At 49.9% G+C, this 115343-nt stretch carries 97 protein-coding genes, 8 tRNA genes, 1 other RNA gene and 3 pseudogenes (1 of these 109 running past the window's edge); 38 read left to right on the top strand and 71 right to left on the bottom strand.

Annotated features, from left to right (window positions below; translation table 11 throughout):
• Window positions 1-1099, bottom strand: the beginning of a protein-coding gene (locus tag C2M29_RS11575) for an ABC transporter permease (protein ID WP_105189920.1). It extends 1403 nt beyond the left edge of the window; 1099 of the gene's 2502 nt are visible here — the first part of the coding sequence; the start codon lies at window positions 1097-1099; the stop codon falls past the left edge of the window.
• Window positions 1089-1805 (bottom strand): ABC transporter ATP-binding protein, encoded by a 717-nt coding sequence (locus C2M29_RS11580; RefSeq protein WP_105189921.1) that lies wholly within the window; start codon window positions 1803-1805, stop codon window positions 1089-1091. The genes C2M29_RS11575 and C2M29_RS11580 overlap by 11 nt, the downstream gene beginning before the upstream one ends.
• Here C2M29_RS11580 and C2M29_RS11585 point away from each other — a divergent pair, their 5' ends adjacent.
• The 4 genes from C2M29_RS11585 to C2M29_RS11600 all read left to right on the top strand — a co-directional run bounded on the left by C2M29_RS11585 (window position 1806) and on the right by C2M29_RS11600 (window position 4276).
• The gene (locus C2M29_RS11585; RefSeq protein ID WP_105189922.1) at window positions 1806-2456 is read left to right on the top strand and encodes an arylesterase; all 651 of its coding nucleotides are present in this window, start codon (window positions 1806-1808) and stop codon (window positions 2454-2456) included.
• A 135-nt stretch (window positions 2457-2591) separates the two neighbouring features.
• A tRNA-Pro gene (locus C2M29_RS11590) sits at window positions 2592-2668 on the top strand.
• A 287-nt stretch (window positions 2669-2955) separates the two neighbouring features.
• Window positions 2956-3870: a zinc dependent phospholipase C family protein gene (locus C2M29_RS11595; protein ID WP_105189923.1), complete on the top strand. Its 915-nt coding sequence runs from the start codon at window positions 2956-2958 to the stop codon at window positions 3868-3870.
• A 1-nt stretch (window position 3871) separates the two neighbouring features.
• A complete protein-coding gene (locus C2M29_RS11600) occupies window positions 3872-4276 on the top strand; it encodes a hypothetical protein (RefSeq protein ID WP_105189924.1) in 405 nt (134 codons plus the stop codon).
• 14 nt (window positions 4277-4290) lie between these two features.
• On the opposite strand, the pseudogene C2M29_RS11605 reads toward C2M29_RS11600, so the two are convergent.
• Window positions 4291-5609: pseudogene (locus C2M29_RS11605) on the bottom strand (ABC1 kinase family protein).
• 172 nt (window positions 5610-5781) lie between these two features.
• Here C2M29_RS11605 and C2M29_RS11610 point away from each other — a divergent pair.
• The 6 genes from C2M29_RS11610 (at window position 5782) to C2M29_RS11635 (ending at window position 11241) form a co-directional block, all read left to right on the top strand.
• Entirely contained in the window at window positions 5782-6285 is a 504-nt protein-coding gene (locus tag C2M29_RS11610; RefSeq protein WP_105189925.1) for a DUF6841 family protein, read from the top strand.
• Window positions 6286-6299: 14 nt separating this feature from the next.
• Window positions 6300-7169: a LysR family transcriptional regulator gene (locus C2M29_RS11615; RefSeq protein WP_105189926.1), complete on the top strand. Its 870-nt coding sequence runs from the start codon at window positions 6300-6302 to the stop codon at window positions 7167-7169.
• A gap of 99 nt (window positions 7170-7268) precedes the next feature.
• Window positions 7269-8285, top strand: a complete 1017-nt coding sequence (locus C2M29_RS11620; RefSeq protein ID WP_105189927.1) for a CNNM domain-containing protein — start codon at window positions 7269-7271, stop codon at window positions 8283-8285.
• Between the two features lie 276 nt (window positions 8286-8561).
• Window positions 8562-9074, top strand: a complete 513-nt coding sequence (locus C2M29_RS11625; protein WP_233998413.1) for a helix-turn-helix domain-containing protein — start codon at window positions 8562-8564, stop codon at window positions 9072-9074.
• 65 nt (window positions 9075-9139) lie between these two features.
• Entirely contained in the window at window positions 9140-9559 is a 420-nt protein-coding gene (locus tag C2M29_RS11630; RefSeq protein ID WP_105189928.1) for a hypothetical protein, read from the top strand.
• 173 nt (window positions 9560-9732) lie between these two features.
• A complete protein-coding gene (locus C2M29_RS11635) occupies window positions 9733-11241 on the top strand; it encodes a leucyl aminopeptidase (protein WP_105189929.1) in 1509 nt (502 codons plus the stop codon).
• Window positions 11242-11312: 71 nt separating this feature from the next.
• Here C2M29_RS11635 and exaC read toward each other — a convergent pair whose 3' ends face one another.
• Window positions 11313-12833 (bottom strand): acetaldehyde dehydrogenase ExaC, encoded by a 1521-nt coding sequence (exaC, locus tag C2M29_RS11640; RefSeq protein ID WP_105189930.1) that lies wholly within the window; start codon window positions 12831-12833, stop codon window positions 11313-11315.
• A gap of 156 nt (window positions 12834-12989) precedes the next feature.
• On the opposite strand from exaC, the gene C2M29_RS11645 reads away from it, so the two are divergent.
• Window positions 12990-13883, top strand: a complete 894-nt coding sequence (locus C2M29_RS11645) for a helix-turn-helix transcriptional regulator (RefSeq protein WP_158684721.1) — start codon at window positions 12990-12992, stop codon at window positions 13881-13883.
• A gap of 58 nt (window positions 13884-13941) precedes the next feature.
• On the opposite strand, the gene C2M29_RS11650 is transcribed toward C2M29_RS11645, so the two are convergent.
• The 5 genes from C2M29_RS11650 to C2M29_RS11670 all read right to left on the bottom strand — a co-directional run bounded on the left by C2M29_RS11650 (window position 13942) and on the right by C2M29_RS11670 (window position 20203).
• Entirely contained in the window at window positions 13942-14775 is an 834-nt protein-coding gene (locus C2M29_RS11650; protein WP_105189932.1) for a Tim44 domain-containing protein, read from the bottom strand.
• 154 nt (window positions 14776-14929) lie between these two features.
• The gene (locus C2M29_RS11655) at window positions 14930-18124 is read right to left on the bottom strand and encodes an amidohydrolase family protein (protein WP_105189933.1); all 3195 of its coding nucleotides are present in this window, start codon (window positions 18122-18124) and stop codon (window positions 14930-14932) included.
• Between the two features lie 237 nt (window positions 18125-18361).
• Window positions 18362-18865, bottom strand: a complete 504-nt coding sequence (locus C2M29_RS11660; RefSeq protein ID WP_105189934.1) for an outer membrane protein — start codon at window positions 18863-18865, stop codon at window positions 18362-18364.
• 53 nt (window positions 18866-18918) lie between these two features.
• On the bottom strand, window positions 18919-19236 hold the full coding sequence (locus tag C2M29_RS11665) for a hypothetical protein (RefSeq protein ID WP_105189935.1): 318 nt from the start codon (window positions 19234-19236) through the stop codon (window positions 18919-18921).
• A gap of 139 nt (window positions 19237-19375) precedes the next feature.
• On the bottom strand, window positions 19376-20203 hold the full coding sequence (locus tag C2M29_RS11670; protein ID WP_105189936.1) for a M90 family metallopeptidase: 828 nt from the start codon (window positions 20201-20203) through the stop codon (window positions 19376-19378).
• A 91-nt stretch (window positions 20204-20294) separates the two neighbouring features.
• Here C2M29_RS11670 and C2M29_RS11675 point away from each other — a divergent pair, with 91 nt between their 5' ends.
• Window positions 20295-22661, top strand: a complete 2367-nt coding sequence (locus C2M29_RS11675; protein WP_105189937.1) for a DEAD/DEAH box helicase — start codon at window positions 20295-20297, stop codon at window positions 22659-22661.
• Here the strand turns inward: C2M29_RS11675 and C2M29_RS11680 are convergent.
• From C2M29_RS11680 to C2M29_RS11700, 5 genes are all read right to left on the bottom strand, one after another.
• A complete protein-coding gene (locus C2M29_RS11680; protein WP_158684722.1) occupies window positions 22658-25600 on the bottom strand; it encodes a ligand-binding sensor domain-containing diguanylate cyclase in 2943 nt (980 codons plus the stop codon). The genes C2M29_RS11675 and C2M29_RS11680 overlap by 4 nt on opposite strands.
• 159 nt (window positions 25601-25759) lie before the next feature.
• The gene (locus C2M29_RS11685) at window positions 25760-26443 is read right to left on the bottom strand and encodes a CatA-like O-acetyltransferase (protein WP_105189939.1); all 684 of its coding nucleotides are present in this window, start codon (window positions 26441-26443) and stop codon (window positions 25760-25762) included.
• An 87-nt stretch (window positions 26444-26530) separates the two neighbouring features.
• On the bottom strand, window positions 26531-27571 hold the full coding sequence (locus C2M29_RS11690; RefSeq protein WP_105189940.1) for a Leu/Phe/Val dehydrogenase: 1041 nt from the start codon (window positions 27569-27571) through the stop codon (window positions 26531-26533).
• 363 nt (window positions 27572-27934) lie between these two features.
• Entirely contained in the window at window positions 27935-29980 is a 2046-nt protein-coding gene (locus tag C2M29_RS11695) for an alpha/beta hydrolase family protein (RefSeq protein ID WP_105189941.1), read from the bottom strand.
• Between the two features lie 53 nt (window positions 29981-30033).
• Window positions 30034-31560 (bottom strand): fumarate hydratase, encoded by a 1527-nt coding sequence (locus tag C2M29_RS11700; RefSeq protein ID WP_105189942.1) that lies wholly within the window; start codon window positions 31558-31560, stop codon window positions 30034-30036.
• A 157-nt stretch (window positions 31561-31717) separates the two neighbouring features.
• Between C2M29_RS11700 and pabB the strand changes: the two genes are divergently transcribed.
• From pabB to C2M29_RS11715, 3 genes are all read left to right on the top strand, one after another.
• Window positions 31718-33070, top strand: coding sequence for an aminodeoxychorismate synthase component I (pabB, locus tag C2M29_RS11705; RefSeq protein WP_105189943.1), 1353 nt, complete (start codon window positions 31718-31720; stop codon window positions 33068-33070).
• A 10-nt stretch (window positions 33071-33080) separates the two neighbouring features.
• The gene (locus C2M29_RS11710) at window positions 33081-33659 is read left to right on the top strand and encodes an NUDIX hydrolase (RefSeq protein ID WP_105189944.1); all 579 of its coding nucleotides are present in this window, start codon (window positions 33081-33083) and stop codon (window positions 33657-33659) included.
• An 83-nt stretch (window positions 33660-33742) separates the two neighbouring features.
• The gene (locus C2M29_RS11715) at window positions 33743-35119 is read left to right on the top strand and encodes an L-serine ammonia-lyase (protein WP_105189945.1); all 1377 of its coding nucleotides are present in this window, start codon (window positions 33743-33745) and stop codon (window positions 35117-35119) included.
• Between the two features lie 70 nt (window positions 35120-35189).
• Here the strand turns inward: C2M29_RS11715 and cysB are convergent, their stop codons facing one another.
• Window positions 35190-36167 carry an HTH-type transcriptional regulator CysB gene (gene cysB, locus C2M29_RS11720; protein WP_105189946.1) on the bottom strand — a complete coding sequence of 326 codons (978 nt, stop codon included), beginning with the start codon at window positions 36165-36167 and terminating at the stop codon, window positions 35190-35192.
• A 336-nt stretch (window positions 36168-36503) separates the two neighbouring features.
• On the opposite strand from cysB, the gene C2M29_RS11725 reads away from it, so the two are divergent.
• Window positions 36504-37268, top strand: coding sequence for a hypothetical protein (locus tag C2M29_RS11725; protein WP_105189947.1), 765 nt, complete (start codon window positions 36504-36506; stop codon window positions 37266-37268).
• Window positions 37269-37328: 60 nt separating this feature from the next.
• Here C2M29_RS11725 and C2M29_RS11730 read toward each other — a convergent pair whose 3' ends face one another.
• The gene (locus tag C2M29_RS11730) at window positions 37329-37820 is read right to left on the bottom strand and encodes a hypothetical protein (protein WP_158684723.1); all 492 of its coding nucleotides are present in this window, start codon (window positions 37818-37820) and stop codon (window positions 37329-37331) included.
• Window positions 37799-38248, bottom strand: coding sequence for a hypothetical protein (locus tag C2M29_RS11735; protein WP_105189949.1), 450 nt, complete (start codon window positions 38246-38248; stop codon window positions 37799-37801). Before C2M29_RS11735 ends, C2M29_RS11730 begins: the two co-directional genes overlap by 22 nt.
• Before the next feature lie 351 nt (window positions 38249-38599).
• On the opposite strand from C2M29_RS11735, the gene C2M29_RS11740 reads away from it, so the two are divergent.
• Entirely contained in the window at window positions 38600-40960 is a 2361-nt protein-coding gene (locus C2M29_RS11740) for a DNA polymerase II (protein WP_105189950.1), read from the top strand.
• 249 nt (window positions 40961-41209) lie between these two features.
• On the opposite strand, the gene C2M29_RS11750 is transcribed toward C2M29_RS11740, so the two are convergent.
• Window positions 41210-42502, bottom strand: a complete 1293-nt coding sequence (locus C2M29_RS11750; protein WP_105189952.1) for an NCS2 family permease — start codon at window positions 42500-42502, stop codon at window positions 41210-41212.
• Window positions 42503-42733: 231 nt separating this feature from the next.
• Between C2M29_RS11750 and C2M29_RS11755 the strand changes: the two genes are divergently transcribed.
• Both C2M29_RS11755 and C2M29_RS11760 read left to right on the top strand, forming a co-directional pair.
• Window positions 42734-43180, top strand: coding sequence for a hypothetical protein (locus C2M29_RS11755; protein WP_105190258.1), 447 nt, complete (start codon window positions 42734-42736; stop codon window positions 43178-43180).
• 30 nt (window positions 43181-43210) lie between these two features.
• Window positions 43211-43669, top strand: coding sequence for a YchJ family protein (locus C2M29_RS11760; RefSeq protein ID WP_105189953.1), 459 nt, complete (start codon window positions 43211-43213; stop codon window positions 43667-43669).
• A 46-nt stretch (window positions 43670-43715) separates the two neighbouring features.
• On the opposite strand, the gene C2M29_RS11765 is transcribed toward C2M29_RS11760, so the two are convergent.
• Both C2M29_RS11765 and C2M29_RS11770 read right to left on the bottom strand, forming a co-directional pair.
• Window positions 43716-44252 carry a hypothetical protein gene (locus C2M29_RS11765; RefSeq protein WP_105189954.1) on the bottom strand — a complete coding sequence of 179 codons (537 nt, stop codon included), beginning with the start codon at window positions 44250-44252 and terminating at the stop codon, window positions 43716-43718.
• A 99-nt stretch (window positions 44253-44351) separates the two neighbouring features.
• A complete protein-coding gene (locus C2M29_RS11770) occupies window positions 44352-44861 on the bottom strand; it encodes a VC2046/SO_2500 family protein (protein ID WP_105189955.1) in 510 nt (169 codons plus the stop codon).
• Between the two features lie 112 nt (window positions 44862-44973).
• Here C2M29_RS11770 and C2M29_RS11775 point away from each other — a divergent pair.
• Both C2M29_RS11775 and C2M29_RS11780 read left to right on the top strand, forming a co-directional pair.
• A tRNA-Tyr gene (locus tag C2M29_RS11775) sits at window positions 44974-45058 on the top strand.
• Window positions 45059-45096: 38 nt separating this feature from the next.
• Window positions 45097-45181: transfer RNA gene (locus C2M29_RS11780), tRNA-Tyr, on the top strand.
• Window positions 45182-45264: 83 nt separating this feature from the next.
• Here the strand turns inward: C2M29_RS11780 and C2M29_RS11785 are convergent.
• The 3 genes from C2M29_RS11785 to C2M29_RS11795 form a co-directional block, all read right to left on the bottom strand.
• Window positions 45265-45975, bottom strand: coding sequence for a M48 family metallopeptidase (locus C2M29_RS11785; RefSeq protein WP_105189956.1), 711 nt, complete (start codon window positions 45973-45975; stop codon window positions 45265-45267).
• Window positions 45976-46044: 69 nt separating this feature from the next.
• A complete protein-coding gene (locus C2M29_RS11790) occupies window positions 46045-46443 on the bottom strand; it encodes a VOC family protein (RefSeq protein ID WP_105189957.1) in 399 nt (132 codons plus the stop codon).
• Complete coding sequence (locus tag C2M29_RS11795; RefSeq protein ID WP_199774884.1) at window positions 46436-47074, bottom strand: HD domain-containing protein; 639 nt, start codon at window positions 47072-47074, stop codon at window positions 46436-46438. Before C2M29_RS11795 ends, C2M29_RS11790 begins: the two co-directional genes overlap by 8 nt.
• Before the next feature lie 195 nt (window positions 47075-47269).
• Between C2M29_RS11795 and C2M29_RS11800 the strand changes: the two genes are divergently transcribed.
• Entirely contained in the window at window positions 47270-48460 is a 1191-nt protein-coding gene (locus tag C2M29_RS11800) for a class I SAM-dependent methyltransferase (protein ID WP_105189959.1), read from the top strand.
• A 53-nt stretch (window positions 48461-48513) separates the two neighbouring features.
• On the opposite strand, the gene C2M29_RS11805 is transcribed toward C2M29_RS11800, so the two are convergent.
• The 19 genes from C2M29_RS11805 to pspA form a co-directional block, all read right to left on the bottom strand.
• A complete protein-coding gene (locus C2M29_RS11805) occupies window positions 48514-48813 on the bottom strand; it encodes a PilZ domain-containing protein (RefSeq protein ID WP_105189960.1) in 300 nt (99 codons plus the stop codon).
• Window positions 48814-48833: 20 nt separating this feature from the next.
• Window positions 48834-49205, bottom strand: coding sequence for a response regulator (locus tag C2M29_RS11810; RefSeq protein WP_233998414.1), 372 nt, complete (start codon window positions 49203-49205; stop codon window positions 48834-48836).
• A 74-nt stretch (window positions 49206-49279) separates the two neighbouring features.
• Window positions 49280-53182, bottom strand: coding sequence for an ATP-dependent RNA helicase HrpA (gene hrpA, locus C2M29_RS11815; RefSeq protein WP_105189962.1), 3903 nt, complete (start codon window positions 53180-53182; stop codon window positions 49280-49282).
• A 67-nt stretch (window positions 53183-53249) separates the two neighbouring features.
• Window positions 53250-53678 carry a CBS domain-containing protein gene (locus tag C2M29_RS11820; protein ID WP_105190259.1) on the bottom strand — a complete coding sequence of 143 codons (429 nt, stop codon included), beginning with the start codon at window positions 53676-53678 and terminating at the stop codon, window positions 53250-53252.
• A 76-nt stretch (window positions 53679-53754) separates the two neighbouring features.
• Window positions 53755-54789: an isoaspartyl peptidase/L-asparaginase family protein gene (locus C2M29_RS11825; RefSeq protein WP_105189963.1), complete on the bottom strand. Its 1035-nt coding sequence runs from the start codon at window positions 54787-54789 to the stop codon at window positions 53755-53757.
• A 162-nt stretch (window positions 54790-54951) separates the two neighbouring features.
• Window positions 54952-56868, bottom strand: coding sequence for a molecular chaperone HtpG (gene htpG / locus C2M29_RS11830; RefSeq protein ID WP_105189964.1), 1917 nt, complete (start codon window positions 56866-56868; stop codon window positions 54952-54954).
• A gap of 144 nt (window positions 56869-57012) precedes the next feature.
• Window positions 57013-57624 carry a recombination mediator RecR gene (recR, locus tag C2M29_RS11835; protein ID WP_105189965.1) on the bottom strand — a complete coding sequence of 204 codons (612 nt, stop codon included), beginning with the start codon at window positions 57622-57624 and terminating at the stop codon, window positions 57013-57015.
• Between the two features lie 100 nt (window positions 57625-57724).
• On the bottom strand, window positions 57725-58513 hold the full coding sequence (locus C2M29_RS11840; protein WP_105189966.1) for a hypothetical protein: 789 nt from the start codon (window positions 58511-58513) through the stop codon (window positions 57725-57727).
• Window positions 58514-58656: 143 nt separating this feature from the next.
• The gene (locus tag C2M29_RS11845; RefSeq protein WP_105189967.1) at window positions 58657-58983 is read right to left on the bottom strand and encodes a YbaB/EbfC family nucleoid-associated protein; all 327 of its coding nucleotides are present in this window, start codon (window positions 58981-58983) and stop codon (window positions 58657-58659) included.
• Window positions 58984-59039: 56 nt separating this feature from the next.
• Window positions 59040-61475, bottom strand: coding sequence for a DNA polymerase III subunit gamma/tau (gene dnaX / locus C2M29_RS11850; protein WP_105189968.1), 2436 nt, complete (start codon window positions 61473-61475; stop codon window positions 59040-59042).
• Between the two features lie 2 nt (window positions 61476-61477).
• Window positions 61478-62023 carry an adenine phosphoribosyltransferase gene (apt, locus tag C2M29_RS11855; RefSeq protein ID WP_105189969.1) on the bottom strand — a complete coding sequence of 182 codons (546 nt, stop codon included), beginning with the start codon at window positions 62021-62023 and terminating at the stop codon, window positions 61478-61480.
• A 280-nt stretch (window positions 62024-62303) separates the two neighbouring features.
• Window positions 62304-62648 (bottom strand): 4a-hydroxytetrahydrobiopterin dehydratase, encoded by a 345-nt coding sequence (locus tag C2M29_RS11860; protein WP_105189970.1) that lies wholly within the window; start codon window positions 62646-62648, stop codon window positions 62304-62306.
• 10 nt (window positions 62649-62658) lie between these two features.
• Entirely contained in the window at window positions 62659-63456 is a 798-nt protein-coding gene (gene phhA / locus C2M29_RS11865) for a phenylalanine 4-monooxygenase (RefSeq protein WP_105189971.1), read from the bottom strand.
• Window positions 63457-63694: 238 nt separating this feature from the next.
• Window positions 63695-64879, bottom strand: coding sequence for a methionine gamma-lyase (megL, locus tag C2M29_RS11870; RefSeq protein ID WP_105189972.1), 1185 nt, complete (start codon window positions 64877-64879; stop codon window positions 63695-63697).
• A gap of 109 nt (window positions 64880-64988) precedes the next feature.
• Entirely contained in the window at window positions 64989-66038 is a 1050-nt protein-coding gene (locus C2M29_RS11875; RefSeq protein WP_105189973.1) for a TIGR01620 family protein, read from the bottom strand.
• Window positions 66035-67426, bottom strand: coding sequence for a YcjX family protein (locus tag C2M29_RS11880; protein ID WP_105189974.1), 1392 nt, complete (start codon window positions 67424-67426; stop codon window positions 66035-66037). The genes C2M29_RS11875 and C2M29_RS11880 overlap by 4 nt, the downstream gene beginning before the upstream one ends.
• A 76-nt stretch (window positions 67427-67502) precedes the next feature.
• Window positions 67503-67901 carry an envelope stress response membrane protein PspC gene (gene pspC / locus C2M29_RS11885; RefSeq protein ID WP_105189975.1) on the bottom strand — a complete coding sequence of 133 codons (399 nt, stop codon included), beginning with the start codon at window positions 67899-67901 and terminating at the stop codon, window positions 67503-67505.
• The gene (gene pspB, locus C2M29_RS11890; protein WP_105189976.1) at window positions 67898-68131 is read right to left on the bottom strand and encodes an envelope stress response membrane protein PspB; all 234 of its coding nucleotides are present in this window, start codon (window positions 68129-68131) and stop codon (window positions 67898-67900) included. Before pspB ends, pspC begins: the two co-directional genes overlap by 4 nt.
• Window positions 68132-68213: 82 nt before the next feature.
• Window positions 68214-68885 (bottom strand): phage shock protein PspA, encoded by a 672-nt coding sequence (gene pspA / locus C2M29_RS11895; protein WP_105189977.1) that lies wholly within the window; start codon window positions 68883-68885, stop codon window positions 68214-68216.
• Window positions 68886-69074: 189 nt separating this feature from the next.
• Between pspA and pspF the strand changes: the two genes are divergently transcribed.
• The 6 genes and pseudogenes from pspF to C2M29_RS11925 all read left to right on the top strand — a co-directional run bounded on the left by pspF (window position 69075) and on the right by C2M29_RS11925 (window position 75440).
• Entirely contained in the window at window positions 69075-70166 is a 1092-nt protein-coding gene (gene pspF / locus C2M29_RS11900) for a phage shock protein operon transcriptional activator (RefSeq protein ID WP_105189978.1), read from the top strand.
• A 3-nt stretch (window positions 70167-70169) separates the two neighbouring features.
• Window positions 70170-71773: pseudogene (locus tag C2M29_RS11905) on the top strand (ABC transporter substrate-binding protein).
• Window positions 71770-72804 (top strand): ABC transporter permease, encoded by a 1035-nt coding sequence (locus C2M29_RS11910; protein ID WP_105189979.1) that lies wholly within the window; start codon window positions 71770-71772, stop codon window positions 72802-72804. Before C2M29_RS11905 ends, C2M29_RS11910 begins: the two are co-directional and overlap by 4 nt.
• Window positions 72791-73684 (top strand): ABC transporter permease subunit, encoded by an 894-nt coding sequence (locus tag C2M29_RS11915; RefSeq protein ID WP_105189980.1) that lies wholly within the window; start codon window positions 72791-72793, stop codon window positions 73682-73684. Before C2M29_RS11910 ends, C2M29_RS11915 begins: the two co-directional genes overlap by 14 nt.
• Window positions 73684-74679, top strand: coding sequence for an oligopeptide/dipeptide ABC transporter ATP-binding protein (locus C2M29_RS11920; RefSeq protein WP_105189981.1), 996 nt, complete (start codon window positions 73684-73686; stop codon window positions 74677-74679). Before C2M29_RS11915 ends, C2M29_RS11920 begins: the two co-directional genes overlap by 1 nt.
• Window positions 74679-75440 (top strand): ATP-binding cassette domain-containing protein, encoded by a 762-nt coding sequence (locus tag C2M29_RS11925; RefSeq protein ID WP_105189982.1) that lies wholly within the window; start codon window positions 74679-74681, stop codon window positions 75438-75440. The genes C2M29_RS11920 and C2M29_RS11925 overlap by 1 nt, the downstream gene beginning before the upstream one ends.
• A 119-nt stretch (window positions 75441-75559) precedes the next feature.
• Here C2M29_RS11925 and ppiD read toward each other — a convergent pair whose 3' ends face one another.
• From ppiD to C2M29_RS11980, 11 genes are all read right to left on the bottom strand, one after another.
• Window positions 75560-77461, bottom strand: coding sequence for a peptidylprolyl isomerase (gene ppiD, locus C2M29_RS11930; RefSeq protein WP_105189983.1), 1902 nt, complete (start codon window positions 77459-77461; stop codon window positions 75560-75562).
• A gap of 159 nt (window positions 77462-77620) precedes the next feature.
• Window positions 77621-77893 carry a nucleoid-associated protein HU-beta gene (hupB, locus tag C2M29_RS11935; protein WP_105189984.1) on the bottom strand — a complete coding sequence of 91 codons (273 nt, stop codon included), beginning with the start codon at window positions 77891-77893 and terminating at the stop codon, window positions 77621-77623.
• 224 nt (window positions 77894-78117) lie between these two features.
• Window positions 78118-80478 (bottom strand): endopeptidase La, encoded by a 2361-nt coding sequence (gene lon, locus C2M29_RS11940; RefSeq protein WP_105189985.1) that lies wholly within the window; start codon window positions 80476-80478, stop codon window positions 78118-78120.
• 156 nt (window positions 80479-80634) lie between these two features.
• Window positions 80635-81918: an ATP-dependent protease ATP-binding subunit ClpX gene (gene clpX, locus C2M29_RS11945; RefSeq protein ID WP_105189986.1), complete on the bottom strand. Its 1284-nt coding sequence runs from the start codon at window positions 81916-81918 to the stop codon at window positions 80635-80637.
• A gap of 121 nt (window positions 81919-82039) precedes the next feature.
• Window positions 82040-82657 carry an ATP-dependent Clp endopeptidase proteolytic subunit ClpP gene (clpP, locus tag C2M29_RS11950; RefSeq protein WP_105189987.1) on the bottom strand — a complete coding sequence of 206 codons (618 nt, stop codon included), beginning with the start codon at window positions 82655-82657 and terminating at the stop codon, window positions 82040-82042.
• 104 nt (window positions 82658-82761) lie between these two features.
• The gene (tig, locus tag C2M29_RS11955) at window positions 82762-84066 is read right to left on the bottom strand and encodes a trigger factor (protein ID WP_105189988.1); all 1305 of its coding nucleotides are present in this window, start codon (window positions 84064-84066) and stop codon (window positions 82762-82764) included.
• 438 nt (window positions 84067-84504) lie between these two features.
• Window positions 84505-84581 (bottom strand) — tRNA-Pro (locus C2M29_RS11960).
• A gap of 61 nt (window positions 84582-84642) precedes the next feature.
• A tRNA-Pro gene (locus tag C2M29_RS11965) sits at window positions 84643-84719 on the bottom strand.
• Between the two features lie 21 nt (window positions 84720-84740).
• Window positions 84741-84816 (bottom strand) — tRNA-His (locus tag C2M29_RS11970).
• An 8-nt stretch (window positions 84817-84824) separates the two neighbouring features.
• Window positions 84825-84901, bottom strand: a tRNA-Arg gene (locus C2M29_RS11975).
• A 51-nt stretch (window positions 84902-84952) separates the two neighbouring features.
• A tRNA-Pro gene (locus C2M29_RS11980) sits at window positions 84953-85029 on the bottom strand.
• 361 nt (window positions 85030-85390) lie between these two features.
• Here C2M29_RS11980 and folD point away from each other — a divergent pair.
• Window positions 85391-86245 (top strand): bifunctional methylenetetrahydrofolate dehydrogenase/methenyltetrahydrofolate cyclohydrolase FolD, encoded by an 855-nt coding sequence (folD, locus tag C2M29_RS11985; protein WP_105189989.1) that lies wholly within the window; start codon window positions 85391-85393, stop codon window positions 86243-86245.
• 31 nt (window positions 86246-86276) lie between these two features.
• On the opposite strand, the gene C2M29_RS11990 is transcribed toward folD, so the two are convergent.
• On the bottom strand, window positions 86277-87173 hold the full coding sequence (locus tag C2M29_RS11990; RefSeq protein WP_105189990.1) for a DMT family transporter: 897 nt from the start codon (window positions 87171-87173) through the stop codon (window positions 86277-86279).
• 134 nt (window positions 87174-87307) lie between these two features.
• A complete protein-coding gene (gene cysS, locus C2M29_RS11995; RefSeq protein WP_105189991.1) occupies window positions 87308-88687 on the bottom strand; it encodes a cysteine--tRNA ligase in 1380 nt (459 codons plus the stop codon).
• 188 nt (window positions 88688-88875) lie between these two features.
• Here cysS and C2M29_RS12000 point away from each other — a divergent pair, with 188 nt between their 5' ends.
• Together C2M29_RS12000 and C2M29_RS12005 are read left to right on the top strand one after the other, a co-directional pair.
• On the top strand, window positions 88876-89367 hold the full coding sequence (locus C2M29_RS12000; protein WP_105189992.1) for a peptidylprolyl isomerase: 492 nt from the start codon (window positions 88876-88878) through the stop codon (window positions 89365-89367).
• Window positions 89368-89415: 48 nt separating this feature from the next.
• Complete coding sequence (locus tag C2M29_RS12005; protein ID WP_105189993.1) at window positions 89416-90150, top strand: UDP-2,3-diacylglucosamine diphosphatase; 735 nt, start codon at window positions 89416-89418, stop codon at window positions 90148-90150.
• 99 nt (window positions 90151-90249) lie between these two features.
• Here the strand turns inward: C2M29_RS12005 and miaE are convergent, their stop codons facing one another.
• Window positions 90250-91020, bottom strand: coding sequence for a tRNA isopentenyl-2-thiomethyl-A-37 hydroxylase MiaE (gene miaE / locus C2M29_RS12010; protein WP_105189994.1), 771 nt, complete (start codon window positions 91018-91020; stop codon window positions 90250-90252).
• Window positions 91021-91173: 153 nt separating this feature from the next.
• Between miaE and C2M29_RS12015 the strand changes: the two genes are divergently transcribed.
• Window positions 91174-91773, top strand: coding sequence for a Yip1 family protein (locus C2M29_RS12015; RefSeq protein WP_105189995.1), 600 nt, complete (start codon window positions 91174-91176; stop codon window positions 91771-91773).
• 74 nt (window positions 91774-91847) lie between these two features.
• Here the strand turns inward: C2M29_RS12015 and purF are convergent, their stop codons facing one another.
• The 10 genes and pseudogenes from purF to fabB all read right to left on the bottom strand — a co-directional run.
• Window positions 91848-93362 (bottom strand): amidophosphoribosyltransferase, encoded by a 1515-nt coding sequence (gene purF, locus C2M29_RS12020; RefSeq protein ID WP_105189996.1) that lies wholly within the window; start codon window positions 93360-93362, stop codon window positions 91848-91850.
• Between the two features lie 17 nt (window positions 93363-93379).
• Window positions 93380-93874, bottom strand: a complete 495-nt coding sequence (locus tag C2M29_RS12025) for a CvpA family protein (RefSeq protein ID WP_105189997.1) — start codon at window positions 93872-93874, stop codon at window positions 93380-93382.
• 60 nt (window positions 93875-93934) lie between these two features.
• Window positions 93935-94609 carry an SPOR domain-containing protein gene (locus C2M29_RS12030; protein ID WP_105189998.1) on the bottom strand — a complete coding sequence of 225 codons (675 nt, stop codon included), beginning with the start codon at window positions 94607-94609 and terminating at the stop codon, window positions 93935-93937.
• 12 nt (window positions 94610-94621) lie between these two features.
• On the bottom strand, window positions 94622-95881 hold the full coding sequence (gene folC, locus C2M29_RS12035; RefSeq protein ID WP_105189999.1) for a bifunctional tetrahydrofolate synthase/dihydrofolate synthase: 1260 nt from the start codon (window positions 95879-95881) through the stop codon (window positions 94622-94624).
• 27 nt (window positions 95882-95908) lie between these two features.
• A complete protein-coding gene (gene accD / locus C2M29_RS12040) occupies window positions 95909-96784 on the bottom strand; it encodes an acetyl-CoA carboxylase, carboxyltransferase subunit beta (protein WP_105190000.1) in 876 nt (291 codons plus the stop codon).
• A 144-nt stretch (window positions 96785-96928) separates the two neighbouring features.
• Window positions 96929-97717: a tRNA pseudouridine(38-40) synthase TruA gene (gene truA, locus C2M29_RS12045; protein WP_105190001.1), complete on the bottom strand. Its 789-nt coding sequence runs from the start codon at window positions 97715-97717 to the stop codon at window positions 96929-96931.
• A 128-nt stretch (window positions 97718-97845) separates the two neighbouring features.
• Entirely contained in the window at window positions 97846-100893 is a 3048-nt protein-coding gene (locus C2M29_RS12050; protein ID WP_105190002.1) for a FimV/HubP family polar landmark protein, read from the bottom strand.
• Between the two features lie 228 nt (window positions 100894-101121).
• Window positions 101122-102138: an aspartate-semialdehyde dehydrogenase gene (locus tag C2M29_RS12055; RefSeq protein WP_105190003.1), complete on the bottom strand. Its 1017-nt coding sequence runs from the start codon at window positions 102136-102138 to the stop codon at window positions 101122-101124.
• A gap of 17 nt (window positions 102139-102155) precedes the next feature.
• The gene (locus C2M29_RS12060; protein WP_105190004.1) at window positions 102156-103271 is read right to left on the bottom strand and encodes a 4-phosphoerythronate dehydrogenase; all 1116 of its coding nucleotides are present in this window, start codon (window positions 103269-103271) and stop codon (window positions 102156-102158) included.
• A gap of 110 nt (window positions 103272-103381) precedes the next feature.
• Window positions 103382-104590, bottom strand: a pseudogene (fabB, locus tag C2M29_RS12065) (beta-ketoacyl-ACP synthase I); the annotation flags it as partial.
• Window positions 104591-104776: 186 nt separating this feature from the next.
• Between fabB and mnmC the strand changes: the two are divergent.
• Both mnmC and C2M29_RS12075 read left to right on the top strand, forming a co-directional pair.
• Entirely contained in the window at window positions 104777-106756 is a 1980-nt protein-coding gene (mnmC, locus tag C2M29_RS12070) for a bifunctional tRNA (5-methylaminomethyl-2-thiouridine)(34)-methyltransferase MnmD/FAD-dependent 5-carboxymethylaminomethyl-2-thiouridine(34) oxidoreductase MnmC (protein ID WP_105190005.1), read from the top strand.
• A gap of 164 nt (window positions 106757-106920) precedes the next feature.
• On the top strand, window positions 106921-107280 hold the full coding sequence (locus C2M29_RS12075) for a hypothetical protein (protein ID WP_105190006.1): 360 nt from the start codon (window positions 106921-106923) through the stop codon (window positions 107278-107280).
• A gap of 51 nt (window positions 107281-107331) precedes the next feature.
• Here C2M29_RS12075 and C2M29_RS12080 read toward each other — a convergent pair whose 3' ends face one another.
• A complete protein-coding gene (locus tag C2M29_RS12080; RefSeq protein WP_105190007.1) occupies window positions 107332-108198 on the bottom strand; it encodes a flagellar protein MotY in 867 nt (288 codons plus the stop codon).
• 173 nt (window positions 108199-108371) lie between these two features.
• On the opposite strand from C2M29_RS12080, the gene rnt reads away from it, so the two are divergent.
• The 3 genes from rnt to C2M29_RS12095 all read left to right on the top strand — a co-directional run bounded on the left by rnt (window position 108372) and on the right by C2M29_RS12095 (window position 110263).
• Window positions 108372-109043: a ribonuclease T gene (gene rnt / locus C2M29_RS12085; protein ID WP_105190008.1), complete on the top strand. Its 672-nt coding sequence runs from the start codon at window positions 108372-108374 to the stop codon at window positions 109041-109043.
• A 164-nt stretch (window positions 109044-109207) separates the two neighbouring features.
• Window positions 109208-109564, top strand: a transfer-messenger RNA (tmRNA) gene (ssrA, locus tag C2M29_RS12090).
• Between the two features lie 315 nt (window positions 109565-109879).
• Entirely contained in the window at window positions 109880-110263 is a 384-nt protein-coding gene (locus C2M29_RS12095) for a helix-turn-helix transcriptional regulator (protein WP_233998415.1), read from the top strand.
• 161 nt (window positions 110264-110424) lie between these two features.
• On the opposite strand, the gene C2M29_RS12100 is transcribed toward C2M29_RS12095, so the two are convergent.
• From C2M29_RS12100 to C2M29_RS12110, 3 genes are all read right to left on the bottom strand, one after another.
• On the bottom strand, window positions 110425-111585 hold the full coding sequence (locus C2M29_RS12100; RefSeq protein WP_105190010.1) for a site-specific integrase: 1161 nt from the start codon (window positions 111583-111585) through the stop codon (window positions 110425-110427).
• A gap of 539 nt (window positions 111586-112124) precedes the next feature.
• Window positions 112125-112313, bottom strand: coding sequence for a hypothetical protein (locus C2M29_RS12105; RefSeq protein ID WP_105190011.1), 189 nt, complete (start codon window positions 112311-112313; stop codon window positions 112125-112127).
• A gap of 273 nt (window positions 112314-112586) precedes the next feature.
• Window positions 112587-112964 carry a hypothetical protein gene (locus C2M29_RS12110; RefSeq protein WP_105190012.1) on the bottom strand — a complete coding sequence of 126 codons (378 nt, stop codon included), beginning with the start codon at window positions 112962-112964 and terminating at the stop codon, window positions 112587-112589.
• A gap of 791 nt (window positions 112965-113755) precedes the next feature.
• Here C2M29_RS12110 and C2M29_RS12120 point away from each other — a divergent pair.
• The gene (locus C2M29_RS12120; protein ID WP_105190014.1) at window positions 113756-114631 is read left to right on the top strand and encodes a hypothetical protein; all 876 of its coding nucleotides are present in this window, start codon (window positions 113756-113758) and stop codon (window positions 114629-114631) included.
• 312 nt (window positions 114632-114943) lie between these two features.
• Here C2M29_RS12120 and C2M29_RS12130 read toward each other — a convergent pair whose 3' ends face one another.
• Entirely contained in the window at window positions 114944-115177 is a 234-nt protein-coding gene (locus tag C2M29_RS12130; RefSeq protein WP_105190016.1) for a hypothetical protein, read from the bottom strand.
• Window positions 115178-115343 lie beyond the last annotated feature (166 nt).

Below are 115343 nucleotides of genomic sequence, written 5' to 3' on the forward strand. Positions count from 1 at the left end.
GCTTGATGGAGAACATCACCGCACACACCACGCCGATAAACACCGCACTCAACCAGGGGCGCAGCGACGCGGGCGGCAATTGCACATCCATATTGGCGGCCATGTAATTGCCCGCCGCATATTGCAGCCCATAACCTACCGCTAAACCAAGCAACAGAGAAAAGCCACACACCAAAGCCAGATGCAGCAGGTAGATATTGCGAATTTGCGAGCGCGCTCCACCCAAGGTTTTCATCATCGCCACCGGGTCGTACTGGCGCTCACAATAGCGCTTCGCCGAAACCGCAATGGCCACCGCAGCGAGAATAATGCCAAGCAGGCCGGCCAGCAGCAAAAACCGCTCCGAGCGTTCCAAAGAATTGGAAATAGGCGACTGCCTGTCTTTAACCCCATACCAGCGTTGATTCTCGGCCAGTTTGGGTTTTAACCACTGATAAAAAGCCTCAACCTTGTCGCCCTCCCCGGCATATAGCTGGCGATAAAACACCCGGCTGCCCGGCTGAATAACCTTGGTTTTTTCAATGTCCGCTTCGTTGAGCAGCACTCGGCGACTGCCGGAGAAAATATTAAAGGGCGCGTCCGGCTCTTCACTTAAAATGGCACTGACCTTAAAGGTCGCGGCGCCAAGCTCCACGCTGTCACCCACCGCCAAATCCAGCGAATACATCACCGACTCATTCAACCACACGCTGCCTGGCTCTGGGCCACCTTTGGCCACCTGCTCCTGGGCGTCGAAATCACGCTTGATCAACAGCTCGCCCTTGAGAGGATAGTTTACTGATGCCGCCTTGATGGCCGCCAATTGCATACGTTCATTGGCAAACAGCATGGTATCGAAAAAGGTCAGCTGGGCGGTTTGTAGCCCCATGTTTTGCGCTTGCTCTAAGTAGTTGTCAGGCAACGCATGGTTACTGGCCAGGGCGCGGTCGGCGGCGATAAAGGCATTGGACTTTTGTAAAATGGCCTGGCCGATACGGTCGGTCACCGATGACAGGGTTAACACCGTCATCACCGCCAGGGCAATGGCGGCACAGATCACCGTTAGTTCTCCGCGGCGCAATTCTCTAAAAAATAATCGTATCGCTAACTTAGCCCACATGCGCGCGCTCCTGTGGCTCACGTAATTGGGTGAGCTCACCGCCCTCGATATGTAAGATTCGCTCACAGCGCTGAGCCAAGGCTTCGTCATGGGTTACCAGCACCAGGGTAGTACCCTGCTGTTGGTTTAGCTCGAATAACAATTCTTCGATCAACTTGCCGTTTTTGCTGTCGAGGTTGGCCGAAGGCTCATCGGCAAACAGAATTTTTGGGGTACCGACAAAGGCGCGGGCAATAGCCACCCTTTGCTGCTCACCACCGCTCAGTTGCGACGGGTAGTGCTCGATACGATGGCTTAAGCCCACTTTTTCTAACAGCGCCAGAGCCTGCTCTTTGGCATCCGGCTGATTGGCCAGCTCCGCCGGCAGCATTACGTTTTCAAGAGCGCTCAGACTTTGCACCAGCATAAATGATTGAAACACGAAACCGACCTTTTTAGCCCGCAGTGCAGCGCGGCCTTCTTCATCCAAGGTCTCTAAGGCATCGCCATCAACGATAATGCTGCCGGAAGTGGCTCTATCAAGCCCCGCCAACAGGCTCAGCAGGGTTGATTTACCCGAGCCGGACGCACCCACTATGGCCACCGACTCACCCGGCTTGACATTAAAGCTGATGTCGCTGAGGATCGTTAAATCGCCGTCAAGCGTATTAACGGACTTGGTTAATTCTTTGACTTGAATAATGTTTAATTGAGATAACGCTGACATATGAATGCTTTAATCCTACGTATTTTGCTCGTCCTATTAGTTGTCACTAAACCATTTATGGCTTGGGCTGACAACCAAATCCTGATCCTAGGAGACAGCTTAAGCGCTGCCTACGGTCTAAAACAACACCAAGGTTGGGTGCAATTGTTACAAGATACGTACGAAGAGCAAAAAAAGCCCATTAAATTAATCAATGCCAGTATCAGTGGCGAAACCACCGGCGGCGCATTGCGACGCCTGGAGGGCATTTTGGCCAGCCACCAGCCCAGTCATGTACTGATTGAACTGGGCGGCAACGATGGCCTGCGTGGGTTCCCTATTCCCAAGATGCAGCAAAACCTCAGCGCCTTGATAAAGCAAAGCCAGGCGGCCGGCGCCGAAGTGGCGGTGATGGCTATTCGCATCCCGCCCAATTACGGTCCCCGCTACACACAAATGTTTGAGGCCAGCTTTGCCACCGTGGCCGAACAACACGGCGCTCACCTGCTGCCATTTTTTGTCGAGCAGGTCGCCACCGACGGCTCTTTGATGCAAAACGACAATATTCATCCCAATGCCGAGGCCCAACCGCTACTGCGCGATATTATGGCCGAGCATATCGCAGCCTGGTTGGCAGCTCCGCAATTAAGCGCAACTAACACGGCTAAATAAGACGCAAAAAGCGCTGTCAGTGCAGCGCTTTTTTAGAAAAAAATAATAAACTTCATCGATATGAATAATTTATAAGCAAACGATTCAACACCCACTTGCAATTAAAAAAATTATCCGTACTATTGCAGTCCTAGTCGGCATATAGCGCAGCTTGGTAGCGCACTGTCATGGGGTGTCAGGGGTCGCAGGTTCAAATCCTGCTATGCCGACCATTCTTTTCTCTCCCCAGTCAATAGTTTAAAACGTCCTTATCGTTCCCACTTAGTACATTAAATAAAATTTCGTTGTCCTGTTTTGACTTGCTTTTGGGTGTGTGTCATCTCTTACCAGCTGCCAGCGAGATAAACGAAATCCCGAGCGAAAGCGGTTTTTATGCTGCGCCTTCCAGCGATTTATTAAACCCAGTCACAAGGCCAAAGTGGTTATTAATCAGGCTATTGCAAGTCAGGCTGGTTGCCAATATATTAAGGAAAAAGCTAATAAGTAAAAGGAGTTACGTATGCCTGGTGCATTTGCACATATAACCGCCGCTAACCTAGCCACTGCGAATAACGCCCTGATGACAATGAATATTCCAAACAGGGCAAAACTCATACTAAGTAAAAATCAAAAATACGTTGAGCTGGGCTGCGTATCTCCGGACTACCCCTATTTAGCCGTGGGTAAGTCACAGCAAAATAAATGGGCCGATTTAATGCATTACGAAAAAACGGGTGATGTTATTAAAGAAGCCGTTACCTATTGCAAAAGCCTAGAAGGTATCGCGCAAGAAAAGTGTTTTGCTTGGCTGTGCGGATACATGTCACATGTAGCAGCCGATATCACAATACATCCAGTGGTAGAACGCAAGGTTGGCCCATACGAGCACAACCAAGCGGCACACCGCACCTGTGAAATGAATCAAGACTCCTTTATCTGGCAACGGTTAAATATGGGTGAAATCGGCCTTGCCGATAGAATCGAGCTCAATATCGGCTCGTGCACAAGCCAAGACAATTGCCTTGATGAGGATATCAAAGGCATCTGGCACCATATTTTAGGTTCTACACACCCAGATTATGCCCAGTCTGTCGTACCCGATTTCGATGCCTGGCATGCTGGGTTCCAACTAATTGTGAATAATGCCGAGGAAGGCTACAGGCTCTTCCCCTTGGCTAGGCACGTTGCTGCCAATTGCGGGCTTCTCTACCCTCGCCCCGATGAAATTGATTATGACTACATAGAGAATCTCACTACGCCTAACAGCCCTATGCATTACGATGAGATATTTGATTTAGCCATTGAAAACATCAAGCATTTTATAACCATCCTTGCCAATGCCGTTTTTAAAGATGGAGAGTGCACTCAAATCTGCAATTGGAATCTGGATAACGGACAAGATGAAGCCGGTAACTTAACTGCATGGAATATTTAAAATGAAATACCTTTCTTTAATCATAACCACCTTGTTTGCTGTCGGTTGCACCAGCTTAGCTCATGGCCATGATCCAGAAGAAATGGCCGACCTTGCATCACAACTCAAAGACATCTCTGCGGCGGTTGATGGCACGTTAAAGTTTAGCGCTGAGGACTTCCCCGATTCACAGGCGCTCCTTCTGGCGGCACTCGATAATGATACAAGCAGGCTTGTCCCCTTCCAACATTACAAGCTGACAATCGCAGTCCAGAACGATAATGCCGTCTTACTGTTGTGTGAGGATGACGTTGCCTTAATCGAGGATGCAGGCTGTACAGCAAAATCGGACATGCAACATTGGCAAGCGGCCGAAGCTAAGTCATGCGAGTTCACTTTAGACACTGAGCATATTTGTAGGAACTAAAGGCGCTGACAAGCTCACTGCCGATGTGCGCTCAAAAAATGGCGATACACGCGATTGACATCCAGCTTCGCCCCAAGCGTTGCGCCAATTAAAAATAATCCGCCTAGTTTACGGTGTACAAACAAGGCATCTACCGGGGGCGTATGCCAGTGCTCTGAGTTTGCGCTCATTGCCAACCCCAGCTCTTTTATGCGTTTTGCGAGGTCACTGTTGGCAAAATCGTACTCCCCTTGAAAACGCAGCGGTTCACAGGCCAGCAAAAAAATATCCACCACATTATCGGTGTATTCTTGTGCCAAGCCTTCTGCAAAGTAGCCTATGTGCTTTGCGGCTGCCGCCACCTCTTTTCTGTCGCTGTTAATGGCGGCTGCTAACAACCGCTTGTAGCCATCGCTGATATGTTGTGGTAACTCCCGTGTGGCGCCAAAATCAAGCAAGACCAGGCGCTGCTCGTCAATTTGATAGCGGTAATTGGCAAAGTTGGGATCGGTCTGCACTAATTTAAACGTGAACAGCTCATGCAAAAATAGAGTGATAAGTTGTTCGACAGCTTTGTTTCTAACACTTTGCTGAGCGCAAGCCAAAGTGTCGAGATCTTGGCCTTCAATAAAGGTCATGGCCAGCACACTTGGTGAGCTCAACGCAGTTATCACCTCTGGCATGCAATAGTCCTCTTCGCCCGCCAAATGAGTGCTGTAACGCTCAAGATAATACGCCTCTAACGTGTAATTCGCTTCATTCAAAAGCTGTTGTTTGGCTTCCTCAAGCAAGGGAGCAATGTCGGCCTTTTTTGGTAACAGACCACTTAAACGCAGCAGGTAAGCAAGTTATCAACGTCACTCTCAATACCTTTAGCAATACCTGGGTATTGCACCTTAATAGCCAGCTTTTTTCCTGATTCCGTACAGGCCAGATGTACCTGACCGATTGAAGCCGCGGCGAAGGGCCGTAGTTCAAAATTAGCGAGGTTATCCAGCCACCTCTCTCCCCATGCATTGCGCATGGTGTCAACAAGTTGCTTGTGTGGCATGGGTGTGGCGTCGCTGCGCAAGCGCGCCAGCACAGCGGCTAATTCGGGCGAAAGCAACTCTCCACTGTCCATTGATAAAAGTTGCCCGAGTTTCATAGCTGCCCCACGCAAATGCGCAAGCTGCTGGGTAACACTGTGAATGTTGTTGGCGTTGAGTAACAACTCTCGGCGGGACAAATTTTTACCTGCGGCCATTGCTTTTGCACTGCCCAACAACATATTGCCCGCCACCTTAGAGGCCAACAGCCCAAAGCGGGCGGCTCGTCCAACTCGCGACGTGGGCACTGATTTTTGTTTATCCATCGTATCTTACTTCGTACGTTACCATAAATTACATCTACGGACCGCACACGGATTTGGATCCCCCCCGACTCGGTGTTGCATATTCGCAACAACAAAAGTGCAATTAAATCCACCCAATACCAGCAACAACTTGTTATTGTCTCTGACACCACTTCAGAATAAGGGAATCATTATGTTGCGTGAAAAACTAGGTTGTTTAATTCTATTAGTGCTGTATGTCCTTTGCTTTTCCTTACGGGCTGCCCAAAGTGAGCCCGCCGCAGATACAGACAAGCAAGCGATAGAACATTTATTTGCCAATTACATGGCGCACTACAACGGCTACCTGCAAGGGGATGAGCTTAAAGATATTGAACGGCTTTATATGCCCACTATTATGCTTATGTCCACCAATAACGCACCTCAGAGCATCGACGCGCCATCATTCGTAATGCAAGTGAGCAAGTTTTTAGACAACTTAAAGCATCAGGGAGCGGCGTCGGTGAACTGGCAGCAAGTGAATATACGCCTGATCGATGAAAACATCGCGATAGCCACCAACCTTGCTGTTCGCTATCGCGATAATGGCGAAGTGTTTAACAAAGTTGGGGCAACCTACTTCTTGTATAAAACAGGGAAAAACTGGCGTATTGCTAGTTTCGCGGTACACGAGCATACTGGAGTGCAAACTCTTTAACGTGACATGTGATTATGGAAGATTGGGATGCTTATCGCCTGATATTGGCAATTCACAGGGGTAAGACGCTGCGCAATGCGGCAAAAATAATGGCCGTGAACCACAGCACGGTGGCAAGGCGATTAGCACAGCTCAATCACAGCCATGGCTATACCCTGGTGGAGTCTACCCCCTCAGGGTACGCACTCACTCTGGCGGGGCAAACCTTATTGCACACAGCGCAGCAAGTTGAAGCGCTGGTACTGGCCGATAGGCATGCACAACGGGCAAAACACTTAGATCACAGTGGCCAAATTACCCTATCTCTTCCCCCTGCCATAGCGCAATACCTGCTGCTAGAGGACTTAGCTGCCTTTATTAAGCGCTACCCAAACATTCGCTTGGTTATGCAGTGCAGTTATCACATCGCCGATATCGACAACTGCGAGGCGGATATTGTTATTCGCGTCGCCAATGCGCCATCTGAGCATCTGGTTGGCCACCGCGCCGGTGCCGTGTACGTGAATTACTATGCCCAAGAACAATACTTAACCAACACAGCCAGTGAGCACTATTCATGGCTGGTTAGTTCTGCAGACGATGCTCACACACTCTGGATCAAACAAAGTCCCTTCCCACACGCGCCCGTTGGCCTAGTGATTGATGATTTAATTGTCCGCCATGAGGCCGCGCATACAGGCCTAGGGCTTATTCGCGGCGCCTGCTATATCGCCGATACCATGGAACAACTTAAAGTAGTCGGAGATCCTGAGCCACTTGAGTTTGCACAGATTTGGCTGCTAACACACCCTACGCTTATTGAAGTCCCCAGAATCAAATTGCTAATGGCTGAGCTCTACACTTTATTACGACAGCGACACAATCAATTAAAGGGCTCACTATAAAGTTAATTAGCTAGCCCCCTTTATTTATTAGTTTCAACCCTAATATCGCTAACTAAACTAACACTAAGTCACTTTGCCTACGAGATCACACAACCACCTATGCTATTGCTCATTGCTTTTGCCGTACTCTCCATTGCCGTTTCCTTTATGTGCTCCATTTTAGAAGCGGCATTGCTTTCCATTACACCTAGCTATGTTGCTAAACAAAAATTAGAAAACCCCGCTCACTATCAGGCTCTTAAACAACTGAAAGAAAGAATTGAGCAACCACTAGCCGCTATCCTCACGCTAAATACGGTAGCTCATACGGTTGGGGCTGCCGGTGTCGGTGCACAAGTCACGGTTGTATTCGGTAATGGTTACCTGGGTATCGCCTCAGCGGTCATGACCATACTTATTCTGTTGCTATCGGAGATTATCCCTAAGACGATAGGTGCTCAGTTTTGGCGCCAGTTAGCCGTGGTATTGCCGCCAATCCTCAACTTCTTAATCTGGGTACTCAAACCCTTCATTTGGATTTCAGACAAAATAACGCGTTTACTCGGTGGCAATAGCGGTGAAGAAGACCTGCGCTCAGAAATTAAAGCGTTATCATCTCTTGGCACCGAGTTCGATAGTATCGATGAGACAGAGCACAGAGCGATAAGCAATATTCTCGATTTACATACCATTAAGGTACGCGATGTGATGACGCCACGCATTGTGTGTGAAACGCTAAAACCCGACTTACCCCTTGACGACATTCGTACCAAAGTTGTCAAAAGTCAGTTCACCCGATTTCCTATCCTGGATGAGGATGAGGCCCCTCACGGCATACTTTTTAAGTCCGATCTTATTATGGTGGGCGACAAAAAATACGCGATTGAGTTTGCCCGAAAAGCTAAAGTTGTATCTAACAACACCAGCCTGGAGCATTTACTTACCGAGCTTATTGAAGAGCAAAACCACATGTGTTTGGTCTATGACGAGTACGGCTCGTGGCAAGGGTTAATTACGATGGAAGACATTATAGAAACCATTATTGGCCGTTCGATTCTGGATGAAACCGATCAGATACCAAACATGCGTCGCTATGCTCGACGACGCTGGATGAAACAGAAAAAAACACGACAATAGTGCTAACCAAATAGTTAGCTGTATTGCTCACTTGTGTTTAAGGTCGGTCATCGAGCTAACTGGGTTACCAAGCCGATGACTAAAGCGTGTAATAATTCCCGTCCAGAGCGTTTTATTATTGTGCGTAAAATTTAAAAAATCTTTATAAAACAACATTCATCACCTATAGTGTCGTATTCGTTACGTAATGATTTCGGGTGCATGTCGCAGCCCTAACGTATTGGTGGAGAGGGTCAATGGCTAACTTAGATGGCAGTTAGCAAGGAGACCCACAACATGAAAATGAAAGTAAATGTTCAGGTAATTAAGAGCCTACGTGATAGCCGTTGTTACTCTCAGGAGCAGCTGGCCGAGATGTCAGGGTTAAGTTTACGCACGGTACAACGAATCGAAGCCAAGGGCGTTGCCTCTTTGGAGTCGATTAAAAGTCTGGCCGCGGCACTGGATATCGACTGCCAGCAATTATTGGCCATGGACCACAGTATCCATGTGCCAGGTAGCGCATCCGCTGCCGGTGTGCCTGAACAAACTCAGACCTCTGCCACAGAGCAGGCGTCTAGAAATCAGGCTCCCGCTAAACCTAAAGCCAATAAGCATACCTATCTGTGGAGTATGTTACTGGTCATTGCCGCCAATGCCTTCGGCTTTTGGGGCATTTTTGATGCCTACAATGCCGGGCGCATAGATCACGACACCATGAGTTTACTGAAAAACCTGGTGTCACTGGCGCTGCTCTTTTCGGTGGGTCTGCTGGCCTACAAGGGCTACAAAGAAGGTATTTTTAAGTAATCGTTACTTAACACGAGCACCGGGTTCTCCTTGCTAACTCCACTTCAACCAAAAGGAGAAAACCCATGTTTAACAATAAATTAGATATTAAACTTATCAGCGTAACCATCGCCGTGTTTTTCATATACGTGCTTATTGCAGGCATAGTATTGGTACAATTATGGCTCCCCGATGGCATCGCAACAGAGCAAGCCATGATACTGGCAGAGCAGGACTTAGGCTTGCAAATTCAGAGCATGCTTGCAGGCCTCATTGGCTGTCTGCTTGTTGCGGCAATGAGTGTGCGTTTTGGTAAAGAGGTGGGTTATAAAAATACCCTGGTGTGTGGCGTTTTCCTCACCCTTTACGGTATCTTGGGAGTGTACTTGCACCCACAACATGCTCTTTGGGCGCAATTTATGAAGGTGCTCACACCGCTGCCTATTAGCTTGCTTGCGGCAATGCTGCTGTGCAACATGCGCAAAGACTCTCTCAAAACCGCATAACTGTTGAATTGCCTACTTAAGTGGCGACACAGCACAGACTATTGATGTGTCGCCCCTCTCGTATACTCACGACGGACATTAAACTGTAATTCTCGTTCATTCACCGACATTTGGTTACCAAAGGCAGTGAAATAAGGTAAAAAGGCGCAACTTTGCGAATTTAGGAGAGCAATATGTCGCGTATCTTTAGTCTTAATGCGGTTGCCGCAACACTGTTAAGCGCTCATGTTTATGCAGCGGATTTTCATTTTACTGGCCTAAGCGGTGCGAAAACCCTTGTGGTTGTGCAGACCAAGGGGCAAGACTTACCCTCGGGTCAATTCTCTGCAGCAACTCAGGCGCAATTGAAAAAAGCTGCCGACGCCGCTCAATTTGATGCCAGCCAAGGTAGCACATTTGAGCTACTAGCGCCTATTGACTCCGACTATGATCGCATTATGGTCGTGGGCTTGGGTGACACAGATGAGTTAAATGCTGCAAACATGGCTAAGCTAGGCGGCAATATTCACGCCAAACTACAAGCACACAAAGCCGAAGTGGTAGACCTTTCTTTTGCAGGCATAGAAGGCCAAATCAACAACGCACAACTGGCTGCACAGTTCGCTCACGGCGCTAACTTGCGCGACCACAGCTTTGATGTATACAAAAAAGATACTGAAAATAAGTCAGTGTCCTACCATTTCTCAGTTGATGACACCGAGCGCACAGCAGAGGCCTACAAGGCGCTTGCACACATCGAAAAAGGTGTTTTCTTGGCACGGGATTTAACATCAGAAGTAGCCAGTGAAATGACCCCGGTGGAATTTGCCAAGGCCGCCAAAGAGCTTGAGCAATACGGTGTTGAAGTTACGGTGCTTGGCCCTAAAGAGCTTAAAAAGTTAGGCATGGGCGCCTTAGAAGGCGTTGGTCGTGGCAGTGAGCACGGCGCCCGCCTTGTTGTTGCACACTACAAGGGTTCCGACAATGCGCCAATCGCCCTGGTGGGTAAAGGCATTACCTTTGATTCCGGTGGCTACAGCATTAAAAGCGGCCCTTCCATTGCCCGCATGAAATCGGATATGGCCGGCGCCGCTGCGGTACTGGGCACGGTTAAGGCCATGGCGCTGAGCAAGGCCGATGTTAATGTCGTTGCCGTGATGGGCATGGCCGCCAACATGGTGTCCCAATACGCCATTGCCCCGGGTGATGTACTGCGCACCGCCGAAGGCTTAAGCGTTGAAGTGGTGAACACCGATGCCGAAGGCCGCTTGGTGCTGAGCGATGCCATGTGGTATGCCCGTGAGTACTTTAAGCCGGAAATCATGGTGGATGTCGCCACACTGACCGGCTCTAAGGTCCGTGCCGTTGGTAACCGCTACAGCGCCATTTTCTCCGAAGATGAGCAACTGGTTAGCGAGCTGACTGCCGCTGGTAAGGTTGTAAACGAGCAGGTATGGCGCCTCCCACTGGGCTATAAAGACATGCTTAAATCGGATATCGCCGATCTGCAAAACATAGGTTCCGGTGGCCCGGGTGCTACTACCGCCGCTTCTTTCTTACAGCACTTTGCCGGTGACACCCGCTGGGTGCATATCGATATCGCCGGTAATGCCCTGGCCAGCAAGGCCAAAGGCGAGGTGAATGTAGGCGGCACAGGTTATGGTGTGCGCCTGCTGAGCGAATGGATTTTAAAAACCAAATAAGCGCACAAATGAAAAAGGTGGCCTAGGCCACCTTTTTTGTTGGTTGGAAAATCTAACTCGGAATACTTGGGTTAGAAAAAGCCGAGGGCATTGTCCGAGTAACTCACCAAGAGGTTCTTGGTCTGCTGATAATGTTCCAGCATCATCTTATGGGTTTCTCGCCCTACCCCAGATTTTTTATAGCCACCAAAGGCCGCATGAGCCGGATAATGGTGATAGCAGTTGGTCCAGACGCGCCCGGCTTCGATGGCTCGGCCCATGCGATAAGCGCGGTTCATATCCCGCGTCCACAAACCGGCCCCCAAGCCAAACTCGGTGTCGTTGGCGATGGCAATGGCCTCGGCCTCATCCTTAAAGGTGGTCACACTGACCACGGGACCGAAGATCTCCTCGCGGAACACCCGCATCTGGTTATTACCCTTAAACAGGGTTGGTTGAATATAGTAGCCTTGATTAAGCTCGTTATCGAAACGCTCGGCATCGCCGCCAATGAGTACCTCGGCACCCTCGTCGCGGCCTATGGTGAAGTAGCTCATGATCTTATCGAACTGTTGCTGCGATGCCTGGGCACCGACCATGGTCTCGGTATCGAGCGGGTTACCGCGCTTAATTTGCTTGGTGCGATCGATCACCTTGGCGATAAACTCATCATAGATGCTCTCCTGCACTAACAAGCGGGATGGGCAAGTACAGACCTCGCCCTGGTTGAAAAACGCCAGCACAGCGCCCTCCACACACTTATCGATAAACTCATCCGATTGCCCAAGCACATCCTCAAAGTAGATATTGGGAGATTTACCACCGAGCTCCACCGTTGACGGAATAATGTTTTCGGCGGCGCACTTTAAGATATGAGCCCCCACCGGGGTGGAGCCGGTGAAGGCGATTTTGGCGATGCGGGTACTGGTGGCCAGGGCTTGCCCCGCCTCGGCACCATAACCGTTAACCACGTTAAGCACGCCGGGAGGTAGCAAGTCGCCAATCACCTCAACCAGCTTTAAAATCGACGCTGGGGTTTGCTCGGCGGGCTTTAACACTACACAGTTACCGGCGGCCAGGGCTGGCGCCAGTTTCCACGCCGCCATCAAAAGCGGGAAGTTCCAGGGAATGATTTGCCCCACCACACCCAAGGGCTCATAGAAGTGATAGGCCACGGTGTTTTCATCGATATCGCCGATGCTGCCCTCCTGGGCACGAATACAGCCGGCAAAATAGCGGAAATGATCCACCACCAGAGGGATATCAGCATTGAGGGTTTCTCGCACCGCCTTGCCATTATCCCAGGTTTCCGCCACCGCCAATTGCTCTAAATTAGCCTCGATGCGATCGGCAATTTTCAGCAGCAGATTACTGCGCTCGGTGACCGAGGTTTTACCCCAGGCTACTCTAGCCTGATGCGCCGCATCCAACGCCAACTCGATGTCTTTGTCGTTTGAGCGTGGCACGCGGCAAAACACCTCACCGGTCACCGGCGTGGTATTGTCAAAATAGGCGCCATCAACCGGCGGCACCCAGGCCCCTCCAATATAGTTTTCATACTGGGCGGCAAAAGACACCACCGCGTCGGTTGAATTAGGCTTTGCATAGATCATTGTTATTGTCCTTCTTTGCTGCAATCCCTTTAACGCTAGACCAGTTTGGTGATAAAAACTTGATTGGCATTCCATCTTGCTTGACTCCACGTACACTTTTTGGCCATGCTAGAGCAAGCCTTGAACAAGCTTTGGTCACAGCAAAGGAGCCTAGCGATGCAAGCAACGACACACCCAGATGCTCTCGAGCGCCTCGATACCCTGGTCGATCACCGCTCGGTGTTTAACGCCGACGGCGTGCAATTGTGTTTATACGACACCTATGAGCACAGCGACGGCGTACCCTTTAAGGCCGACGAAATCATGTTTTGTGCCATGATCCAAGGGCGTAAGGTGATGCATCATCCAAGCCTGGAGCAGGGGCAGGATTTCATCCCTGGGCAAAGTTTTGTGATTGCGCCCCAAGAGCATGTGGCCATCGATTTCCCCGATGCCACCTTGAGCACACCGACCCGATGTTTGACCATAGAAATAGACACCCAAAAGCTGCATCGGGTAGCCCGGCAAATGCGTTTGCATAGCGATAGTGACGCCCCTGCGCAGACGGCCACCTTGCAACTCAACCACAGCGCCAGCACCGAAGGCGTGTATCGGCGTTTGATTGAGGCATTCAGTGAAAATGAAAAAGACCGAGGCTTACTGATCGAGCTTGCCAGCACCGAATTACTGGTGCGCTTACTGCGCGAACAAGAGCATAAGCAGTTGCTTAGCTGCGCCCAGCAAGACCCTCAAGCGACCCTGTGGCACGCGGTGGTCACGCATATCGAACACAATCTTGGCAACCTGATTGATGTCGATACCCTGTGCAGCCTCGCCTGCATGTGCCGCAGCAAGTTCTTTAGCGCCTTTCGCCATCGCTTTGGTCTCAGTCCCCAGGCCTATATTCTTAAGCGCCGCCTCGAGCGTGCCCAGTTACTGCTGAATCAGGGCAAATCTGTGACCAATGCCTGTTTTGAAACCGGCTTTAACAGCGTCAGCCATTTTAGCCGCAGCTTTAAGGGCCATTTTGGGGTGTCGCCACGAGGGTATTGCCAACAAGGGATGAATTAAAAGAACAATAGAACAAAGGCCGCATATGCGGCCTTGTTAGTGAAAAATAGCGCTTGGCTTAGTCAACCAAGTCTTCGGTGCCAACAATCAACCAAGGCGCCGAATCAGCGTTTTGACGCTCCATGTGCCAAATTTCATCGATACGCTCTTTCGCATGGGCTATACGGTCCTGATACTGGCCGCTAAAGTGGATGCTGATAGCCCACACATTATTGTCGCAGCTGGCGCGTACGATATTGGCATCAACAAACAACACCTCGGTCAGTACTTCGCCCTGCTCGGCGCGCAGCGCCTTAAATTCATCGATCAGCTCGGGAGCTAAATACTCCGACACCAGGTCCAAGTTATTGTCATTCCAGGCCTGTTGAATGGTGACATAATGCTCTTTGGCCGCACGTATAAAGCCAACCTGATCAAAGTTCGGCGGCATTTGCATGGGCACAGAGCTCGGTTGCGGCCGAGAATGAGCCGAGGCGCTGCTTTGCTGCCACTGACCCTGGCCCGCATAGGCCTGGCCTTGCGCCGTTGCCATCATGGGCCGCGGCTGGTTTTTGCGCATTGCCGAGCGAATAAACTTGAAGAGTAAGAAGCCAAGCCCCGCCAGCAATAAGATTTCCAGCAGTTGCACGCCTTCAAAATCATCGCCCATCATGGCAGCAATTAAACCACCGGCGAGCAGGCCGCCAAGCACACCGGCCATAATGCCTTTTTTGCTTGAAGTTTTCTTCGCCGTCACGGTATTGGTGTCCGTAGTTTGCTGCTTTTGTGTGGTCTGTGTTTGTTCGGTCTTACCCGTCGTGCGTTTCGAACCAAACTTTTTACGCGCCTGGGCATCGAAGCTGGCGGTAAATAATACGCTCAATAGCGTTAGCATAATTACCAGATTTTTCATGGTTATCCTTAAAAATAAATACTGGCGGCAGTGTACCTTAGCCCTGGGCTAAGGCAAGCAATTCGGGATATTGCGCGCCCTAACTGCCCAGTTTTTAGGCATAAAAAAGGCCCGTAAAATACGGGCCTAAGTTGAATGTTAAACCTAGAAGGAGTTACTCAAAAAACAGCGGTGTGCGTGCTTTTTTACCCACTTCCGTCATGGTTTCGGCATCAAATAAACGACCGTTTATCATGGTGTATTGCACCTTATCGGACTGACGAATGTCGCTGAGGATATCGCCGTCAATCACAATTAAGTCCGCCAGCTTGCCCTCTTCCAAAGAGCCCAGATTTTTATCCAAGCCTAGGGTCTTAGCCGGATCTAGGGTGGCGGTGCGGATCACCTCAAGGGGCGTCATGCCGCCTTGAGCAAACATCCACATTTCCCAATGCGCAGCCAGACCTTCACGTTGACCGTGGGCACCGACATTCACTAACACACCCTGATCTTGCAACTCGCCGGCAACACGGGCGTTGTTGAAGTGGTTGTAGTGATGTTCAGGCGCCTTGGTGCGACGCATAGAGCGCGGCAACAACTGGTTTTTAGGGACAAATTTACTCAGACGCGGGTGGTTCCACACCTCGGTTTTATCGTACCAGTAGTTCTCACCCCAGATACCACCGTAGGCCACGCCAAGCGTCGGCGTATAGGCCACATCGCTTTGCGACCACAGCTGGCGAATATCATCATAGATATTGGCCACCGGAATCGAGTGCTCTATGGTGGTGTGGCCATCAACAACCATGGTGAGGTTATGCTGCAATAAAGAGCCCCCTTCTGGCACTACCATCATGCCGAGTTCACGGCCGGCTTCCACCACCTGCTGACGCTGATCGCGGCGCGGCTGGTTGTAAGACTTAACACTAAAGGCACCCACCTTTTGCAGGCGTTCAAGGTGGAATTTAGCATCATCCAGGGAGTCAACGTGCGAGGTGTAGCCCGGCATATTGGCACCATAAAGGATAGTCCCGGTGGAGAAGATACGCGGACCGACGATCTCGCCCGCTTTTTGCATTTCGCTGGCGGCGAAGATTTCCGTGGTGTCGTTACTTGGGTCGTGAATCGTAGTGACACCTAAAGATAAACCGGCCAGGTTTTTCCAGTTCTGTTCGGGAATAATTTCATCGCTCCCCTGACCACCGTGGGCATGGGCATCGATGATCCCTGGCATAATGGTTTTGCCACTGACATCAATCACTTCGGCGTCTTCAGGGATCTGCACATCGGCCTGCGCACCCACGGCTTTAATATGCTTGCCATCGGTTAGCACGACCCCATTGTCGATAACCTGCTCACCCTTCATGGTGATCACCTTAGCGCCAACCAGGGCAATCATACCCTTAGGCTCGGCCATGGCTTTTTTGAAACCAATGTTTTCGCCGCTTTTCACCTTAAAGTCGGCATCGGCATCACGCTTGATATTGAACATGCCATCGAGAGAGGCATGGTACAGCTCAGGGCCAAGGCTCCAATACAGGCGATCGCTGGCACCGCTCCAACTGATGTTCTCGCCGGCGCGTACAGAAAGCTGTTCAACCGGGAACTGACTGTCTTTCGGGCCTATGCTGATGATTTTGCCACGCTCAACGAAAGGCGTCACAAACACCTTAAAGCGCTCGGCAAATGCCAGGTACTGGCCATCGGGCGAGATGCGGAATTCGGTGGCATGCTTGGACTCGTACAACTTGCGTACTTTTTTACTCTCAAGTTCAACCACGCTGAAGGTTGGCTTAGGCCAGGGGCTCATGATATAGACGCGGTCGTTGTCTTTGCCAAACTGCGGCTGATAACCGTGCTCGGTGACAAGCTCAGGCTTTTCGGGATCGTCTATGTTCACCGCGTAGATACCCGGTTTTAACGACCACTCCGGCGCCAACAGGCTGCTGCCGGATGATTTTCTAAAGACCAGGGTTTCACCATCTGGGCTAAAGGCCGGCTCAACGTATTTGCCCGGCTCTGTGGTTAAGGTATCACCGCGGTCCGAGCGTGCAGAAACAACACGCACACTGCCCTGCTTCTCGTCGTCCCAGGTGACATAGGCGATTTGCTTGCCATCACGCGAGAAAGTTGGGAAAAATTCAAAATGATCGTCTTGCTTGGTCAGGCGTTTGATCTTGCCCGACTCAAGGTCGCGCTTGTAGATATGGCCCATGGCCTCGAAAATCGCGGTTTCACCGTCTGGCGATACCTGTACGTTGCGCAGCATTTTTACGTCAAATTCATCGGTATCCAGGTTTTGCTCAAAGCGCAGCGCCTTTTGAATCGACTTGGTGGTTTCAACCTCAAAAGCGATTTCTTCGCTCTCGCCATTGTCTACGTCCAGCTTATGGATTTTACCGCCGGCCCAAAACACCAAGGACTCGTTATCCGGGGTCCAAGCCATGGTCGGATAGACGCCGTGAATGGCCCAGGTTTCCTGCATATCACGCTCAAGCTTATCGTACAGCTTGGTTTCTTTACCAGACTCTAAATCATACAGATACAACGTGCTTTGGAAGTCGTCACGCTTGATATAAGCCAGGGTCTTACCATCGGGCGACGGCGTTGGGCGAATGGCGCCACCGGTGCCGCTTAGGATGGTGTCGATTTCACCGGTTTCGCGGTCATAGCGCTTAATTTTGTAGATGCCCTGCACCGAGTCTTTGGAATAGTGGAAAGTTTTTCCGGGGGTGTCATCCTGAGAAAAATACACATAACGGCCATCCGGTGAAAACGCCGGCTCACCTAGATCTTTTTGGTCGTTTGGACGCTCGGTCAGTTGCACACCCGAGCCACCGGCCTTATGGTACATCCACACCTCGCCGGCACCCAGTGAGCGACTGGCGGTAAAGTGTTTACGGGCAACGATAAAGTCACCGTCCGGGCTCCAGGCCGGACTGTTCAACAGGCGGAAAGATTCTTTGGTCACTTGAGTTTGCTCTGAGCCGTCGACCTTCATCACCCAAATATTGTCGCCACCGCCTTGATCTGAGGTAAAGGCAATATGTTGGCCATCCGGGCTAAAGCGCGGCTGCATTTGCCAGCCGATATCCGACGTTAACTGAGTGGCCTTGCCGCCACTAATCGGCATGGTGTAAATATCACCTAGCAGGTCAAATACCAGGGTTTTGCCGTCGGGGCTGATATCCACGTTCATCCAGGTGCCCTGGTTAACACTGATCTTGGCATCCAGGAATTCGCCTTGCGGACTATCTACTTGCCATTTTTGTTCTTCTTTTGCGGCTTCCTCGGCAAACGCACTAGGCTGCGCCAAGGGCAGCGCCAGAGAAATAGCCAGTGCGAGCGCACTGTATAATGGAGTCTTCATAGAGTTCTCATCGGATTTAGTTATTATCACCCCTACTAAAGCAAAATGTGCGACAAAGGGAAAGTCAGTTGGGGTTAATGGGCAAAAATGAGGGATGGATGAAAATTGCGGAGCCAAAGGCTAGTGATAGGAAATAAGCTGATGAGTGAGTGGCCGGTATAGTGCGGGTCGCGTTTGCGCCCGCTTTACGTTTGGCTGCCGTTGAGCGCAACCAAACGTAGGGATGCTTAAGAGGCCTTAAAAATCAAATTTAAGAGCCACGCTCACTGCATCCGTACCATCAAACTGCTCATATGACAGCTCAGCGGCCATGGTTTTGCTAAACTGATAGCCCGCACCACCACCGAAGCCGAATTCCCAATCATCACCAGACTCAGAGAAGCCGTCGGCAGAAATAGTTACTTCTAGGTTGGCATAAGAAGGCGCGGCATATAAATAGAAGCCGTTATTAAAGTCATATTGACCACGTACCGACAGGGCTACAAAGCTGTCCATTTCAATTTTAACATTGCTAACCGTGTCATCGCCAATACCCGTACCGATACGCAGCTCAGGCATAAAGTAAAAGTCGTTACCCGAGTCAAACTTGTAACCGATAGAACCATAGATACCATCTAAGCTGATATCGATGCCCGCGTCATCGTCCGATAGATTCATATAGCCAGCGCCCGCTTGCCAGTTAGCTTGTGACGCGAAAGATGTGCCCGCTAATGCAAGGGCTAGTAAGGTCTTTTTAAGCATTATTATTTCCTTTTATGTTTTGTTTCACTTGGGTTTAATGTGCGAGTCGAGTGCTACTGCATCTCCTCGTACTGCAATACAATTTGAAATACCTGGGGGTTTTCGTCGAAGTGCCTAAGCACTATGGGATAGATTTGTTGTTGGAGCTGCTGTACTTGGACATCGGGAGCAGTATCGGCGGCAATGTGCACCGAGACTTGTGTCAGCACCCCATTATGGATATTCCAGCTTAACTGAGCATCAATTCCTAGCTCGGAGCGCAAACTGGCCTGTACGGCCTCGGTTTTATTGTTCATATCGGCAAAGGTGGCGGCCATGTCACAACCGCTCAGCAAAAATACCGTAATTAATGCCACAATCCTTATTATCATCGCGCCCCTCCTTGGTTTATTACTCGTTATGGCGAGGTAAGATACGGTATGTTAATAACAATTAAATTACAACAATCACATTAATTAACACTCACCCCTATACCCGGGGAAATGTAAACTTGACTAGCCAATATCGACGCTAGTGCTGCCAATCGCTGGGGTCAAACTGATAATAGTCTTTGAGGACATTAAAAAGCTCGGCATCAAATTGGCGCATGGCGGCGGGCTTCTCGATAAAGGTTTCGGTGGCCACGGCAAAAAACTCAGCCTCATTGGTGGCACCATAACCGTGCATCACGTGCGGCATATTGTAGGCGATATGGCTTTTAAGCTTGTTGTAAGCACGCGAACACACCTCACCCCAACGTCGATAGCTTTGTTGGTCTGCCAATAAGGGGGTGCCATTGGTTTGCCCGGTCACCTGATCGAGTTGATGGGCAAATTCATGAAACACCAGGTTATGGCCATCGCCAGGCAAGCGGTTACCCTCAAGCACGTCATGCCAGCTTAATACTAAGGTGCCGCCGGGCCAGGATTCGCCCTCGCGCACCACCTGGTGATAACTCACCAGGCCCGCCATATCCCGCTCGGTCACATCGGCATAATAGGCACTGGGGTACAGCAAGATCTCTTTGACATTGGGATACAGGGGCCAGGGTTTATTGAGCATCAGTAGGCTGGCATTGGCCGCCACCACCAGCTTCATGGCCTCATTAACCCTAAGGCCATCGCGACCTAAAAAACGTTTTTCCCCTAAAAACCAACAGATATGGCGCTCAAGCTTGGCCCTGTCTGCATCCGTCATGGCGCGGTATATGGGCATGGCCCTGAGCAAGATTTGCTTTTGCGCCTCGTTTAGTGAGGCGTTATGGTATTTACGCCGCCAATAACGCAGACGCAACGTATCCTGCTGCCAATACACAAGTACAAAAGCCACCAACAGGCCTATCAATGCGACATTTATCATCTGTTAATTCCTTGACATAGTTACTTGTAAATATGACCCTTAGCGCGCTAATTCAATCTCAACGACACATATTTACGAATAAAAACGCATCATGACGCTTCCCATTCAGGCTTTAGAGCAGGACTTTTTAGCTGCGCTTAAGCAACACCATGTCATTGTTCATGCCCCCACCGGCAGTGGTAAGTCGACCTGCTTACCCCTTTGGGCAGCTACTGCAGGCCGCGTGCTGGTGATCCAGCCAAGGCGCATTGCCGCGACCTCCTTGGCAGAGTATCTGGCAACGCAAAGGCAACAACAACCTGGAGAAGATATCGGCTTCGCCATTCGTTTCGAGGCTCAGCTAAATGAGCAAACCCAGGTGGTTTTCGCAACCCCAGGCGTTGCTTTGCGGTGGTTTTTCGAAACTAAGCTAAGCGATTATGATGTGGTGATGCTTGATGAATTTCATGAGCGTCGCTGGGATACCGATCTGCTGTTAGGGCTGCTCAGGCACCACAACAGCCATCGCCTTATTGTCACCTCGGCCACCCTCAATGACGAGCTAATGGTCAGCTATCTAGGCGCCAAAACCCTGTACAGCAAAGGCCGACTCTTCCCCATCAGCAGCGAATATCTGGCCGACGAACGCCAGAGCATGCCCTCTCGCCTGGACTTAGCACCGCGAGTGCGCGAGGCCTGTGTCTATGCGCTAGAGCATAGCAATAAAGATATCCTGGTGTTTTTACCCGGGCGCGCCGAGATAGCCAGTTGCCTCAGTGCCTGTCGTGATTTACCCGCCGAGGGCGTTGCCTTACATGGTGCCAGTCCGGTTGCCGAACAACGCCGCGCCATGCAAGAAGGCAAGCAGCGGCGTATTATTTTCGCCACTAACGTCGCCGAAACCTCGCTGACGGTACCGGGTATCGAGTGTGTGATAGATTCCGGCCTGGAAAGGCGCACCCATCTGCGTAAAGGCAAAACCGTGCTCGGCCTTGACGCCATCGCCAGAGACTCGCAAAAACAGCGCCAGGGGCGCTGCGGACGCACCGCACCGGGGCTGTATATTGCGCTCTTTGGAGAGCATGCCCCCTTGTTGGCACAGACACCGGTAGAAATAGAGCGTGAAGCCCTCGATGAGCTGGTATTGGCCAGCGCCTGTGCCAATATCGCTATAGATAAGCTTGAATTATTAACCCCGCCTGCGCCGTCAAGCCTAGCCCGAGCCAAGCAGGCTCTAACCAGCTTAGGCGCTATTGATGAACAGGGCGTGGCCACCGAACTTGGGCGGCGCATTTATCCCCTGCCCGTGGATGCAGAGCTCGGCTACCTGATAGAAAAAATGCCCAGCTCCACACTGCGTCAGGCCATGATAGATCTGGCCAGTGTTATCGTTACGCCGGCACAGCTTTATGCCATGCCAAGCCCGGACGCTCTCACCGAATTGGCCAAGGCATTGGGCGAGCACCTTGAACACAGTGATGTAGCCATGAATATAGCCGCACTGCGCGGTCAATGTGGCGACTATCTGCAAATCGATAACCTCGCCCTAACGGAAGCGCAAACCTACAGCAATTATTTGCGCCAGGCCTATCAGCTCCCGGAACTATCACGCAGCGCCCGTTTCGACTACGACGCGCTGATACAGGCCATTGCCACGGCTCGCCCGGATTGCATTTTTGTAAAACGCAGCAACCGCCGTGGCGGTTTTGGTAATGGCGAACAAGAAATTCGTCCCGCCAAAAACTCCTTGCTCGGCGAGCATCAGGATGCAGCCCTGGTCTTGGCCACATTTTCACTGGCGGGTAAAGGAAAAAAGCACGCTGATACCCTGGCAACCCTGTGCGCACCTTTAACCTTAAAACAGGTGTTGAACTGTGCCCCGACAACGCAGGAGATAGGCGAGTGTTATTGGCAGCCCAAGGAGGCAGCGGACCCCGAGGTGCTAGATGGCGAAGTCCGAGCCAAGCTGACCTACAGCTATGCCCAGGTCACCCTGGCCAGCATCGAGACCCGGGTACCCAATGAACTTTTACTGCCAGCGGTCACCGAGCTCATCCTCAATGGGGCGCTATTTCCTGGGCTGGCACAACAGCTCAACGATGCCCTTGCCTACCATGAGCTTTATCTGCTGTATCACCAGCAGGAGCAAAGCGTCCCAAGCGCCGCCGAGCATTTACACACCCGACTGGTTGAGCTTGGCGTGCAAAACCAGGAAGACTTGACGCTTATTGAGCAAGCAGATTTACATTACCAGGGGCTTGAACCCTGGCAGACCAAGGAGTTTATAGAGCGCTTTCCACTGCGAGTAACGTTGCCGGGCATGACCCTCGCCATCGAGTATTTATTTAAGGCCAAGCGAGTCATAGCCCATTATCACAGCGGCGAACGTAAGGACCCACCAAAACGCTGGGAGCTACCCAGTTGGAGTGGCCTAAAAATTCGCTACAAAAAAGCCAGTAAGGTGGTGGATATTCGCTAAGACAGCTCTTCACACAAGAGATAATCCCTGCGGTGTCCCAGGCTGCGGTTACGGCCCTGCTCTTTGGCCAGATACAGGGCTTTATCGGCGTGCGACAATAGCCTATCGGCGTTAACCGCGCAGTCGATATCGGCGGCGCCAATACTGACACTCACGTGCAGGCCATTGGCCAATACCGAGTAATCGTAACTGGCTACTTGGTGACGAATGCGCTGTGCCCATCGCAGCGCACCTTCTTCATCAAGACCGGGGAATAGGATGGTGAACTCTTCTCCCCCCCAGCGGGCAAACAGCGCCTCGGGTGGTAAACAGCGGGCAACCACCTGCACCACGGTGGCAATCACCTGATCGCCAACCAAGTGAGAGTAATGATCATTTATATGTTTAAAATGGTCGATGTCGATTAACAACAGACTAAGCGGCTGTTCTTCACGTTGAGCCTCGGCAAAGTGCGCCACCAACCATTGGTCGAAGGCACGACGGTTGGCTATGCCCGTCAGTTGGTCGTGGGTAGCCTGATGCTCGAATGCCTGAGCCTGCTTCGCCAATACCTGAGTTTGTTCTTTCACCCGTTGTTTCAGCTGGGCTTCGGAGCGTTTAAGGTGATAAAAACGCAGACGGTAGACAAGTAAAAGCAGCAAGAGCAACATCACCACCACGGCAATTTTAAAGCTCAAGGTCTGCCATGCCTTCGGCGCCACTTTGATGTCAACGGCGGCGCCACTGGGTTGCCAGCTTCCATAAGGGTATCGAGCACGGACCTCGAAGCGATAATTGCCCGGTGGCAGGTTGGTGTACTCGGTGATATGCAGGTTGCCGCGATCGACCCAATGTTTTTCATAGCCTAATAAGCGAGTCTGATATTCGATACGCTCGGTCATCACATAGCCTAAACCGGCGTAGGTAAAAGAAATACGATTGTGCTTCGGGGGCACATTGACCACTGTGTTTTGATAGGCCTGTTGCGGGTGATTATCAAACTGCACCGCCTCTATGCTCACCGGCAATGCCACATTAGCCATACGGGTAAGTTTATTGGGGTCAACCATCACCGCGCCGCGAGCAGTGGCCACCCAGACATTCTGGTCGTTATGAAAAATAGCCGGGTATTGCGAGCCGCCATTCGCTTGTGAGCTAAGCATACCATCACCCTGATCAAACAGGGTGTATTCCAATTGCCGCGCCGGTTGCTTCATACTGGCGAGGACACTTTCGCGGCTGACACGAATGACCCCACGGTTACTGCTGAGCCAGAAGTGATCAAATTCATCCACCACCACGGCAAATAATTTATCTACGGGTAAGCCCTGTTCTTTGCCAATCTTATGCAACTGTTCGGTCTCACTGTTATAGCGTACCAACCCTCGATCGGTGGCCATCCAAACCACCCCTGGCTCCATTAAAAAACCGAAGGCATACTCGGCATCGAATTGCTCGGTCAGCGGAACCTGATAAAACTGGCCTTGCTCGAAGTAACCCACACCCACCCCAGTGCCAACCCAGATACGATCCCGATCATCTTCACTCAGAGCCATAATAAAGTTGCCGGGCAAGCCGTCTTCATCGGTGAAAAACTGCAACTGTCCGCGCTTTTCACGATGTACCAAACCGGCTGCGGTACCCACCCAGACACCGCCATCTTCCTGCTCTAACACGGCGCGCACTTCATTGCTTGGCAAGCCCGTTTCGCGGTTTAAAAAGCGCTTTAATTTAAAGCCATCGAAATACATGAGGCCGTCGGTATAAGTGCCAACGAAAATACCGCCGTCACTCGCCGAGGTTAAACTGAGCACCGAAATAGGTGCTCCGGAGCGCTCTGCCAGAGGCATTGCATGACCATTCCGATAGCGATTAAGGCCGTTACTGGTACCCAAATACAAGGCGCCATCGCTGTGGCTTAACAGGGTGCGCACATAATCACCCGACAGTCCGCGTGATTGGCTTAGGGTGGTAAAAGGAGCCTGACGCAGTCGGAACAACCCGGCATTGGTGCCAATCCAAATGCTCCGCTCCTGGTCTTCCAATAAGGAAAGAATACGGTTACTGGGCAAACCCACATTGGCATCGAGCTTTTCCAGACCAAACTCGCTGTAGCGAAACAGACCGTGATTAATGGTGCCAAACCACACATCACCACGGTAGTCGACCATCACAGCCGACACCGATTCATATGCCAGGGCTTCATCCAAAAGATGAAAGCGTCCATTATCATCACGCCAAATACCCTGCTCAGCGCCCACCAGAAGACGCTGCTGGTGATCAAGCGCAAGCTTAAAGGTCATCCCCTTTAAGGCGCTGTTAGCCGCCTCTGGGCGTTGCATTTGCCCGTCCTGGTAAACATAAAGGCCATCACTGCTGGCCACCCACACCTTATCGCCTTGCTCGAGAACATGATAGGTGCTGGTGCCGCTGAGAAAAAGCTGCTCTTGTCCCTGATGGCGACGAACGACTCCCCCGTCCTCAAGCGCCAGCCATAAAGCGCCATCGCTGACACGCTGAGCAAAGTTGATCATGTAGGCGGCGGCGGGTAACGCCTGCCAGGAACTGCCCTTAACTATGCTGACGCCGCCACGGGAGCCGGCGACATACAACTCGTTCGTTTGACTATCCAGGCTAAGGCTACGTATCCCTGAGTCGGGCAAACCGGTTTCTTCGCCTCGGGTAAACAGGGTGAATTTGCGGCCATTAAAGCGCGCCACCCCTTCCCAAGTACCGGCCCAAATATAGCCGTCGGTGGTCTGGGCCAGGGCATTAATGCTGTTATGAGGGAGGCCATCTCGGGTGTCCCAGGTTTCGGCAAAGTAATGACTTAGGGGAACATTTTCGGGTTGAGATGCAATCGCGGATGGTGGCGAGGGGTAAGGGGCTGGTTCATCGGCCCTGCTTGGCGTGATGGTCATCAATAATACATAGCAAACTATGCTGACCATCAGCGTCATGGGAATCTTTAAAAACCGCACCTTGCCCATCTGAACTCTTAGTTATAGTTATTCTTAACACAGTATGAACATATAACTTTACACGCTTGCGGCTCAATTACAAAGGATTACCTTGTTATTTAGCGCCGCCCACCGCATTTTTACTGGCGTAGCAGCCACCTATTCGGCTAGCGAGTCGGTCAGCTGGCCGCTAAGGTAGCGCTGAGGATCACGAAATTTCTGTTGCAGCTGCGCGATAAACTGGCCGCTGTGTAAGCCATCCATCAGCGCGTGATGAACATCGAGGGACAGTGTCATGCTGCCTGAGCCCTTATCGTACTGGCCAAAAACCAGTTTTGGCACACCGTTGGCGTTACCTTCATGGGTGGCATGAGAAAAGGCGGAGAAATTCAGCCAGGGCAGCACAGACACATGAATTAAGTCGCAACGCCCTTCACTTTCGGCAAAGCCTTCGCTAAATAAGGGTTGTTGCAAGGCGCGGGTCTTGGCTCGGCTATGTTGCTCACAATAGTCACTAAAGCTGAGCGCCGAAGGTAAATAACTAAAGCGAAAGGTATTATCGTCCGCTAGTTGCACCACACTGATACAGGGGTCCGCACAGTGGACCGGATGGCCATCGACGATACGTAGGCCCATGGGCCAATATTGGGCGGCACTGATGTGCGCCAGATAGAGATAAGCCAAGAAAAATGATTTTTTATGGGCACGACAATAATCATACAGGGGCTCAGCCCTGAGGCTGACGCATACATTAAAGTAAGGCTGCTGAAAGTCTTTAAAAAAGGCGAAATGTTGCTGCCTTTCCCAATTATCTAGATCGACTGTGGTGTAGGGTGTTGACATAAGGTGACTGCTTATAAAAAAGGCACGCTCTGGAGCATGCCTTATTCATTATTGCGACGCAATCAATTACGCGCAAGTTAGAAGATATTACAGCCCTTTGGCAATAATTTCTTCTGCCAGTTCGTCGGCAACAACGTGCGTAGACACCTGCTCTTCATCAGAACGCTGGAAGATTTCGATAAGCGTATCGTAAATGCCTTCCACGTGCTTGGTGGCCGCCTCGGCGCTGTAACCTTCCGGCTTGGTCTCGTAGTATACGTTGATGATACCACCGGCGTTAATCACGTAATCCGGTGCGTACAGTACGCCCTTCTCACGCAGAATTTCACCATGACGAGGCTCGGCTAGCTGGTTGTTCGCACAACCGGCAATGATGCTTGCCTTAAGACGTGGGATGGTGTTGTCGTTTACCGTTGCGCCCAGGGCACATGGTGCGTATACGTCTACGTCCAGGTCATAGATTTCATCGATGCCTACCGCTGTGGCATTGAAATCGTTAACAACGCGAGTAACCGACTCTTCGTTGATGTCTGTAACGAACAGCTCAGCACCGGCATTGTGCAGGTGTTTACACAGATCATAAGCAACCGCGCCTAAACCCTGAACCGCAACCTTAACGCCCTCAAGGTTTTGGTGACCATGCTTATGCTGGAACGCCGCTTTAATGCCTAGGAAAGTACCTAGAGCGGTGAATGGCGAAGGGTTACCGCTTTTGCCTTCAAGACCCATTACATAATTGGTCTCTTTGTGCATCATCATCACGTCACCCGTGGTGATGTTTACGTCTTCGGCAGAGTAGTAGCTACCGCCTAAACGCTCTAGTTGTTTACCAAAAGCACGGAACAATGCTTCTGACTTAATCGCTTTCGCATCACCGATGATCACAGACTTACCACCGCCGAACGGTAAACGCGCTACCGCGTTCTTGTAAGTCATGCCCTTAGACAGGCGCAAAACGTCTGTTACTGCGTCTTCATCACTGGCGTAGTTCCAAAGGCGACAACCACCTACCGCTGGACCTAGTTTGGTGCTGTGAACTGCGATAATTGCCTTAAGGCCTGATTCTTTATCACTGCAAAATACCACTTGCTCGTGGTTATCGAAGTCAACTTGATTAAAAACAGCCACTATTATTCTCCGAACTTTATACCCGAGATACGGGTGCGCTGAAATTGCCGCAGACTCTATCACTAAGTCGCGCCCCTTGCCACTGAATGAGATGATAAAGTCGCAGCTGCTTAACAATGCGAATATAATATCCCGATAAAAACGAAAGGCGGGAAAATATATCCATCAAAGTCTCTTAAACCAGATTCTGGAACCACATCATGCCTGCTAAATATTAACATCTAACCTTCGCCTGATGACGTTTACGTCAACGGCAATAATTATGTAAATATTTTAATACGCGCGGGGAAAATGTCGAATCCTGAGATGCCGGGAGCTGGCGCCGAAAAAGCGCCAGCCTTGGGTTGCTGGTCGGATGAGGATTTATTCTTGGGTATACTTAGCCATCCAGGCAAATACTTGCTCGTACCAGTGTTTCAGGTTGTCAGGATTGCGGATCCAATGGTTTTCATCCGGGTACACTACCAGGCGCGAATCTATGCCCTTGCGCTGCAAGGTAGTAAAGGCGCCTAGGCTTTGTGCATAAGGAACACGGTAGTCCTTGAGGCCCTGGGTTACCAGCATGGGCGTTTGCCAGTTTTCAACAAAGTTCGACGGGTTGTAACGGCTATAATCCGCGTCTTTAGCCCAAAATGGCCCGCCCATTTCATGCTCGGCAAACCACAGCTCTTCGGTGCTTTGGTGGAAACTTGGCATATCGAACAAACCGGCGTGGTTCACCAGGCAGTTAAAGCCCGTTGGCCAGTGGCCGGCGATCCAGTTCATCATATAACCGCCGTAAGAAGCCCCCAGCGCACAACCGTTGTCGGTATCGAGCCATTTATAGCTGCTCTTTACATAGGCCAGGCCTTTTTGCAGGTCTTCCAGTGGCTTACCACCCCAATCTCGAGAGATAGAGTCAGTGAATTCCTGACCATAACCAACCGAGCCATGGAAATCTATCATCACCACACCATAGCCTTGTGCCGCCCAAAGCTGCGCATTCCAACGGCTATGGAACATATTACCGAATGACCCCTGTGGGCCACCATGCACTAAAAACGCCAATGGATAACGCTGCTGCGGATCAAACAAGGCCGGTTTAACCAGGTAGCCATACACGGATTCATCATTGGCACCGGTAAAGGTAAACTGCTCCACCTCACCCAATTGCAGGGTTTCAAGATTAGACTTGTTCACCTCGGTAAGCTGGCTCAACCCGGCACCATCGCGGTTAATTCGGTACAACTCTTTCGGAGAGTTAAGGGCGTGACGGGAGAAAATGATCTGCTGGCCCTGCACCTGCACATCGCCGACATAACCATCGGAGAACAGGCTGCGCACATCGCCAAAGGCGGTGCTGACTTCAAATAAGCTGGTTTGCCCTAGATCTTTAGCGGTGGCATAGATGGCACGGCCATTGGCACCAAAGCTAAAGCTGCCAACGCTTCTGTCCCACTGCGATGCCAAGGCCTGGCGCTCACCGCTGCGCAGGTCAATCAATTGCAGGGTAAACTTATCCGACTCAAAGCCCGGCTTGCTCATGGCCTTATAGGCGAGATAGCGACCATCGCTGGAAAATTGTGGGCTTGAGTCCCAGGCCTTATTATCCTCGGTGAGGTTACGGACTTCACCGCCCTCAATGGCTACTTCAAACAGGTCGAAGTTGGTGCTCCAGGCATTATCCTTGGCCTTCACCTTAGCGCTAAAGACCACTTTTTGCCCGTCCGGGCTGATGGCCACCTCTTCCATGCCGGAAAAAGGTTTTGCCGGGACATCGGTTTGCCATTGTGGAGTCAGATCCTTGGCGTCTTTAATAAGGTCCTTACCCATACCGGCAACAAACAAATGCCTGACCTTGTCGTCATTCCAGTGATCCCAATGACGTACCATCAAGTCATCGTAAACCTGAGCGTTGTAAGCGACGCCTTGCTGCTGCTTTTCTTTTTCCACGGTACAGGCGAGCGAGTCGCATTCGGGATACACGTCAAATGTGACCACCAAGGAGCGGTTATCCGGACTCAGACGGTAGCCTTCAATATCCAGCGGGAATGCAGTGATTGGCTTGGCTTCACCGCCGGCCAATGGCAAATACCACAGCTGCTGTGAACCCGAGCGCGGCGATAGGAAATAGATACCCTTGCCATCGGCACTAAAACTGACATCCGACTCGGTTCCGGCGCTGTAGGTTAATTGTGTGATTGGCTGCGCCTGCCCTGCTGTACCACCGGCGTTTAGCGCCTGCGCATAGAGTTCGCTGCCTTCAGGCGTTTTAATGGCATAGACCAGGGTGTTGCCATCCGGTGACAGTGCCACGCTATGAATTTTGTTTAAGCTATTGAGCTTATCTACCGTCAGTACATCGGCCTGAGCACCCAGGCTTAGGCTGCTTAGCGCCAATGCGGCGGCTATGCGAGTTGTTGTTATCATTTTTCACTCCATAAAAAAGAGCGCAAAAGCGCTCTTTTTCTAAGGTTTAGACATTACTTTAAAGCGCCGTCTAATTCTTCGATTTTAGCTTTCCAAATAGCAGGACCCTGGGTGTGCGCATTAGCACCTTCGCTGTCTACTGCTACGGTTACTGGCATGTCTTCTACTTCAAATTCGTAGATGGCTTCCATACCCAGGTCTTCGAATGCCACTACACGGGCTTTCTTGATTGCTTTAGCAACTAAGTAAGCAGCGCCACCTACAGCCATCAGGTAAACCGCTTTATTTTCTTTGATTGACTCAACGGTTGCCGGGCCACGCTCAGCTTTACCTATCATGCCGATTAGGCCGGTTTTTTCCAGCATCATGTCGGTGAACTTATCCATACGCGTTGACGTCGTTGGGCCGGCCGGGCCTACCACTTCGTCGCCAACCGCATCAACCGGGCCTACGTAGTAGATAAATTTGTTAGTGAAATCCACACCCTCAGGCATGCCTTCACCGCTTTCGATCATGCCTTGCAGGCGTTTGTGCGCAGCATCACGGCCGGTGAGGATTTTACCGCTTAGTAGCACGGTTTCACCCATCTTCCACTCTTTGATATCTTCTTTGGTCAGGGTATCAAGGTTTACGCGACGGGTGTCTGCACCTACTTCCCAGGTCACTTCTGGCCAGTCTTCCAACTTAGGCGCTTTAAGGTCGGCCGGGCCGCTGCCATCTAGGGTAAAGTGCACGTGACGGGTCGCGGCACAGTTAGGGATCATCACCACTGGCTTAGAGGCCGCGTGCGTTGGCGCTGTTTTAACCTTGATATCAACAACCGTAGTTAAACCACCCAGACCTTGTGCGCCAATACCTGTTTTGTTGGCACGCTCGAAGATTTCCAGACGCAGTTTTTCTTCTGTAGTCTCGGCGCCACGCTCCATTAACTCGTGAATATCAACCGGGTCCATCAGGGATTCTTTTGCCAGTACCGCGGCTTTTTCAGCGGTACCGCCGATACCTATACCCAGCATGCCCGGCGGACACCAGCCAGCGCCCATGGTTGGCAAGGTTTTTTCAACCCACTCGGCGACATCATCCGACGGGTTCAACATCACCATCTTGGTTTTGTTTTCAGAGCCGCCGCCCTTGGCCGCGATCATCACTTCCACTTCCGCGCCTGGTACCAGGTCGATGTGAACGACTGAAGGTGTATTGTCCTTGGTGTTCTTACGTGAACCGGCCGGATCGGCAACGATAGAGGCACGCAGTGGATTATCCGGGTTTAGGTAGGCACGACGGGTACCTTCGTCAACCATTTGCTGCACCGTCATGTCCGTTTTATCCCACTTCACGTCCATACCGACTTTAACGAAACAGGTTACGATACCCGTGTCCTGACACAGTGGGCGTTTACCTTCAGCAGACATACGAGAGTTAATTAGGATTTGTGCAATGGCATCTTTTGCCGCTTTGTTTTGCTCTTTGTTATATGCCTTTTCAAGCGCCTGAACAAAATCCAATGGGTGATAAAACGAAATGTACTGCAACGCATCGGCAATGCTGTCGATGAAGTCTTGCTGACGAATAGTGCTCATAATTCTTCCTTCATACTGGGTCGTGGTGCCAAAATAAAGTGATGGCAAGCACGACAACTCGGTGACGTGCGCACGGTGAGAGACCGCGACTTCTGAAAAAGTGTAACTTATGATACCCTCCCAGCCCGTTTCGGGCTAGTTCTTCGAGTTGAAGATAATGACAAAATCGCAATTGCACTGCATCAAGGCGCCAATACAGGCACAACCCTGTGATGTTTTCACTCATTTTCACCATTTGCCGGGGGCAATTTTCCTCGACTCGGCAAGCGTTCACCATGTTAATAGTCGCTATGACATCATTGCTTTTGCCCCGAATAAATGGCTCAGCGTCGAAGATGGTCAGGCATTATTGGACGACCAGCCCCTGGAACAAGACGTCTTTGTGCAAATGCAAGCAGAGCTCAACGAACTATGTCATGACCCGGCGCCCTATGGCCTGCCCTTTAACGGCGGTTGGCTCGGCTATTTTGGCTATGATCTAGGCCGCATACTGGAACGCCTTCCTGAAACCGCCGAAAAAGACATTAACCTGCCCGAAATGCAAATCGGTTTGTATCTCGATGCCCTAATATTCGATAAAGATGCCAAGCAATGGTATTACCTGGCGCAACCGAGTATCGACGCCGAAGCCGGATTACAAAAATACCTCGATCGGCTTAATACGGCCGCTAAGACGGGGGAGTTTGCCCTTAGCTCAAAGTGGCAATCGAATATGAGCTATGCGTTTTATGCGCAGCAATTTGCCAAAATTCAGGACTATTTGCGCAGCGGCGATTGCTACCAAATCAACCTGGCACAGCGCTTCTGCGCCCAATATCAGGGCTGTGAATGGCAAGCATATCGGCGCCTGCGCGAGCATAACAGAGCCCCCTTCTCCGCCTTTATTCGTTTAACTCAAGGCGCCATCTTGTCCATTTCACCGGAGCGCTTTATTGAGGTAAAAGACAATAAAGTAGAAACCAAACCCATTAAGGGCACCTTGCCACGCAGCAAAGACGCCCAAGAAGATAAGGCATTGGCCGAGCAACTTGCCCACTCACCCAAAGATCGCGCCGAAAACGTCATGATAGTGGATTTGCTGCGCAACGATTTAGGTAAGGTGGCCAAGCCCGGCAGTGTCACCGTGCCTTCGCTGTTTGCCATCGAAAGCTTCCCGGCGGTGCACCACCTGGTCAGTACGGTGCGTTCACACTTGGCCGAAGGCAAAACCGCCATCGATCAACTCCGTGCCGCCTTCCCCGGTGGCTCCATCACCGGAGCGCCAAAGATCCGCGCCATGGAGATCATCGAAGAGCTTGAACCACATCGACGCAGCGCCTATTGCGGTTCCATCGGCTACCTCAGTGCCTGTGGCGATATGGACACCAGCATCACCATTCGCACCTTGGTTGCGTACGATAACAAGATGTATTGTTGGGCCGGTGGCGGCATAGTGGCCGACTCAAACGTTGATTTGGAATATCAGGAAACCTACCATAAGGTAAATAAAATCTTACCCGTCTTAGAGTGAGTATCGCCTTTTGCCAGTCAGTACCTGTGCCCAGTTGATCAGCCGCTTTAACCTCAGCCAGGTTAAAGATCCGCAGCCGAAGCGCCATCCTAAACGGCGCAGCGCCGTGGTCATGCTGCTTAGCGACTCACCGCACGGGGCCCAGGTGCTTTTGTGTAAACGCCCTCATCATTTGCGCAGCCACCCCAGTCAGTTGTGTTTTCCCGGCGGTAAACAAGAGCGCCAAGACGCCAGCCTAAAGCACACCGCACTGCGGGAGCTGCACGAAGAGCTCAATATTGCCGCGCGCGAGGTAGATATTATCGGCCACCTCGCCGACATAGAAACCCTGGGCGGCATGGTCATTACCCCTTTTGTGGCCTACTTGCATCCAGGCGCCCATTGGCAACTGGACCGCAATGAAGTGGATGCAGCATTTTTTATTCCTTTTACCACCCTGGCAGCACGCCAAAATTGGTACCCACTCGTTGTTGAGCGCCATGGCCAAGCTCTGGAGTTCCCCCTACTTAATACCCCCTATGGGGTGTTGTGGGGCGCCACCGAGCGCATCATCAACCAATTCATTAAACAACTTGGTCTGATCAGCTAAAAAACCAACCCCTGGGATTACATCTATAATTATTTAACGTTATCATGGCCGACCGTTCAAAGGTTATGTGAGTAATAGGTTATATGATCAGTGCATTCGATATGTTCAGCATTGGTATTGGGCCCTCGTCGTCGCACACAGTAGGCCCAATGCGTGCCTCGCGACTGTTTGTCCAAACTCTTGAGCAGCAAGGTAAGCTTAAGGATGTTACCGAAGTCAAAGCCGAGTTATTTGGCTCTTTAGGACAAACGGGTGTCGGTCACGGCTCGGGTAAAGCGGTGATCTTAGGCCTGGCCGGCTACGATCCGGAAACCGTTGATGCCGATGCGGTACCGGATATTCTTGACAAGATCGAGCAAGAGCAAATCATTCACCTCGATAAAAAGCATCAGGTTAAGTTTCCCAAGCAAGGGGCGATTGTCTTCCACCGCCGTAAGACCTTGCCCAAGCATTCTAATGCCATGGAGCTGATCGCTTTTAAAGACAAAGAAGTTATTGCCTCTCAGGTTTACTACTCCATCGGCGGCGGCTTTATCGTCAGCGACGAAGACTTCGATAAGGAAAAACAAGCGGCACTGGATATTCGTGAGCAGAACCCGGCACCTTACCCCTTTGATAGCGCGCAGGAGTTATTGGAGCTATGCAAAGAGTCTGGCCTGAGCGTATCCAGCCTGATGATGGCCAACGAAAAAACGCTACGCAGCGAGAGCGATATTCGCGATGAGCTGTTCCATATCTGGGAAGTGATGAAAGCTTGCACCGAGCGCGGCATGCGCACGGAAGGCATTTTGCCCGGCGGTCTTAAGGTGCGCCGTCGCGCCCCGAGCCTGTACTTAAAACTCAATGTCGAGAACAACAACGATCCGCTTCGCGCCATGGACTGGGTTGATTTATTCGCCCTGGCCGTCAATGAAGAAAACGCCGCCGGTGGCCGCGTGGTCACGGCACCAACAAATGGTGCGGCGGGTATTTTGCCTGCGGTATTGATGTACTACCACACCTTTATCAAGGAAGTAGATAAAGAAATCGCCACCCGTTACCTGCTCACCGCAGCGGCTATCGGCATCTTGTATAAGAAAAACGCTTCTATCTCCGGTGCCGAGGTAGGCTGTCAGGGTGAAGTGGGCGTGGCCTGCTCCATGGCTGCCGGTGCTTTAACCGAAATCATGGGCGGTAATGCCACCCAGGTTGAGAATGCCGCCGAAATCGGCATGGAGCACAACCTCGGCCTGACCTGCGATCCTGTCGGTGGTCTGGTACAGGTACCTTGTATCGAGCGTAACGCCATGGGCGCGGTTAAAGCCATTAACGCCTCTCGCCTGGCCATGCGTGGCAGCGGCGAACAAAAAGTCTCCCTTGATAAGGTGATTAAAACCATGTGGGATACGGGCAACGATATGAAAACCAAATACAAGGAAACCGCCCGAGGCGGTCTTGCGGTTAATATTATCGAGTGTTAATACATTAAAAAAGGCGACCTGGGTCGCCTTTTTTAATGCCTCATTATAGCGCTAAAATTAGCGCAAGCGCTTAGCGTATCGGCAGCTCAATATTGGCAAACATGGCATCCACATCGTCCTGATTGCGCAACAAACAGGCCTTTTCAACCCTGTCTTTGGTGAGATGCGGGGCAAAACGCTCGATAAAATCGTACATATAGCCGCGCAGGAAGGTGCCCTTTCTAAAGCCAATCTTAGTGGTGCTGGCTTCAAACAAATGGCTGGCATCAATACACACCAGGTCTTTATCGGTCACTTCGTCGATGGCCATAGACGCAACCACGCCGACACCTAAGCCTAAACGCACATAGGTTTTAATCACATCCGCATCGGTGGCGGTAAATACGATATGCGGCTCATGGCCGTGCGCGTTAAACGCCTTATCTAGCTCCGAGCGGCCAGTAAAACCAAATACATAAGTAATAAGTGGGTACTGAGCAACATCAGCGATGGTAAGGTTATGGGCCTTTTTCGCCAAGGGATGATCCTTGGCCACGACTATGCTGCGATTCCAGTGATAACAAGGTAGCATCACTAAATCCGAGTATAAATGCAGTGCCTCGGTGGCAATGGCAAAGTCGGCATCGCCGCGAGCTGCAGCATCGGAGATTTGTTGTGGCGTGCCCTGATGCATATGCAGGGATACCGCCGGATACTTACTCATGAAACCCTGGATCACACCGGGTAAGGCGTAACGGGCTTGTGTGTGGGTAGTGGCAATGTTGAGCTTGCCCTGATCCGGCAAGGTGTGCTCGTTAGCCACGGCTTTAATGCCTTCAACCTTAGAAAGAATTTCTCGAGCAATGTTGATGATGTCGTTACCGGCGCTGGTAACATGAGTCAAATGCTTACCACTGCGGCCAAATATTTGCACACCGAGTTCGTCTTCAAGCATGCGGACCTGCTTAGAAATCCCCGGCTGAGAGGTATAAAGACTCTCTGCGGTGGCGGACACATTGAGGTTATGATTAAGCACCTCAACTATGTACTTTAGCTGCTGTAATTTCATGATATTTACTTTCTTTTATTATTTTACTTAAAAACAAACCCAAGCAGCGGCCACAAGGGGCAGCGCCATATGCGCCGCAAAACGTATGCACCGAGTCAGGTCGATAACGACAAGTCGATAAACGCCAAAATGAGCCAACTATTGCGGAGGGTTAGGCTAGCATATTTAATCGGTGCTCGGTACTGTTGATTTAGCCCCAGCTCCTAGAGGTCTTACCATTAAGCTTAAAGGCTTTAGGTTAATTATGGAATTTAACCTTAATCACTACCGCGTATCGGGTTCTTTAGGTAACATGGAGCCACAACAAAGAATAAAAACCACTAAGAGAGCCTGTGCATGATAGCCTCTATCATAATCATGTTGATTGTCGCGCTTATCGTTATTGCGGTGTGGGTCAGTGCCGTACAGCAACATAGAGAAAAACAAGAAGCGCTGCGACGCCAAGAGCTGAGCAAGCAAAAGAAAATCATCGAAGACACCGAAGAGGCCCTGGTTAACAGCGTTAATATTCCCCTGTCCAACAGTCTTCTAACCATCTTGTATCGCCGTATCTACAATGCCCTAGCGACCATGGTGGAAATGTCGCCACATTCCAAGGAATTAAAAACCCGCCTTCAGGATGCCAAGCAACGCCTGATTAATGGCAGCGACGACAACGTCAATAACGGCGACACCTTTGTCCTACCCGAGCATGATAAACAGCTGATCAGTCTTATTCAGGGAATTAAGAAGTTACGCAGCATTTTGCGCTCCGAACACAGCAAAGGCAAAATAGACACGCCCACCTTTACCAAAGAAGACAAGTTGTTCGAGCACTTGCAACTAAAGATCAATATTGAAAGCCTGATCAAACGCGGTAACGCCGCTCGCCACGCCAATATGGTAGGCTCGGCACGTCAGTATTTCGAAAAGGCCTATGCCACCATTTGCGCCCTGAGCTATAACGATGAGTATGTCAGCGCGAAGAAGCAACAACTTGAACGCCTGCTCAATGAGATCAGCACACATCTAAAAGCTTCCAATGCCTCGGCGCTCAAAAAGCGCGAAGAGCGGGAAAAAGACGATTTAGATGTGTTATTTGCACCGAAGAAAAAATGGTAATGGCTGGTTCACTGGCGAGCTCCCCCCACTTAACCGGCACTTACCCCTTCATAGCGAGCACTATTGCGCCGAGGTTTGAACGGGCGGGGAAAATCGCACGCTGTCGAAATAAAGCTCACCATCATAATCTGGGCTGGCTTTGCTAAACAGGTAGACCCCTTCGCCGTGCTGATATTGCGCTGCTGCCCCCTTCTTGTTTTGTACTTCTTTGACGCCGCAGTCAAAGGTTTTTACCGGGTGAGCAAAGCAAACCCAGTAGCTTCCTTTTTTTGCCACCATATCCAGGCTGGTAATCCGCTGCACATCACTTAACTGGTTCGCCAAGCTCCTAACACCGCCATCGAACACAAGGCTTTTTCGTGCATGCACTCTGCCGGTCACAATGACGAACCTATCGGCTTGATTAGCGCTAAGATAGGCATTAACGTTTTCAAACATTATGAGTTCACGCTCTGCGCCTTGCTGCGAACCATCTCTTTTTCTATCGTAGGCGTAGACCTCAATACTGACTCCGTTTTCGCGAGCAGCCCTTACATCCCCAAGGAAATCCATAATGGCCTGGCTACTTCGTCCGTCTTGAATTTTTCTACTCCAAATGGGTGTCGCATCAGCGCTGGTTGTGCCAATTGCCCTTTTAAATACTGGTCGATCAGCGGATTTAAATCCGCCGGCAGCTCTAACAGCACGGCCATTGATTCACTTTTTGTTTGTGCACTTTTGATAAGCTTGGCAAGAAATAGCAAAACCTCTTGCGTGCCGTGCGTCTCGCCTATGATCAGGGGCGAATGATTTTTTATCTTATCCAGAGGCACATAATTTAATTGTAAGGGCGAAGCCGAGGGTAATACCGAGGGTATTACCGAAGAGGATGCCGATGACGACGCTAAGCGCGCTGCAGACGCCACATCGCCGTTAGGCACCTCCTTGGCGTAAATGCAGCTCGTAACAAGCGCGAACAAGAGCAACAACAGATAATTCATAACTAACTCGCTATTCCCTTAGGCTAATCAATGGACGAATTATAATATGCAAGGTACAGCCAATGGGTTATTCGACGCAAGTAGCTGATTTACAAAAAACGCCGCTTAACAGCGGCTTTCTTTATTAGGATAGAAAGATAAACTTGAGCATAAACAGAACAGTGAGTATCCAAGCGCTGATACGTACCTAGATGGCCTTATGACAGACTACCTTGACCGCGATTTGCCTTAGGACAACTGGAACATCGAGTTACATATCCTGCCTGCATCCAAATAATATCCATTTCGTCCAACGATTTTTGATACCATCATTAAAGTAATGGTTTGTAGCACACTAAGTTAGGAAGTCGATTGAACATCAATCAAGGGTTTGTTTTGACCCGACACGCAAGAGACAGAGGTAACAAAACCATTATCGAACTTTGGGTCTCAACCCCTCAAGGGCCCGTACAGCTAGATATTGAGGGTGAGCGTCCAACTTTTTTCATCGAAGTCAGCAATGCCGAAAAAGCTAGGGCCTTGTTCATTAGCCAAGGGCTTAAATTTGAACTCAAGCCTCTGCCACTTAAGACTTTCCAAGATGACAATATAGCAGCCTGTTACTTTGCGACTATTGCAGATGCCAATACGGCAGAAGGCCTACTAGAACAAAATAACGTTGTCGCTTACGAAAGTGATATTCGCCTCGCTGACCGCTATTTGATGGAGCGATTCATTCAAGGCAGTATCGAGTTTACTGGGCATCAAGTCGCGCGTCGTAATCACTACTATATGTCTGCGGCTAAATGTCGCCCTGGGCAATTCAAGCCAAGTTTGTGTGTAGTCTCACTCGATATTGAATGCTCGGAAAAAGGCGTGTTGTATTCTATCGGCCTTGATTGCGAGCGAGATAGCCGTGTGATTATGATTGGCCAACCTGAGCCTGCGGAAACACCAATTCAATGGGTTGCCGATGAAAAAGCCCTTCTACTTGCGCTCAATCAGTGGTTTCAACAATTCGATCCTGATGTCATCATAGGGTGGAATATTATCGATTTCGATTTCCGCTTATTGGATACGCGCGCTCAGTGGAATAACATTTCCCTCGCTATTGGTCGTAATAAGCGCAGTGCATTCTTTCGCTCGAACAACAACCAACAAGGCTTTATTTCCATTCCAGGGCGAGTCGTGATTGATGGCATTGATATGCTCAAGACAGCGACCTACCAATTCCGCTCTTGGTCGCTTGAGTCTGTCTCACAAGAGCTGTTAGGTGAAGGTAAGATCATTCACAACGTTCACGACCGAATGGAAGAAATCAATCACATGTTCCGCTCGGATAAGCCCTCTTTGGCTAAGTACAACTTGCAAGACTGCGTTTTGGTTAATCGAATCTTCGATAAAACCCATCTACTCGATTTTGCCATTGAACGCTCATGCCTAACCGGGCTTGAGCTAGACCGCGTCGGTGGTTCGGTTGCGGCTTTCACTAACCTATACCTGCCCCAGTTACACCGTGCTGGTTATGTCGCGCCCAACATGCACCCGGAAGACTGGATAGCCTCCCCTGGAGGCTATGTGATGGACTCCCTCCCTGGACTCTATGATTCGGTCCTTGTCCTTGACTACAAGAGCCTTTATCCGGCGATCATTCGTTCATTCCTGATAGACCCGCTGGGGCTGATAGAAGGACTGCGATTGCCAACGGGGAATACACCGGGGAGTGCTATCGAGGGGTTCCGTGGTGGGCAATTCCATCGAGAAAAACATTTCTTACCCAAGATGGTTCAAGATATTTGGCAAGCGCGCGATCTGGCCAAGAAAAACAATGAGCCCGCCTTTTCTCAAGCCCTAAAAATCATTATGAACTCCTTCTATGGGGTGTTGGGTTCCTCTGGGTGTCGTTTCTTCGATACCCGATTGGCTTCGAGTATCACGATGCGTGGGCATAAAATCATGAAAACCACTAAACAACTGATAGAGGAGCAAGGTTACCAAGTCATCTATGGTGACACTGACTCTACTTTTGTTTCACTTAATAGCGCTTATTCGGAGCAACAAGCTGATGAAATTGGCAAGAAACTTGTTAAGGAAATAAATGCTTGGTGGAAACATGAACTAAAACAAGCTTTCGGGATCGACTCTTTCTTGGAGCTGGAATACGAAACACACTACCGCAAATTTTTGATGCCAACAATTCGTGGTTCAGAAACTGGGTCAAAGAAGCGCTATGCTGGCCTGGTGGTCAAAGACAGCGAAGAGAAAATTGTATTTAAAGGTCTTGAAAGTGCTCGCTCCGACTGGACACCACTCGCTCAAGAATTTCAGCAAAAACTTTATATGATGGTATTTCGTGGCCAAGACCCATCTGAGTATGTAAGAAATATGGTTGAACGCACTCAAGCCGGTGAGTTTGATGACATGCTGACTTATCAAAAGCGATTACGTCGACGACTCCATGAATACGAGAAAAATATTCCTCCTCAAGTTCGAGCAGCGCGTATAGCTGATGAGAAAAACGCCCGCCTTGGACGACCGCTGCAGTACCAAAACCGTGGCCGCATCGAGTATTTAATTACGGTCAAAGGCCCAGAGCCTAAAGAGTACTTGGAAAGTGCGATCGACTACCAGCATTACATCGAAAAGCAACTAAAGCCAGTTGCTGAAGCTATCTTACCCTTCGTGGGATACGACTTTAAGCAACTTAGCGAGCCTCAATTAGGACTGTTTTAAGTTAACCGATTTTTAGCCATGTTTCTCACTTAGATGTTGATTGATTTTATTAGCCGCCTGTTGATTTCGCACAGCTCAGCATCTTGATTATGTGGAGTCTGGTTTTCGTGGCGTAACTCAGCCAGCTCAGCAGATATATTTTTGTAAGATTCTCTAACCGAGTACCAGGCAGGGATTAAGCGAGCGCAACGTAAATATCCAAGGTACAGCATCTGATTTAAAAAAGCCGCTATACAGCGGCTTTCTTAATTAGGATAGGAAGATAAACTTGAGCACAAACAGGATACTGAGTATCCAGACGCTGATACTCACTTCATTGGCCTTATTACATACCACCTTGACCGCGGTGTAGGCGATAAAACCAAGGGCAATACCGTGGGCAATCGAAAAGGTCAGCGGCGTCATCAGCAACACCACGGCCACAGGGATGGCGTCGGTCATATCGTCCCAATCAACCAGCTTGAGGTTTTGCAGCATCAAAATGGATACGTACAAAATGGCCCCGGCGGTGGCATAGGCCGGTACCATGGCGGCCAAAGGCGCGAAGAACATCATCAATAAGAAACAGGCGCCTACTACAACGGCGGTTAAACCCGTACGTCCACCCACAGACACACCGGCTACCGACTCAATATAAGAAGTGGTAGTTGATGTGCCGAGCATGGAGCCGGCAATGGTAGCGCTACTGTCGGCGCTTAACGCCCGACCAAGACGCGGCATGCGCCCTTCTTCATCCGCGAGACCCGCCTTTTGCGTTACCGCAACCAAGGTGCCCGAGGTATCAAATAAATCAACGAATAGAAATGCGAATACCACGCTGAGCATAGACAGCTCCAAGGCACCAGCAAAATCCAGCTGCATAAAGGTCGGCATAATTGAAGGTGGCGCCGAAACAACACCCTGGTATTCTACCAGGTCGAGACCCAAGGCCACCAAGGTAACCAGCATAATGCTGATCAAAACACCGCTTTTAATATCGCGATACAGCAGTGCAGCGATAATAAAAAAGCTCAAAATAGCTAACAGTGGACCACTGCTGGTGATATCGCCCATCTGTACCGGGGTCGCAGGGCTGGCAACAACGATGCCGGCATTTTTTAGGGCGATCAAGGCTAAAAAAGCACCTATGCCCGTGGCAATGGCCCGTTTTAAAACCAAAGGAATAGCATTGATTATCCATTCCCGCACCTTAAACAGACTCAGCAATAAAAAGATACTGCCCGACATAAAGACTGCACCCAGCGCCGCTTGCCAGGTATAACCCATGCCTAACACCACACCATAGGTAAAAAAGGCGTTCAGTCCCATCCCCGGCGCCAACGCCAGCGGATAATTGGCCCAAAAACCCATAATAAAACAGCCGATGGCCGCAGCTATACAGGTAGCAACAAAGGCCGCGCCCTGATCCATACCCGCTTCGGCCAGCATTGCCGGGTTAACAAAAACAATGTACACCATGGTGATAAAGGTAGTGATACCGGCAACCACCTCACGTTTCACAGAGCTTCCATGCGCTTTGATCTTAAAAACACTCTCTAGCATTGGTCTTTTTCGAGCTAACAAACAAGCCGGCAATGCTAGCATAAATACGGACAAATGACCGCACAAATACCGGTTTTCAATCACATTCCCATGCAACTTTTTAAGGCATTTAAAAATTACCGTTTAAAAAAGAGGCAAAAAAAGCTTGCACCTAATAACTGTATAAACTACTGTATATTTATACTGTATAAAACACTGTATATCGTTTACTTTACCCCCAGCGAGGCAATTATGTTACATACAGCAACGGTTCGACGCGTAAAAAGCTATCAGCAAGAAAACCCCGCAGCCATTAACCTGGTGCATACAGGCGATGAGATCTCGGCGTCGTTTGAGTTACTAAAAATTATTCACCGCTACAACAGCAGTAATGGTTGGACCTTGTTGGTTGCACCGGATCATATTCCAAGCCGCGACCTCCTTGATTCCTGCTCTATCGATACCAGTAAGCTGTTGGTGATCCGCCGTAAACACATCGTCGACTGCGAGTATATGCTTAATTGTGCATTGCAAAATGGCCGCTTTGCCGCCATTGTCACCTGGACGGATATCGTCACTCCGGCACAACTTGAAAGCATGCAACTTAATACCCATCAGGCCAAGGCACAATTATACTGTTTTGCCTCCGATACCTATGATGAGCAGGCCACACTGCCCCAAGCCATGCAAATTTGTTAAGATAGTGTTTTTGCCTGTGTGAGAACATGTATGTGTTATTGTGGGTCGACAAAACAATATGCGGATTGTTGTGGTCGGTATATCGACGGAGGGGCCCAGGCTGGCGATCCCCTCACTCTGATGAAATCGCGCTACAGCGCTTTTTGTACCCAAGCCACAGAGTATCTGGTCGCCACTTGCTCGGCATCTGCACTGCAGAACAATCAGGCCGAAGATGTAGCCGAGTTTGCCTCTGCGGCTAACTTTATTGAGCTTGAGATAGTCGACACCGACCTAAGCGCTCAGCCCGCCGAAGTTGAATTTAAAGCTTTTTATATATTTGCCAACACCCTGTGCTGCATCCACGAACGCTCGACCTTTATTCAACAGAACGGTCAGTGGTTTTACGACTCGGGCACCTTAATGCCCACGTCAGAGCGTAAGCTAAGCCGTAATGACCCTTGCCCCTGCGGCAGTAATAAAAAATATAAAAAGTGCTGTGGAAGCTAAATTAGAAAACGCCCTTGCGGGGGTTGCAGGGCGTTGATAAGGGTACTTATTCTCTTGGGCCAACCGGCACCATGATGTGGGCATAAGGGGTTCCTTTCCACATAACATAGGGGCCACCTGCATAAGGGTCTGTGGGCAAGCTATCCAGTAAGGCATTGTCCGGCATAATAATCATTAAATGCGGACCCTCTACAATCCATTGGTTGTCTTCGGTTTCCCCTTCGGCATAAGGGTCGGTATTACTGGCACCACCATCACCGGCCAGCATATAGGAAATACCTACAGCCTTGGCCTGAAATGGCTTTTTGTTGGTCCAGGCATCGGCCCACTCCATCCAAGGCCCATCCATACACATGGGGGCGGTACCGCTTAAACTCGGCGGTGTGGGGAAACAAGTATAATTACTACTGCCTTCCTGCAGCACATTTTGTTGCCAGTCCATGACTGTGACCTTATCTCTTAGCGTCGGTGGCGCGGCGCTCAGAGCATCCTCTAGTAAGGCCTGTGTATCTTCATTAGCAGTGGCTGAGCCGGCCAACGCGGCCAGTGAAGCGCTCAGCAATAGAGCGTTTGTTTTGTTCATAACACTATCCTCAGGTGAGTTTTACTACCTTAAATACTGCCTTAAAGAGTATAGACGCCCTTGGCCCGGTGCCCAGTATTTATGGTGGGCGCTGGAGTGTTATGCGCTGATAAAAAGATTTTGTGCTTTTATCTCGCTGATCTGGTCATAAAAAGCCCCTGCATCCATTTGCGCTTCATTGAGTGCGGTTGCCTGGTAGCCATGCTTTGCTTGCACATTGGGTGCGCAGTTAGTAAGGACGGGCAAAGGCAGATGCATGGCATCGTCTCGTATTGCCAACGGCGTGGGCGCCAAACAATCCTGCATACGCAGGCTGGTTAGGGAGCTCATTGCCAGGGTCTGGCGTTGCCCTTGAGTCAGGGCAATATTATAAGAAGGTGGCGCGCATGGCCTGGGCTGGGCCGCACCGAGTTGCCGGCGCAGCTGCTCGTCGCCGACCATAGGGGCTTCACAGCGAGTCTTAGGCAGCTGAAACTGAGCAAAATCCAGAGCATCATAAGAGAGCGCAGCCAACAGCAAAGCAAAGTCATTACGACGCTGTTGCGTAATACTGCTATTAAGTGCTGTTCCTAATTGTGCCTCATTGATAAGCACCGACTCGATTTGCATAAACTTTCGACAAGCTGATTTATATCTATGCTGTTATCGGCAAAATTTAGTATTTCTTTAGTTTTTTTCTTTACTTGAATGCTCAGTTTGCTATTATCGCCGCCGTTGCTTAGGAGGGGTTCCCGAGCGGCCAAAGGGATCAGACTGTAAATCTGACGGCATTGCCTTCGCTGGTTCGAATCCAGCCCCCTCCACCACTTTTATTAAGTTTTATAAGCACGCATCCATTTTTAGTGGAGGGGTTCCCGAGCGGCCAAAGGGATCAGACTGTAAATCTGACGGCACTGCCTTCGCTGGTTCGAATCCAGCTCCCTCCACCACTTCTTTCTTACTGTTTCCAGTAACAAAAATATCGAATGTTCTGTGGCCCTGAGGCTAACTCAAGGAAAATTGCTAAGCGATACTAAAACTCCAACTCCAAACTAATTCCCCGCTGTCGCAACCAGTTTTTTGCCTCTTGGGTATGCACACAATGCTGATTAACCAGCTCCCAAAACCTGGGTCCGTGATCCATATAACGAATATGTGCCAGCTCATGCACCACAACATAATCGATCACCCATTTTGGTGCGCCCGCTAACAGAGTATTAAAGGTCAATCTTTGCCGACGGTCGCAACTGCCCCAGCGGCGCTTATACACACGAACCTTAACGTCCTGAGCCTGCACGCCCATACGTGGCTGCCAGTAGCCTAATCGAATATGAATAAATTGCGCTAACTCCTCTGCCATAAACGTCAATAAAAGCGCTTTGGCTTTTTCCTGCCGATTTTGTACCCGATTGCCTATGCTTATTTCAATGCCCTCGTCCAGCCATCTTACGTGACTGACGTTATCGCTTTTGAGCAGCAAAGGCTGTTTTTGCCCAAATAAGGTTAAGACGCCTTCATCTAAGGGCTGGCTTTTTTCGCTGTGCAGCGCACTCTGGCGTTGCAGTTGTTTAACGATCCAATCTCGCTTACTGGCGACAAACTCGGCAATAAAGTGCTCGCAGGTGCCCGTTGGTGCTTTGACCTGAAGCTGCCGGGCTTTAACGATAATGGCTACGGTGGAGCGCTTCGCGCTATAGGTGATCTGATAATTCATCGGCATCTCGGGTGCCACGCCTTGGTACAAATTAACGCCTTACTTTGGGTAATGAGTCATTGAATGGGTTAATGATATAAAGCCTTTTTCACAGCCAGATTAAAGCCAATTATGCACGGCCTCATATTCGAAGCAGGTGATCTCGTGCATATTGGCACTTGGGTCACGAAAGTAAAGGGAATGGGAGACCTGATGATCCGCCAGGGTCACCTTAATGCCCCGGCCTTCAAGATGACGATACCAGTCAACAAAGGCCCTGGCATCGGCGGCAAAGGCGATACCATTGCTGCTGCGATTACCTGAAAACAGCGCCAGGCATATGGTTTTGGCTTGATCTTGCAACATCAAGGGACCATCGTCCTGATGGTGATACCAAAATTCCAGCTCCGGCACTATCTCAAAGCCCATCACATCACGGTAAAACACCAGCGCCTGCTCCATGTCTTTAACCTGCAGGTGGCAATGATGTACCCCCCGCAGTGGCGGCGGATTAGTCATAGTTAATCCCTATCTCTTGGCCAAGCTGGCGTAAAAAATCTTGCATATAGGCGGTGCGGTGCTCGGCTTCAAGGCGAGCGCTTTGGGTGTTCATGGTCTTGGCAAGGCCGAGTAACTTTACAAAAAAATGATCTAAGGTGTATTTACCGTCGTCGGCCTCGCGCTGCTGGCCAAACGGGTCGCTGGGATGATACAGGCCGCGACAAATGGCGCCGCCTACCTTCATGCAGCGACTGATCCCCACCGCGCCCAGGGCATCCATGCGGTCGGCATCTTGAACAATTTGTGCCTCCAAGGTCACCGGCGTAACATTGGCGCTAAAACTGTGGGCGACAATGGCATGATGAATGGGCTCTAGATATTGCTGTTCATAGCCTATGCTATGCAAGAATGTCAGTGCCTTATCGGCGGCAAGCAAGGAGGCCTTGGCGCGATCCGGGTGGTTTTTCGCCACCGCCACACAATCATGCAGCCAGGCCGCGGGCAATACCACCGCCATTTCGGCCTGCTCCTGCACACATAGCTTCTTGGCCACCTGCACCACACGCTCGATATGGGTAATATCATGGGCCGAATCGGCACTTCCGCAATCGAGGATAAAATCTCGGCATTGTTGTTCTAATTGCTGCATCGCTTTGGGCAATGTTGGGGCCTGATTATTCACTGTCTCTCGCTCTATTTTTGGCTAGATTTTGGGTTTCACGGATATAAGCGCATTGGTCTTTGTAGCTGACAATAAATGACTGCCGCGCAATTGGCAAAATTAATTTGAGTATCGGCCCGGCACTGCCTAGAATAGCGCCTCAATTTACTATCAGGAGCTGCTATGGCCGGCGCAATTTATCTTCAACCTGGGCGCGAAAAATCACTGAAACGCAAACACCCTTGGATTTTCTCCAAAGCCGTAAAAAAAGTGAAAGGCAATTTAGCCCTTGGCGATACAGTTACTGTCTATGACAGCCAAGGCAAATTCCTTGCCACCGCAGCATACAGCCCTGAGTCGCAGATCCGTGCCCGGGTATGGAGCTTTGACGAGCGCGAGCAAATTGATGTGGAGTTTTTCCACAAGCGTCTGCTGCGCGCCCTGGATGTGCGTCAACATACCATAGCCGAAGGTGGTTTAACCGGCTATCGTCTATGCGCCGCCGAATCCGATGGCCTTCCCGGTATCACCATAGATAAGTTCGCCAACTATCTGGTGTGCCAGTTGCTCAGTGCCGGTGCCGAGCGCCACAAGGGCGATCTCATCGCCGCCTTGCAGCGCATCTTCCCCGACTGCGCCATCTATGAGCGCTCCGACGTTGATGTACGCAAAAAAGAAGGCTTGGCACCGACTACGGGCCCATTGGTTGGCGATGCGCCCAGCGCCCCGGTACTTATCGAAGAAAATGGCCTAACCTGTGAAGTAGACATTATCGGCGGCCATAAAACCGGCTTTTACCTGGATCAACGTGACAGCCGTGCCGCTCTTGAGCGCTATGTAAAAGACAAGGAAGTGCTCAATTGCTTCTGCTACACCGGCACCTTTGGCTTGTATGCATTGCGCGGCGGCTGTAAGGAAGTCACCAATGTCGATGTGTCACAAAACGCCCTGGATATTGGCAAGCGCAATGTTGAGCACAACAAGCTGGATATCAGCAAGGCACACTTCGTTAAGCAAGACGTGTTTAAGCTACTGCGAGAATATCGCGAGCAAGGGCGTACCTTTGACACCATAGTCATGGATCCGCCGAAATTCGCCGACTCCAAGGCTCAGCTAACTGGCGCCTGTCGCGGCTACAAGGACATCAATATGCTGGCGATGCAGTTACTGAAGCCCGGCGGCACCTTGTTAACCTTCTCGTGTTCGGGCCTGATGGAGCAGAATTTATTCCAAAAAGTGGTTGCCGATGCCGCATTGGATGCGCACCGAGATTTGTTGATTGTCGAGCGTCTAAACCAGGCTGCCGATCACCCTATCTCAGGTCCCTACCCGGAAGGCTTTTACCTTAAAGGCCTAGTGTGTAAGGTCTACTAAAAGTAACTAAACCCTCGGTGAGTGCAGCCCTGCACTCACTTATACCCTTTCGGCTAGCTCACTTCCAGCATTTGCACGCCGACACTGTATTGGCCATCGTCCTCACGGGTACATCGCACCACTCGAGTTAAGGCATTTAATGGTGCCACACTGGCGGTAGCGGATTGAATTCGCACCTTGATGGTCGCTCCGGGATCGACGGCGGTGTCGAGAAATAACTGCATGCCGGAAGCGCTCAAATCGTGGCAAATGGCCGTTCGACTAAATACCTCTTGGCCCTGATTAACCTCAACGGTGGCGTGGGCATTAACCAAGATGCGCCGGAAGTTGCGTTGCTCTTGATGATAAAGCATAAGGATCTCCTCAAACTGCTTTAAATCAGTGTCTGCAAGCTCTCCATTAGCTCGTTCATCGCCAGAGGCTTCACAAAAAAAGCATCACAACCAACCTCAAAGGCGTGTTTTTTAGCCGCTTCAGACTCCAGTCCAGACACCATCAAAATAGGGATGTCTTTGGTCTCTGGCGTGTTTTTCAATATGCGACAGGTGTCGAATCCGTCCAGTCCGGGCATGCACACATCCAGCATGATCGCGTCGGGACGAAAAATAAGCGCTTCTTTTAAACATTGCTCACCTGACTTTGCGTATTTCAACTCAAACTGTTCACCTAATACATGAGTGTAGAAGGTAAAATTAAAATACTCATCATCAACGACCAGTAGCCTGGCTTTATTCTGTGTACGCAACGCGATCTCGCTCCTTGTCTATGCGCTTCTCATAATGGTAATTATAACCTAGCTGACGCTAAGCTCACACCCGCTTAAGCTTTGCTAAGATATTCATTTATAACATTAAGGACCCGTTTCGCTGACACCGGATAGGGAGTCCCCAGGGTTTGCGCAAATAAGGAGACGCGGAGCTCCTGCTGCATCCAAAATAATTCTTTCAATGCCTCGGGTTGTGGTTCTCCCTTAGGGTGCTTGGCCAGACATTTTTTATATGCCTCGGCAACCTTATCGAGCTCCAGGGTACAGAGACGATCGCGGTTAGGGTCCACCGGCAGTTTTTCCAGACGACGCTCTATGGCCTGCAGATAGCGGCCTAGGTCGGCCATTTTATCCGCGCCGTGGTGACTGACAAAGCCTTTAAAGATCAGGCTTTCAAGCTGCGCTTTGATATCGCCATGAGCGGTGATCATACTGAGATCGACCTTCCCGCGCATACGCTTGTGAATGGCATGGGCGCGGCTCAGTACCTGCTCCACCTGCAGGGCAATGGCCACTACGGTGTCGCCGAGTTCACCGCGAATGCGTTCCTTGGCGGCATTAAATTGCTCAGTTTCACGAATATCGCCGAAATCCGCCAAGAGCTTATCCACGGCGGCGGCAATACAATCATCAATTAACAACTGCACCTTGCCAAAGGGGTTAAAGTACAGACCCAGCTTGGCTTTATTCGGCAGGTTTTGCTGCAAATATTTTATTGGTGATGGAATATTCAATAACACCAGACGACGCAAGCCCTGCTGATGTGCCGCCTGGGCCTTGCTGGGTGAGTCAAACAGCTCGATGGCGGTACTGTCTTTTTTATCCACCAAGGCGACAAAGGCTTTCACCTCGTATTGGCCCTGTTTTTTCACATAGGATTCGGGCAGCGTATCGAATTGCCACTCGGTTAAGCCCTGACGTTCAATCCCTTCATCGGCTACCTGTGAGAGGGTATCGCTGACCTTATCCGCCAACTTGGCTTTGAGGGAATCCAAATCATAACCGCGGGCCACCAGCTTGTTTTTGTCATCGCGCACTTCAAAGGCTATGCGCAGATGCTCATCCACGGCCAGGGGATCGAATTGCTCGGCTTCGACCTTGGCCCCGGTCATACGGAACAAGCGCAGTGCCAGAGCGTCCACCAGCTTCCCCTGCAGCGGCTCTACCGAGCTCAGCACCGCATCGGCATAGTTGGGCGCCGGCACAAAGTTTCGACGCTGGGCCTTGGGTAAGGTTTTGATTAAGGCGCAAATTAGCTCATGCCTAAAGGCCGGAATATGCCAGTCAAAGCCCTCACTCTGGACCTGATTCAGCAGTGCCAAGGGTATTTGTACCGCCACACCATCGATATCCTGTCCAGGCTCAAAGCTGTAGCTGAGCGGCAACACCAGGTTGCCCTGCATCCACACATCCGGGTAATTGTCGGCCGTGATGTCATCGGCGCCATGGCGCATCAGCGCCTCTTTGCTCATATGCAAGAAGCGTTTATCTTTGCGCTTTTGCTCTTTATACCACTGCAAGAAACTAACGCGGTTACACATATCCGCCGGAATATGCTTGTCGTAGAACTCGTACAGGGTATGCTCGTCGACCAAAATATCGCGACGACGCGCCTTGTTCTCTAAGTCCTGCACCTCTTCAATGAGTTTACGGTTCACCTGCAAGAAGGACTCGTTGGCGCCTAGCTCCTGCTCCACCAAGGCGGTACGGATAAAGATTTCACGGCTGACTACCGGGTCGATTTTGTCATACTGGCTGCGCTTTTTCGCCACTATGGTGAGGCCATACAGGGTTTGCTGCTCAAAGGCGATGACCGCCCCGGCTTTTTTCTGCCAATGAGGCTCACTGTAACTGCGCTTGACCAAATGCTGCGCCAGTGGTGCCAGCCATGCGACATCGATTTTGGCATTGATACGGGCGTAGAGCTTGGAGGTTTCTACCAGCTCCGCCGACATCAGCCATTTAGGACGTTTTTTAAATAAATTAGAACCTGGGAAGATATGGAACTGGCTGTTACGCGCGCCCTGGTAGAAGGCATTTTTCTCGTCCTTTTGCCCCACATGACTCAATAAACCACTGAGCAGAGCCTGATGCAGGGTCTCAAAACTGGGCTCATTGCTTGCGTCTTTTAAGCCCATTTCCTCGCAGATAGTCGACACCTGATAAACGATGTCCTGCCATTCACGAATACGCATATAGGCAAAGAATTCCTGCTTACAAAGCTTACGGAATTGATTATTGGTCAGCGCTTGTTGTTGCTCTTCAAGGTAGTTCCACACATTTAAAAAGGCGATAAAGTCGGAGTTATCGTCGTTAAAACGACCGTGTAACTCGTCGGCCTTGCCCTTTTTATCTTGTGGGCGCTCGCGCGGATCCTGAATCGCCAAGGCGGCGGTGATGATGATCACCTCACGCATGGCGCCAAGCGGCACACTGGCCAACACCATTTTCGCAAGACGCGGGTCAAGCGGAATGCGCGCCAAATCACGGCCCATTTTGGTGAGCTCGATTTGATTACGTTGCTTTGCCGGTTTAACCGCTTCTAACTCTTCGAGTAAACGTACACCGTCATTAATATTGCGGCTATCCGGTGGCTGCACAAAGGGGAAACGGCTGATATCGCCAAGCCCAAGGCCAAGCATCTGCAAAATAACCGAGGCCAAATTCGTGCGCAGGATCTCCGGATCGGTAAACTCGGGGCGCCCTAAAAAGTCTTCTTCTGAATAAAGGCGAATACAGATACCCGCCTCTACACGTCCACAACGACCCTTACGCTGATTGGCACTGGCCTGAGAGACGGCTTCAATGGGCAGGCGCTGTACCTTGGTACGATAACTGTAACGGCTGATGCGGGCGGTGCCCGGATCGATAACGTAGCGAATGCCCGGCACCGTCAAAGAGGTTTCCGCCACATTGGTGGCCAGGACGATACGGCGCTTATTACCGGGGTGGAAAATACGGTTTTGCTCGGCATTGGATAACCGGGCATACAAAGGCAGTATCTCGGTATGCTTGAGGTTGCGCTTGCTAAGGGCATCGGCGGTGTCGCGAATTTCCCGCTCACCATTCATAAAGATGAGGATATCGCCCGGCCCCTCGTCGTAGAGCTCATCTACGGCATCGAATATCCCTTGCAACTGATCGTTTTCATCCTGCTCCTCATCACTGCCGCTTAGCTCTGTGATCGGCCTGTAGCGCACTTCAACCGGATAGGTGCGCCCGGACACCTCGATAATGGGGGCGTCGTTAAAGTGACGAGAAAAACGCTCCGGATCTATGGTGGCCGAGGTAATAATGACTTTGAGGTCTGGGCGCTTGGGCAGGAGATTTTTCAGATAGCCAAGAATAAAATCGATATTCAGGCTGCGCTCGTGCGCCTCATCAATAATGATGGTGTCGTACTGGTTGAGATAGCGGTCGTTTTGGATCTCAGCCAGCAGGATACCGTCGGTCATCAGTTTAATATAACTGCGCTCGCTGACCTGATCGCTAAAACGAATTTTAAAGCCGACGGTTTGGCCAATTTCACTGTCTAATTCTTCGGCGATACGGGCGGCAACGCTACGTGCCGCGAGACGGCGTGGCTGAGTATGACCGATTAAACCTTCGACACCCCGGCCAAGCTCTAAGCAGATTTTTGGTAGCTGAGTGGTTTTACCCGAGCCGGTTTCACCGGCGACAATCACCACCTGGTGGTTAGCAATGGCCGCTTTAATGTCTTCGCGTTTTTCACTAACGGGTAAGGCCGCTGGGAAGCTGGGCTTAGGCAGCTCGGCCAGGCGTTTGGCGCGAGCGGCAATACTGGCGTCAACAGCTGCGGCAATTTTGGCGATCACACCCTGCTGCTTTTGGGCGTCGGCTATTTTTTGCGCCCCTTGTAGGCGTTTTTTGAGTATAAACTGATCTTTTTTCAAACACTCATTGAGCTTGGCATACAAGGATTTGCTGGCAGACACACAGGCCCCTAACTAACGGCATAAAATGGTCGGCCAGCTTAGCAAAATATCGCTCTAAAGTGTATCGTTAGACAAAGCGTTTTCCAGGCGCATAATTGTCATGTAAGTGCTTATCCAGCGCCAACAAAATGTGTGCCCGAGTGATTATGCCCAGCAACCTGCCTTGTTCATCGCACACCGGATACATTTTCGGCTTATCTATCTTCATGTTTTCGGCGAGCGTCATCACGCTGTGCTCAGGCGAAACACACAAGGGATCCTTGGTCATCACATCCCCAATCACACAATGGGCTTCGTTTTGATAGGTTGAATTAAGCATTTGTTGCAAGCAGTCTTGCTCGGAGACAAACCCTATGACGGTGCCGAGATCATCGACCACCGGACCACCGGTTTGACAGCTTTGAAGTAGTTTTTCCACCGCGCTTTCAATGGACATATTGGCTTTGAAAGTCACAGGTCTGTGGTTATAGTAATCAGCGACTTTGATAGATTGCATACGCACCCCCAAAATTATTAGCGCCAACATACTAAATATAGTTGGCGCCAGGATTTTTGCGTAGCTAGGGGAGTATTTATTCGTCTTTAAAAATAGCCACATAGGTTGGGGTATTGCTGCTCTTACTGGCACGATACATGCCTTTGGTATTAAACGGCATGCTGATGTTGCCCTTGGCATCGACGATGATCACCCCACCTGTGCCACCGGCTTCAAACATGGGTCCAAAAATAACCTCATTACCCGCCTGCTCAATGCTCTTTCCTTGGTATTGCACCCGGGCGCAAATATCGCTCGCTACCTGGTAACGAATGAAGTATTCACCATGCCCCGTGGCAGAAACCGCACAGGAGGCATTATCGGCAAAGGTACCCGCGCCTATTACCGGGGAATCGCCGATACGGCCAAAGCGCTTGGCCGTCATGCCGCCGGTCGAAGTGCCAGCGGCGATATTGCCGTGGCTATCGAGTGCCACCGCGCCCACCGTGCCCATTTTGTATGATGTTGGCAGCGCCTGATGCAGGGCCTGGTAATCTTTTGTGGCCGGCTTGGCCTTATCCAGCTTTTCCTTGGCCTTAAGTAAAGCTTTATAACGATTTTCGGTATCAAACACACTGTTTTCCACCAGCTTCATGCCCTGCTGCTGAGCAAATTCTTCAGCCCCAACGCCGCTGAGCATCACATGCACGGAATTGGTCATCACCAGACGGGCTAAATCGATAGGGTTTTCAATATGCTTCACCCCGGCAACGGCACCGGCTTCACGGGTACGGCCATCCATAATCGAGGCATCGAGTTCATGCTCACCCTCGTAGGTGTACACAGCACCCTTACCGGCGTTAAAGTAAGGCGAGTTCTCCAGCACATTAATGGCCGCATTGATGGCATCAAGGCTGGCGCCACCTTGGTCTAACACCGCATAGCCTGCTTCCACCGCTTCATTTAATTTGGCCCGATACGCCTTTTCTTGCTCCGGCGTAAATCGCGCCTTTTCAATGGTGCCGGCACCGCCGTGAATGGCGATGGCGATTGGATTTGCAGAAGTCTCTGCGAATGACGAAAAAGAAGACATGCTAAGAAGTGCTAACGCACCGAGTAAAGACGATTTCATACCTTGCCTTAATGATGGGGATAATAGAATTCCACTATGCGCAATGTTCCTAACGGGCGCAAGCACTTGCGATAAAGCGTTTTTCCTTTTTTCCGCAACGAGTTGCAGGCATAAAAAAGCCCGAGTGGTTAGCTCGGGCTCAAAGTTGGGATTTTTTACCTGTTACTTGCTTAAATCCAGCATCAGCTTATTCAAGCGGGTTACAAATCCGGCTGGGTCTTTTAAGCTGCCGCGCTCGGCAAGCAAGGCCTGGTCCAGCAGTACCTCTGACCACTGAGTGAACTTGTCTTCGTCCTGCTCATTGTTAAGGTGCTTAACCAGCTGGTGCTCAGGGTTTAGTTCGAACACAGGCTTGGTTTCCGGCACCTTTTGACCAACGGACTCCATAAGCTTGATCATCTGTGAGCTCATATCGTGCTCATCGGCAACCACACAGGCCGGTGAGTCCGTTAGACGATGGGTAAAGCGTACTTCCTTGACCTTATCGCCCAGCGCCGTTTTAATGCGCTCAAGCAAGCCTTCTACTTCCTTCTCAGACTCTTCTTGGGCCTTTTTACTCTCTTCGTCGTCCAAATCGCCTAAGTCTAAATCACCGCGAGTGATCGACTGGAACTGCTTGTCCTGGAACTCGGTGAGGTGGCTCATCATCCACTCGTCGACACGGTCGCTCAGTAGCAAGACTTCGATGCCCTTCTTACGGAAGATCTCAAGGTGTGGCGAGTTCTTCGCCGCTTCAAAGCTGTCGGCCACCACGTAGTAAATCTTGTCCTGGCCTTCGCTCATACGCTCAATGTACTGCTCGAGTGACACATTCTGCGTCGCTTCGTCCGTATGCGTTGAAGCAAAGCGCAGCAGCTTGGCAATGGCTTCTTTGTTCGCCATGTCTTCCGCCGGACCTTCTTTGATCACGCTGCCGAATTCATCCCAGAAGGTTTGATACTCTTCTGGTTTATTCTTACCCATGCGCTCAAGCATTTTCAACACGCGAGACGTACAGCCCTTACGAATTGTTTGGGTGATCTTGTTGTCTTGTAAAATCTCACGAGACACGTTTAGCGGCAGGTCGTTTGAGTCCAGCAGACCTTTTACAAAACGCAGGTAACTTGGCATAAACTGCTCGGCGTCATCCATGATAAATACGCGTTGTACGTACAGCTTTAAGCCACTTTGACGCTCGCGGTTATACAGGTCAAAGGGTGCGCGCTTAGGAATGTACAGCAAGCTGGTGTATTCGGTTTTACCTTCCACCTTGTTATGTGCCCAGGTCAGCGGCTCTTCCCAGTCGTGACCTACGTGCTTGTAGAACTCCTGGTATTCTTCATCGCTGATCTCCGACTTATCACGAGTCCACAGCGCCTCTGCCTTATTGATGGCTTCCCAGTGACCTGGTTGTGCTTCGATTTTCTCGCCGTCCGGGCCTTCTGATTCCGGTACCGGCTCACGGTACATCTCGACCGGAATGGCGATGTGATCCGAGTATTTATTAACGATGCCGCGCAGGCGGAAATCATCGAGGAATTCTTTTTCATCGTCGCGCAGGTGCAGGATGATTTCGGTACCACGGCTGTCTTTGTCGATCTCGGCCAGGGTGTAATCGCCCTCGCCTTTTGATTCCCACTCGATAGCGTGCGTTTCACCGGCTTTGCGCGTGCGCACGGTTACTTTATCGGCCACGATAAAGGCCGAGTAGAAACCCACACCGAATTGACCGATCAGCTGCGAGTCTTTGGCTTGGTCGCCGGTCAGGTTTTTGAAAAATTCTGCGGTGCCCGATTTAGCAATGGTGCCTAGGGCGCTGATCACTTCATCACGGGTCATACCAATACCATTATCGGCAATGGTCACCGTGCCCTTGTCCTTATCGGCGCTGATACGCACCTTGAGTTCGGCATCGCCTTCGTACAGGTCGCCATTTTCAAGGGCTAAAAAGCGCAGTTTATCTGCGGCATCAGAAGCATTCGATACCAGCTCACGCAGGAAAATCTCTTTGTTTGAATACAAAGAGTGGATCATTAAGTTAAGCAGTTGCTTTACTTCAGTCTGAAAGCCGAGCGTTTCTTTTTCTGATGTTGCTGTCATTTCTCTCTCCGTTAGCAAACAGGTTCAACTGAGTAGGTTGATAACCAGATATGCTCTTGTATATGGGGTGATGCGGTTGGGATTCAAGAGAGAAAAAACGAAAAAAGCGCCAAAAGGCGCTTCTTTGTTGGATTTTAGAGCAAATCAATCGTCAAAGGTAACCTGCTTACGGCCGTTAAAGGCATGGGATAAGGTCATGCCATCCACCAGGTCCAGCTCACCACCGACAGGCACACCGTGAGCGATACGCGATGCACCCACCTGGTATTGCTTACACAGCTCGGCAATATAATGGGCGGTGGTTTCACCCTCTACCGTCGGGTTGGTTGCCAGGATCACCTCGTTAATGTCTCCCGCAGCCAGCTTCTGCTCCAGCACATCCAGGCCAATTTCTTTTGGGCCAATGCCATCAAGGGGGGACAAGTGACCCATTAAGACAAAGTACAGGCCCTGATAATGCCCGGTTTGCTCCACCGCTAATACGTCGCTGGGCGATTCCACCACACACAGCAAGCCGGAATCCTGGCGTTTAATATTAGCGCACAGCTCGCACTGCTCTTGCTCGGTAAAAGTACGACAACTGTTGCAATGACCAATATCCACCATGGCCTGACTTAACGCAGCCCCCAATTGGCTGCCACCCTCACGGTCACGCTCCAATAAGTGAAAGGCAATCCGCTGAGCCGATTTCGGGCCTATGCCCGGTAAACAACGCAAAGCATCAACAAGTTGAGTTAATTTTGGCGAAAGCTGCATGTAAATTCCGATTAAGCTGCGACACTGTGTAATTCAGCGCTCTATTATGTGGCGTTAAGGTATCAAAACCAAGCGCAAAAGTATAAGGGAGTTGTTAGCCCTACTTTGAGGCCGACTCGATTAGCTCTCGATATGGCGTAACTTTAAGATCTGACTGGGTACTGTGTTTCTCATACAAGAAAGTGGTCGAGCCACCACCCTCTTTGTAGGCATTTAAAGGGCAATCATCGGAAAGGTTACTCCGAGTGCCGCTCAGCAGCATGTCGGCCTTGCCATCGCCGTTAAAGTCGGCGATTAATTGCACAAACAATTTAAGCGTATCCTTTACCACACCACACTCTCGCGTGTGTGAGCCTAGCTCGGCCTCAAATAAGCGTGGGTGACTTTCGTTATTAACAAGCGAGAGCTCACCTAGGGTCTTGCCTTTAACCAGGGTTTCAAGCTCATGTTGGGCTTGCTGCTTCATTTCGTCGCTCTCAAGCCCACCAGGTAATGGAATGATGCTGGCGGGAATATTGTGCCACCAATTGGCTGAGTCCATATCAAAATGATTTTCCTTGCCCACCTTGACCTGTTCAAGCAGGGTCAACTCGGCGCACGCTGCACCGTAGACGAGTTCCCGGCCAAACTCCTCTCGTGATTTGCCATAGCAACCGCGCTCGAGCAAGGCTGAATACTCATCGCAACTGGCATATTTTCTTAGGCTTCCCTGTGTATCCGCATCCGGGCAAAAGAATTCGCCACCGTCCTCAATCATTCGTTTAGAGGGTACTTTATATTCTTCGATTGCCTGGAGGGTATTAAAGCCTCGGTCGCCGGCCTGGACGTGAGTCGAACCAAGTGCAAGCAGTTTAGCGGCCAATGTAATCGCGGTGAGTTTATACTTCATAACAGAGCGTCCTTTCTCTTGGGATTTTTGCGGGTTTCTTATGTGCCAATGATAAAACATCGGGGCAGATGTGGGTATTGGTCATAGGGACTAACAGGCAAAAAAATAGCGCCCTAAGGCGCTAATTTTTATGATGTTCTTGATTAGAACGGCATTTTGAAGCCAGGAGGTAAGTTCATACCACCGGTTACTTCGGCCATGCGCTTCTGGCTTTCTTCGGCTACACGACGTACGGCGTCGTTACAGGCCGCAGCCAGTAGGTCTTCAATCATGTCCTTGTCGTCTTCCATCAAGCTTTCGTCTAGCTCAACACGACGGACATTGTGACTACCTAGCATGGTTACTTTAACCAGGCCGGCACCGGCTTCACCGGTCACTTCTAAGTTTGCGATTTCTTCTTGGGCTTTTTGCATGCGCTCTTGCATTTGCTGCGCTTGCTTCATCATGTTGCCCATTCCACCTTTAAACATAGTGTTCTCTCTTCATTTAAATCTATGCTGGCAAAGATAAGGCCAGCGGGGAAAAATTACAATGGCTGCACCGAGTTTTCATCAAGGATCGCCGAAAATTGCGTCATTAAGCGCTGCACATTGTTATCGCTGTGCATGGCCGCCACCGCCTGTTGTAAGCGCTGAGCGTCGAGTGCTTCCTGGATCAGTTTTGGCGTACCCGCTACCTCAGGACTAAAATCTATGTGCAATTCGATGGGCTCACCCAGTTGCTCACTAAAACACTGCGCCAAGCGTTCACGCAGCGCCGGGCCATCCAGGTGTTGCTGACTGGCATCAACCTGCAAAAACACCTGATTTTGTTCCCTACGGTAACAGCTTTGCAGGGCAAACTGACGGGTACGCCCGCCTAAATTCATTTCGTCTATCAAAGCTGCCCAGGCATCTTGCTGATGGGCAAATTTGATATCACTGATACTGCTGGTAAAGCCCTCTGGTACGGGGATGGCCACAGGTTGCTCTTGCATCTCGGTGTTTGTCACCGGTGCCTTCAACTGTTGCAATAACTCGGGCGCCAGCTTTTGCGGATCCGGCTGGTGCCTGTCGAGCAAACGCTGTGCCGGCGTTTGCTTACGCTTGGCCGCTGCTTGCTGTTGCTGAGCAGGCTCAGTCGCGGCCACTGCGGGTGCAACTGCAGTTGCAACTGCTGTATCAAAATGGCTTGGTGATGCGCTTAGTTCGGCCCGCTCACCCCGGGCCGCTGCCTTTTTTAGGTCATCGCCACCTTGGGTTGCTACCCCTTGGCTTGGTGCGGTCGCAGCTGTTGCAGCGGTTGCACCGGCAGACGTCGCCAATTTACGGTTTTGTAAAATTCGGGCAATGGCCGATTGGGTTTGCTCTTCCAATGCCTGAAGCTGCTCGACCGGGGCTGCCTCTTGAGGTTGAGACTCCGACGGGACGCTTGCTTGCGACGGGTGCTCAAAATTTGGTTGCTCTTGCACTTCAGGCTTTGCTGCAAGCACAGGCGCAAGCTGAGGCTCAGCCACCGGCTCGGCCATCGATTCGGTTACATTAGGCTCGGCGGGCGGGCTGCTTTGATAGCCTAACTCCTGAGCCTGTTGCAACACGGCATCAAATTGTGCCGCGGCCTGTTGCTCCTGCGCTACCTCATTGTCCATTTCATTAGAGAAGGACATGTCCGGTGCAACTGCAGGTGCGGGTGTGGCCTCTGGTTTAACGGAAGCCTCTTGCTTAGCCTTGGGCACCGCCTCTGGCATCGCTTTTACCGGCGCCTGTGTCTTTGCCGTAGCCAGCTCATTATTATTGCGAGCCAGCATGGCACGCAGATTAGCCGCTTGCTCTTGGCCTGAAGCCTTAGGTGCGGTCATCTCGCCCACATTGGCTTGCGCCGTTGGCACCGAGGTTAACGCCGCGGGTTCAAAGGCCAACAGGCGTAACATCAGCATTTCAAAGCCCACCTGTGGCGAGCTACTCCATTGCAAGTCACGTTTGCCGCTTAGTAACAATTGATACAGGGTATGGATATGCTGAGGATCGGCACTGTTGGCCGCCGCACTCACATATTCACCGTCACGCTCATTAAGCGCCGCGGCACTGGGCACCAGTTGCGTCAGTTGAATGCTGTGCATCAGGTTTAATAAATCGTCCAACACCGCAACATAGTTGGGGTTGCGCTGCGCCAGGGCACGAGTCTGCTGCATCAACTCGGCGCCATCGTGCAGAAGCACGGCACTGAGTAACTGCTGGGCAAAACGCACATCCATCAGGCCGAGCATATCTTTCACGGCCTCTTCCACCAGCTGCCCGTTAGTTTGCGCTATGGCTTGATCGGTGAGGCTCAAGGCATCGCGCATACTACCGTCGGCAGCCTTGGCCAGAACTTCCAAGGCGGAGTCTTGATAATGGATTTGTTCCTGACCGAGAATATGCTGCAACTGGGTGCTGATCTGCGGCACCGATAAAGCGCTCAGATTAAACTGCAAACAACGGGATAAGATGGTCACCGGCAACTTTTGTGGATCTGTGGTCGCCAGTAAGAATTTCACATGCTCGGGAGGCTCTTCCAAGGTCTTCAACAGCGCATTAAAGCTGTGTTTAGAGAGCATGTGCACCTCATCGATAAGGTACACCTTGAATTGTCCTCGCGTCGGCGCATACTGGACGTTATCAAGGATTTCGCGGGTGTCTTCGACCTTGGTGCGTGATGCCGCATCGATTTCGATAAGATCTATGTATTTACCCGCTTCGATATCCACACAGGTGCTACATTGACCGCAGGGCTGTGCTGAAATGCCCTGCTCACAGTTCAGGCTCTTGGCAAAGATTCGAGCTATGGTGGTTTTACCCACGCCTCGCGTCCCTGTAAACAAATAAGCATGGTGTAAACGCTGTTCATTAAGCGCGTTTACCAGTGCCTGTTTTACATGGTCTTGACCAACAAGTTGGTGAAAGGTTTGCGGTCGCCATTTCCTGGCCAGAACCTGATAGCTCATGCTTAATCGCCTTCGAATTCGACTAGTTTAAATACGTCAATTCCCTGTTGGCTCACTCGCTGCTCACCGCCTAAATCGGGTAAGGACACCACAAAAGCGGCATGGGTTGCTTCGCCACCCAGCTTGGCAACAAGCTTAGCAGTGGCTTCGATAGTACCACCAGTTGCTAATAAATCATCAACTAACAATACCTTATCACCGGCAACTATGGCGTCTTGGTGCAGCTCCAGGGTATCTTCACCATATTCTAACTGGTAGCTTTGTGCAATGACCGCGCGGGGTAATTTGCCCGGCTTACGCACCGGAATAAAGGGCACACCTAACACATAGGCCAACGGGGCGGCAAAGATAAAGCCGCGGGACTCGGTACCAATGATCTTGGTAAAGCCAAGGTCTTTGTACTTGTTAACCATATGATCTATGGTGAGTTTTAATGCCTTAGGGTCGGCTAATAAACTGGTAACGTCACGGAACATAATGCCCGGTTTAGGATAATCGGCAACCGTAGCTATGGATTGCTTGATGTAATCAAGATCAGCAGCGCTCATATTTCATTTCATGTTTAAGTTTTGTTTAGCGCTGCATTATATACCCAAACGACGTGAAGATACATGCTTCAGCGCTATCGCAGGGAGCTCAATACACGGCATGACTATGCAGGAATAACGTCCCTTCAAGTTATCACAACACACCAGTGGAGCCTCTGTGAAACACCCAAAGGACAAGGCTGAAATCTTATATTTTTTGAATTTTGGGTCTCTGTTCACAAAACAAAAAAGCCACCTGGCTAGAAACTAGCGAGGTGGCTCAAACACGGAAAGTATTTACTTACAGCGCAGCAAAAACCGCGTCTGTTTTGGCAGCACAGATGAAATCATTCTTGTGCAAGCCTTTAATAGAGTGCGACCACCAAGTAACGGTCACTTTGCCCCACTCGGTCAACAGACCTGGGTGGTGACCTTCTTCTTCGGCCATGGCGCCCACTAGGTTAGTGAACTCGAGTGCTTGCTTGAAGTTTTTGAACTTAAATACACGCTCAAGCTGCATAATGCCATCACGTACTTCAGGCACCCACTCAGGGATATCTCTGATCAATACTGCCAATTCATCATCTGACACCTTAGGCGCATCCGCACGACACGCTTCACATTTTTGTGCGCTTAATTCAGACATTACTAATTCCTTAACTTGCTATTTTTTCTTTAGGGGGAAACTTGGGCTCAAACAAGCCTAATTCTTTTGCCTCGGCCACCAACGCCATCAGATCCATTTGTGAAATATCAAATAAATCATGAATAGAATTAATGGTGTAGTACACCGGTTGCATAATATCGATTCTGTACGGCGTGCGCAGCACACTCAGTACATTCATTGGGTTAATTTCTGGCTCATCACCATACACGTACTGAGTTTCACCCGGGCTCGATAGAATACCGCCGCCGTAAATACGCAGGCCATTATCCGTTTGCATTAAACCAAACTCAACGGTGAACCAGTATAGACGAGCTAGATAAACGCGATCTTTTTTATCCGCCGCATAGCCTAGTTGCCCATATTTGTGGGTAAACTCGGCAAAGTCCGGGTTGGTCAGCATGGCGCAATGACCAAAGATTTCATGGAAAATATCCGGCTCTTGCAGATAGTCGAACTCTTCACGGGTACGAATAAAGGTCGCCACTGGGAACTGCTTATTTGCCAACAGGCGGAAAAACTCATCGAAATCGATAAGTGCAGGCACAGGTGCTACCTGCCAGCCGGTTTCGCGTTCTAATACTTCATTGAGCTCATGCAACTGCGGGATACGATCATGTGGCAGGTTAATTTTCTTTAACCCTTCCAGGTACTCGTCACACGCCTTGCCTTCGATACAGGCCAATTGACGCTCAACCAGTTCCGACCAAATTTGGTTCTCTTCATCGCTCCAGTGGATCACCCCGTTCTCATCGGGTGTCTTAGAGACATATTTACTTGACTTAGCCATAATAACCTTTGAATCATTCGACCAATGAACGTACCTAAACGCTCAACTGGTAGCTAATCTGTGTTAACCAGATACTAAGTAAAAGTACGCAAATTTGTAATAGATGAAGCCAACAAGGGCCATTGGCAAACCCCTACATTTGTAAATTTAAAAATACACCATTAGAAACAAAAGAAGACACCCCTTAAATTTAAAGGGGCACCAAGCAATAAGCTGTAAAAAATTAATTACACAAACCTTAAATGGATGCCAGACCCATTTCTAAATCCGCAATAATTTCATTAACATCTTCGAGCCCTAAGGATATACGCACCAGGCCATCGCTGATCCCGGCGGCGCGGCGCTGCTCAGGCTCATAGGTGGAATGTGTCATTGAAGCCGGGTGTTGTATTAGGGTTTCGGTATCGCCTAAACTCACGGCCAGAGTGCAAAGCTCGAGGCGATTAATAAAGGTTTCCGTTTTCTCCAGCGAGGCTTTTAGCTCAAACGCAATAACGCCCCCGGCGTCTTTCATCTGCGTACCAATAAAGGCATGGCCGGGATCGTTTTCCAGCCCCGGGTAATACACCTTTTCAATTTTATCGTGAGCGGCCAAATATTGGGCCACCCTATGGGCGCCTTGGCAATGGGCCTTCATGCGTACCGACAGGGTTTTTAAACCGCGGAGAATCAGCCAGGCATCAAACGGGCTCATGGTCGCGCCTATATCCTTAAGTACGGTGAACTTAATGGTTTGAATGTGCTCGGCACTGCCGCACACCAAACCGGCCACCACATCGCCATGGCCATTTAAGTACTTGGTCGCACTGTGCACCACCAGGTCTGCCCCCAGTGTTGCCGGTTTTTGCAACAAGGGAGTCAAAAAGGTGTTATCCACCACACTGATTAATTTATGGGTTTTCGCAAACGCACAGATCTGCTCAAGATCATACACCTTCATATTTGGGTTGGCCGGGGTTTCCACAAAGACCATCTTGGTGTTGGGCCGACGTGCCGTCTTAATGGCGTCCAGATCGCTAAAGTCGACAAAGGTCACTTCAACCCCGTAACGGGTGAGCAGATGACTAAATAAGGCATAGCTGCAGCCATAAACGGTCTTGGATGCAATCAGATGGTCGCCTGCGCTCAAAAAGCTCATGACCGCCGCCGAAACCGCTCCCATCCCGGTAGCACACGCCGCCGCATCTTCGCATCGCTCAAGTGCCGCCAGCCGCACTTCTAGCTCGCGAACCGTGGGGTTGCCCAGGCGCGAATAGATATACCCCTCTTCTTCACCGGCAAAGCGTGCTGCCCCTTGAGCAGCGTTGTCGAAAATAAAAGTAGAGGTTTGATATAAGGGCGCGGCAAGCGCTCTATGGGGATCCTGTCGACCTTGCTCGCTGTGGATGCAGAGGGTTTCGTCTGTGTATGTGTGTTTGCTCATATTGCCACCTTTTTTCTTTTAAAATAGAGGCATAATTGTTTTAAAAACAAGCAAGCTAGCCGCTTGGACGGCCAAGAAACACTATTTTAGGGCCAAAAAAACGTCAACCTTAGTTGACGTTTTTTTGCTCTTCATTGGTTTGTTTATCGACTCGTGCCAAACGACTCGCCAGACTTTTCACCGTGGCCTTAAGCAGCGAAGGTTTCGCTTCAAGACGCGGCAAGGGACGACAGAGTTCCATGGTTTTATAGCCTATGCGCGCGGTGAGTACGCCGGCACTGAGGCCCTGCGCCGCTCGCGTCGACAACACGCTTAACAACTTGCCACCAAAGGCGGTGGCGGCCAAATCGGCCAGCAATTCGGTTGAGCCCACGAACAACATTTGCTTGAGCAGACTGCGATATAAGCGCACCCGGCTCATATACCCCAGGGCCAGACCATAGTTATTAGCCAATACATCCACCAGCTTTAAGCCACGCCACAGCACCGCCAGCATGTCGACCACCGCCAGAGGGCTCACCGACACCAGCACCGCAGACTCCACCGCATAACGATTGATCAACTGCTTGGCTTGTTGGTCCTGACTGACCAACAGGGTGTCACGATATAAGATCATCACCTCACGGTCACTTAAATGATCGCCAATGCGCGCCTTAAAGGTTTCAAATTCTGGATGGGTTTGAATCTGATTAACGCTTTGCAACCAGGGTAAGGCCTGTCCTATTTGCTCGCTCTCGAGCAAACGCTCGGCCTGCTGCTGATGGTGTTGGTTGACCTTTAAACGTTTTAAATTCACCAATTCACGCCATAACAAGCGCCCCATTAAGACCACCGCTAAGGCAATCACTGCACTGTATAAGGCACCCAGCCACCAGGCGGTGGCAAAGCTGGCGACAATGCTCAATCCGGTCTCCACCAGGATTAAACTCAGCAACAAAAATACAAATAACCGCTTTAACAAGGAGCCTTTGCGACCCTTGATAGTGCTTTCGATGCTTTGTTCAAGCGCAGAGTCATCACCAAAGAGGGCTTCCTCCTCGCTGCTAGGAGCTTGTTCCGAGCGCGCTACTATCTGCGCGCCTTGCAGTTCTTCTGCCCCCTGTGCGGGGCCTTGCTCTTGTATGCGGCGTCCGGCGCTCAACTTTACTTCGTCGCTCATCGCAGCTTGTCTCCCAATAAAAATTCTAAGGCATGGTCGAGACGCATATGACGCAGCTTGCCATCATTACCAGGCAGCGGCGCAAAATCGATATAATCAAAACCTTGTTTTGGCCACTGCCCTTCGTTAAGGCGATGCCGTGGTGGTTGTGGCGGCAAATAGGTAAGCCAGTTCTCCTCGGTTAGGGGTTTACCGTATATACAATGCAGATTACGGCCTTGCTCGCTCACCGTCTTGCTTTGGGTGGCGCACACCCCGGCCATGGCCATGGTGTCGACCTCGACTCCGGCGAAAGCAAGCTCATTGGCTTTGGCCTTCACCAAGTCATGCAACAGCAGGGCTAAGTCCTGGTGGTAGTTCACCCCGACCTGATCGGCCTTGTTTGCTACAAACAGCAGTTTATCTATGTTGGGGCGAAACAAGCGTCGCAGCAGGTTGCTTTTACCGTATTCAAAAAACGCCAGCAGCTCGGTAATGGCCTCGGCCTGCTCGGCAAAGATCTCCGGGCCCAGCTTTAATGCCTGAAGCAAATCAACCAACACCACCTGACGGTCAAAACGGCAGAAATAGTCCTTGTAAAAAGGCTTCACCACCTGGTTTTTATAGGCCTCAAAACGCGCTTCCAGCTGGGTATACTGGGTGTGTTCACCGGGCTCCTGCGGTGTTGGGCAAGGGAAAAATGCCAACAAGGGTGCCCCTTCCAATTCACCGGGAATAAGCAGACGCCCGGGCTGTAAATTGGCGGCATGGGCATTGGCTTTAATGGTCATCAACGCCTGTTTATATTCATCACTCAGGGTCTTGAGCTGTGCTTCATCTACCGGGGCCTGGCTATCAAAGTCTGTAAGTTGCGCTAAAAAGGATTCGCTGTGGGCGCGGCGAACAGTAGAGTTAAGCATGATGAGCTGACGCTCACTCCAGGTGGCGAAATCCATATTCAGCATCGGCAAGTCCATTAACCACTCGCCCGGGTAATCGATTAAATCTATAGTCAAGGTGGCGGTGTCGCCAAGTTGTGCCCTTAACCCACGGTGTGGGCGATAGCGCATGGCCAGGCGCAAGGTATTAATGCGCTTGGTGGATTGCGGCCACTGTGGCGGCTCCTGCGTAATGCTTTCTATGGCATGACGATAGCCGAAAGTCGGAATGTTCAGGGCTTTTTGTGGCACCTGCGTGGTCGCGATATGGCGCCCTTCGCGCATAACACGGAAAAAAGGCAGATTCTTATCGTTGGCCTGCTCACTTAAATGGTGTACCAAGGCGGTAATAAACGCGGTTTTACCGCTGCCGGACAAGCCGGTCACCGCCAGGGTGATATGACCGTCAAGGGTGCGCTGCAGTGTTTTTTTAGCTTTATCTTTGAGCGTATCAAGGCGAGAGTAGGACAAATTAGCTCCTTTTTCCCTTTAACAATAAAAGGATAAGCCGACGAAGTCAGCTTATCCATTCGGCAGGATGGGATTATTAAAGTTTGTTTATTTCTCGACTGACCGTAAAGGTCGGCGAGGTCACATGGGTTTCCATACGTTGAATACGTGTATCCAAGTCCGTCATAAACTCTTTTAAATCTTTCAGTGCCTTACGTGGTGGCTCGCCCTTTTGCCACACCTTGGCTTTCACCTCGCCCACATGCGCCGCTTTTTGAGCTTCGCCGTGATTCGTTTCCGCCGGCTTGGTATCAAGGATAAACCAGGCGGCAATATAGGCGACGATAAACAGTGGGCCACCGGCCAGTAGTACGGCGGTGACGAAAACAATGCGTACCAGCCACAGCTCGATATTAAAGTAATCGCTGATCCCCGCACACACCCCGGCTAATTTACCGCGTTTGGGGTCGCGATAGAGTTCGCGCTTAGTACTCATACCTTGTTCCTCCACTGCGGCGATTCCTGATCAAGCAGCGTTTCTAACGTATGAATACGCTCGGCCATTTTTTCGGCCTTGTTCGCCAGCTCATTCAATTGACGATGCTCGTGTTCACTCAAACCTTGGCTTACTTGCTTTTTACTGCGGTAGTGCAAAATAAGCCACAGCGGCGCCACGAATATCATAAATATAACTATTGGGGGCATTAATAAATCAAAATCAAACATCTTCCTCTCCTGCCTGTTGCTTCGGCGTATTATAAGTGTGGGCGTAGCCGTGAAACTTGTCGAGCTCGCCCACTAATCATTGTTATTCTGCTTTTTCACTTTTACCCATTTTCGCTTTAAGCGCCGACAATTCGTCGTCGATCTTCTCGTCTTTTTCCAACTGTGCGATCTCGTCAGATAATGACTTTTGACCTAGCTCGTACGATTCAACCTGGGCTTCTAAACCGTCGATTTTAGTTTCATAACGCTCAAACTTATCCAGCGCGTCCTGTACCTTGTTGCCATCAAGGGTTTTCTTCACATCAAGGCGCGATTGCACCGAACGCTGACGCAGAATAATGGCTTTTTGACGAGCCTTGGCATCGCTTAGCTTTTCCTGCAAGGTACTGATCTCTTGCTGTAGCTTGTTGATGTGCTCTTCAACGTGTTCCATCTCGCGCTCTAAAGCCACTTGGGCTTCCGCCGCCTTGTTCTTTTCAATAAGCGCTGCACGGGCCAGGTCGTCGCGGTCTTTCGACAGCGCCAGCTCGGCTTTTTCTTGCCATTGCTCGACCTGTTTGTTCAATGTATCTAAACGACGGCTAAGCTCTTTCTTTTCCGCCAATGTTTTTGCCGAAGTAGAACGCACCTCAACCAAGGTGTCTTCCATTTCCTGAATGATCAGGCGTACCATCTTTTCAGGATCTTCAGCCTTGTCTAAAATGGCATTGATATTCGAATTAACGATATCTGCAAAACGTGAGAAAATTCCCATAATCTTATACCTCAAATGTAGAAGTCTTCGTTGACTACTCTACGTGGTATCAAGTTGCTTGCCAACTTTAAAATAACTTAATAAAGCCATATTTTTCATTTAGTTATACCACTTTCAACAAACTCCTTTCTAATCATCAAATAATGAAATACACTAAGCTTTAGCAAAAATTACTAAGAGTTAGTGTAAATGAGTCAGTTTAGTAAAAATGACAATCTACTCGGCCAATCCGACAGCTTTTTAACCGTGCTCGATCAGGTATCTCAATTGGCACCTCTGGATAAGCCGGTGTTGGTAATTGGTGAGCGCGGCACAGGTAAAGAGCTTATCGCCGCCCGTTTACACTATCTATCGCGGCGCTGGGAACAAAGTTATGTCAGCCTGAACTGTGCGGCCCTGAATGAAAACCTGCTAGAGAGCGAGCTTTTTGGTCATGAAAGCGGAGCCTTTACCGGCGCCAGTAAACGCCATGAGGGGCGCTTCGAGCGCGCCAACGGCGGCACCCTGTTCCTCGATGAGTTAGCCAATACCCCGGCCGCGGTGCAGGAAAAGCTTTTACGAGTTATTGAGTATGGCGAATTTGAAAGGGTCGGCGGCCGGGCGCCGATTAAGGTCGACACCCGGTTAATTTGTGCCACCAATGAAGACTTGCCCAGCCTGGCCGAGAGCGGGCACTTTCGCCACGACTTACTGGACCGCCTTGCTTTTGACGTGATCACCCTGCCGCCGCTGCGCGAGCGCCAAGAAGATATTCTCCTACTGGCCGAGCACTTCGCCATTAATATGGCCCGTAACCTTGGCTGGGAGCTCTTTAGCGGCTTTACCACCCGTGCTAAGCAAACCCTTTTGGATTATCACTGGCCCGGTAATGTGCGTGAATTAAAAAATGTCATAGAGCGCAGCCTCTACCGCCACGGCAGCGAAGACCTGGCGGTACACAGCATTAACCTGGACCCCTTTGCCAGCCCATTTCGACCACAGACCTCGAGTTATCGCCCAAGCCCAGCGCCATCACCAAGCGCTCATGAAGCTACACAAAGTAACGACACCAGTGCAGCCGGGACTGTGGCCACCGGCGCCACCGAGCCCAGCTTTAGCTTCCCGTGTGATCTAAAGCAGCTATCGGCCGAATACGAAACCGAACTGTTGCGCCAAGCGCTTAAATTTAGTCAATTTAATCAAAAGAAAACTGCACAAATGCTCGGATTAACGTATCATCAACTGAGAGGATATTTAAAGAAATACAATTTGCTTGATTCGCAGCAAAAACAAGAGGCTTAGCCCGTGTATAAATGGTTGTTAGGCGCCGTGGCGGTGGTTCTCGCCGGGTGTCAAAATGAAGATGCCCACTATGCGCCCATAGAAGGCATGATCTATTGCGCCGAAGCCAACCCGGTGTCGTTTAACCCTCAGGTAACCACCTCAGGCTCCACCATAGATATCATTTCCAAACAACTGTACAACCGATTGCTGCGTATCGACCCAGTCAGTGGTGAATTTATTCCCGAGCTGGCCACCAGTTGGAAGATAAGCCGAGATGGCACCGAAATTACCTTTAACCTGCGTAAAGACGTGCATTTTCATGACACCGCGTATTTCACACCAACGCGCCTTTTTAATGCCGACGATGTGGTCTTCTCCTTTAATCGTTTATTCGATGTCTATAACCCCTACCACTTTGTCGGCGAAGCCAATTATCCTTATTTCCAAAGCGTCGGATTGGATCAACTGATCCCAATATTCGCAAAGATTCAGAATACCAGGTGACCTTCGAGCTTTTTAACGCCGAAAGCAGCTTTTTAGCCAACCTGGCCACCGACTTTGCGGCCATCACGTCGCAAGAGTACGCCATGAAGCTGATGGAAAACGAGCAAATGGAGCTGTTCGATCAATACCCGGTAGGCACCGGGCCCTTCGTCTACCGTGAGTTTCAGCGAGACCGTTTTATTCGCTATTACAGCCACCCTGATTACTGGGAACACCAGGTGAACCTCGACCAATTGGTGTTCGATATCACGCCCAACGGTACCACGCGTATCGTCAAGCTGTTAACCAAGGAATGCGATGTCACCCCGCACCCCAGTGCCACGCAGCTCGATGTGTTACGCGATCGCAGCGACATAGACTTACAGCAACAGGATAATTTAAATATCGGCTATTGGGCCTTTAACACCGAGCGTGTGCCCTTTAATGATCCCATAGTGCGCCGCGCCCTCGCCCACGCCATTAATGTAGATAAGATCATGCAGGCGGTATATTACGGCCAGGGCGTAAAAGCCACCTCCATGTTGCCGCCCATCAGTTGGGCCTATGAAGAGCAAAATAATCTCCCCGAGTACAATCCAGACCAGGCTCGGGAGCTGTTGGCTGAGGCCGGTTATGAAAACGGTTTCGAAATGAGCATTTGGGCCATGCCGGTGAGCCGGATTTACAACCCCAACGCGCGGAAAATGGCGGAGCTGATGCAGAGCGATCTGCGCGAGGTGGGTGTGAAGGTGCGGATTGTCGAATACGAGTGGAACACCTTTTTACAACGTGTGGATGAGCACCGCCACGACAGCGTGCTATTGGGCTGGGCCGCGGACACCCCGGATCCGGACAACTTCTTTAGCCCCTTACTCAGTTGTGCCGCCACTTTCAGCGGTAAGAACCCGGCTAACTGGTGCAATCCGGAATTCGACTTTTTACTGACTCAGGCATTGGCCACCACAGATCAAGACGAGCGCAAAGCGTTTTATGTTAGGGCGCAGCAAATGATTGCCGAGCAACTGCCGCTGTTGCCCCTGGCCCACGGTAAACGCTCACAGGCCAATGATGCTAATATTCAAGGCATTACCCTAAGCCCATTTGGCGGAATTTCCCTGGCCCATGCGAGTAAAATGCCATGATGTTTGAATTTGCCATTCGCCGGCTATCGCTGCTGCTATTTATGCTCTTTACCCTGAGCCTGTTTACCTTTTCCTTAGGTTATCTGTTCCCTGGAGAGCCGCTAACCAATTTTAGCGGCATAGAAACCGCAGGCTTTTCACAAAGCGCCGAACTGCGCGCCAAATACCATCTCGATGAGGGCTATATCAGCCAGTATCTGGCCTTTGTCGGACGTATTTTACAAGGAGATTGGGGATTATCGTTTGCCTCGGGTGGTCAGGTCTTTACCCATGTGCTGACCTTGGCACCGGCCACCTTTGAACTGGCGGTGTATGCCTTGTTGGTTTCGGTGATTGTCGGCGTTCCCGCCGGTATTCTCGCGGCGCTGTCGCAGGGTCGCTGGCCCGACAAACTGATCAGTGGCGTCACCCTGGTGGGCTACTCGGTGCCAATATTTTGGTTGGCGCTGTTGTTGATCATGGTGTTTTGCCTGCAACTGGGCCTTTTCCCCATGTCCGGGCGGATAAGCTTATTGTACGAAATACCCGCCAGCACACACTTTATTCTCCTTGATGTGATGCTCGCCGGTTTCCCCTATGGTGGTCAGGCCTTTACCGATGCCCTGCACCACCTGGCACTGCCGACCTTGGTGCTGGCCACCTATCCGACCACGGTATTGGTGCGCTTTACCCGCGATTCCATGCTTAATGTGCTTGAGCAGAATTACATTAAAACCGCGCGGGCTAAGGGCCTAAGTCGCCGCCAGTTGATTATTCACCATGCCCTGCGTAACGCCTTGCTGCCGGTGATCAAACAAATCGGTTTGCAGTTTAGCGCCTTGATCACTTTGGCAATGATCACCGAAGTGATTTTCTCTTGGCCGGGCATAGGCCGCTGGCTTATAGACAGTATTTATCAGCGAGACTTCCCGGCTATTCAAGGTGGGCTTTTAGCCATTTCCATGTTTATTATTTTTGCAACCATTTTCACCGAGTTACTTTATACCCTGCTCGACCCGATCTCACGGAATCAAGCGCATGGCAAACTTTAAATTATTTACCGAGCACTCCAATGTCTCGCCGTTATCAAGACTGTGGCGAAAATTTAGGGCTAACCATGTTTCCCTGGTTGGCTTATGGTTATTCTTGGGGCTGACGGTTTTAGCGGCCACCGCCCCTTTATTGGCCCCCTATGGTATCAATGAACAGCACGCCGATGCGCTCTTGATCCCCCCCTCCTGGCACGAAGACGGTGATGTACGTTTTATTCTTGGCACCGATGACCTGGGTCGCGACGTACTCTCACGACTGATGAATGGCGCCACTTATACCTTTGGGCTATCCATAGTGGCAGCTCTGATGACCACGCTTGTAGGAGTGTTGGTAGGCACGGTTGCGGGGATCAGCCGCGGGCTGCGCGCCAGTTTTCTTAATCACCTGCTCGATATCACCTTGTCCATTCCCTCTCTTTTGCTGGCCATTATTATTATCGCCATTCTCGGTCCGGGTCTAATGAACACGGTCTGGGCCATTATTTTCGCGCTGCTCCCACAGTTTATTCATTCGGTACGTAATCTGGTGGTCGAAGAGCTGGGCAAGGACTATATCAGTGCCTTTCGATTAGACGGCGCCAACCATTGGCAAATTTTAGTTCGTGGTATTTTTCCCAATATTTATGAGCGCATTGTCGTTATCTTCACCATGGCCTTGTCACTGGCGATCCTCGATATTGCCGCCTTGGGCTTTTTAAAGCTCGGTGCCCAACCCCCCACCGCAGAATGGGGTGCGATATTAGCGGAAAACCTGGGGTTAATTTATCTGGCCCCATGGACAGTGGCACTGCCGGGGATCTTACTGTTCTTAGCCGTGCTATCCACCAACCTGGTTGGCGATGGCCTGCGCAATGTACTTAAAGAGCGACGGGCGGACTGATGCAGTTACTTGATATTCGCAACCTCACCATAGAGCTTAAAACCTCGGACTCCATTATTCGCGTGGTCGACGGTGTAAATTTCAGCCTTAAAGAAGGTGAAGTGCATGCCCTGATCGGCGAGTCAGGCTCGGGGAAAAGCCTTATTGCCAAGGCCTTGGTCGGCGCCCTAAATAAACGCTGGGAGGTCCGTGCAGACCGCATGCATTGGCGTGGCGTAGACTTAATGCGCCTGTCCGATGAAAAGCGCCGTAAGCTGGTGAGCCAAGACCTGGCAATGATTTATCAGGAGCCAAGCCGCTGTCTCGACCCCACGGCAAAAATCAGCGACCAGATCGAAGAAAGTATTCCCGAAACCAATCAAAGCGGTAATATTTTCCAACGCCGCCGCGCAAAGAAAAAACGCGTACGAGCCTTATTGCACAAGGTTGGTATCAAGGAGCACTCCAAGGTGCTCTCAAGCTACCCCCATGAGCTCTCCGAAGGGGTATGTCAAAAGGTAATGATCGCCATGGCTATTGCCCGCTCGCCGCGTTTGCTCATTGCCGATGAGCCCACCACGGCGCTGGAAAGTACCACACGGGCCCAGGTGTTTAGGCTGTTAAAGAGCCTAAATCAGCTTAAAAACATGTCCATTTTGATGATCTCCCATGAACTCGAGGAGCTCACCGACTGGACCCATGGCATGCATGTATTGTATTGCGGTCAGATGGTGGAAGCCGGGCCTACCGAGCAAGTATTTGCGCACCCGCGCCATCCTTATACCAAGGCATTATTACAAAGCCTGCCCGATTACGACGCGGCCCTTGGTCATAAACAGCCGCTGTATGCCCTCAAAGGCACTATCCCCACCTTGCAGCATTTACCCATAGGTTGTCGCCTCGGTCCCCGTTGTCCAAACGCGCAAAAAGCCTGTGTGGTAACGCCGAAACTGGAAAAAGAGCATGGCCACAGTTACGCCTGCCATTTCCCGCTGCATAAGCAGGAGCAAAGCTGATGCAACCCCTACTGAAAGTGCAAGCGCTGAATAAGCTGATCAATGTCCGTGCCGGCTTGCTCAGCCGCAAGAAGGTGTCCCTGCTCAAGGATATTTCCTTTTGTATTGGTCAAGGAGAAACCCTGGCGGTGATTGGCGAAACCGGTGCAGGTAAAAGCACCTTGGCCAAGGTATTGGCCGGTGCCGATGAAGTCAGTAGCGGACAAATTATCCTCGAAAGCGAGCTGATCAAAGATGGTCCGAAACACCTAGGCGATAGCAGTGCGATCCGCTTGATATTTCAAGACCCAAACACCTCGCTGAACCCGGCCCTGACCATAGAGGAAACCCTGGATGATTGCCTGCGCCTTAATACTAAGCTAAGCAGTGCCGAACGCCTGGATAAAATCAAACAAACCCTGTCCAAGGTCGGATTATTGGTCGAGCACCGTCATTATTACCCACATATGTTTTCCGGTGGTCAGTTGCAACGGGTGGCGTTAGCTCGTGCACTGATCCTTGACCCCAAGGTACTGGTACTTGATGAGGCGTTGTCATCCTTGGACCCTTCGGTACGAGCACAGACGGTGAACCTGCTGCTGGAGCTGCAGCGCGAGTCTGGTTTAAGTTATGTACTGATCACCCACCACCTGAGCCTGGTAAAACACATGAGCGATCAGGTAATGGTATTGGATCATGGCGAAGTCGTCGAATACGGTAATACCCAGGAAATATTCGCCAATCCGCAATCGAAAACCTGCCAGCGTCTGCTGACCTGCTAGCTTTGAGAATTCAGGGCGCGCTTAGCCCATTAAACACGCTTCCCTTCCCCACCGAAGAGCCATTTAAAAACAATAAAAAAGGCCGCAAATGCGGCCTTTTTTATTTATCTAAGCGATTGTTATTCGCCTTGCGGTGCCATTGGCTTACGTACCACTTCGGCTTGCGCTTCTAGCGCTTCTACGAAGGTTTGGTAGTTTTTATTGGCAAGCTGCATGGTCAAGCTTTGCTTTATCTGTTCGTTAACCTCTGTTTCGCTGGGTGTCTTCACCGATTTAAGCGCTACCAGGGCCACGTTACCATCGTTAAGCTCCACCAGATCCACTACAGGGCTCTCTTGCGGGTGTGCAAGCTTGAATACCTGTTGAGTTAGCGCCGGCGGCACACTAAAGCTGCGACGCGTAAGTGCTTCTTCGCTCTGCAGCTCAACACCGGCCTGCTCCGCTAAGGTGGCAATAGTGGTGCCCGCTTGTAGCTCTGCAAACAAGGTTTCGGCCTGCTCTTTCGCTAGCGCCGAGGCTTTTTCTGCCACTAATACACCTTGAATTTGCTCACGTACCTGCGCTAACTCTTTGGTTGCCGCTGGCTTGTGCTCAACAACACGTACTACCACTACATGCTCGTTACCCAGCTCTAATACTTCCGAGTTAACACGGTCTTCAAGCAGCTCAGGTGAGAAGATAACTGACGCAACATTGGCCTGGTTTAACGGTGTAGGCAGTTGTGCACGAGATACCAAGTCTGTGGTTTGCACCGTGGCGCCAATTGCGGCTGCCGCATCTTCCAGGCTATCCGATACTTCAAACGCCAGCTCGGCAAGCTCGGTTTGCTTCTCGTAATAAATGTCTGCTTTTTCTACTTTCTCAAGCTCGCTGCGGATCTCAGCCTCAACATCGGCCATGGCCTTAACTTCGCCCGGCTGCATGTCAGTCAGTTTAATGATGTGATAACCAAACTCAGATTGAACTACGTCTGAAAGCTGGCCTACATCCTTAAGAGCGAAAGCGGCATCTTCAAAGTCCGGGTCAAGCATGTCGCGCTCAATCCAATCAAGATCACCACCTAGCTCGGCACTAACAATATCGTCCGATTGCGTTTCAGCAAGCTCGGCAAAGTCGGCACCCTGTTGTAATTGTGCCAATAGCTCTTCGGCCTTTTGCTGTGCCGCGGCGTCATCTTCACTGTTTTCGACTAGGATATGCGCTACACGGCGTTTTTCCGGCTCGCTGTACATGGCCTGGTTCTGATCGTAGTACTCTTTAATTTGCTCGGTGCTGATAGGCTCGGCTAATTCAAGGGTATCGGCATTAAGCTCAACATAGGCAAGTTTAACTTGCTCAGGTGCTAAAAACTGCGCCTGGTTCAGATCGTAGTAGTTTTGAATTTCTTCATCGCTAACGGCTACTGTTTCTTTAAACTTGTCGTTATCAATAACCAAATAATCGATGGCACGCTCTTGCTGCTGCAAACCAACCGCCTGGTTTAGTTCGTTGCTTAGGGTGAAATCGGTACCGGCCAGGGCGCTAACTAGCTGCGAGCGTGTCATTTCTTTACGAAGGAACTCTCGGAAGTCATCAGCCTGAAAACCCAATTGACGCAGCACTTGCAGGTAGCGCTCATTGTTGAACTTACCGCTAAACTGGAAGGCTGGCAGCTCTAAGATTGCTTTACGCACTTCTTGGTCACTAACACGTAATCCCATTTCTGCCGCTAATTGCGATTGTAGTTCGTCTTGGATTAAGCGATTCGTAACCGATTGGCGAAGTTGTGCCATAAAGGTAGGGTCATTGGCTAATTGCGCAAAGTATTCGCCAAATTGCTGCTCTTGACGAGCGCGTTCGTTGTCGAATGCCCTGGCAAAGTCGCGCTGCGTGATTTTTACCCCGTTCACCTCAGCGACGGATTGCTCGGTAGTCTGACCTAGGTAGCCTCCGATCCCTGCCAAAGCAAAAGATAAAATCACTAGCCCTAGAATAATTTTGGCCGCCAAGCCTTGCGAGCCTTCTCTGATTTTTTCTAGCATTTATCTTTATCTCTATTTATTTAGTACCCCCTTCACTGTGCTTCGGTTTTAACCTTGCAATAAAGTGAAGGATATAAAAAAAGCGTATCTTAGCAGATACGCTTTTTCACTTGAAGCTAACAATCGTTTTCCGTTTGCTAGCAATTCAAGCTTCGCAAATTAATTAACTGCGTCTTTAAGCGCTTTGCCTGCTTTGAACGAAGGAATGGTTGCAGCAGCAATTTGAATCTCTTCGCCAGTTTGTGGGTTACGGCCGGTGCGAGCAGCACGCTCACGTACAGAAAAAGTACCGAAACCAACTAGGGCCACTGAATCGCCTTCTTTAAGTGCATTTGATACTGACTCAATGAATGAATCCAACGCACGACCGGCAGCCGCTTTAGAGATATCAGCATCAGCTGCGATTTGATCGATTAATTGAGACTTATTCACAATATCATCCCCTTACATTGTTATTATCCAGAGCGACTCAGCTTGTGAAAACGGTACAGCTTGAGAGCATCTCTGTGCTATTAAATTTAGAAAAGAACGCATCCTTTCCAAACGCCTTAATCGTCTTGAAACCTAGGCCACATAAGGCCTAGGCTCAAATCCAGTGCCTAACTTATCACACCTTAGTGATTTGAAAAGCCCTTTACGATATTTTTTTACTATTTTTACTCACTTTTTGCGCAATCAAGGCTAAAACGCTCGATTGGCTGGGCTAAAGCAAGCTCCAACACCTCGTCAATCCATTGTACAGGGTGAATAGCAAGGCCTTCGCGAACATTCTCCGGGATCTCTTTTAAGTCGCGTTCATTCTTTAACGGAATGATCACCGTCTTAATACCACCTCGGTGCGCCGCCAGCAGCTTCTCTTTTAAGCCACCGATAGGCAACACTTCACCGCGTAGCGTGATCTCACCGGTCATGGCCACATCCGAGCGTACCGGGTTACCTGTCAGGCTAGAAACCAAAGCGGTCACCATGGCAATACCCGCGCTTGGACCGTCTTTTGGCGTCGCCCCTTCAGGCACGTGCACGTGAATATCACGCTTCTCGTGGAAGTCCGGGCTGATACGCAGCTTCTCGGCACGATCGCGCACAACTGTCATCGCCGCTTGAATCGACTCTTTCATGACATCGCCCAGAGAGCCGGTGTAGCTTAGCTTGCCCTTACCCGGTACCGCCGACGATTCTATGGTCAGCAAGTCGCCACCGACTTCGGTCCAAGCCAAACCGGTTACCTGACCAATACGGTCGTCACCTTCGGCCTTACCGTAATCATGACGCTGAACCCCTAGGTATTCTTCCAGATTGCTCTCGTCTATGGTGATATGCTCCAGACTCTTATCGAGAAGGATATTCTTCACTGCTTTGCGGCACAGTTTTGAAATTTCACGCTCAAGGTTACGCACACCCGCTTCTCGAGTGTAATAACGGATAATGCCGATGATAGCGCTATCGTCTATGGTCAGCTCTTTTTCCTTTAAGCCGTTACGCTTAATCTGTTTCGGAATAAGGTGTTGCTTGGCGATATTAAGCTTTTCGTCTTCGGTGTAGCCCGACAAACGGATTACTTCCATACGGTCCAATAACGGGCCAGGAATGTTAAAGCTGTTGGAGGTCGCCACGAACATCACGTCCGACAGGTCGTAATCCACCTCGAGGTAATGATCGGCAAAGGTGCTGTTTTGCTCTGGGTCTAAAACCTCAAGCAGCGCCGAGGACGGATCGCCACGCATATCCGATGACATCTTATCGATTTCATCAAGTAAGAACAGCGGGTTGCGAACACCTACCTTGGTCATATTCTGGATCAGCTTACCCGGCATTGAGCCAATGTAGGTACGACGGTGACCACGGATCTCCGCTTCATCACGAACGCCACCCAGTGCCATGCGCACATACTTGCGCCCGGTGGCACGCGCAATACTCTGTCCCAGTGAGGTTTTACCCACGCCAGGTGGTCCCACTAAGCACAGGATCGGCCCTTTAAGCTTGTTGGTGCGCTGTTGCACCGCTAGGTATTCAATGATGCGGTCTTTGACCTTCTCTAAACCGTAGTGATCGGCATCGAGGATTTTCTGCGCCCCGGCCAAGTCTTTTTTCACCTTCGACTTTTTCTTCCATGGCACATTGGTGATGGTTTCAATGTATGAACGTACCACCGTGGCTTCCGCCGACATGGGCGACATCATTTTCAGCTTTTTCAGCTCGGCCATGGCCTTTTCTTCAGCCTCGGCCGTCATGCCCGACTCGGCAATTTTCTTTTGCAGCCCATCGAACTCGTCCGGCACGTCGTCCAGCTCACCAAGCTCTTTTTGAATGGCTTTCATCTGCTCGTTGAGATAATACTCACGCTGCGACTTTTCCATCTGCTTTTTCACCCGGGCACGAATCTTCTTCTCGACCTGCAATAGGTCAATTTCGCCTTCCATTAGCGCCATCAGGTATTCCAGACGCTCGGTCACGTCGCTGATCTCAAGTACCTTTTGCTTTTCCGGCACCTTAATCGGCATGTGTGCAGCCATAGTGTCAGCAAGTCGAGCTGGTTCCTCGATACCAGACACAGAAGTAAGTACTTCCGGCGGGATCTTTTTATTCAGTTTAACGTAGCCTTCAAATTGGCTCACCGCGCTGCGAATAAAGATTTCATGCTCACGCTCGTCGATATCGCTGGAGGGAATGTATTCCACCTCAGCAACAAAGAAGTCGTCTTCTTGTGTGTATTTTTCGATGCGCGCACGCTGCGTGCCTTCAACCAACACCTTGACCGTGCCGTCGGGCAGCTTTAATAACTGTAGTACGCTGGCAACCGTACCAACGGTATAGATTTCATCACTGGTTGGATCGTCCACCGAGGCGTCTTTTTGCGCCACTAGGAAGATTTGTTTGTCTTTGTCCATCGCTGCCTCAAGACAGCGAATCGACTTTTCGCGACCAACGAATAAGGGGATCACCATGTGCGGATAGACCACCACGTCCCTTAATGCCAGTACCGGAATTTCAACGCGATCCGTTCTTTCAAGCGTCATGCTAACTCTCTTCGGACTTCTCAAAATTTAACAATTACCCAAGTATATGGGGATTGGCGGGGTAAAGTTCAACAAATTTATAAAAAAAGGAGCGTGATGCTCCTTTTTATTATTAATTGCTTAGTTAATGAACTATTTCATTGATATGAAAAGTTATTATTCTGACGCAGCTTTATCTTGGCTGTTGTTTTCGTAGATAAGGATGGGGTCAGACTCACCTTTTATCACGGTTTCATCGATCACCACCTTACTGACGTCTTCCATTGACGGAAGTTCGTACATGGTATCTAGTAAAACACCCTCTACGATTGAACGCAGACCACGAGCACCGGTTTTTCGCTCCATTGCTTTATGGGCAATGGCTTTCAGTGCGTCTTCACGGAACTCCAACTCAACATTTTCCATCGCAAACAAGGATGCAAACTGTTTAGTAAGCGCGTTCTTAGGCTCATTGAGGATTTGCACCAAGGCGGCCTCATCCAGCTCGGTCAGAGTCGCAACAACCGGCAGACGACCGATAAACTCAGGGATCAACCCGTACTTAACCAAGTCTTCCGGCTCTACGTCTTTAAACGTTTCGCTTAGGCTACGCTCGGCACTGCTCGACTTCACATTGGCACCAAAGCCAATACCCGTGTTCTTCGCACTGCGCTGTTCAATAACCTTATCAAGACCGGCAAAAGCACCGCCACAGATAAAGAGGATCTTAGAGGTATCTACCTGCAAGAACTCCTGCTGCGGATGCTTACGGCCACATTGCGGCGGTACCGAGGCAACCGTGCCTTCGATCAGTTTCAATAGCGCCTGCTGTACACCCTCACCAGATACATCGCGGGTGATAGACGGGTTATCCGATTTACGAGAAATCTTATCGATCTCATCGATATAGACAATACCACGCTGCGCCTTCTCAACGTCGTAATCACATTTTTGCAATAGCTTCTGGATGATGTTTTCAACATCCTCACCCACATAACCGGCTTCGGTTAAGGTGGTGGCATCGGCCATGGTAAAGGGCACATCCAATAAGCGCGCCATGGTCTCGGCCAAAAGGGTCTTACCGCTACCGGTTGGACCGATCAGCAAAATATTACTCTTGCCTAGCTCAACACCGTCACTGGTACCGGCGTTACGCAAGCGCTTATAGTGGTTATACACCGCAACCGACAGTACTTTTTTGGCGTGTTCTTGGCCAATAACATAATCATCTAGGTGACTACGGATCTCTTTAGGAACAGGCAACTTGTCAGATGCGTTCGCTTTGGGCGCGATATCCTTAATTTCTTCCCTGATGATGTCGTTACACAGGTCAACACACTCATCACAGATATAAACGGATGGGCCTGCGATCAACTTACGTACTTCGTGCTGAGATTTACCACAAAACGAGCAGTACAGCAGTTTACTTGTCTTTTCGCCGTCTGTTGGTTTATCGGACATTCAGCTACCTCATTCTTTACGCTACGAGCTTTATTACATTGTAGCAAATGGACTTCTTAAACAAATATACCAAACTTTGCGGCGCATTGCGCCGCCATTTGGTTAAAGCGCGGTAATTAGCTTACTTGGCGCCGCGTCGATCAAAAACAGAATCAACCAGACCGTATTCAACCGCTGCATCAGCATTCATAAAGTTATCACGGTCGGTATCACGGGCGATCACATCCAAAGGCTGACCCGTGTGCTCTGCTAACAATCTATTAAGTTTATCTTTGATAGACAGGATTTCTTTAGCGTGAATTTCAAAATCAGACGCCTGACCCTGGAAACCACCTAGCGGTTGGTGAATCATCACGCGCGAGTTAGGCAGACAATGACGCTTACCCTTAGCACCGCCGGAAAGTAAAAACGCGCCCATGCTTGCCGCTTGACCCACACACAAGGTGCTGACGTCAGGCTTGATAAAATTCATGGTGTCATAAATAGACATACCTGCGGTGACTGAACCACCAGGAGAATTGATATACAGGTGAATGTCTTTTTCTGGATTTTCTGATTCCAAAAATAGCAACTGGGCCACAATCAGGTTGGCCATATGGTCTTCGACCGGACCCGTTAAAAAGATGATTCGCTCTTTAAGAAGGCGCGAGTAGATGTCATAAGAGCGCTCTCCCTTAGCGGTTTGTTCTACCACCATAGGGACTAATGCGTTAAGCGGATCTGTCATACCATTGTTCATTATTACTTGATTCCTTAATGAGCTGCACAAACTAAAATGGCTCGGTGCTTTGCGAGCAAAGCATACGAGCCATTTAAACGTTGCTTGTAACTTAAGTCAACGACTTATTGAGCCGCCTGCGGGTTCATGATGTCGTCGAATGCAGTTTCTACGTCAGTTACTTTAGCTTTCTCAACGATAGCTTCAACCGCTTGCTCTTCCAAGGCAACGTTACGCATTTGCTGCATTAGTTGCTCGTTGGCTTTGTAGTACTCAACTACTTCGCTTGGATCTTCGTAAGCAGAAGCCATAGTGCTGATTAGCTCTTCTACTTTAGCGTCGTCAGCCTGGATTTCGCCAGCCTTGATCACTTCGCCTAGTAGTAGGCCAGTTTTAACGCGCTTGATAGCTTGCTCTTGGAATAGCTCTGCAGGAAGCTCAGGCATGTTTTGTGCGTTGCCGCCAAAACGCTGTGCTGCTTGCTTACGAAGCGCATCGATTTCTTGCTCAATAAGGGCTTTTGGCACGTCGATTTCGTTTTGCGCTAGAAGACCTTCGATCGCCTGCTCTTTAACCTTAGCTTTAACAGCCTGGCTAAGCTCACGGCTCATGTTCTTCTTCACTTCTTCTTTAAGTGCGTCAACACCACCTTCGGTGATACCGAACAGTGCAGCGAACTCTTCGTTAAGTTCTGGAAGCTCTTGTACTTCAACTTTCTTCACAGTGATAGTGAACTGCGCGTCTTTACCTTTTAGATTTTCAGCGTGGTACTCTTCTGGGAAAGTTACGTCGGCAACAACTTCTTCACCGGCTTTCTTACCTAGGATGTTGTCTTCGAAACCAGGGATCATACGGCCTTGGCCAAGCTCAAGTGGGAAGTTCTCAGCTTTACCGCCTTCGAATTCTTCACCGTCGATTGTACCAACGAAGTCGATAGTAACGCGTGCGTTTTCAGCGGCCGCTTCTTCAGACTCAGTCCATGAAGCGTGTTGCTTACGTAGCGTCTCTAGCATATTAGCTAGGTCTTCGTCTTTTACTTCAACAACTGGTTGCTCAACTTCGATGTTCTCTAGGCCTTTAAGCTCTACTTCTGGGTAAACTTCAAAAGTGGCTTCAAACTCTAGGTCTTTACCTGCTTCAAGCGCTTTAGGAGCGAAAGTAGGTGCACCGGCTGGGTTGATTTTTTCAGCGATGATGGCGTCGATGTAGTTACGCTGCATTAGGTCGCCAGCTACTTCTTGAAGTACAGCTGCACCAAAGCGTTTTTGGATGATAGAAACTGGTACTTTACCCGGACGGAAGCCGTCGATACGCTGAGTTTTAGACAGTTGTTGTAAGCGTTTTTTAACTTCGGTCTCAACGTTCTCTGAAGGAACAGTGATAGTCAGACGGCGCTCAAGGCCTTGAGTCGTCTCAACAGAAACTTGCATGATTTACCTCAATCTTCAAATATGGCGGCGTTGCGCCTTCGTTACATACACGGCGATCGTTTATCATGGCCAATCACGCAAAATGGCAATTTTGCCGTGGTGATGACGGGGGCGATCCCTATGCCTGCACTGCCCTATGGGCACTTATGTTTAACAATAGACGCGGCATTATAACCTAATATTTATAAGAGTCGAGAGCGCAGGCCAAGAAATTAGCGGATCTGCGGCTTAAGCACCCAGCTTAGCGCATTTTGCATACAGTTCACGTCGTAACGCAGACAGATAAAGATAAGCTAATGATGTCTATCTAGGAGAAGTAACTAAAAAGAAAGGATAATTATTTTCATGGGGGAAAATTGTTGTCGCTGATTGGGTTTATATCTGCGACTTTTGGGCATCAATACCCAAACGTTATGAGTTCTTCTTTTTATAAAGAAGTGGTCGGCGATGCAGGATTTGAACCTGCGACCCCTTGGACCCAAACCAAGTGCGCTACCAAGCTGCGCTAATCGCCGATACTCAAATTGTGTTTCTAAATATGTTCTGTTTGCACTTCTTTCCACCTTACTGAGAAGGTGGTCGGCGATGCAGGATTTGAACCTGCGACCCCTTGGACCCAAACCAAGTGCGCTACCAAGCTGCGCTAATCGCCGATATGCGTATATTTAGAAAGATGGGGCGACTGATGGGACTTGAACCCACGACAACCGGAATCACAATCCAGGGCTCTACCAACTGAGCTACAGCCGCCACAATAATGGCGCACCCGGAAGGATTCGAACCTTCGACCGACGGCTTAGAAGGCCGTTGCTCTATCCGACTGAGCTACGGGCGCGGTGCAACGAATACTTCTTCGTGCTCATCAAGTGACACTTCCTAAAGAAAGTGGTCGGCGATGCAGGATTTGAACCTGCGACCCCTTGGACCCAAACCAAGTGCGCTACCAAGCTGCGCTAATCGCCGATACTTGTATTGCCTAAGGTTTCGAACTCGACCCCTCGTTGACAACGGGGTGCATAATAGTGATTTGACCTGGCGAGGTCAAACATTTTTTTCGCTGCCGTGGTGCGTTTGCTTATTTTTAACCCGCTTTGATTAAGTTTTAACGAATTTGTTCGATATTTTATCAATTTAGCCCATAAAACAGTGCTTTCCTATAGCTCACAGCTTGGCTAGGCAGCGCTTTTCTGCGAAAATATTGGTCAAGTTCAGTGTGGTGACCCCTTTTTATACCGCACGGCACTATTATAAGTATTTCGTTCTAATTTCGTGTGACTCTTTAGCGCCCCCTAAAAAGCACACTAACCCCAATTAAAGGTTACTCATGACGGCAAACATCATTGATGGTAAGGCAATTGCAAAGCAAGTTCGCGCCCAAGTGGCAGCGCGTGTTGCCGAACGTAAAGAGCAAGGTCTGCGCGCACCCGGCCTAGCGGTTGTACTGGTAGGTCAGGATCCGGCAAGCCAGGTTTATGTTGGCTCTAAGCGTAAGGCCTGTGAAGAAGTAGGTTTTGTTTCTAAGTCTTACGATCTGCCTGGTGATACCAGCGAACAACAACTTCTAGATTTAGTTGACCAGCTTAATGCCGATCCTGAGGTTGATGGCATCCTAGTGCAATTGCCGCTTCCAGAGGGCCTCAATGCCGAGAAAGTGTTGGAGCGCATTACCCCACATAAAGATGTGGATGGCTTCCATCCTTATAATATTGGTCGCCTAGCCCAGCGCATGCCGGCGCTACGCCCTTGTACGCCAAAAGGCATTATTACCCTGCTAGACTCAACCGGCGTTCGCTATAAAGGCATGCACGCGGTTGTGGTTGGCGCCTCGAACATTGTTGGCCGTCCTATGTCTCTTGAGCTACTCTTGGCTGGCTGTACAACCACTGTGTGCCATAAGTTCACTCAAGACTTAGAAGCCCACGTACGCCGTGCCGACTTAGTGGTAGTGGCCGTAGGTAAGCCGGAGTTTATTCCTGGTGAATGGATCAAAGAAGGCGCCCTGGTGATCGATGTGGGCATTAACCGTTTAGATAACGGCACCTTGGTAGGCGATGTAGCCTATGACGTTGCCAGTCAACGCGCCAGCTACATCACACCGGTGCCAGGTGGTGTGGGCCCAATGACGGTTGCCAGCCTGATTGAAAACACCTTGGAAGCCTGTGAAAACTATCACAGCTAAGTAATAGTGTTAATCACGCCAAAGGCCAGCTTTAAATGCTGGCCTTTTTGTTTCCCCATCGCGTACGCAATAACTGCACCCCTTGTGGCGCCACCGAAAAAACTATCATCGCCATCATCAGGGCATATTGCCAACCTTGATACGTCTCTGCCAATAGCAACACCGCCGTCACTATACCTGCGATGGGATTAGCTATGGTGCCAAAGGTGAACTCCACCACCGACATGCGCCCTAACAACCATACATACAGGCTGTATGCCACTGCGGTATTAGGCAGCACGAGCCACACTATTGCCTGCCATTGTTGGTTTGCTATCGGCTCCTGAAGCACCGCATAAGCGTGAGGCTGAAAATAAAGTGCTTGGACAATAGCGGCGCAGGCAAGTAACCCGCCGCCAAGTATCAGTTGCCAGGTCAATACCGTCCACCAATGAATATGCAGGGAAAACTTTTGCACTAAGGCACTGCCAACCACAATACACAGCATGGAGGCAAATAACGCCACCATGCCTATCAGGGTTAAACTCACCTCTTGCGGGTCAAATAAGAGCCAGGCCAAAAACACTAGAGACAGGGCGCAAATGGCTTGGATGATGGCCGGTCGCTGCCCTTTTACCAACCAGGCATAAAGCAGTGCGACCACGGGCACGGAAACCATGCCAACTCCAGCGATGGCCGCAGGAAGATTGACCGCCATGACAAAGATAAAGGCAAAAAACAAGGCAATATTAACCAAGGCCAACAAGAGTAAGGGACGCCACTGCCCGACCTTGGGCAGCGATGGTTTGACTAGCCATAACACCAGCCCGGCTGGCAGTGCCCGCAAGGCACCGAGTAAAATTGGTGGCCAGTCGGGCATGGCATATTTGGTGACGGCATAGGTGGTTCCCCATAAGAAGGCAGGGATCATAGCTAGGAAGATATACATCTGGGTTCCCGATAGATAATTACTGCAGCCAGACTAAGGCCTTAAGTTAACTTGAGATCAATACAAAAAGTGTAAAATCGACAAACAAAAACGCCGCGAACTAATGCGCGGCGTTTTTAACAAGCCTTGTACGGTTACGCTTTACGCCAAGTGGTTTTACCGGCACTGTCTTCAAGTACCACTCCCATGGCGGTAAGTGCATCGCGAGCTTCATCCGCCGCCGCCCAATCCTTGTTTTCACGGGCCACACGACGCTGTTCGATCAGCGCTTCAATTTGCGCCGCTTCATCGTCGTCTTGTTCACCCTGGAGGAATGCCGCCGGATCTTGCTGAGCAATGCCTAGCACCTCGGCCAGCTTCACCAGAATATAGGCGTGTTGACCCGCCGCTGGTGCATCATCCCCCTTAAGACGATTCACTTCTTTCGCCAACTCAAACAATACTGGCAAGGCTTCTGGGGTATTGAAGTCATCATTCATGGCCGCTTCAAAACGCGCCACATACTTGTTGCCTTTAAGCTCAATCTCAACTGACTCAACATCACGTAAAGCGGTGTAGATTCGCTCCAAGGAGGCACGAGCTTGCTCTAGGTTCTCTTGCGAATAGTTCAACTGGCTACGGTAGTGACCATTGATCAGGAAGTAACGCACGGTTTCGCGATCATAGGCCTTAAGTACCTCGCGCACGGTGAAGAAGTTGCCTAACGATTTAGACATCTTTTCTTTGTTCACCTGCACCATGCCGGTGTGGATCCAGGTTTTCACGTAGCGACCGTTGTTGGCACAACATGACTGGGCAATTTCGTTCTCATGGTGCGGGAACTGCAAATCTGAGCCACCGCCGTGAATATCAAAGTACTCACCCAGGTGTTTTGAGCTCATGGCCGAACATTCTATATGCCAGCCCGGGCGACCTTCACCCCAAGGCGATGACCAGCTTGGTTCACCGGCCTTGGCTTTTTTCCACAGCACAAAGTCCAGAGGATCGTCTTTGCCCTCGGCAACCTCAACGCGAGCACCGGCCTGGAGCATCTCCAGGTCTTGCTGTGACAACTTGCCGTAATTGTTAAAGCTGGAAACGTCGAATAACACGTCACCACTTTGCGCCACATAGGCATGGTCTTTGGCAATCAAACGCTCAATCATGGCGATGATATCGTCCATATGGCCGGTAACCGTAGGCTCAATATCCGGCGCAAGAATATTAAGAGCATCAAAATCTTCATGCATGGAGGCCGTCATGCGCTTGGTCAGAGCATCGATGGGCTCATTGTTTTCATTGGCGCGAGCAATGATTTTATCGTCCACATCGGTAATGTTGCGAACATAGGTGACATCATAACCAAGGTAGCGCAGGTAACGGTTCATCACGTCAAACGATACATAGGTACGGGCGTGACCAACGTGGCAATAATCGTAAATGGTGATCCCACACACATACATGTCCACTTTATTGGCATTCAAGGGCTCAAAGTGTTCTTTTTGACGTGAAAGTGTGTTGTATATCTGCAACATTACAAGGGGATCCTATCGGTTATATTAATGGCCTTATCTTACCACCGCGCTCGGCAAGCCGCTACCGCGCAAAAGGCCAAAAGCGACAAAATTAAAGGACTTAATGGCCCTATCCTCCCTTAGTAGATTGAGAGTTTCACCACCGTGGGATAAAATAACCTTTTCACCTTAATACATAGAGAATCATCATGGTTGTATTAGAAACCAATATGGGCACCATTAAGCTGGCGCTATTTGAAACAGAAGCACCAAAAACGGTCGCCAACTTTTTAAACTACGCCAAGTCTGGCTTTTACGATGGCACTATTTTCCACCGTGTTATCGATGGCTTTATGATTCAAGGTGGCGGTTTTACCCCAGGTATGGACCAAAAGTCTGTGCAAGATCCAATTGAGAACGAAGCCAACAACGGCCTTAGCAATAAAAAAGGCACAGTAGCTATGGCGCGTACGCCGGATCCACATTCTGCAACCGCACAGTTTTTCATTAACGTTAACGACAACGACTTCCTAAACTTCAGCAGCGAAACGTCGCAAGGCTGGGGCTACTGTGTATTCGCAGAAGTTGTTGAAGGCATGGACGTAGTAGAGAAAATTAAAGGCGTTGCCACTGGCTCTGCTGGCTTCCACCAGGATGTACCACTTGAAGATGTGGTGATCACTAAGGTTACCGTTGAGTAATACTTTAATAAGCGCGGTTTAACCGCGCTTTTTGCTATTAAGGGCCCCATGAAACGTACGCTGTTTATTTCCGATTTGCATTTGAGCGCCGCTCAACCAAACATCACCGATGCCTTCTATGAGTTTTTAGACACCCATATAGATGCGGATGTGGATGCACTTTATATTCTCGGCGATTTTTTCGAGGTATGGGTTGGTGATGATGCCAACGAAGCGCTTAGTGATGATATTGCCAAAAAATTAACAGCGATAAGTAATAACGGCGTTAAGCTCTACTTTATCCATGGCAACCGTGATTTCCTTATCGGCCAGAAATACGCGGCTCAGGCAGGCATGACACTGTTACCCGAGCAAACAGTTATCGACCTCTACGGTAAGCAGGTGGTGCTGCTCCATGGCGATGAAATGTGCACGCAGGATCTCGAATATCAAAAGTTTCGCCGCAAGTCGCGCGGTTGGTGGTGGCCACGCTTAATGCTGGCCATGCCGCTCTGGTATCGTCGCCGTGTTGCCCGCAATGCGCGCATTAAGAGTCAGATGAGCCAACAAAACAAACGCGCCGAGATTTTAGATGTCGAGCCAGGCGAGGTGCTGGACACCTTTGCCGCCCATAAGGTGGAGCTGATGATCCACGGCCACACCCACCGCCCCGCCATTCATGACCACGGCGGTAAAACCCGGGTGGTGCTGGGTGATTGGTATGAACACAGCTCCTATATAGTCGCCGATGCCAGCGGCCTGACCCTATGCCATGGCCACGAGCGCGAGCGCCTGTATTTTTGATAGCCCAAACCTGTATCAGCGATAAGCCCAGGCGTACTTTGAACCTGGGCTTTTTTTTGTTTTAGTTAATCACTTTAGTTAGGTACTTTTAGTTAACCGCTAAGCGGCAACGGGTGCGCCACTGTGAAACTTAAAATCCTCATCCGGTGAGGCAATCAGTTCTGCTTCCACCTCACCAAAAAACGCGATGCGCTCGGAAATATCCTCACCGGCGATCTCCTCAGCCAAGGTGAGATAATCCTGATAATGACGCGCTTCGGAGCGCAGCAAGGAGACATAAAACTCACCCAGACGCCCATCCACATGAGGTGCTAGCATGGCAAATCGCTCGCACGATCGCGCTTCGATATAGGCGCCACAGATCAATTTGTCGATCAGGGCTTGTGGCTCATAGGTGCGTACATGGCGCAATAACCCCTTGGCATAACGGCTGGAGGTGATTTTATCGTAGTCGATGCCGCACTCCTGCATGATCTCCAATACCTGATAGAAATGATGCAGCTCCTCTTTTATCAAAAGCACCATTTTATCTATGAGGTCCTGGCCATAAGGCACACTGGATTTGGGGATCATGGATTTATTGAGCTTATTGTGATCCGCCAAGGCCTGCCAATCACCCACCTGGCGGTAGGTAAAGTCTTCGTAAGGCTTCAGCCATTGCAGCAAGGCCTCGCCGCTTTGCTCGTCCACCGCGTAACGGCGAATAAGATACATGGCGCTCTGTGCGGCTTTAAGTTCACAGATCAGGTGATCGGTCAGAATAATGCGAAGATTCTCAGGCTTTTTCGCTTCCTCAACCCAGGATTGCGGCGTTTCACACCCTAAAAACGAATGAATGGGGGCTAATAATTCTTGGTACTTGGCCAACATAACTTCAATCAATGTCTTGGTAATTGAGGGTATTTTACCATATTCAACGCGCTCGGGGACTTTCTTGACAAACGCCAGGCTCTAGACGATACATAAATGAGTGCTGGTGAAAAATAATACAGCCAAAAACCAGTTTATTTAAGGGGTAACTCTATGATTCTAAATCATCTTTGGGGCTTATATGCCCATCCGGTTGAAGAGTGGCAAACGATCGATAATCGCCACGAAAGTCTACTTTACAGCTTATCGCACATTCTACTTATTGCCTTGATCCCCAGTATCATGGGCTATTATTCGGCAGTCCACTTAGGGTGGAGTGTCGGCACAGGTGATCCCGTCTACCTGACTCACGACAGTGCCTTGATGATCGCCGGCGCCATGTATGTGGCCTTGATTGTCGGCGTCTTTGCGCTCGCTTATCTGGCTCATTGGATGGCAAAAACATTCGGCGCCGAGCCGACCTTTACGCAAACGCTTGAGCTTGCGGCCTATACCTCGACTCCGGTATTTATGGCAGCTTTTGCGGCCTTCTATCCGACCCTGTGGTTTATCGTCTGTGTTGGCCTGGTTGCGCTCAGCTATTCGGTATATTTGCTTTATACTGGCGTGCCGATCCTGATGCATATCCCCTACGAGCGCGGTTTTATTTATGCCAGCTCGGTGGTGACCTGTGGCCTGGTGTTACTGGTGATTATCTTAGCCGCGACCGCCATCTTATGGACCAACGGTATCGTCTCACCCATCTTTAGCTAGCTGCCTTCAGCCGCTAGCAATAATTTTGCGCAATAAAAAAGGAGCCTTAGGCTCCTTTTTTATTGCTTATGCGCTTAATCGTCTTGGTTATGAATTTCCAAGTTAGCCGACATTGCCTTTTCACGGCCAGATTTGGCCGAGTCATTACGCAGCTCGTCGATACGATTTAAGTAATCCTGGTTAATATCGCCGGTCACATAGTTACCGTCAAAAACAGAGGTTTCGAAACGGGTAATTTCCGGATTCTCTTGCGACACAGCCGCAACCAGGTCTTCAAGTGATTGGTAGATCAGACCATCTGCGCCAATGCTGGCATTGATGTCTTCTACTTCACGACCATGGGCGATCAGCTCGGCGGCCGATGGCATATCGATACCATAGACGTTCGGGAAACGCACTTCTGGCGCCGCTGAGGCAAAGTACACATTCTTGGCTCCGGCTTCACGGGCCATTTCTACGATCTGGGCCGAAGTCGTACCACGGACGATTGAATCATCAACCAACAATACGTTTTTGCCTTTAAATTCACGGGCAATGGCGTTGAGCTTACGACGTACCGACTTTTTACGCAGTTCCTGGCCCGGCATAATGAAGGTACGACCGATATAACGGTTCTTCACAAAACCCTGGCGGTAAGGCAGTTCAAGTACAGAAGCGATTTCCAACGCGATATCACACGAAGTCTCTGGAATTGGGATCACCACGTCAATGTCCTTATCGGCCCATTCACGTTTGATCTTCTCGCCCAGCTTGGTACCCATGTTTACGCGGGTGGCGTATACCGACATATTGTCGATTGTCGAGTCAGGGCGGGCAAAGTATACGAATTCAAAGAGACACGGGTTGTAAACCGACTTATCGGCACACAATTGTGAGAACAGCTGGCCGTCTTCGGTCACATAAATGGCTTCGCCGGGAGCAACGTCACGGATCACTTCAAAACCGTCGGTATCCAGCGCCACGCTCTCCGATGAGAACATGTACTCGGTGCCCTTTTCGGTTTCGCGCTTACCAAAGATAAGTGGGCGAATGCCATGCGGGTCACGAAATGCCACCATGCCGTGGCCGATGATCATGGCGATAGTGGCATAACCACCGATCACCTTAGAGTTCACTTCTGAGATAGCGGCAAAAATATCTTCTGCGCCTAATTTAAGCTTATCGCACTTGCTAAGCTCGTGAGCTAACACGTTCAGCAGGATCTCTGAATCCGAAGTGGTATTTACATGACGGCGCGCCTCATTGAACAGCTGTTCTTTTAGCTGCTCGGCATTGGTCAGGTTACCGTTATGGGCCATGGCAATACCAAATGGCGAGTTCACATAGAAAGGCTGTGCTTCCGCCGAGCTTGATGTGCCCGCGGTTGGGTAGCGCACATGGCCAAGACCGATATTGCCCTGCAGGCGCTTCATGTGTCTTGTATGGAACACATCTTTCACTAAGCCATTGGCCTTGCGCAGACTGAAGGTATTATCTTCAATCGTAATAATACCCGCCGCGTCCTGACCGCGGTGTTGCAAAACAGTTAAGCCATCATACAAAGCCTGATTAACAGGCGATGTTCCGACTATACCAACGATACCACACATTAAATTTTCCTCGCCGATTAACGGTTAGCTGAATTTAAAAAGCTTGAGTTGTGCTCGAGATAGTCGAAGAACCACTCGATCACAAAGCCAAATTCAGGGATAAGTCGAGATGCGCTCCACCAGTTTGTACTTGGGGCTCCGGTAAAGGCATCGAGAAAGAATAGAATAGCGCTTACGACCAACACGCCACGCAAAGCACCAAACACGATTCCAAACACGCGATCGGTACCCGACAAACCGGTGCGCTGCACCAACTCGCCTAAGATGTAATTTAACAAGCCACCCAACAACAGCGTAGAGAAGAACAGTATGGCTATCGCTGCGGCATTTCTTAAAAGGGGTTCTGAAATATTGGTTAGGTAGGAAGCTAAATAGGGGTAAAAGATACTGGATACAAAAAACGCAGCGGCCCAAACGGCCAGCGACATCGACTCTTTAATAAAGCCTCGCACTAAGCCAATAATGGTAGACAGTGCAATAATGCCGGCAATGGCGTAATCAACCCAGATCATAATAACCACTAGTCGTTAGTTTGGGGCGCATTCTAGCGGAGCGAGACGTTAAATACCAGATCATTTTGTTACTTGGAACTGGGTAATGCGGCCTTGCAAATTAGTCAGCTTTTGTAACTTCGGCAGTTGCTGCTCAAGGGTTGCCTTGCTCAACTCCGGCCCCACCAACACCTTGGTGAGGGTGCCATTAGGCGTTTTCACTTTACGGGTAAAGACCTTAAAGCCGTTATCTTTTAACTTGGCCATCAGCGCATCAACGCTGCCTTGGCGGGAAAAGGCTCCGAGTTGGACAACGTACGCCATTTGCGTTAAACCACTTTGCGCTGGTCGCTCCAAGGGTTCTTGCTTGTTCAGCGTGGTGACGGTCACGGTATCGCCTGTAGAGCCGGATTCCTGTCTCTGTGTTGTTGAATCAGCGACTGTTTTCGCAGCCGAATCATCGGCCGAGTTTTCAACCGAGCCATCGGCCGCACCTGCGTTCGGATCCCCAGCAAGTTTGTCATCGTCCGCAGCCACTTCTTCCACTTCTTCATCTTTCGGCAGAGGAGCCGCGTCGGCCTTAGCAGACAAGGCCTGCTGTAAGTCGATAGACTTGAACTCAGGACGCTCGGGAATGGCTTTAAAACCCTCCTTGTAGCTCACCTTGTCACCATCCAAGATGTTGGGAATAAAAACAATAGCGGCAACCACTACAATAGTGGTTCCAATCAAACGGTTAACAAACCCTGAGTTCACTCTTTACAGCCCCTAACTCTCAAAAAATGTGATTGCTTCTGCTACAGTGTAAAACGATCCGAAAATAATCAAAAGGCTTTGCTCACAAAGTTGCGGTAAAACCGTCTCAATGGCATCGCCAACACAAGCATGAGCACCGGCAACATTCACCTGCTCACTTAGCGTCTGTGCTAACTGCTCGGCCTGTGTGCCCCTGGGGTTATCCAAGGTGGCCACATGCCAATAATCGACCACATCCTTCATCGCACCAATAACATCACCATGCTCTTTGTCAGCCAACATGCCAACTATGGCATAGATAGTAACTCCCTGTTGCTTAAAGGATTGTAAACGCTTGGCGAGAAAACGTGCAGACTCGCGGTTATGCGCTACATCCGTATAGACCAGAGGTTTTTCGCTCAAGGTTTGAAAACGCCCGGTGACTTTAAGGGCTTTGAGACAATCGGCGATCACCGTAATATCCGGCAATAAGTTTAACTTATAAAGTACGCTCAGCGCCGTGGCGGCGTTTTGCGCCGGAATAGCCGGTTGGGCAAAACACAGATCATAGTCGTCCATTTGCCAGCTAAAGGTAACCTCATCTTCACTGAAATGGAAGTCGCGACGAGATAGACACAGGTCGGCGCCAATTTCTTCACCGTAATCGACCACGGTATGGGGAATATCCAAATCGCCCACGATGGCTGGCACCCCTGGGCGGAAAATACCGGCTTTGTCATAGCCCACCAGTTCGCGGGTATCACCCAGGTATTCCTTGTGGTCAAGATCCACCGTGGTGATCACGCTAGCGACGGGAGTTACGATGTTGGTGGCGTCATAACGCCCGCCTAAGCCCACTTCCATCAACACATAATCGACATCCATGCGTTTGAAGATTTGCAGTGCCCCTAGGGTGCCGTACTCAAAATAGGTGAGCGCGGTATCCCCTCGCCCTTGCTCAAGTGCGGTAAAGGCATCAACATGGATTTGGTCTTCAAGCTCGGCGCCGTTAATACGCACCCGCTCGTTATAGCGAATAAGGTGTGGTGAGGCATAGGTACCGACGCTATAGCCCTGGGCTAATAAGAGCGCTTCCAAACACTGTGCCGTGGTGCCCTTGCCGTTGGTGCCGGCGATAAGAATAATTTTGCTGCGGGTCTCAAGCAGACCAATTTGCTCCGCCACGCGCTGAACGCGCTCAAGGCCCATTTCAATGTTGGCAGGATGAAGCTGCTCTAAATAACAAAGCCAATCATCTAGGCTAGACGATTGGCTCGGTTTCGAATCTGACATAGGTAAGTTTCTAGATTGCCGAGAAATTTACGCTACTCTATGCTCTTGTTCGGTAGAAGGCAAGTTCATTAGCTTGGCAAGCAAACGCGCCAGGGTGTCACGCATTTCACGACGATCAACGATCATGTCGATGGCACCATGCTCCAATAGGAACTCACTGCGTTGGAAACCATCAGGCAGGGTTTCACGAACGGTCTGCTCGATAACGCGAGGACCAGCAAAACCGATTAAGGCCTTTGGCTCGGCCACGTTAACATCACCTAGCATGGCCAAGGACGCCGATACACCACCCATGGTTGGGTCGGTCAATACCGAAATAAATGGCAAGCCCTTTTCGCTCATCTTCGCCAGTGCCGCACTGGTTTTCGCCATCTGCATCAGTGACATTAGCGCTTCTTGCATACGAGCACCGCCCGACGCAGAGAAACACACCAGTGGCATATTGTGCTCTAGACACACATTCACCGCTTCAACGAAACGAGCACCCACTACCGAGCCCATTGAACCACCCATGTAGGCGAATTCAAATGATACCGCAGCAACCGGGATCCCCTTAAGTTGGCCCTTCATGGCCACCAGGGCATCTTTCTCACCGCTGCTCTTCTGCGCAGCGCTAATACGATCTGAATACTTCTTCGAGTCTTTAAATTTCAAGACATCTTTAGGCTCATGCTGAGCGCCTAATTCGGTGCGACCGGCGTCGTCTAAGAATAGCTCCAGACGCTTACGTGCGGTGATACGCATGTGGTGGTCACACTTAGGACACACGTTCATCGCCTTTTCTAGCTCAGCCTTGTAAAGGATGGCGTCACACGAAGTACATTTAGCCCAAACGCCTTCTGGGATCTCTTTTTTGCCCGAAGACTTGGTTGTTTTTGGTAAGATCTTTTCTAACCAGCTCATTTGCAACTCTCTTAATGCTTGTCAGTAGCGGGGCGGATGCACCACCCCAAAATTAGCCGATAAATTAGCACAATTAAAACATGAATTTAGTTGCTTAGATATAAAAAACTGGTCGGCGTAGTCCAAAGTGCCAACCACTCATGCTTAATTATTAGGTAAAAACAGCGGCCCCAAGGATGTTGAAGGTATTTGCCACTTCTCAGGATAGTCGACATCGACCAGATAAAGTCCATTAGGTTTAGCGGTGGCGCTGGCCTGAGTGCGGTCCTTAATTTGCAACAAGTGTTGCATCCAATCCGGTTCCTGCGCGCCCACTCCTATGTCCATTAAACAGCCGGTGATATTACGCACCATATGATGCAAAAACGCATTGGCCTTAATATCGACGACTATGTAGTCTCCCACCCGCTCAACATTCAAATGATGTATATTGCGAAACGGCGTGTTGGACTGACAGTGCACCGCCCTAAATGAAGTAAAGTCTTGCTCGCCCAACATATAATGACAGGCCGCCTGCATGCGCTCGGCATCAAGGGGATGATGATAATGGGTCACACCTGAGCGTAAGATACCGGGGCGATAGGGGTGATTATAGATCACATAGCGATAGCGACGAGCGGTGGCGCTAAAACGTGCGTGAAACTCGTCATCCGTTTGCATGGCATAGCGCACGGCAATATCATCTGGCAATTGCGAATTCATGCCCAGGGTGAAGGCCCCCATGTCGCGCTCAGCGTGGGTGTCAAAGTGTATAACCTGCCCCGTGGCATGGACACCGGCATCGGTGCGCCCGGCACAGGTGATCTCAACCGTATGATCGCAAATTCGCGATAATGCCGTTTCAATTTCTTGCTGAATACTGCTGACATGGGACTGACGCTGCCAACCACTGTAGCGAGCACCGTTATACTCAATTCCTAACGCGACGCGCATTGACACTCTTTTCATTTGCAAAATTTTCGGCATTTTATCTGCTCTGGCCCTAAATAGCTAATCCGGCAGCAACAAAAAAAGCAGCCTAGGGCTGCTTTTTATCGATTTACAAGCTTGCGCCTGGGCACTTAGCTTTGTAGTCGCTCCTTAAGTGCCTGCGCTTCTTGCTGCAAGGTTTGCGGGCCGTTATCAAGCACCTCCTGCAAGGCCTCCAGTGCCGAGTCAACATCATCGATTTCCAAATAGGCACGGGCTAGATCCAACTTGGCACTGTAGCCACCGTCTTCTGTGTCGACATCGGTTTTCGGTGTATCTTCCAGCAAGTCATCGAACTCACCGAGACCCACGTCCATATTGGCGTCCTTATAAGGCTCATCATCGAGATCGGCCTCATCGCTTTGCGCCAATAGTTCATCGATGTCCACATAATTGCCCTCACTGTCAGTGACTGTGTCAGGCTGTGCGGCGCTCTTACTGGTCTCATCATTGCCTTGGGCTTCGCCAGCGGTTTCAATGTCTCCCAGTTCGTCCTCAGCATCATGCAACAGTGCCTGAAGATCTAAATCACCGGCAATATCGTCCTGTTCCAGTGACTGAGCCGGAGATTCAGCCAATTCGTCGAGCATGGCATCGAAGTCGGTCTCACCCAGATCGGCAAGGAAATCTTCATCCATTTGTTCATCATCAAGAGCCGAATCTTCATCATATTCGGCGGCCAACATGGCATCGATATCAAAGCCGTCGCTATCGGCCATCGCCTCGCTTAGCTGCTGCTCGGTGGCACTGCTAAACTGCTCATCCATTTCCAGTTCAGGGTAATCCTCAAGCTGTGCGCTGGGATTGTTCACATCACCCAAGTCTACTAGCTCGCTGGGGAGGTCGGCATTGGTTTGCGCTTCAAGGTCATCGTCCGCCAGCAAGGGATCATCCCCTAGGTCGATGTCCAAAGCGGCTTCGTCCGTTTCGGTGTCCAGGGTGTCCATCGACTCGGATAGATTATCGCTGGGTAAGGCTTGGCCAAGGGTCTCTGTTGACGTTTCGGCTGATAGCTCGGCCGATGGCTCGGCTGAAAGCTCACTCGCGGTAGTGTTTGCCTCTTCATCAAGAGGTTCATCCAACTGCGCCAGTGGATCGTCCCCCGCATCTAAATCGTCGCTCAGTGCCAGCGCCTCGTCCAATTCATCCTCAAGTGGCTGCGCAGATTGCTTGGCTGGTTCAGCTTCATCAAGCTTACTTAAGCCTTCCTCTTTGAGCTCATCAAGCATGTCTTCGCCTTGCTGAACTTCATCTAGCAAATCATCGATATTGAACTCATCCGCAACGTCTTCTATGACTTCGGGTACGGGCTCAGATGAAAGCTCAGGCAAATCCTCGGGTAATACCTCATTTTCATGCTCGGCTGAGAGTTCGGGTAGATCTTCCGGTAAAAGCTCGGTTGAAAGCTCACCTGAAGGCTCGGCTGAAGGCTCGGCTGAAAGTTCATCTTCTTTACTCTGAACTTCATCCAGCAGCTCGTCGATACCAAACTCATCTGCGACGTCTGCTACTACTTCGGCAGGATGCTCAGCTGAATGCTCAGCTGAAGGCTCAGGCAAGTCCTCGGGTAATGTGTCATTTTCGTGCTCGGCCGAGAGTTCGGGGAAATCTTCTGGTAAAAGTTCAGCTGAAAGCTCGGCTGAAAGTTCGGCTGAAAGCTCATCTTCTGCATCAAAATTGATGTCATCTTCTTGGGGCAGCTCTTCAAGCAAGTCGTCAATATCAAGCTCGTCACCCTCCTGCTCTTCAGCGAACTGATCTGACAGCCCAGCCATTGCAGCACTGCTGTTTTCACTCGCGGACACCTCGGTGGCAAACAAATCATCGATTTCTTCGTCGCTCAGAGCGTCAACGCCGTCGCTGGGTAAATCAAAGTTTTGCTGTAATACGGCTTCTTCCGGGCTGATCTCTTGTTGGTTATCATCGCCAAAAAGCAGATCATTATCAGCGAGCAGATCGTCCAGTTCGTCTTGCTCAAGCAAGGAATCGATGTTCTTGTCGTCTTCATTATCGCCATAGAGGGTTTCATCGCTCCCTTCATCCAGCTGGATCCCCTGCTCGGCAAACACGTCGTCCAAAGGCTCGTCCAAAGGATCATCCAAGGGCTCATCGAGGAAATCATCCAGGTGCTCCTCAAGGGGATCATCGAGAGGCAGGTCTTCAAGGGTATCATCGCCCTTCGCCAAATCCAGCTCGTCCAACCCACTGGGTGGCTGAGTCGCTGCAATCGGCTGAGACACGGCGCTCACCTGTTGTTGAGCCTCCGGGCTTGGGACCTCTTCGTTGTTACGCTTTTTCAAAAACACCATTACCAGCGCCAAAATAGCCAGGGCCGGCAGCGTCATCATTAACAACAAACTTAACCAACTGGGCAAGGCATTAAACCAGTTGGCGCTTTGCTCCTGTTGAATTTTCTGTTGCCGCGCCATAGCCTTACGTTCGGCCATAAATTGCTGTAACTGTTGCTGCAACTCGGCATCTTTTTCATCGAGTTGCGCCTTAACCTGAGAAAGTTGGTCGGTGATCTTCTGCAATTGAGCTCGCAGGCGCTCATTGTCTGCCAAGATCGACTCGGCATTGCTTACCGAAGCGCTCAGCTGTTGTTGTAATTCGATTAAGCGCTCATTTTGCTGCTGCTTGAGTCGCTCCAGCTCCAATTCCAACTCCTGTTTTGCTTGGGCCGCCTGTTGTTGACGCGCTGCACTCGCCTGCTTGTCTGTGGCAGTTGCACCTGATGCTGTCGTGCTACTGGAAACGGCACCGGTTTTAATCTTGGCCCACAGCTTGTCATCTTGCTCCGACTTGGCCTTGGCAATTTGCGGATCGATGGCGCGAATTTCTCGCATCGACGGCGCCTGTAAGTAAGCACCATCGCGCATATGATTGAGGTTGTTATCTAAGAAGGAGTTTGGGTTCTTTTCATACAGCGCTACCATTACCTGATACATGGTCACCGAATTGTCCGGGCGCACCTTGGCGGCAATACGCCACAGCGTATCGCTGGGTTTAATTGGACCGATAGCGCGACTTTGCTCGCTATTATCGGCTCCTTTCGGGCCGCGAATTTCTGTGCTTTGCGCACTGGCACCACCATGGCTCAGGGCTAGGAGTAAAAAAAACAGGGTAACTAAAGAGCGCATGCTTTTCCTTTACTGACGTTAAGTGCTGTATTTGCAGGACCGTGGGCAAACGAGCATTTTTTGACGATTCGTTGTTATTTTTGAGCTTTATTGCGTTTTATAGCAAGTATTATTCCACCAGCAAACTATAAACCAGATATGGGTGAATATCCACGGCCGTAAGGGCAATTTCAGGGTATATCGAAGCGGTTGATATGTATAAAAAAAGCGGCCAATGGCCGCTCTCTTTTAGAGGTAATGTGCGATCAGCTCTTCGGCAATCTGCACGCTGTTGGTTGCTGCCCCTTTACGGGTGTTATCACTGACCACCCACATGTTTAAACCGTGGGGGTGAGAAATATCCTGACGCACACGGCCGACATAAACGCTGTCGTTGCCGCTGGCGTCGGATACTGGCGTTGGGTAGTCATGCTCGTCTTCGATAAACTCAACGCCCGGTGCATCCTGGAGCAATTGCTTAACGTGCTCAACATCTACCGGCATACGGGTTTCTAAATGAATGGCCTCGGCATGACCAAAGAACACAGGCACGCGCACCGCGGTTGGGTTTACCATCACTGTTTCATCGCCCAGAATCTTCTGGGTTTCCCACACCATCTTCATTTCTTCGCGGGTATAGCCGTTATCTTCAAAGGCATCGATTTGCGGGATAACGTTAAACGCCATCTGCTTTGTGAAGACTTGATTATCCATGGGACGACCATTCATCAGGTTGGCGGTTTGCTTTGCCAGCTCGTCAACCGCTTCTTTACCGGCACCCGATACCGCCTGGTAGGTACACACATTAATACGCTCAATGCCATAGGCGTCATAGATAGGCTTCAGCGCCACCAGCATCTGAATGGTTGAACAATTTGGGTTAGCAATAATATTACGGTTACGAAAATCCGCCAGGCTAGCCGCATTCACTTCTGGCACAATCAGGGGCACGTCATATTCGTAGCGAAATTGCGAGGTGTTGTCGATCACCACACAACCGGCCTCGGCGGCGATAGGCGCGTATTTTTCCGATACGCTGCCACCGGCTGAGAATAAACCAATATGCGCGTTGGCAAAGTCGAACTGCTCAACATCAAGCACCTCGATGGTTTCACCGTTGAATTCTATTTCTTCGCCCGCCGAACGGCTGCTAGCCAGTGGGAACAGTTGATCAACCGGAAATTTTCTCTCCGCCAAGGTCTCTATGATTTGACGACCCACTAAACCAGTGGCGCCCAATACCGCGACATTATATTTTTGCGACATATCTCTTCCTCAAGGCGTTAAATACTAAACCCAAACGCTGCCAAGGCGCTCAGGTAAGGGTTATGGCCACTGAGCGTCAGGGTGCTGAGCTCACGGCGAACCGGATAGGTTTTGCGCAACAGATCAAAGCCTTGGCTATGCAATTGCGCACGTAAAATCGCGTCATCACGACGCACATCGTAAATGAGGTGAACCAGAGCGCCAAGCTCTTCCTTACTCCAGCTCTCGCTGAGGGTAAGCCGACTTAGGCTTGGTGTTGGCAAATGCTGAGTTAAATCACTGCTTGGTTCGATATTCAGGTGCTGGCACAGGGCTTCATAAAGCATAAAGGTACCACGGCCCTTGCCCTCAAGCGTATGTCCGGCAATATGTACCGTAGCCAGCTCCACATAGGGCAACAGCTCTTCGAGTATATCCGGCTCATTTTCCCATACGTCCAGCACCAAACATAAATCATCATGGGCCTGTTGGCGCGCCAGCAGGGCCTGATTGTCTATCACATCGCCACGACTGGCGTTGATCACAATTTTACCCTCGGCCAGAGCATCGATGCGCTTCTTATCGAGTAAATGATAAGTGCAATGCTCGCCGTCTTTAACCAAAGGCACGTGAAAGGTGATGATATCGGCCTCAGCTAAGGCCGTTTCCAGGTTTTGCCAGTCTCCGGCGTCACCGCGAGCCTGCCTCGGCGAGTCGACCAATAGGGTTTTCACACCGATAGCTCCAAGCTTATCCGCCAGGCACTGACCGATATTACCCACGCCAACAATGGCGATGGTCTTATCGAACACCGAAAAATGCTGCTCCTGCGCCAAGGCAAACATGGCGCTGAGCACGTATTCGGCAACAGCCACTGCATTACAACCCGGGGCGCTGGCAAAAGGCACCTGGCGCTGGGCCAGATAGTCCTGATCAATGTGATCCACGCCTATGGTGGCGGTGCCGACAAACTTCAATTTGCTATTATGGGCCAACAGCTCGGCGTTAACCTGAGTCACCGAGCGCGTCAGTAATACGTCCGCATCCTTGACCATCTCTGGGGTCAAGGCCCTGCCATCGAATCGCTCAATCTCGCCCAGAGGGGCAAAAAAGGCATCCACAAGGGGCATGTTTTGGTCTGCTAATATTTTCATTATTTATCCTAGCAACAACGGCGGAGCGCTATTTTAATCATGCTGCTGCCACAAAGCAAAAAAGCCACGCAATTGCGTGGCTTTTTCTGCAAACTCAGGTCGGTATTAGCTTTGTACTTGCTCATTACCAGGGTCGCGTTGGTGCCACCAAACCCGAAGCTGTTTGACATCACAGTGTTAAGCTCAACATCGCGACGCTCGGTCACGATGTCCAGGCCTTGTGCCTGCTCATCCAGCTCGTCGATATTGATAGACGGCGCAACGAAGTTGTTCTCAAGCATTAGCAATGAGTAAATCGCTTCGTGTACACCAGCCGCACCTAGAGCGTGACCCGTCATGGCCTTGGTTGCACTGATGGCTGGTGAGTTGCCACCAAATACTTCTTGAATCGCACCCAGCTCTTTTACGTCACCCACAGGCGTTGACGTGCCGTGCGTGTTCAGGTAATCAACCGGAGTGTCTAGGTTTTGCATGGCTTGACGCATACAACGTACCGCGCCTTCACCCGATGGGGCTACCATGTCGTAACCGTCAGACGTGGCGCCGTAGCCCGTGATTTCGGCATAGATGTGGGCGCCGCGAGCAAGGGCATGCTCAAGCTCTTCAACAACCACGATACCGCCACCACCAGAGATTACGAAACCGTCACGGTTAGCGTCATAGGTACGTGACGCTTTTTCAGGTGTTTCATTGTACTTGGTAGACAAGGCACCCATGGCGTCGAATTCCATAGCCAAAGTCCAGTGCAGCTCTTCACCACCACCGGCAAAGATCACATCTTGTTTACCCAGCTGGATTTGCTCAACCGCGTGACCGATACAGTGCGCAGACGTGGCACAAGCCGAACTGATTGAGTAGTTTACGCCTTTGATTTTAAAAGGTGTTGCCAAACACGCAGACGTGGTACTCGCCATGGTACGAGGAACCATGTAAGGACCAACACGCTTAACGCCTTTTTCGCGCAGGGTATCTGCCGCTTCAACCTGGTACTTAGATGAACCACCACCCGAGCCAACGATAAGGCCGGTGCGCTCATTAGATACCTGGTCATCAGTTAATTTGGCATCGGCAATCGCCTGTGCCATTGAGATATAAGCATAGGCGGCCGCATCACCCATAAAACGGAATGCCTTGCGATCAACATGCTCTTTTACATCTAAATCAATGCTGCCAGAAACTTGGCTACGAAGGTTGTATTCAGCAAACTCCGGGTTGTAAGCGATACCGCTTTTACCCGTTTTTAAAGATTCTAATACTTCTTCTTTATTATTACCGATGCTTGAAACCACACCGATACCCGTAATGACGGCTCTTCTCATGAGAATTTACCCTGCTTATTCCTAAATTGCGTGTAGTGTACGCGGAAACTTCCTACGAAGTGGTCATTCCAGCGTACATCTGTACTCTGAATTTTTCAAGCGTGTCGCGATGATCTTTTGGTGACAATATACTAGCTGCCCTAAAGACGTTAAAATAGCGACCAAACTGTTAAGCCTTGAGTCTTCATGATCACCCACGCGACTATCCACTTTAATGACGCCGGCACCCCGGTAGCCGATGCCTTTGACGATGTTTATTTTTCCAACGAAGACGGTTTGGCCGAATCTGACTTTGTATTTTACCAGCATAATCAGATAGATGAGAGATTAAAAACACATTCGCGAAAACATTTTGTGATTGCCGAAACCGGCTTCGGTACCGGCCTTAATTTTCTCAATGCCTGGCATCGCTTTAGCCAGTGCGCCGATAAACAAGCCGAACGCCTGCATTTTATCTCCTTTGAAAAGTTTCCCATCCGCAAAGAAGACCTGGCCAAGGCCCTAAATAACTGGCCACAATTGAGCCAGTACGCCGAGCAGCTGCTGGCCCAATACCCGGATGCCCTGCCCGGGTGTCATCGTCTACATTTCGATAAGGTCACCCTGGACTTATGGATAGGCGATGTCCAGGATTCACTAACACAGCTGAACTATGGCAGCGCCGGACTGATCGATGCCTGGTTTTTAGACGGCTTTGCGCCGAGTAAGAACCCGGATATGTGGCAACAAAGTCTGTTCGATGCCATGGCGCATTTGGGCCGCGAGCAGGCCACCTTTGCCACCTTTACCGCCGCCGGCTTTGTCCGTCGTGGTCTGAAAGATGCTGGCTTTGAGGTAAAAAAAGTAAAAGGCTATGGCCGCAAACGGGAAATGATCGTCGGTCAGCTGACTACACCCACGGCTCAGGCCAACTGCCCTGCTCCCTACCAGCGCCAGACACGCGCCTTAAATAAGGTCGCTATTATCGGCGGCGGCATCGCCAGCTCCCTGTTGCTGCACCGCCTCAGCGCCCGTAATATCACAGCTACCTTATTTTGCGCCGATAGCGATTTGGCCCAAGGGGCCTCGCACAATAATCAGGGTGCCCTCTACCCGCACCTGCAGGCGGATGTGTCGCCCTCAAGTGAATTTTTCGCCCACAGCTTTATCTACGCCAAACGCCTATATGAGCAGTTGCTGGCCGATGGCTTTGTCTTCGACCATCAATGGTGCGGCGTCTTGTTGCAAGGCGTAAAAGAGGAAATGCGTAAACGTCACGCTAATCTGGTGGCCAAGGATAACTGGCCAAGCTGGCTTATCCATGAAGTGGATGCCGAGCAGGCCAGCAAATTAGCCGCGGTGGATATTCCTTATGGCGGCCTGTTTATCCCCCAAGGTGGCTGGTTGAGCCCACCGCAATTAGTGCAAGCGCTGACGGATGCCGCCTGTAAAAAAGTGGCGCATGAACTCAACTTCAGCACCCCTATCCGCTCCCTGAGCCAACAAGACGGACAATGGTATCTAGAGGGCGAGCAGCAGGCCTATGGCCCGTTCGACGATGTCTTTATTTGCATGGGTGAGCACAGCGATAGCTTGCTGCCGGGCCAAGGGTTGGCGCTGCAAAGCGTGCGCGGACAAGTCTCACACCTGGAAAGCAGCCCAACCTCAAGCAAGCTCAATACCGTGCTCTGTCACAAGGGCTATTTCACCCCGAGCAATCAGGGCGCGCATTGCATGGGCGCCACCTTTACTAAAGACACCCAAGAGCGGGATATTCGCGCCGAGGATAACGACAGCAACTGGCAACAATTTGCCGACTTTTATGGCCAATGTGATTGGACCGAGGAGTTAGGCAGCATCACCGGGGCGAAAGCAGCCATTCGGGCCACCTTAAGCGATCACCTGCCACTGTTTGGTCAATATGCCCAGGATCATGAATATACGCAGGCCTTCCCTTTACTTGGCGTTGGCAACTGGCAGCAGGCCGAGCCGTTGCGGCACGAGTATGGCGGTTTGCACCTGTTTACCGGCCTGGGAGCTCGGGGATTGTGCAGTGCGCCTCTCTGCGCCGAAGCCCTGGTTGCTAGCTTATGCGATGAACCGAGTCCACTGAGTTTACGTGTGGATCAGGCGTTGCATCCGGCCCGATTTATTATTCGCGGCCTAAAACGCGGACAAATAACATGATTTTTCGTTAAACATGGGTTAACTTTATATATGATAAGTAATAAACCTGAACTGGGATAGTAACTGCTTGAGCTGTAACTTATTTATTCTCTAAGCAAGGATAAGGCGAATAAAGCCCCCAACCCGTATGCAGGTTAATAATTTTATATAAATGGAGTGAAATCATGAACAACGCGCTTCGTCGAGCGGCCACCTTAACATTTGCAGGCCTGTTAATGGCCGCGAGCCACCAGGCTAACGCCGACTTATCTATTTTGCCGTTGCCAGAAGATTTTAAAACCCACATGACGGTGGAAAAGAAGTACCCTATGGTATTGGACGGTTTCACTCGCCTTAGCGACACTCAAGTACAGGCGTTTTACAGCGATAAATTAGGTGAGCCAATGAAGATCACCAGCGATATCGACCGCTTTACCCTGTTTTATAATGTTGCTGGCCACCCGCTGCGCATCGCCGTATACCAGCGCGGTGAATGGACGGAAATCAGCGCCATGGTCAATGCCAAGACCGCCGGCGGCATGTAAACACAAAAAAAGCCAGCATCTCGCTGGCTTTTTACTTTCCTCTCATGCCTGCTAAGGCTTGGCTATTTGGATCACCACGCGGCGGTTTTTACCCCGACCGATCACGGTTTCATTCGACGCAATATGGCGCTTTTCACCGAATCCAGTGGTAACCAACTTACCCTCATCCACGCCCAGTTCTTTTATATACTCGGCAATGGCCTCGGCCCGACGCTTTGATAGCTCGAGGTTATTCCAACGTCCGCCGTAACTATCTGAATAGGCGGCAATGGTGATCGACTCTATCTCTTTATCATGCTTGAGGTATTCGCCAATTTGTTGCAAACGCTGCTTCGACGACTTGGTTAAATCACTGGAGTTTTTCTTATAATTCATCACCGTAAAGGCAATGTCTTCAAAACTATAGGGAAGCAAGGCATCGCGGCATTGCAGAAAAGTCCAATAGGCAGATGGGAAATTTATTGCCGATAGGGCCACGGCAATGCGATCTTGCTCATTACGCCAATCCTGATAGTAAAAGGTCGGCTGATTGCCTTTTTCCAGCTCGGTCAGCATCAGCCAGGCGGTGTCGTTATTAAGCTCACCATCGAACTGACGTAATAGCTCCATGGATGCCAAAACCTTCCCCTGGTGACCCGGACGCCAGCTTGGCGGCACCGATTCTAACGCCGCGACATCGTAGTTATTGGGGCGCACCACCATATCGAGATTAAAGCGTACGTCTTTGTTTTTACTGGCAACGCTGCGAAATACCGCATCGCCATAAAAAGGTACCGGATGACTAAGCTGACACTGCAGGCGAGAGTTTTCGACCATTTGCCACGTCGATGATTGCGCATCGGCCGCATAGGTGCGCATGGCTCCCTCGGCACCGAGACTGGCCACAAGTGCCATAACAATGGCGGTATACTTAATCATGGGTTGCCCCACCTCGCTGGTTCTTTGACATCAAATTACATTCTCACTTTACAAGCAATATACATACCATTACCTAGTAGCCCTGTGACTAGAATAATTTTTCCTTAGCCCTGTTGGCCGCGTCGAGTTTTTGCCATAATAGCCGACCTTTATCGGCTTTGGGCAGTAATTAGATGGCAGATGCACAACAACCTCTTTTTTCACAACGCTTTCGCGGCTTTTTTCCTGTAGTTATCGACGTCGAAACCGCTGGCTTTAATAAAGAAACCGATGCGTTATTGGAAATTGCCGTCACCACCCTAAAAATGGATGACCAGGGGGTGTTGAGCCTGGACCAAACCCAGCATTTTCATATTACCCCGTTTGAAGGGGCCAATATTGAGCAAGCGGCCATCGAATTTAACGGCATCGACCCGTTTTGCGCGCTGCGCGGTGCGGTTGACGAGCTTGATGCGATGAAAAGCATTTGTAAGTTTGTGCGCAAGGCACAAAAGGATGCGGGCTGCCAACGTTCGGTGGTGGTTGCTCATAACTCCGCATTTGATCACGGCTTTCTTAATGCCGCCATTGAGCGCTGCAAAATTAAGCGCACGCCGTTCCACCCCTTTGTGAGCTTTGATACCACCTCTTTAGCGGGATTGGCACTGGGGCAAACCGTGCTGGCCAAGGCCTGTCGTGCCGCTGGCATCGAATTCGATAACTCTCAGGCACACAGCGCCCTGTATGATACCGAGCGCACCGCCGAGCTCTTCTGTTATATCGTCAATAAATGGCAAGCCCTCGGCGGCTGGCCTTTGCCGGTCGAAGAATCAGAAGAAGCGCAAGAGCAAACGGCCTCGGAGTAGCTCCGATACCCGCAAACAGGGCTGATGATAAGTCTTTTGGTCTGCAGAGCGCATTTTCTTGCACAGTAATTAGGCTAAGGCTCCTGATTTATAACAATTTCTAATATCGTGCTTGTGGTAAAGGCGCCGACTCAGTTATACTACAAGGACTGAAACGTATTTCAGGGGCTGATTAGGATTCGACGGGATTCAAGAAGCCTAAGGTGCATGTCGAGGTGCGGTTGGCCTCGTAAAAAAGCCGCATTTAAAGTAATCGCAAACGACGATAACTACGCTCTAGCGGCATAATAGCCCGCTAGCACTTCTCCGGTGTATGTCTGTGGACCCGGTTCTGAAGTGTCACCCTACACGGACTCGCTACGGAAACCCTGGCCGGGGTTGAAGGGCTAAAACTAAGCGGCCTCGCCTTTGTTTATCGTGTTCGTCCGAGACTCAAAGGTTAACCAATAGACGATACTAAACATGTAGGACCGAAGGTCGACGCTTTCCGGACGGGGGTTCAAATCCCCCCAGCTCCACCACTCAAACCCCCACCAAGCCCCCACTACACGGGGCTTGGAAGGGTTTTTACCTAATAAACACCCACTTAGCACCCACTACAAAGTACACCCCTGCTACACACACCGCCACTGCTGAGTTTCAGCCAAATCATTCATTAAATTAAAAACATCGAATTCCACTCAAATTACACGCATAGTACACACAAAATTTTCGACTTTTTGGCGGTGAAACGGCGTAAATAAGGAAGCTAACGAAAGTAGAGTTGATAGCAGATTGACCAAGTAAGGGGATTTTTCTACTTTAGATCTTATGTAATCGCTTTTGAGTTTATCTAAATGAAGCCAGCCAATCACACCCCATCAGAAGTTCAAATGTATTTGGAGCTAATCGAGCTCCGTTGTACCAACACAATTTCTGAGCTCAACTTATTTCTCACACAAATCACAAACCTGAAAGCAGCTTTAAAATTACAACAAAGTCAGTTTGAAACCGCACCTCCGACTCCTTCTTCAATATCTCTGTTAGAGGCTGAAAAAAGTCAAGTGAGCGAGCTTGTAAGGCTACAAGATATCTCTCGGATGACTGGGTTATCCCGCTCCACTATATACACTATGATTAAGGAAGGTCGATTCCCCGAGGGTTTTAAACTCTCTGCTCGTGCAGTCGCGTGGAAAAGAGCAGATATTGATAATTGGATAAAGTTTAAGTCAAAACCATAATCCGCGGCTCGTATCGGCCGATTCCAGAGCATTCAGCTTAGCTAAGGAGTGTTAACTCAGACTGCATCCCTAATTAGGTTGAAACTTCTTAACATCAAGAAAAACACCGCTCTACAGCGGTGTTTTGATATAAACTTTACGAGAAGGCCTAACTAAGGCTGTTATCTTAAAGTCTCCACCTTCTTCTCATAAGCTTCAATATATTGGGCATAATGTTTAAAGACAGTCTCAGGGGATTTATGGCCCAGCAATTTAGATACTTTCCACACATTCTCACCCTCAGAAATTAGTCGGCTAGCAAAAGTATGACGCAATTGATAAGGGTAACGATATTTAACACCTGCATCACCAATTACTTTCGACCAGCGATGCTTTCTAAAAGAGTCTTGGTTGAAATGATTTCCTTTCTTATTTAAAAACACGTACTCACTATCTTGACTATTCATCTCTTCTTCAAGATAAGACATAACTGTATCTGACACAGGAATTGTCCTTTTTCCACTTTTTGATTTAGGGTCTTTCGTAACTCCCTCAACTATAGCTTCGTAAATAGAAATTGTTTTTGAGACAAAGCACACATCTTCTTTTTTTAAAGCGACCCATTCGCTGCTACGCAAACCTGTGTCATTGCACAGCGCAATAATTGCACGATCTGTACCGCTAGCAGCGCCCAAGATTTTTTCGATTTCAGCTGGAGAAAAAGGATTCACATCTTCATGTTTCCCCCTCGAACTGACTTTGTTATTAACTCTGACATGCTCAGATAGCTTAAGCTTTTTCAGTGGGTTGGAATTAATAAGTTCATCAATAACAGCCAAGTCTAAAGCTTTGCTAAGGACTGAGATACGATTCCGGCTTGTCTTACTAGACCAATTCTGCGCTTTCAAAAAATTTATAATTATCATCAATGTCAATTCACCCACGGGCACAGTCCAGAGCGCTTTCAATGCTGAGTGCGCTTTTTCATAGCCAGTGATAGTCGACTTAGCAAGTTCTCTCTGTTGACTGTTTTTTATAACCTTATTTAAGTAATCCGCAATTACGGCCCCACGTTTAGCATGGCCAAAAGTTGTCAGTCGGTTAGAGTTCGGAAAATGATCTGCATAGTAAAACGTCCCCTGCTGAATTTCGGTCTTAATTTTACCAAGCAAATAAATAGCGCTATTTACACCTTGCTGTGTCAACGGATAGTTAACTTTTTCACGGCAAGTATGACCTTTGTATTTGAAGCAAATTTGGATACTCGTAGGCACACCATAACGATTCTTGCGCACGGTCACGCCGCGTTGAAGCTTTAAACTCTTATCTACCTTTATTGTCATTTTCTTTCCACTTTGTTCTAGTTCAAGCTTTCAACACTGTCTAGGTCTATCCATCTCTCGCGTACATTTTCTACTTTGCGAATGTGTTTTCCGTAAATCCAAACCCCTGATGCTATCAATCGTTCGATCTCAGTCTTATCAACGCCAAACTCTTTGCAATACATCTGAAGTGGTAAAACTCTTAACATATGAGCCTCTTAATGAGTTGCTAATGAGTAATAAATTTGAACAGAAAATTTAAAAAAAAAAGAATTAGGATTATGCAAAACAAAAAACGCTTTACTTTATTGTTGTGAGCTAACAATAAACCTCGCCTGACAAAAGCTTGTATTTATTGCTGGTAATTTACTGGAAAATATGGCAAATTCAATTTCATTGACTGCGATAGCTCAGCAACAATGTAATTGCTATAAACTCTCCTACATAACTTAAATACCCCAATTTCTTTCGCTCTAAATAACATAAAAAAAGCACCACGTATGGTGCTTAGCTCACTGATTTTTTCGGTACTTGCTTTTTATTAATGTGAGTACAACCCTTCAGTGCATTGTGTTTTGTCGAACCCAAGCCTCAACTGCGGCTAGGTCTATCCATCGCTCGCGAACTCCTTTAATTTTTAAAACCTGTTCACCATAAGCCCATATTCCGCGCTCAATGCGACGCTCAACTGCTTTTCTCTTTTCTCCGGAAAGTTCACAATACTTGCTAAGCGGTACTAATTTTCTCATTTTTAAACTCTCGTTGACCTAAAACATTTTCGTTATTTGAACAAAAGCTTTTTAAATCAAAAAAAAATGATTAAGCAAACACCGCTACTACATTACAAAGAAGCACCTCCTAACTAACAAAAATTCCGCTTCCAAAGGAGTAAAAAAACAACATTTTGCTGATAGGCATTAGTGTGAAAAAAGGCACCAGCTAAAACAATTAAACAGGTGCCTTTGATTGACGTTGCTAGTAACAACTTAGAGACATAATAGGTTTAAACGCACACTAGCCTGTCACCACTCTCCCACCGCATTGTCTGAGAATCCGGTGCCCCAATCTGTGGCTCCGCTGTCATCAGAAAAGGTGTTAAAGCTATCATCCTCAAGGATGAATCCTGCATCGCTGTTTAACTCCTCCACGCTACCCATTGATGGTTCACAGAGCGTCGTAAGTTCATGGCTGTCAGTGCATAATGACCGCGTCATATCCTGTGAGCTTGTGCCGTAAACGTTACCGCTCACGTCTATCATGGAGTCTGCAATCATCGGTAAGCCGTTGGCCGGATTTACTTGAGGCTCCGATGAGATGGCTTCTACCTCATTGCTTTGAGATGAGGTGGTATCGCTCTCACAGTCACAATGACCGAACAGCTGTTGGCTTAATAGCGTCATATTTTTATTACCCTAACGTTGTTTAAATTGCTGTGTGTTACTAGTAAATTAATAAAAAATATGGCATTTTCAATTTCATTGACTGCGATAGCTCAGCAACAATGTAATTGTTTCGCTCAAGCAATCCCTTTAGGTTCCCCCTCCCTCTTACTCACCTAGTTCTGCTCATTATGGAGCACCGTTAGTTAATAAAGCAAAGCGCAAACACCCGTAGCAAAGCAAGGCTTTGGCTGCAATAAAGTGCGTTTGAGAATCAAACCAATAAATCGCGTAATGTTGTCATTGCGAAGCAAATGGCAACGTGAAGCAGCGCATGTTCGGCTGCGGCGAACTAACCCCAGTTTTGTTTTTGCCGCGCAAAAATTTGGCAGCAGCAGCGAAGCGTGTAAGTGCCAAACCCCTGGCATACGAGGAACCGAGTAGGCTGATTGGCTATGCCAGCAACACAACTGAATGTTGCATAGCTAAGCATGGTAAAAATGGGGTTAGTGCGGCGCAGCCGAACATGCGCTGAGCTTGATGAGCTAGTCACAAAGTGACGTAGAGCCAGCTCGTTGACGAACGTCAACATCCAGAGCTGGCGGGCGGTTCAAGCGATAAAACTCAAAACATCGTTTTGAGTTTTTAAATGCCTCCCTGCTGATAGTGGTAAAGAGTCAGGTGCCCTGCTGGGTAGTGCGCCGCGACTAAAACACCGACTCAGTTACCCAACAACAACCTGAAAATTGCACTATTTCGCATAGTACGAACCTTTGTAAAAGTCCTACTCAATAGACTTACAAAGGAGTCTTATGCTGTTATTCGACAATACCGAACGTATTACCAACTGGAATGTGTATCAGCCTTATTTTGAAATCGATATGTATTACTCAAAGAACTTGAGCAATCGACACAAGGCCAGAAGAAAAGAAGAGATAGCCGTGGTACTGGCAGCGCGATTTGGCTTTGTCTCAGCCATCGCCTTGACGGCCATTTTCGAAATACAAAGACACAAGGTCACCGAATTACTAAACAAGCTGATCAAAAAGCAGTTACTCGAAAAAGTAAAAACCAGCCGCGCCGCTGATGGGGTTGTCTACGTACTGACGTTTTCCGGTGCCAGGTATGCTGAGGAAGTAATACGCCATGAAATACTGTTTCGGTCCAAAACCAATCCCATTGAGCAACTCAATCAGAACAGCATCATGCACGATTCCATCTTACAATTTGTGTTGATGCAGGGAGTGCACAACAAAACCACCAGTGGTCAACCTGCCCCGCAATGGCGAGGCTTTGTCACCGAGAAAGAATTTAAACGCCTCTACCCGTCCAACGACATCAAAAACGTTGATGCCGTTGTCATTAACTCAGATTACAGTACCGCTGCAATTGAGCTGGAGAATTCGTTTAAAAATAAGAACAAGGTGGAGGCCACCTTACTGAAGCTTGCCAACAATATGCTTTGTCAGCGCCCACTGTTTGATAAGGTCTTTTTTGTCAGCAGCTCAGGCAGAGTAATTGACGACACCAGGCGCTTTCAACGCCAGTTACTTGATGAGCTCCCGCATCGATACGACAAGAAAACCAAAGCGCCGTATCTCACCACGCAGGAGGCGACCTTGCTGCAAGAGAAGTTAATTTTCAGGACAAAATTCACCGAGCCCATAAACACACTCTTTTACTCATAAGAAATCGGCACCCGAGGGTGCCGACAGTGTTATATGTTGCGCTTACCAAGGCTCCAAACCTTGAGTGCAACGGACATCACATAGATGCCAGTGATTATCATAAGCCCTGTTATGTCACTCAACTTGTAAGTTGTATTGACTGTGACCAGGCCAAGCCAGTTACTTATCCAGATAACCAGGTTTACCAAAGCAAATGTATGAAGCAGTTCATGTATTGCCCGGATAATATATTGTCTTTTACTCATTCGATTCATGCAGTCCGTCCTCCTGTTTTATTCAACTGCATAACTAAATAAGCGTTCACTCGGGGAACTACTCATACTTATTAGATAGCTCTAACTGCACAATCCACAACAGCAGCGCTACCATCCAGGCTGACACTAAAGCAATCAGAATATCCATAGTTTGCAGCGGACAACCCAATGCCTGACGTATCGGCACAAGCATGTCGACCAGGAACACAAATAACAAAACATCCCCTACCCTCATAAATAGCCAACAAAGCTTATCTAAAGTAGTAAGAACCAATCTTTGTTTAGACGTCATGCAGAAACTCCTCTTTTTTTGACCTGCATGAGTACATAGCACCGAGGCAGAGGAATTAAGGGCGTTCGTTTACCCCGACACGAAAGCCTTCTGCGCTGGAAAAGAAAAAAGCAGGCACACGTGCCTGCTTCTTCGCATTATTGCTCTGCCATTCACCAGGGCCACT

The organism is Pseudoalteromonas sp. T1lg48, assembly GCF_002964785.1.
In the GTDB taxonomy this organism is placed as follows: domain Bacteria; phylum Pseudomonadota; class Gammaproteobacteria; order Enterobacterales; family Alteromonadaceae; genus Pseudoalteromonas.

Bases quoted from the DNA above. Each gene is read 5' to 3' on its own strand.
- C2M29_RS11670 (WP_105189936.1), bottom strand. From the start codon at position 20,203: ATGATAAATGTCGCATTGATAGGCCTGTTGGTGGCTTTTGTACTTGTG.
- C2M29_RS11595 (WP_105189923.1), top strand. From the start codon at position 2,956: ATGCCTGGTGCATTTGCACATATAACCGCCGCTAACCTAGCCACTGCG.
- ppiD (WP_105189983.1), bottom strand. From the start codon at position 77,461: ATGCTAGAAAAAATCAGAGAAGGCTCGCAAGGCTTGGCGGCCAAAATT.
- C2M29_RS11760 (WP_105189953.1), top strand. From the start codon at position 43,211: ATGTGTTATTGTGGGTCGACAAAACAATATGCGGATTGTTGTGGTCGG.
- C2M29_RS12025 (WP_105189997.1), bottom strand. From the start codon at position 93,874: ATGATCTGGGTTGATTACGCCATTGCCGGCATTATTGCACTGTCTACC.
- C2M29_RS11655 (WP_105189933.1), bottom strand. From the start codon at position 18,124: ATGAAGACTCCATTATACAGTGCGCTCGCACTGGCTATTTCTCTGGCG.
- truA (WP_105190001.1), bottom strand. From the start codon at position 97,717: ATGCGCGTCGCGTTAGGAATTGAGTATAACGGTGCTCGCTACAGTGGT.
- C2M29_RS11695 (WP_105189941.1), bottom strand. From the start codon at position 29,980: ATGATAACAACAACTCGCATAGCCGCCGCATTGGCGCTAAGCAGCCTA.
- mnmC (WP_105190005.1), top strand. From the start codon at position 104,777: ATGATCACCCACGCGACTATCCACTTTAATGACGCCGGCACCCCGGTA.
- C2M29_RS11630 (WP_105189928.1), top strand. From the start codon at position 9,140: ATGTTTAACAATAAATTAGATATTAAACTTATCAGCGTAACCATCGCC.
- C2M29_RS11600 (WP_105189924.1), top strand. From the start codon at position 3,872: ATGAAATACCTTTCTTTAATCATAACCACCTTGTTTGCTGTCGGTTGC.
- C2M29_RS11915 (WP_105189980.1), top strand. From the start codon at position 72,791: ATGGCAAACTTTAAATTATTTACCGAGCACTCCAATGTCTCGCCGTTA.
- C2M29_RS11925 (WP_105189982.1), top strand. From the start codon at position 74,679: ATGCAACCCCTACTGAAAGTGCAAGCGCTGAATAAGCTGATCAATGTC.
- C2M29_RS11990 (WP_105189990.1), bottom strand. From the start codon at position 87,173: ATGTATATCTTCCTAGCTATGATCCCTGCCTTCTTATGGGGAACCACC.
- C2M29_RS12095 (WP_233998415.1), top strand. From the start codon at position 109,880: ATGAAGCCAGCCAATCACACCCCATCAGAAGTTCAAATGTATTTGGAG.
- C2M29_RS11800 (WP_105189959.1), top strand. From the start codon at position 47,270: ATGGCCGGCGCAATTTATCTTCAACCTGGGCGCGAAAAATCACTGAAA.
- C2M29_RS11645 (WP_158684721.1), top strand. From the start codon at position 12,990: ATGCAAGCAACGACACACCCAGATGCTCTCGAGCGCCTCGATACCCTG.
- C2M29_RS12075 (WP_105190006.1), top strand. From the start codon at position 106,921: ATGAACAACGCGCTTCGTCGAGCGGCCACCTTAACATTTGCAGGCCTG.
- C2M29_RS11920 (WP_105189981.1), top strand. From the start codon at position 73,684: ATGCAGTTACTTGATATTCGCAACCTCACCATAGAGCTTAAAACCTCG.
- htpG (WP_105189964.1), bottom strand. From the start codon at position 56,868: ATGACAGCAACATCAGAAAAAGAAACGCTCGGCTTTCAGACTGAAGTA.
- C2M29_RS11750 (WP_105189952.1), bottom strand. From the start codon at position 42,502: ATGCTAGAGAGTGTTTTTAAGATCAAAGCGCATGGAAGCTCTGTGAAA.
- C2M29_RS11875 (WP_105189973.1), bottom strand. From the start codon at position 66,038: ATGAGCGACGAAGTAAAGTTGAGCGCCGGACGCCGCATACAAGAGCAA.
- megL (WP_105189972.1), bottom strand. From the start codon at position 64,879: ATGAGCAAACACACATACACAGACGAAACCCTCTGCATCCACAGCGAG.
- cysS (WP_105189991.1), bottom strand. From the start codon at position 88,687: ATGTTGCAGATATACAACACACTTTCACGTCAAAAAGAACACTTTGAG.
- C2M29_RS12050 (WP_105190002.1), bottom strand. From the start codon at position 100,893: ATGCGCTCTTTAGTTACCCTGTTTTTTTTACTCCTAGCCCTGAGCCAT.
- C2M29_RS11730 (WP_158684723.1), bottom strand. From the start codon at position 37,820: ATGGATTTCCTTGGGGATGTAAGGGCTGCTCGCGAAAACGGAGTCAGT.
- C2M29_RS11610 (WP_105189925.1), top strand. From the start codon at position 5,782: ATGTTGCGTGAAAAACTAGGTTGTTTAATTCTATTAGTGCTGTATGTC.
- C2M29_RS11790 (WP_105189957.1), bottom strand. From the start codon at position 46,443: ATGACTAATCCGCCGCCACTGCGGGGGGTACATCATTGCCACCTGCAG.
- C2M29_RS11625 (WP_233998413.1), top strand. From the start codon at position 8,562: ATGAAAATGAAAGTAAATGTTCAGGTAATTAAGAGCCTACGTGATAGC.
- folC (WP_105189999.1), bottom strand. From the start codon at position 95,881: ATGTCAGATTCGAAACCGAGCCAATCGTCTAGCCTAGATGATTGGCTT.
- C2M29_RS11650 (WP_105189932.1), bottom strand. From the start codon at position 14,775: ATGAAAAATCTGGTAATTATGCTAACGCTATTGAGCGTATTATTTACC.
- pabB (WP_105189943.1), top strand. From the start codon at position 31,718: ATGACAAAATCGCAATTGCACTGCATCAAGGCGCCAATACAGGCACAA.
- C2M29_RS11665 (WP_105189935.1), bottom strand. From the start codon at position 19,236: ATGATAATAAGGATTGTGGCATTAATTACGGTATTTTTGCTGAGCGGT.
- C2M29_RS11725 (WP_105189947.1), top strand. From the start codon at position 36,504: ATGATAGCCTCTATCATAATCATGTTGATTGTCGCGCTTATCGTTATT.
- clpP (WP_105189987.1), bottom strand. From the start codon at position 82,657: ATGAACAATGGTATGACAGATCCGCTTAACGCATTAGTCCCTATGGTG.
- C2M29_RS11840 (WP_105189966.1), bottom strand. From the start codon at position 58,513: ATGAAGTATAAACTCACCGCGATTACATTGGCCGCTAAACTGCTTGCA.
- dnaX (WP_105189968.1), bottom strand. From the start codon at position 61,475: ATGAGCTATCAGGTTCTGGCCAGGAAATGGCGACCGCAAACCTTTCAC.
- lon (WP_105189985.1), bottom strand. From the start codon at position 80,478: ATGACGCTTGAAAGAACGGATCGCGTTGAAATTCCGGTACTGGCATTA.
- clpX (WP_105189986.1), bottom strand. From the start codon at position 81,918: ATGTCCGATAAACCAACAGACGGCGAAAAGACAAGTAAACTGCTGTAC.
- cysB (WP_105189946.1), bottom strand. From the start codon at position 36,167: ATGAAATTACAGCAGCTAAAGTACATAGTTGAGGTGCTTAATCATAAC.
- rnt (WP_105190008.1), top strand. From the start codon at position 108,372: ATGGCAGATGCACAACAACCTCTTTTTTCACAACGCTTTCGCGGCTTT.
- C2M29_RS11765 (WP_105189954.1), bottom strand. From the start codon at position 44,252: ATGAACAAAACAAACGCTCTATTGCTGAGCGCTTCACTGGCCGCGTTG.
- C2M29_RS12100 (WP_105190010.1), bottom strand. From the start codon at position 111,585: ATGACAATAAAGGTAGATAAGAGTTTAAAGCTTCAACGCGGCGTGACC.
- C2M29_RS11675 (WP_105189937.1), top strand. From the start codon at position 20,295: ATGACGCTTCCCATTCAGGCTTTAGAGCAGGACTTTTTAGCTGCGCTT.
- miaE (WP_105189994.1), bottom strand. From the start codon at position 91,020: ATGTTGGCCAAGTACCAAGAATTATTAGCCCCCATTCATTCGTTTTTA.
- C2M29_RS11770 (WP_105189955.1), bottom strand. From the start codon at position 44,861: ATGCAAATCGAGTCGGTGCTTATCAATGAGGCACAATTAGGAACAGCA.
- C2M29_RS11820 (WP_105190259.1), bottom strand. From the start codon at position 53,678: ATGCAATCTATCAAAGTCGCTGATTACTATAACCACAGACCTGTGACT.
- C2M29_RS11585 (WP_105189922.1), top strand. From the start codon at position 1,806: ATGAATGCTTTAATCCTACGTATTTTGCTCGTCCTATTAGTTGTCACT.
- folD (WP_105189989.1), top strand. From the start codon at position 85,391: ATGACGGCAAACATCATTGATGGTAAGGCAATTGCAAAGCAAGTTCGC.
- C2M29_RS11680 (WP_158684722.1), bottom strand. From the start codon at position 25,600: ATGACGCTGATGGTCAGCATAGTTTGCTATGTATTATTGATGACCATC.
- exaC (WP_105189930.1), bottom strand. From the start codon at position 12,833: ATGATCTATGCAAAGCCTAATTCAACCGACGCGGTGGTGTCTTTTGCC.
- C2M29_RS11615 (WP_105189926.1), top strand. From the start codon at position 6,300: ATGGAAGATTGGGATGCTTATCGCCTGATATTGGCAATTCACAGGGGT.
- C2M29_RS12105 (WP_105190011.1), bottom strand. From the start codon at position 112,313: ATGAGAAAATTAGTACCGCTTAGCAAGTATTGTGAACTTTCCGGAGAA.
- C2M29_RS11715 (WP_105189945.1), top strand. From the start codon at position 33,743: ATGATCAGTGCATTCGATATGTTCAGCATTGGTATTGGGCCCTCGTCG.
- tig (WP_105189988.1), bottom strand. From the start codon at position 84,066: ATGCAAGTTTCTGTTGAGACGACTCAAGGCCTTGAGCGCCGTCTGACT.
- C2M29_RS11735 (WP_105189949.1), bottom strand. From the start codon at position 38,248: ATGAATTATCTGTTGTTGCTCTTGTTCGCGCTTGTTACGAGCTGCATT.
- C2M29_RS12120 (WP_105190014.1), top strand. From the start codon at position 113,756: ATGCTGTTATTCGACAATACCGAACGTATTACCAACTGGAATGTGTAT.
- C2M29_RS11635 (WP_105189929.1), top strand. From the start codon at position 9,733: ATGTCGCGTATCTTTAGTCTTAATGCGGTTGCCGCAACACTGTTAAGC.
- C2M29_RS12000 (WP_105189992.1), top strand. From the start codon at position 88,876: ATGGTTGTATTAGAAACCAATATGGGCACCATTAAGCTGGCGCTATTT.
- C2M29_RS11805 (WP_105189960.1), bottom strand. From the start codon at position 48,813: ATGCTTTATCATCAAGAGCAACGCAACTTCCGGCGCATCTTGGTTAAT.
- pspA (WP_105189977.1), bottom strand. From the start codon at position 68,885: ATGGGAATTTTCTCACGTTTTGCAGATATCGTTAATTCGAATATCAAT.
- C2M29_RS11795 (WP_199774884.1), bottom strand. From the start codon at position 47,074: ATGCAGCAATTAGAACAACAATGCCGAGATTTTATCCTCGATTGCGGA.
- C2M29_RS11700 (WP_105189942.1), bottom strand. From the start codon at position 31,560: ATGAGCACTATTCGTCAGCAAGACTTCATCGACAGCATTGCCGATGCG.
- C2M29_RS11660 (WP_105189934.1), bottom strand. From the start codon at position 18,865: ATGCTTAAAAAGACCTTACTAGCCCTTGCATTAGCGGGCACATCTTTC.
- C2M29_RS11845 (WP_105189967.1), bottom strand. From the start codon at position 58,983: ATGTTTAAAGGTGGAATGGGCAACATGATGAAGCAAGCGCAGCAAATG.
- C2M29_RS11580 (WP_105189921.1), bottom strand. From the start codon at position 1,805: ATGTCAGCGTTATCTCAATTAAACATTATTCAAGTCAAAGAATTAACC.
- pspC (WP_105189975.1), bottom strand. From the start codon at position 67,901: ATGAGTACTAAGCGCGAACTCTATCGCGACCCCAAACGCGGTAAATTA.
- C2M29_RS11620 (WP_105189927.1), top strand. From the start codon at position 7,269: ATGCTATTGCTCATTGCTTTTGCCGTACTCTCCATTGCCGTTTCCTTT.
- C2M29_RS12080 (WP_105190007.1), bottom strand. From the start codon at position 108,198: ATGATTAAGTATACCGCCATTGTTATGGCACTTGTGGCCAGTCTCGGT.
- C2M29_RS11860 (WP_105189970.1), bottom strand. From the start codon at position 62,648: ATGTCTGAATTAAGCGCACAAAAATGTGAAGCGTGTCGTGCGGATGCG.
- C2M29_RS12130 (WP_105190016.1), bottom strand. From the start codon at position 115,177: ATGACGTCTAAACAAAGATTGGTTCTTACTACTTTAGATAAGCTTTGT.
- C2M29_RS11910 (WP_105189979.1), top strand. From the start codon at position 71,770: ATGATGTTTGAATTTGCCATTCGCCGGCTATCGCTGCTGCTATTTATG.
- recR (WP_105189965.1), bottom strand. From the start codon at position 57,624: ATGCAGCTTTCGCCAAAATTAACTCAACTTGTTGATGCTTTGCGTTGT.
- C2M29_RS11685 (WP_105189939.1), bottom strand. From the start codon at position 26,443: ATGTCAACACCCTACACCACAGTCGATCTAGATAATTGGGAAAGGCAG.
- C2M29_RS12055 (WP_105190003.1), bottom strand. From the start codon at position 102,138: ATGTCGCAAAAATATAATGTCGCGGTATTGGGCGCCACTGGTTTAGTG.
- C2M29_RS12005 (WP_105189993.1), top strand. From the start codon at position 89,416: ATGAAACGTACGCTGTTTATTTCCGATTTGCATTTGAGCGCCGCTCAA.
- apt (WP_105189969.1), bottom strand. From the start codon at position 62,023: ATGAGCGCTGCTGATCTTGATTACATCAAGCAATCCATAGCTACGGTT.
- C2M29_RS12015 (WP_105189995.1), top strand. From the start codon at position 91,174: ATGATTCTAAATCATCTTTGGGGCTTATATGCCCATCCGGTTGAAGAG.
- pspF (WP_105189978.1), top strand. From the start codon at position 69,075: ATGAGTCAGTTTAGTAAAAATGACAATCTACTCGGCCAATCCGACAGC.
- C2M29_RS12060 (WP_105190004.1), bottom strand. From the start codon at position 103,271: ATGAAAATATTAGCAGACCAAAACATGCCCCTTGTGGATGCCTTTTTT.
- accD (WP_105190000.1), bottom strand. From the start codon at position 96,784: ATGAGCTGGTTAGAAAAGATCTTACCAAAAACAACCAAGTCTTCGGGC.
- purF (WP_105189996.1), bottom strand. From the start codon at position 93,362: ATGTGTGGTATCGTTGGTATAGTCGGAACATCGCCTGTTAATCAGGCT.
- pspB (WP_105189976.1), bottom strand. From the start codon at position 68,131: ATGTTTGATTTTGATTTATTAATGCCCCCAATAGTTATATTTATGATA.
- phhA (WP_105189971.1), bottom strand. From the start codon at position 63,456: ATGGCTAAGTCAAGTAAATATGTCTCTAAGACACCCGATGAGAACGGG.
- C2M29_RS11755 (WP_105190258.1), top strand. From the start codon at position 42,734: ATGTTACATACAGCAACGGTTCGACGCGTAAAAAGCTATCAGCAAGAA.
- C2M29_RS11825 (WP_105189963.1), bottom strand. From the start codon at position 54,789: ATGAAATCGTCTTTACTCGGTGCGTTAGCACTTCTTAGCATGTCTTCT.
- C2M29_RS12110 (WP_105190012.1), bottom strand. From the start codon at position 112,964: ATGACGCTATTAAGCCAACAGCTGTTCGGTCATTGTGACTGTGAGAGC.